This is a genomic window from Salinimicrobium oceani, from assembly GCF_012037645.1.
In genome coordinates, this window is sequence record NZ_JAAVJR010000002.1 from 346,029 (window position 1) to 461,371 (window position 115,343).

The 115,343-nt window shown below is 41.8% G+C and carries 111 protein-coding genes and 2 tRNA genes (1 of these 113 only partly in view); 51 read left to right on the forward strand and 62 right to left on the reverse strand.

Annotated elements, in window-relative coordinates:
- Nucleotides 1-41 precede the first annotated feature (41 nt).
- Nucleotides 42-1,016 (forward strand): polyprenyl synthetase family protein, encoded by a 975-nt coding sequence (locus tag HC175_RS05085; RefSeq protein WP_168137388.1) that lies wholly within the window; start codon nt 42-44, stop codon nt 1,014-1,016.
- Here HC175_RS05085 and HC175_RS05090 read toward each other — a convergent pair whose 3' ends face one another.
- Entirely contained in the window at nt 1,017-1,553 is a 537-nt protein-coding gene (locus HC175_RS05090; RefSeq protein WP_168137389.1) for an alpha-ketoglutarate decarboxylase, read from the reverse strand.
- A gap of 113 nt (nt 1,554-1,666) precedes the next feature.
- Between HC175_RS05090 and HC175_RS05095 the strand changes: the two genes are divergently transcribed.
- Together HC175_RS05095 and odhB are read left to right on the forward strand one after the other, a co-directional pair.
- Nucleotides 1,667-4,456, forward strand: coding sequence for a 2-oxoglutarate dehydrogenase E1 component (locus HC175_RS05095; protein WP_168137390.1), 2,790 nt, complete (start codon nt 1,667-1,669; stop codon nt 4,454-4,456).
- A 54-nt stretch (nt 4,457-4,510) separates the two neighbouring features.
- Nucleotides 4,511-5,779, forward strand: a complete 1,269-nt coding sequence (gene odhB / locus HC175_RS05100; RefSeq protein WP_168137391.1) for a 2-oxoglutarate dehydrogenase complex dihydrolipoyllysine-residue succinyltransferase — start codon at nt 4,511-4,513, stop codon at nt 5,777-5,779.
- A 253-nt stretch (nt 5,780-6,032) separates the two neighbouring features.
- Here odhB and HC175_RS05105 read toward each other — a convergent pair whose 3' ends face one another.
- Entirely contained in the window at nt 6,033-6,470 is a 438-nt protein-coding gene (locus HC175_RS05105) for a retropepsin-like aspartic protease (protein ID WP_168137392.1), read from the reverse strand.
- A 52-nt stretch (nt 6,471-6,522) separates the two neighbouring features.
- Here HC175_RS05105 and HC175_RS05110 point away from each other — a divergent pair, with 52 nt between their 5' ends.
- The 9 genes from HC175_RS05110 to HC175_RS05150 all read left to right on the forward strand — a co-directional run bounded on the left by HC175_RS05110 (nt 6,523) and on the right by HC175_RS05150 (nt 12,920).
- Entirely contained in the window at nt 6,523-7,290 is a 768-nt protein-coding gene (locus HC175_RS05110) for a TatD family hydrolase (protein WP_168137393.1), read from the forward strand.
- A gap of 52 nt (nt 7,291-7,342) precedes the next feature.
- The gene (locus HC175_RS05115; protein WP_168137394.1) at nt 7,343-8,485 is read left to right on the forward strand and encodes a 1-acyl-sn-glycerol-3-phosphate acyltransferase; all 1,143 of its coding nucleotides are present in this window, start codon (nt 7,343-7,345) and stop codon (nt 8,483-8,485) included.
- Nucleotides 8,469-9,497 (forward strand): asparaginase, encoded by a 1,029-nt coding sequence (locus HC175_RS05120; RefSeq protein WP_168137395.1) that lies wholly within the window; start codon nt 8,469-8,471, stop codon nt 9,495-9,497. Before HC175_RS05115 ends, HC175_RS05120 begins: the two co-directional genes overlap by 17 nt.
- A gap of 85 nt (nt 9,498-9,582) precedes the next feature.
- Nucleotides 9,583-9,670, forward strand: a tRNA-Ser gene (locus tag HC175_RS05125).
- Between the two features lie 66 nt (nt 9,671-9,736).
- Nucleotides 9,737-10,537, forward strand: coding sequence for a MotA/TolQ/ExbB proton channel family protein (locus tag HC175_RS05130; protein WP_168137396.1), 801 nt, complete (start codon nt 9,737-9,739; stop codon nt 10,535-10,537).
- Between the two features lie 18 nt (nt 10,538-10,555).
- Nucleotides 10,556-10,993: a hypothetical protein gene (locus HC175_RS05135; RefSeq protein WP_168137397.1), complete on the forward strand. Its 438-nt coding sequence runs from the start codon at nt 10,556-10,558 to the stop codon at nt 10,991-10,993.
- 7 nt (nt 10,994-11,000) lie between these two features.
- Nucleotides 11,001-11,609: an ExbD/TolR family protein gene (locus tag HC175_RS05140; protein ID WP_168137398.1), complete on the forward strand. Its 609-nt coding sequence runs from the start codon at nt 11,001-11,003 to the stop codon at nt 11,607-11,609.
- A gap of 21 nt (nt 11,610-11,630) precedes the next feature.
- Nucleotides 11,631-12,113, forward strand: a complete 483-nt coding sequence (locus HC175_RS05145; protein ID WP_168137399.1) for an ExbD/TolR family protein — start codon at nt 11,631-11,633, stop codon at nt 12,111-12,113.
- Nucleotides 12,114-12,254: 141 nt separating this feature from the next.
- Nucleotides 12,255-12,920, forward strand: a complete 666-nt coding sequence (locus HC175_RS05150; RefSeq protein ID WP_168137400.1) for a porin family protein — start codon at nt 12,255-12,257, stop codon at nt 12,918-12,920.
- Here the strand turns inward: HC175_RS05150 and HC175_RS05155 are convergent.
- The 6 genes from HC175_RS05155 to pyrH form a co-directional block, all read right to left on the reverse strand.
- A complete protein-coding gene (locus tag HC175_RS05155) occupies nt 12,915-13,520 on the reverse strand; it encodes a hypothetical protein (RefSeq protein ID WP_168137401.1) in 606 nt (201 codons plus the stop codon). The two genes, HC175_RS05150 and HC175_RS05155, sit on opposite strands and share 6 nt — an antisense overlap.
- A complete protein-coding gene (rpoN, locus tag HC175_RS05160; protein ID WP_168137402.1) occupies nt 13,520-14,980 on the reverse strand; it encodes an RNA polymerase factor sigma-54 in 1,461 nt (486 codons plus the stop codon). Before rpoN ends, HC175_RS05155 begins: the two co-directional genes overlap by 1 nt.
- Before the next feature lie 91 nt (nt 14,981-15,071).
- Nucleotides 15,072-16,514, reverse strand: a complete 1,443-nt coding sequence (gene asnS, locus HC175_RS05165) for an asparagine--tRNA ligase (protein ID WP_168137403.1) — start codon at nt 16,512-16,514, stop codon at nt 15,072-15,074.
- Nucleotides 16,515-16,604: 90 nt separating this feature from the next.
- Nucleotides 16,605-19,025 (reverse strand): efflux RND transporter permease subunit, encoded by a 2,421-nt coding sequence (locus tag HC175_RS05170; protein WP_168137404.1) that lies wholly within the window; start codon nt 19,023-19,025, stop codon nt 16,605-16,607.
- Nucleotides 19,026-19,144: 119 nt separating this feature from the next.
- Complete coding sequence (gene frr / locus HC175_RS05175; RefSeq protein WP_168137405.1) at nt 19,145-19,699, reverse strand: ribosome recycling factor; 555 nt, start codon at nt 19,697-19,699, stop codon at nt 19,145-19,147.
- Between the two features lie 31 nt (nt 19,700-19,730).
- Nucleotides 19,731-20,438, reverse strand: a complete 708-nt coding sequence (pyrH, locus tag HC175_RS05180; RefSeq protein ID WP_168137406.1) for a UMP kinase — start codon at nt 20,436-20,438, stop codon at nt 19,731-19,733.
- 255 nt (nt 20,439-20,693) lie between these two features.
- Here pyrH and HC175_RS05185 point away from each other — a divergent pair, with 255 nt between their 5' ends.
- Nucleotides 20,694-20,852, forward strand: a complete 159-nt coding sequence (locus tag HC175_RS05185; protein ID WP_168137407.1) for a hypothetical protein — start codon at nt 20,694-20,696, stop codon at nt 20,850-20,852.
- A gap of 305 nt (nt 20,853-21,157) precedes the next feature.
- Here HC175_RS05185 and tsf read toward each other — a convergent pair whose 3' ends face one another.
- The 7 genes from tsf to HC175_RS05220 form a co-directional block, all read right to left on the reverse strand.
- On the reverse strand, nt 21,158-21,982 hold the full coding sequence (tsf, locus tag HC175_RS05190) for a translation elongation factor Ts (protein WP_168137408.1): 825 nt from the start codon (nt 21,980-21,982) through the stop codon (nt 21,158-21,160).
- A 90-nt stretch (nt 21,983-22,072) separates the two neighbouring features.
- Nucleotides 22,073-22,969 (reverse strand): 30S ribosomal protein S2, encoded by an 897-nt coding sequence (gene rpsB, locus HC175_RS05195; RefSeq protein ID WP_168137409.1) that lies wholly within the window; start codon nt 22,967-22,969, stop codon nt 22,073-22,075.
- A gap of 183 nt (nt 22,970-23,152) precedes the next feature.
- Nucleotides 23,153-23,539 carry a 30S ribosomal protein S9 gene (gene rpsI, locus HC175_RS05200; RefSeq protein ID WP_168137410.1) on the reverse strand — a complete coding sequence of 129 codons (387 nt, stop codon included), beginning with the start codon at nt 23,537-23,539 and terminating at the stop codon, nt 23,153-23,155.
- Entirely contained in the window at nt 23,539-23,994 is a 456-nt protein-coding gene (rplM, locus tag HC175_RS05205) for a 50S ribosomal protein L13 (protein WP_168024532.1), read from the reverse strand. The genes rpsI and rplM overlap by 1 nt, the downstream gene beginning before the upstream one ends.
- 478 nt (nt 23,995-24,472) lie before the next feature.
- A complete protein-coding gene (gene polA, locus HC175_RS05210) occupies nt 24,473-27,298 on the reverse strand; it encodes a DNA polymerase I (protein ID WP_168137411.1) in 2,826 nt (941 codons plus the stop codon).
- 315 nt (nt 27,299-27,613) lie between these two features.
- Entirely contained in the window at nt 27,614-28,924 is a 1,311-nt protein-coding gene (locus HC175_RS05215; RefSeq protein ID WP_168137412.1) for a sugar MFS transporter, read from the reverse strand.
- A 2-nt stretch (nt 28,925-28,926) separates the two neighbouring features.
- Nucleotides 28,927-29,892, reverse strand: a complete 966-nt coding sequence (locus HC175_RS05220; RefSeq protein WP_168137413.1) for a glycosylasparaginase — start codon at nt 29,890-29,892, stop codon at nt 28,927-28,929.
- A 248-nt stretch (nt 29,893-30,140) separates the two neighbouring features.
- Between HC175_RS05220 and HC175_RS05225 the strand changes: the two genes are divergently transcribed.
- From HC175_RS05225 to HC175_RS05240, 4 genes are all read left to right on the forward strand, one after another.
- Entirely contained in the window at nt 30,141-31,361 is a 1,221-nt protein-coding gene (locus tag HC175_RS05225) for a metallophosphoesterase (RefSeq protein ID WP_168137414.1), read from the forward strand.
- A gap of 75 nt (nt 31,362-31,436) precedes the next feature.
- On the forward strand, nt 31,437-31,733 hold the full coding sequence (locus HC175_RS05230; RefSeq protein WP_168137415.1) for a thioredoxin family protein: 297 nt from the start codon (nt 31,437-31,439) through the stop codon (nt 31,731-31,733).
- A gap of 255 nt (nt 31,734-31,988) precedes the next feature.
- Nucleotides 31,989-33,044 carry a sensor histidine kinase gene (locus HC175_RS05235; RefSeq protein WP_168137416.1) on the forward strand — a complete coding sequence of 352 codons (1,056 nt, stop codon included), beginning with the start codon at nt 31,989-31,991 and terminating at the stop codon, nt 33,042-33,044.
- A 2-nt stretch (nt 33,045-33,046) separates the two neighbouring features.
- Nucleotides 33,047-33,775 carry a LytR/AlgR family response regulator transcription factor gene (locus HC175_RS05240; RefSeq protein WP_168137417.1) on the forward strand — a complete coding sequence of 243 codons (729 nt, stop codon included), beginning with the start codon at nt 33,047-33,049 and terminating at the stop codon, nt 33,773-33,775.
- A gap of 67 nt (nt 33,776-33,842) precedes the next feature.
- Here HC175_RS05240 and HC175_RS05245 read toward each other — a convergent pair whose 3' ends face one another.
- The 4 genes from HC175_RS05245 to HC175_RS05260 all read right to left on the reverse strand — a co-directional run bounded on the left by HC175_RS05245 (nt 33,843) and on the right by HC175_RS05260 (nt 39,977).
- Nucleotides 33,843-35,231 carry a vanadium-dependent haloperoxidase gene (locus tag HC175_RS05245; RefSeq protein ID WP_168137418.1) on the reverse strand — a complete coding sequence of 463 codons (1,389 nt, stop codon included), beginning with the start codon at nt 35,229-35,231 and terminating at the stop codon, nt 33,843-33,845.
- Nucleotides 35,232-35,432: 201 nt separating this feature from the next.
- A complete protein-coding gene (locus HC175_RS05250; RefSeq protein ID WP_168137419.1) occupies nt 35,433-35,960 on the reverse strand; it encodes a GNAT family N-acetyltransferase in 528 nt (175 codons plus the stop codon).
- A gap of 105 nt (nt 35,961-36,065) precedes the next feature.
- Nucleotides 36,066-36,704 (reverse strand): polysaccharide deacetylase family protein, encoded by a 639-nt coding sequence (locus HC175_RS05255; RefSeq protein WP_168137420.1) that lies wholly within the window; start codon nt 36,702-36,704, stop codon nt 36,066-36,068.
- 9 nt (nt 36,705-36,713) lie between these two features.
- Complete coding sequence (locus HC175_RS05260) at nt 36,714-39,977, reverse strand: glycosyltransferase family 117 protein (protein WP_168137421.1); 3,264 nt, start codon at nt 39,975-39,977, stop codon at nt 36,714-36,716.
- A gap of 254 nt (nt 39,978-40,231) precedes the next feature.
- On the opposite strand from HC175_RS05260, the gene HC175_RS05265 reads away from it, so the two are divergent.
- Nucleotides 40,232-40,304, forward strand: a tRNA-Gln gene (locus HC175_RS05265).
- A gap of 346 nt (nt 40,305-40,650) precedes the next feature.
- Here HC175_RS05265 and HC175_RS05270 read toward each other — a convergent pair.
- Nucleotides 40,651-40,995 carry a hypothetical protein gene (locus tag HC175_RS05270; protein WP_168137422.1) on the reverse strand — a complete coding sequence of 115 codons (345 nt, stop codon included), beginning with the start codon at nt 40,993-40,995 and terminating at the stop codon, nt 40,651-40,653.
- Nucleotides 40,996-41,260: 265 nt separating this feature from the next.
- Here HC175_RS05270 and HC175_RS05275 point away from each other — a divergent pair, with 265 nt between their 5' ends.
- The 4 genes from HC175_RS05275 to hemN all read left to right on the forward strand — a co-directional run bounded on the left by HC175_RS05275 (nt 41,261) and on the right by hemN (nt 46,281).
- Nucleotides 41,261-42,724, forward strand: a complete 1,464-nt coding sequence (locus HC175_RS05275; RefSeq protein ID WP_168137423.1) for a hypothetical protein — start codon at nt 41,261-41,263, stop codon at nt 42,722-42,724.
- A 59-nt stretch (nt 42,725-42,783) separates the two neighbouring features.
- Nucleotides 42,784-44,043 (forward strand): putative DNA modification/repair radical SAM protein, encoded by a 1,260-nt coding sequence (locus HC175_RS05280; protein ID WP_168137424.1) that lies wholly within the window; start codon nt 42,784-42,786, stop codon nt 44,041-44,043.
- Nucleotides 44,044-44,820, forward strand: a complete 777-nt coding sequence (locus tag HC175_RS05285; RefSeq protein WP_168137425.1) for a TIGR03915 family putative DNA repair protein — start codon at nt 44,044-44,046, stop codon at nt 44,818-44,820.
- 96 nt (nt 44,821-44,916) lie between these two features.
- The gene (hemN, locus tag HC175_RS05290) at nt 44,917-46,281 is read left to right on the forward strand and encodes an oxygen-independent coproporphyrinogen III oxidase (RefSeq protein ID WP_168137426.1); all 1,365 of its coding nucleotides are present in this window, start codon (nt 44,917-44,919) and stop codon (nt 46,279-46,281) included.
- Between the two features lie 106 nt (nt 46,282-46,387).
- On the opposite strand, the gene HC175_RS05295 is transcribed toward hemN, so the two are convergent.
- From HC175_RS05295 to ccoS, 16 genes are all read right to left on the reverse strand, one after another.
- The gene (locus HC175_RS05295; RefSeq protein ID WP_168137427.1) at nt 46,388-46,774 is read right to left on the reverse strand and encodes a group III truncated hemoglobin; all 387 of its coding nucleotides are present in this window, start codon (nt 46,772-46,774) and stop codon (nt 46,388-46,390) included.
- A gap of 11 nt (nt 46,775-46,785) precedes the next feature.
- The gene (locus HC175_RS05300) at nt 46,786-47,076 is read right to left on the reverse strand and encodes a hypothetical protein (protein WP_168137428.1); all 291 of its coding nucleotides are present in this window, start codon (nt 47,074-47,076) and stop codon (nt 46,786-46,788) included.
- A 120-nt stretch (nt 47,077-47,196) separates the two neighbouring features.
- Nucleotides 47,197-47,790: a Crp/Fnr family transcriptional regulator gene (locus HC175_RS05305; protein ID WP_168137429.1), complete on the reverse strand. Its 594-nt coding sequence runs from the start codon at nt 47,788-47,790 to the stop codon at nt 47,197-47,199.
- 3 nt (nt 47,791-47,793) lie between these two features.
- Entirely contained in the window at nt 47,794-48,093 is a 300-nt protein-coding gene (gene trxA, locus HC175_RS05310) for a thioredoxin (RefSeq protein ID WP_168137430.1), read from the reverse strand.
- Nucleotides 48,094-48,160: 67 nt separating this feature from the next.
- Nucleotides 48,161-49,435 carry an acetyl-CoA hydrolase/transferase family protein gene (locus HC175_RS05315; protein WP_168137431.1) on the reverse strand — a complete coding sequence of 425 codons (1,275 nt, stop codon included), beginning with the start codon at nt 49,433-49,435 and terminating at the stop codon, nt 48,161-48,163.
- Nucleotides 49,436-49,438: 3 nt separating this feature from the next.
- Nucleotides 49,439-50,011: a YceI family protein gene (locus HC175_RS05320; protein WP_168137432.1), complete on the reverse strand. Its 573-nt coding sequence runs from the start codon at nt 50,009-50,011 to the stop codon at nt 49,439-49,441.
- A gap of 80 nt (nt 50,012-50,091) precedes the next feature.
- Entirely contained in the window at nt 50,092-51,387 is a 1,296-nt protein-coding gene (locus tag HC175_RS05325) for a hypothetical protein (protein ID WP_168137433.1), read from the reverse strand.
- A 58-nt stretch (nt 51,388-51,445) separates the two neighbouring features.
- Nucleotides 51,446-52,036, reverse strand: a complete 591-nt coding sequence (locus tag HC175_RS05330; protein WP_168137434.1) for a YceI family protein — start codon at nt 52,034-52,036, stop codon at nt 51,446-51,448.
- Nucleotides 52,037-52,356: 320 nt separating this feature from the next.
- Entirely contained in the window at nt 52,357-53,058 is a 702-nt protein-coding gene (locus HC175_RS05335; protein ID WP_168137435.1) for a sulfite exporter TauE/SafE family protein, read from the reverse strand.
- Nucleotides 53,058-53,504 (reverse strand): FixH family protein, encoded by a 447-nt coding sequence (locus HC175_RS05340; protein WP_168137436.1) that lies wholly within the window; start codon nt 53,502-53,504, stop codon nt 53,058-53,060. Before HC175_RS05340 ends, HC175_RS05335 begins: the two co-directional genes overlap by 1 nt.
- A gap of 4 nt (nt 53,505-53,508) precedes the next feature.
- Nucleotides 53,509-53,805: a hypothetical protein gene (locus tag HC175_RS05345; RefSeq protein ID WP_168137437.1), complete on the reverse strand. Its 297-nt coding sequence runs from the start codon at nt 53,803-53,805 to the stop codon at nt 53,509-53,511.
- 12 nt (nt 53,806-53,817) lie between these two features.
- Nucleotides 53,818-55,236 carry a cytochrome c oxidase accessory protein CcoG gene (gene ccoG / locus HC175_RS05350; RefSeq protein ID WP_235942523.1) on the reverse strand — a complete coding sequence of 473 codons (1,419 nt, stop codon included), beginning with the start codon at nt 55,234-55,236 and terminating at the stop codon, nt 53,818-53,820.
- 24 nt (nt 55,237-55,260) lie between these two features.
- Nucleotides 55,261-56,136 carry a cbb3-type cytochrome c oxidase N-terminal domain-containing protein gene (locus HC175_RS05355; RefSeq protein ID WP_168137438.1) on the reverse strand — a complete coding sequence of 292 codons (876 nt, stop codon included), beginning with the start codon at nt 56,134-56,136 and terminating at the stop codon, nt 55,261-55,263.
- Nucleotides 56,133-56,318 carry a CcoQ/FixQ family Cbb3-type cytochrome c oxidase assembly chaperone gene (locus tag HC175_RS05360; RefSeq protein ID WP_168137439.1) on the reverse strand — a complete coding sequence of 62 codons (186 nt, stop codon included), beginning with the start codon at nt 56,316-56,318 and terminating at the stop codon, nt 56,133-56,135. The genes HC175_RS05355 and HC175_RS05360 overlap by 4 nt, the downstream gene beginning before the upstream one ends.
- 5 nt (nt 56,319-56,323) lie before the next feature.
- Nucleotides 56,324-58,513 carry a cytochrome-c oxidase, cbb3-type subunit I gene (ccoN, locus tag HC175_RS05365; RefSeq protein ID WP_168137440.1) on the reverse strand — a complete coding sequence of 730 codons (2,190 nt, stop codon included), beginning with the start codon at nt 58,511-58,513 and terminating at the stop codon, nt 56,324-56,326.
- A gap of 3 nt (nt 58,514-58,516) precedes the next feature.
- Nucleotides 58,517-58,705: a cbb3-type cytochrome oxidase assembly protein CcoS gene (gene ccoS, locus HC175_RS05370; protein ID WP_168137441.1), complete on the reverse strand. Its 189-nt coding sequence runs from the start codon at nt 58,703-58,705 to the stop codon at nt 58,517-58,519.
- A 178-nt stretch (nt 58,706-58,883) separates the two neighbouring features.
- Between ccoS and nirK the strand changes: the two genes are divergently transcribed.
- The 3 genes from nirK to HC175_RS05385 are packed head-to-tail and all read left to right on the forward strand — an operon-like array spanning nt 58,884 to nt 61,744.
- Nucleotides 58,884-60,335: a copper-containing nitrite reductase gene (gene nirK, locus HC175_RS05375; RefSeq protein WP_168137442.1), complete on the forward strand. Its 1,452-nt coding sequence runs from the start codon at nt 58,884-58,886 to the stop codon at nt 60,333-60,335.
- Between the two features lie 3 nt (nt 60,336-60,338).
- Nucleotides 60,339-61,118: a formylglycine-generating enzyme family protein gene (locus HC175_RS05380; RefSeq protein ID WP_235942524.1), complete on the forward strand. Its 780-nt coding sequence runs from the start codon at nt 60,339-60,341 to the stop codon at nt 61,116-61,118.
- 2 nt (nt 61,119-61,120) lie between these two features.
- Nucleotides 61,121-61,744, forward strand: a complete 624-nt coding sequence (locus tag HC175_RS05385) for an SCO family protein (RefSeq protein ID WP_168137443.1) — start codon at nt 61,121-61,123, stop codon at nt 61,742-61,744.
- A gap of 108 nt (nt 61,745-61,852) precedes the next feature.
- On the opposite strand, the gene HC175_RS05390 is transcribed toward HC175_RS05385, so the two are convergent.
- From HC175_RS05390 to HC175_RS05410, 5 genes are all read right to left on the reverse strand, one after another.
- Complete coding sequence (locus tag HC175_RS05390; protein ID WP_168137444.1) at nt 61,853-62,791, reverse strand: GNAT family N-acetyltransferase; 939 nt, start codon at nt 62,789-62,791, stop codon at nt 61,853-61,855.
- Between the two features lie 22 nt (nt 62,792-62,813).
- Nucleotides 62,814-63,335, reverse strand: a complete 522-nt coding sequence (locus tag HC175_RS05395) for a GNAT family N-acetyltransferase (protein WP_168137445.1) — start codon at nt 63,333-63,335, stop codon at nt 62,814-62,816.
- 349 nt (nt 63,336-63,684) lie between these two features.
- Entirely contained in the window at nt 63,685-66,054 is a 2,370-nt protein-coding gene (locus tag HC175_RS05400) for a heavy metal translocating P-type ATPase (protein ID WP_168137446.1), read from the reverse strand.
- Nucleotides 66,055-66,124: 70 nt separating this feature from the next.
- Nucleotides 66,125-67,027: a YihY/virulence factor BrkB family protein gene (locus HC175_RS05405; RefSeq protein ID WP_168137447.1), complete on the reverse strand. Its 903-nt coding sequence runs from the start codon at nt 67,025-67,027 to the stop codon at nt 66,125-66,127.
- Between the two features lie 83 nt (nt 67,028-67,110).
- Entirely contained in the window at nt 67,111-68,367 is a 1,257-nt protein-coding gene (locus HC175_RS05410) for a cation:proton antiporter (protein ID WP_168137448.1), read from the reverse strand.
- Between the two features lie 143 nt (nt 68,368-68,510).
- On the opposite strand from HC175_RS05410, the gene HC175_RS05415 reads away from it, so the two are divergent.
- Nucleotides 68,511-69,278, forward strand: a complete 768-nt coding sequence (locus tag HC175_RS05415; RefSeq protein ID WP_168137449.1) for an XRE family transcriptional regulator — start codon at nt 68,511-68,513, stop codon at nt 69,276-69,278.
- Between the two features lie 73 nt (nt 69,279-69,351).
- On the opposite strand, the gene HC175_RS05420 is transcribed toward HC175_RS05415, so the two are convergent.
- The 7 genes from HC175_RS05420 to HC175_RS05450 all read right to left on the reverse strand — a co-directional run bounded on the left by HC175_RS05420 (nt 69,352) and on the right by HC175_RS05450 (nt 73,833).
- On the reverse strand, nt 69,352-69,516 hold the full coding sequence (locus HC175_RS05420) for a hypothetical protein (RefSeq protein WP_168137450.1): 165 nt from the start codon (nt 69,514-69,516) through the stop codon (nt 69,352-69,354).
- 41 nt (nt 69,517-69,557) lie between these two features.
- A complete protein-coding gene (locus HC175_RS05425) occupies nt 69,558-69,728 on the reverse strand; it encodes a hypothetical protein (RefSeq protein WP_168137451.1) in 171 nt (56 codons plus the stop codon).
- A 112-nt stretch (nt 69,729-69,840) separates the two neighbouring features.
- Nucleotides 69,841-70,077 (reverse strand): hypothetical protein, encoded by a 237-nt coding sequence (locus HC175_RS05430; RefSeq protein ID WP_168137452.1) that lies wholly within the window; start codon nt 70,075-70,077, stop codon nt 69,841-69,843.
- A 198-nt stretch (nt 70,078-70,275) separates the two neighbouring features.
- On the reverse strand, nt 70,276-70,974 hold the full coding sequence (locus tag HC175_RS05435; protein ID WP_168137453.1) for an EF-hand domain-containing protein: 699 nt from the start codon (nt 70,972-70,974) through the stop codon (nt 70,276-70,278).
- A 34-nt stretch (nt 70,975-71,008) separates the two neighbouring features.
- The gene (locus tag HC175_RS05440) at nt 71,009-72,700 is read right to left on the reverse strand and encodes a hypothetical protein (RefSeq protein ID WP_168137454.1); all 1,692 of its coding nucleotides are present in this window, start codon (nt 72,698-72,700) and stop codon (nt 71,009-71,011) included.
- Nucleotides 72,701-72,835: 135 nt separating this feature from the next.
- Nucleotides 72,836-73,231 carry a response regulator gene (locus tag HC175_RS05445; RefSeq protein ID WP_168137455.1) on the reverse strand — a complete coding sequence of 132 codons (396 nt, stop codon included), beginning with the start codon at nt 73,229-73,231 and terminating at the stop codon, nt 72,836-72,838.
- A 98-nt stretch (nt 73,232-73,329) separates the two neighbouring features.
- The gene (locus HC175_RS05450) at nt 73,330-73,833 is read right to left on the reverse strand and encodes a DUF456 domain-containing protein (RefSeq protein ID WP_168137456.1); all 504 of its coding nucleotides are present in this window, start codon (nt 73,831-73,833) and stop codon (nt 73,330-73,332) included.
- Between the two features lie 106 nt (nt 73,834-73,939).
- On the opposite strand from HC175_RS05450, the gene HC175_RS05455 reads away from it, so the two are divergent.
- The 4 genes from HC175_RS05455 to HC175_RS05470 all read left to right on the forward strand — a co-directional run bounded on the left by HC175_RS05455 (nt 73,940) and on the right by HC175_RS05470 (nt 77,574).
- Nucleotides 73,940-74,302, forward strand: coding sequence for a BlaI/MecI/CopY family transcriptional regulator (locus tag HC175_RS05455; protein WP_168137457.1), 363 nt, complete (start codon nt 73,940-73,942; stop codon nt 74,300-74,302).
- A complete protein-coding gene (locus HC175_RS05460; protein ID WP_168137458.1) occupies nt 74,302-75,879 on the forward strand; it encodes a M56 family metallopeptidase in 1,578 nt (525 codons plus the stop codon). The genes HC175_RS05455 and HC175_RS05460 overlap by 1 nt, the downstream gene beginning before the upstream one ends.
- Entirely contained in the window at nt 75,872-77,032 is a 1,161-nt protein-coding gene (locus HC175_RS24690; protein ID WP_317172094.1) for a tetratricopeptide repeat protein, read from the forward strand. Before HC175_RS05460 ends, HC175_RS24690 begins: the two co-directional genes overlap by 8 nt.
- A gap of 62 nt (nt 77,033-77,094) precedes the next feature.
- Nucleotides 77,095-77,574, forward strand: coding sequence for a hypothetical protein (locus HC175_RS05470; RefSeq protein WP_168137459.1), 480 nt, complete (start codon nt 77,095-77,097; stop codon nt 77,572-77,574).
- A 211-nt stretch (nt 77,575-77,785) separates the two neighbouring features.
- Here HC175_RS05470 and HC175_RS05475 read toward each other — a convergent pair whose 3' ends face one another.
- Genes HC175_RS05475 through HC175_RS05485 form a run of 3 tightly spaced genes read right to left on the reverse strand, consistent with a single transcriptional unit; the run spans nt 77,786 to nt 80,802 of the window.
- Complete coding sequence (locus HC175_RS05475) at nt 77,786-78,658, reverse strand: hypothetical protein (protein WP_168137460.1); 873 nt, start codon at nt 78,656-78,658, stop codon at nt 77,786-77,788.
- A gap of 48 nt (nt 78,659-78,706) precedes the next feature.
- Nucleotides 78,707-79,840 (reverse strand): glycosyltransferase, encoded by a 1,134-nt coding sequence (locus tag HC175_RS05480; RefSeq protein ID WP_168137461.1) that lies wholly within the window; start codon nt 79,838-79,840, stop codon nt 78,707-78,709.
- Complete coding sequence (locus tag HC175_RS05485; protein ID WP_168137462.1) at nt 79,837-80,802, reverse strand: hypothetical protein; 966 nt, start codon at nt 80,800-80,802, stop codon at nt 79,837-79,839. Before HC175_RS05485 ends, HC175_RS05480 begins: the two co-directional genes overlap by 4 nt.
- Nucleotides 80,803-80,876: 74 nt before the next feature.
- Between HC175_RS05485 and ruvC the strand changes: the two genes are divergently transcribed.
- The gene (gene ruvC, locus HC175_RS05490) at nt 80,877-81,428 is read left to right on the forward strand and encodes a crossover junction endodeoxyribonuclease RuvC (protein WP_168137463.1); all 552 of its coding nucleotides are present in this window, start codon (nt 80,877-80,879) and stop codon (nt 81,426-81,428) included.
- A gap of 75 nt (nt 81,429-81,503) precedes the next feature.
- Nucleotides 81,504-82,631, forward strand: coding sequence for a radical SAM family heme chaperone HemW (gene hemW / locus HC175_RS05495; RefSeq protein WP_168137464.1), 1,128 nt, complete (start codon nt 81,504-81,506; stop codon nt 82,629-82,631).
- 54 nt (nt 82,632-82,685) lie between these two features.
- Here the strand turns inward: hemW and HC175_RS05500 are convergent, their stop codons facing one another.
- Nucleotides 82,686-82,997, reverse strand: coding sequence for a type II toxin-antitoxin system RelE/ParE family toxin (locus tag HC175_RS05500; RefSeq protein ID WP_168137465.1), 312 nt, complete (start codon nt 82,995-82,997; stop codon nt 82,686-82,688).
- A complete protein-coding gene (locus tag HC175_RS05505) occupies nt 82,985-83,200 on the reverse strand; it encodes a hypothetical protein (RefSeq protein ID WP_168137466.1) in 216 nt (71 codons plus the stop codon). The genes HC175_RS05500 and HC175_RS05505 overlap by 13 nt, the downstream gene beginning before the upstream one ends.
- Nucleotides 83,201-83,377: 177 nt before the next feature.
- On the opposite strand from HC175_RS05505, the gene HC175_RS05510 reads away from it, so the two are divergent.
- The 8 genes from HC175_RS05510 (at nt 83,378) to HC175_RS05545 (ending at nt 91,167) form a co-directional block, all read left to right on the forward strand.
- On the forward strand, nt 83,378-84,130 hold the full coding sequence (locus tag HC175_RS05510) for a cyclase family protein (RefSeq protein WP_168137467.1): 753 nt from the start codon (nt 83,378-83,380) through the stop codon (nt 84,128-84,130).
- A complete protein-coding gene (locus HC175_RS05515; RefSeq protein WP_168137468.1) occupies nt 84,127-84,507 on the forward strand; it encodes a DUF4260 domain-containing protein in 381 nt (126 codons plus the stop codon). Before HC175_RS05510 ends, HC175_RS05515 begins: the two co-directional genes overlap by 4 nt.
- 26 nt (nt 84,508-84,533) lie before the next feature.
- The gene (locus HC175_RS05520; RefSeq protein WP_168137469.1) at nt 84,534-84,896 is read left to right on the forward strand and encodes an MmcQ/YjbR family DNA-binding protein; all 363 of its coding nucleotides are present in this window, start codon (nt 84,534-84,536) and stop codon (nt 84,894-84,896) included.
- A 2-nt stretch (nt 84,897-84,898) separates the two neighbouring features.
- Nucleotides 84,899-86,671, forward strand: coding sequence for a MutS-related protein (locus HC175_RS05525; protein ID WP_168137470.1), 1,773 nt, complete (start codon nt 84,899-84,901; stop codon nt 86,669-86,671).
- 157 nt (nt 86,672-86,828) lie between these two features.
- Nucleotides 86,829-87,830 carry a metal-dependent hydrolase gene (locus HC175_RS05530; protein WP_168137471.1) on the forward strand — a complete coding sequence of 334 codons (1,002 nt, stop codon included), beginning with the start codon at nt 86,829-86,831 and terminating at the stop codon, nt 87,828-87,830.
- Nucleotides 87,831-87,888: 58 nt separating this feature from the next.
- The gene (locus HC175_RS05535) at nt 87,889-89,601 is read left to right on the forward strand and encodes a DUF885 domain-containing protein (protein WP_168137472.1); all 1,713 of its coding nucleotides are present in this window, start codon (nt 87,889-87,891) and stop codon (nt 89,599-89,601) included.
- Nucleotides 89,602-89,822: 221 nt separating this feature from the next.
- Nucleotides 89,823-90,377 (forward strand): REP-associated tyrosine transposase, encoded by a 555-nt coding sequence (locus HC175_RS05540; protein ID WP_168137473.1) that lies wholly within the window; start codon nt 89,823-89,825, stop codon nt 90,375-90,377.
- A gap of 214 nt (nt 90,378-90,591) precedes the next feature.
- Nucleotides 90,592-91,167, forward strand: a complete 576-nt coding sequence (locus tag HC175_RS05545) for a PhnA domain-containing protein (RefSeq protein WP_168137474.1) — start codon at nt 90,592-90,594, stop codon at nt 91,165-91,167.
- Between the two features lie 43 nt (nt 91,168-91,210).
- On the opposite strand, the gene HC175_RS05550 is transcribed toward HC175_RS05545, so the two are convergent.
- The 8 genes from HC175_RS05550 to HC175_RS05585 all read right to left on the reverse strand — a co-directional run bounded on the left by HC175_RS05550 (nt 91,211) and on the right by HC175_RS05585 (nt 98,353).
- Nucleotides 91,211-91,438: a hypothetical protein gene (locus HC175_RS05550; protein ID WP_168137475.1), complete on the reverse strand. Its 228-nt coding sequence runs from the start codon at nt 91,436-91,438 to the stop codon at nt 91,211-91,213.
- A gap of 46 nt (nt 91,439-91,484) precedes the next feature.
- On the reverse strand, nt 91,485-92,711 hold the full coding sequence (locus HC175_RS05555; protein WP_168137476.1) for a hypothetical protein: 1,227 nt from the start codon (nt 92,709-92,711) through the stop codon (nt 91,485-91,487).
- Nucleotides 92,712-92,821: 110 nt separating this feature from the next.
- Complete coding sequence (ric, locus tag HC175_RS05560; RefSeq protein WP_168137477.1) at nt 92,822-93,553, reverse strand: iron-sulfur cluster repair di-iron protein; 732 nt, start codon at nt 93,551-93,553, stop codon at nt 92,822-92,824.
- A 179-nt stretch (nt 93,554-93,732) separates the two neighbouring features.
- Nucleotides 93,733-94,545, reverse strand: coding sequence for a universal stress protein (locus HC175_RS05565; RefSeq protein WP_168137478.1), 813 nt, complete (start codon nt 94,543-94,545; stop codon nt 93,733-93,735).
- A gap of 96 nt (nt 94,546-94,641) precedes the next feature.
- Nucleotides 94,642-95,697, reverse strand: coding sequence for a response regulator (locus HC175_RS05570; RefSeq protein WP_168137479.1), 1,056 nt, complete (start codon nt 95,695-95,697; stop codon nt 94,642-94,644).
- Nucleotides 95,694-96,959 (reverse strand): PAS domain-containing sensor histidine kinase, encoded by a 1,266-nt coding sequence (locus HC175_RS05575; RefSeq protein WP_235942525.1) that lies wholly within the window; start codon nt 96,957-96,959, stop codon nt 95,694-95,696. The genes HC175_RS05570 and HC175_RS05575 overlap by 4 nt, the downstream gene beginning before the upstream one ends.
- A gap of 199 nt (nt 96,960-97,158) precedes the next feature.
- On the reverse strand, nt 97,159-97,371 hold the full coding sequence (locus tag HC175_RS05580; protein ID WP_168137480.1) for a hypothetical protein: 213 nt from the start codon (nt 97,369-97,371) through the stop codon (nt 97,159-97,161).
- Nucleotides 97,372-97,516: 145 nt separating this feature from the next.
- Nucleotides 97,517-98,353: a universal stress protein gene (locus HC175_RS05585; protein ID WP_168137481.1), complete on the reverse strand. Its 837-nt coding sequence runs from the start codon at nt 98,351-98,353 to the stop codon at nt 97,517-97,519.
- Between the two features lie 168 nt (nt 98,354-98,521).
- On the opposite strand from HC175_RS05585, the gene rimP reads away from it, so the two are divergent.
- The 3 genes from rimP to infB are packed head-to-tail and all read left to right on the forward strand — an operon-like array spanning nt 98,522 to nt 103,022.
- Nucleotides 98,522-98,986, forward strand: coding sequence for a ribosome assembly cofactor RimP (gene rimP / locus HC175_RS05590; protein ID WP_168137482.1), 465 nt, complete (start codon nt 98,522-98,524; stop codon nt 98,984-98,986).
- A 12-nt stretch (nt 98,987-98,998) separates the two neighbouring features.
- Nucleotides 98,999-100,243, forward strand: coding sequence for a transcription termination factor NusA (nusA, locus tag HC175_RS05595; RefSeq protein ID WP_168137483.1), 1,245 nt, complete (start codon nt 98,999-99,001; stop codon nt 100,241-100,243).
- A 31-nt stretch (nt 100,244-100,274) separates the two neighbouring features.
- Nucleotides 100,275-103,022 carry a translation initiation factor IF-2 gene (gene infB, locus HC175_RS05600; RefSeq protein WP_168137484.1) on the forward strand — a complete coding sequence of 916 codons (2,748 nt, stop codon included), beginning with the start codon at nt 100,275-100,277 and terminating at the stop codon, nt 103,020-103,022.
- A 68-nt stretch (nt 103,023-103,090) separates the two neighbouring features.
- Here infB and HC175_RS05605 read toward each other — a convergent pair whose 3' ends face one another.
- Nucleotides 103,091-103,477, reverse strand: a complete 387-nt coding sequence (locus HC175_RS05605) for an SPOR domain-containing protein (protein ID WP_168137485.1) — start codon at nt 103,475-103,477, stop codon at nt 103,091-103,093.
- A gap of 216 nt (nt 103,478-103,693) precedes the next feature.
- Between HC175_RS05605 and HC175_RS05610 the strand changes: the two genes are divergently transcribed.
- The 8 genes in view from HC175_RS05610 to HC175_RS05645 are tightly spaced (at most 33 nt apart) and all read left to right on the forward strand, a layout consistent with a single transcriptional unit that may run on beyond the window.
- On the forward strand, nt 103,694-105,073 hold the full coding sequence (locus HC175_RS05610) for a c-type cytochrome (protein WP_168137486.1): 1,380 nt from the start codon (nt 103,694-103,696) through the stop codon (nt 105,071-105,073).
- Nucleotides 105,074-105,099: 26 nt separating this feature from the next.
- Nucleotides 105,100-108,183 (forward strand): TAT-variant-translocated molybdopterin oxidoreductase, encoded by a 3,084-nt coding sequence (locus HC175_RS05615; protein WP_168137487.1) that lies wholly within the window; start codon nt 105,100-105,102, stop codon nt 108,181-108,183.
- 33 nt (nt 108,184-108,216) lie between these two features.
- Nucleotides 108,217-110,004 carry an NrfD/PsrC family molybdoenzyme membrane anchor subunit gene (gene nrfD, locus HC175_RS05620; protein ID WP_168137488.1) on the forward strand — a complete coding sequence of 596 codons (1,788 nt, stop codon included), beginning with the start codon at nt 108,217-108,219 and terminating at the stop codon, nt 110,002-110,004.
- A 2-nt stretch (nt 110,005-110,006) separates the two neighbouring features.
- Nucleotides 110,007-110,531, forward strand: coding sequence for a DUF3341 domain-containing protein (locus HC175_RS05625; RefSeq protein WP_168137489.1), 525 nt, complete (start codon nt 110,007-110,009; stop codon nt 110,529-110,531).
- A 12-nt stretch (nt 110,532-110,543) separates the two neighbouring features.
- Entirely contained in the window at nt 110,544-111,260 is a 717-nt protein-coding gene (locus tag HC175_RS05630; protein WP_168137490.1) for a c-type cytochrome, read from the forward strand.
- A gap of 26 nt (nt 111,261-111,286) precedes the next feature.
- Nucleotides 111,287-112,678, forward strand: a complete 1,392-nt coding sequence (locus tag HC175_RS05635; protein WP_168137491.1) for a quinol:cytochrome C oxidoreductase — start codon at nt 111,287-111,289, stop codon at nt 112,676-112,678.
- A gap of 24 nt (nt 112,679-112,702) precedes the next feature.
- A complete protein-coding gene (locus tag HC175_RS05640) occupies nt 112,703-113,806 on the forward strand; it encodes a cytochrome c oxidase subunit II (protein ID WP_168137492.1) in 1,104 nt (367 codons plus the stop codon).
- Nucleotides 113,807-113,827: 21 nt separating this feature from the next.
- A protein-coding gene (locus HC175_RS05645) for a cytochrome c oxidase subunit I (protein WP_168137493.1) crosses the window boundary here: on the forward strand, nt 113,828-115,343 show its 5' portion. 302 nt of this gene lie beyond the right edge of the window; only the first 1,516 of its 1,818 coding nucleotides appear in the window; its start codon is at nt 113,828-113,830; its stop codon lies off the right edge, out of view.

A 115,343-nucleotide genomic window follows, 5' to 3' on the forward strand; every position in this document is an offset into this window, starting at 1 on the left:
ATATTCTCTGTCTTTTGGTATTTTAGCGCAAAAATTTATTGATGCTTTCTACAGACCATTATCGTAAAGAATTTGAAAATTACCTGTCGCAAAAGATAGAGAGCAGGGAACCTGCCAATCTTTATGATCCTATGGTCTACATTCTTAGTCTGGGAGGTAAAAGAGTAAGGCCGGTACTGGTTTTAATGGCTTCAGAGATCTTTGGTACATCCTATAAAAAAGCTTTGGATGCAGCTTTGGCTATAGAGGTCTTCCACAACTTTTCCCTGGTACATGACGATATTATGGATGACGCCCCTTTGCGAAGAGGAATGCAGACGGTGCACGAGAAGTGGGATATCAATACTGGTATTCTCTCTGGTGACGCCATGTTGATCAAGGCATATCAGTTGTTTGAAAATTATGATGGGGAGACCTTCAGGAAGCTTGCTGCCCTCTTTTCAAAAACTGCGATTGAGGTGTGTGAAGGGCAGCAGTACGACATAGATTTTGAGATGAGAGAAAATGTGAGCATTCAGGAGTATCTCAAAATGATCGAATATAAAACTGCTGTGCTGGTGGGAGCATCTTTGAAAATGGGTGCTATCGTTGCAAATACTTCCGAAGAGAATTGTGACAGGATATATGAATTCGGCCGTCTGCTGGGAATAGCTTTTCAGCTTCAGGACGATTACCTCGATGCCTTTGGAGATCCAGATACTTTTGGCAAGCAGGTTGGAGGCGATATTATTGAAAATAAAAAGACTTTTCTTTACCTGACTTCTCTAAAAGAAGCGGCAGCCGGAGAAGCGATCCAACTGGAGCATTTATATTCTATCAATCCGCCAGATCCTTCGGCAAAAGTTGAGACCGTAAAAGGCCTTTTTGAGAGTAGTGGTGCGGCCAGTCTTACTCGGGTGGAAATAGAAAAATATACTAAGAAAGCTTTCCAGGTTCTGGAAGAACTTGAAGTAGATGATACCCGAAAAAAGTTGCTTTACACCTTCGGAAAAAACCTGATGAACAGGGAAGTATAATTAGAAAAACACACTTACGAAAGGCATCAGGGCATTAGAATAAATGCTTTTTTCATCGTCGTAAAGAATATCATATCTAACACCTACGGTGACGTGCCCAGTGGTATATCCAAGACCTAAGTAGAGGGCGGGATACCAATAAGTGTCATCCAGATTCTGGCCTTCAAGTTTAAAATCTCGGGAAACATACTGCTCCTCAAATTCCGCTGAAAGCTGTAGCGCCTGAAGCGGTCGAAAGAGTCCAAGTATACTGGCTCCCGTAGTAAATGCAGAATATCGGGACGTAGAGGTATAGGATGCCGCAACTCCAACCCCTGCTGAGGTATATCGATTAAAATCATAAATCGCTTTTGGAGCCAGAAAGGCGCTGAAATAGCCATTGCTGAAATTAGCTCCCAGACTACCGCCGTAACGAACATGTTCAAAAAATGCCTTTTTTGGGGCGGTATTTTCCTGGGCAACAAGGTGGTTTTGAGAGGAATAAAGTAAGATAAAAAAAAGTAAAAGCCCTTTATAATTACCAACCAAGTAGTTCATGACGTTAAATCTTTTAAAAGTATAAGGTAAATATATTAAATGCTCCTATGCTTCTTTTTTAAAAATTGTACTTTTGTATCGTTTTACAATTTAGAAACAGGTAGTTTCAACTTATGGATAAATTTTCATTTTTAAATGCCGCACATACAGCCTATTTCGCAGATCTTTATGACCAGTACCTGCAGTATCCCGATAGCGTAGAACCAAGCTGGAAAGCCTTTTTTCAGGGGTTTGATTTTGGGCTCGAAACATCAAACGGGCATGCAGTTGTTGAACACCCGGAAAGTGGAGAGCCTATAGAAATGTCAGATTCCGTTCTGAAGGAATTCAGAGTGGTCAAATTGATCGATGGCTATCGCACTCGCGGACATCTTTTTACAAGAACCAATCCGGTTAGAGAACGCAGAAAATACAGCCCGACTTTAGATATTCAGAATTTTGACCTGGCGGAAAGTGACCTGGAAACGGTTTTCAATGCAGGGGGAATTTTGGGTATAGGGCCTGCTACTTTAAGGCAGATCATAAAACATCTGGAAAAGGTATACTGCGATTCCATAGGGATTGAGTACATGTATATCAGAAAGCCAGAGCAGGTGAAATGGATTCAGGATAAACTGAATATCAATGAAAACCAGCCAGCTTTCTCTGCGGAAGAAAAGAAGCACATTCTTAAAAAATTAAATGAAGCCGTCTCCTTTGAGAATTTTCTGCATACTAAATATGTGGGACAAAAGAGATTCTCTCTGGAAGGGGGAGAAAGTCTTATTCCGGCGCTCGATGCTATAATCGAAAAAGCAGCCGATCTGGGAGTAAAGGATTTTGTAATGGGTATGGCTCACCGTGGGCGCCTTAGTACCCTTACCAATATTTTCGGAAAAAGTGCAAAGGATATTTTTACAGAATTTGACGGAAAGGATTATGAGCAGGATGTTTTTGACGGAGATGTAAAATATCACCTCGGCTGGACCTCCTGTCGGAAAACTGATAGCGGGAAGGAAATTAATATCAATATTGCGCCAAACCCATCACACCTTGAAACAGTAGGTGCAGTGGTGCAGGGGATCACGCGTGGAAAGCAGGATCGCCATTATAAGAGTACAGATGCTGTATTGCCTATCATAGTACATGGAGATGCAGCTATTGCAGGCCAGGGAATAGTATATGAGATAGTTCAAATGGCCCAACTGGAAGGTTACACCACCGGTGGAACCATTCATATTGTGGTAAATAACCAGGTAGGTTTTACAACCAATTATCTTGATGGCAGGTCTTCCACATATTGTACAGATGTTGCCAAGGTGACGCTTTCGCCGGTACTACATGTGAATGCCGATGATGCCGAAGCTGTAGTGCACGCTGTATTATTTGCATTGGACTGGAGGATGACCTTTGGCCGCGATGTATTTATTGACCTTCTTGGGTACCGTAAATATGGACACAACGAAGGGGATGAACCAAGGTTTACACAGCCTAAATTATATAAGGCGATAGCAAGTCATCAAAACCCGCGGGATATTTATGCCGAAAAGCTTAAATCTCAGGGCGTCATAGATGACCAGTATGTGCAGAAGCTGGAAGATGACTATAAAGCAAAGCTTGAAGAAAATCTTGAAGATTCTCGAAAAGAAGAGAAGACAAGAGTTACGCCATTCATGCAGGATGAATGGGAAGGTTTTGAGCATGTAGATGAAAATCGCATGATGGAAGATGTGGACACCTCAATTGATATTGAAGTATTAAACGAGGTAGCCGAAACAATTTCCCGTCTTCCTGAAGATAAAAAATTCCTTCGTAAGATCAAAAAACTGGTGGAATTACGCCACACCATGTACTTCGAAAACAACAGTCTTGACTGGAGTATGGCCGAATTACTTGCCTATGGTACTTTGATCAAGGAAGGATATTATATTAGAATGAGCGGCCAGGATGTTGAGCGGGGAACTTTTTCTCACCGGCATGCCGTTGTGAAAGTAGAAGACAGTGAGGAGGAGATCATCCTGCTCAACCAGATAAAGGGAGCCTCCTGTGATACAAAAGAAGGTTCTTCCTGTGATCTAAAGATCTATAATTCGCTGCTTTCGGAATATGGGGTTGTAGGATTTGATTATGGATATGCAATGGCAAGTCCTAATTGTCTTACGATATGGGAAGCTCAGTTTGGAGACTTCAGTAATGGAGCTCAGATCATGATTGACCAATATATTTCGGCAGCCGAAGACAAATGGAAACTTCAGAATGGACTTGTGATGTTTCTGCCCCACGGTTATGAGGGACAGGGAGCAGAGCACTCTTCAGGAAGAATGGAGCGATATCTGCAATTATGCGCCAAAGACAATATGTTTGTGGCCGATGTCACAACACCGGCAAACATGTTCCATCTGTTAAGAAGACAAATGAAGGTGAATTATAGAAAACCTTTAATTGTTTTCACTCCAAAAAGTCTGCTAAGGCATCCAAAAGTGATCTCTACTCGGGAAGAATTTGCTGAAGGAACTTTTAAGCCACTTATTGATGATGCTGCCGCAAATGCTGAAAAGGTAACCTCTCTCGTATTTTGTACAGGGAAATTCTACTACGATCTTTTAGAACGAAAAGAAGAATTAGGCCGGGAAGATGTGGCGCTGGTAAGAATAGAACAATTATTCCCGCTACCGGCTGACCAGATTGCAGAGACGATCAAGAAATACAGGAATGCAGAAGATGTAGTTTGGGCACAGGAAGAACCGCGCAACATGGGAGCATATAGTCATTTGTTACTACATTTGGAGGAGGCTAAGACCTTTAGAGTGTGTAGCAGAAAATTCTATGGCTCACCGGCTGCAGGTAGCTCTGTAAGATTCAAAAAACGCCATGAAAAGGTGATTGAATCTGTTTTTGATAAAAATGCTGAAGTAACTGTTTAAGGAATAAAAAATTCTGGCCAGAGGAAAGGCCGGATATAAATAAAAAAAGAAATCATGGCTTTAGAAATGAAAGTCCCCTCTCCGGGAGAATCGATCACCGAAGTAGAAATCGCTCAATGGCTGGTTTCTGACGGAGATTATGTAGAAAAAGATCAGGCAATTGCCGAAGTGGATAGTGACAAGGCTACCTTAGAGCTTCCGGCAGAAGCAAGCGGTATCATCACGCTCAAAGCTGAAGAAGGTGATGCTGTTGCTGTAGGGCAGGTAGTATGTTTGATCGATACAGATGCTCCAAAACCAGGAGGTGGTGCGAGTGATTCTAAGGAAGTAATCAAGGAAGAAAAAGAAGCGACCACTGCTAAGGAAGAAGAGTTGGAATCTTCAGAAAAGGATAACAAAAAAGCTGAGGCAAAAACAGAGGAACCTGCTCAAAAGCAGGAAACTTATGCAACGGGCACTCCTTCTCCGGCAGCTAAAAAGATCCTTGACGAAAAGGGTATGGACGCAAAATCTGTAAAAGGTACCGGCCGGGATGGAAGGATCACCAAAGAGGATGCGACCAATGCAAAACCTGCCATGGGTACTCCCGGACAGGGAAAAAGAGGAGAAGAGCGAAAGAAGATGTCAATGCTGCGTCGCAGGGTAGCCGAACGTCTTGTTGATGTGAAGAATGAAACGGCTATGCTCACTACTTTTAATGAAGTAGACATGTCGGCAATTTTTTCACTTCGTAAGCAATATAAAGATGAGTTTAAAGATAGGCATGGGGTGAGCCTTGGCTTTATGTCATTTTTTACACTAGCCGTAGTCAGGGCACTGGATCTGTATCCGGGAGTAAACTCGATGATCGACGGAGATTACCAGGTGAAATATGACTATAAAGATATTAGCATAGCAGTTTCAGGGCCAAAAGGTCTTATGGTGCCGGTCTTAAGGAACGTGGAGCATATGAGCTTTAGAGGTGTGGAAGCCGAAATCAAACGTTTAGCGATAAAAGTTCGCGATGGCCAGATTACGGTAGACGAAATGACGGGAGGAACATTTACCATTACAAACGGCGGAGTATTTGGTTCCATGCTTTCGACTCCTATTATCAATCCTCCTCAAAGTGGAATTCTGGGAATGCATAATATAGTGGAGAGACCTGTTGCAATAGATGGACACGTAGAGATACGACCTATTATGTATGTTGCATTGTCTTATGACCACAGGATCATTGATGGAAAAGAATCTGTAGGATTCCTCGTGGCCGTAAAAGAGGCTCTTGAGAATCCTGAAGAACTGCTTATGGACAATGACGTAAAAAGAGCATTGGAATTATAGGTGCCAAAAATGGCAAAAAAGAAAGGCAATGATTTCAGGATCATTGCCTTTCTTTTTTGGACAAAATCAAAAAGTGCTCACTAAGGTGTACACATTAAGAAATAGAACAAAAACAATAAATACTGCCAATAAAGCCGGAAGCACCGGCAGGTGTTTGTGGTTAAACTGGTTCATAGCGTAGATTTTTTGGTTACCCTGAAGGTCTGAAAACTATGAACAAAATAAAATGGGGAAATTCCCCCATTTTAGGAACCTACTTTAGATAAAGGCTCATGGATTTGTAATCGATAATCGCCTTTCCTTTCTTTAAAAGATCTGCGCCAATTATCCCCTGCACTTTTTCTGCCTTGTGTTTTACAAGAGCATCATTTACATGCCTTAGGTCAAACAATACAAGATCTACCTTCTTTTTCTTCCAGCCTTTGATCTCGATCACATTTTTTTGAGCGATCTGAGTGAGCATATTTGTAGCCCCAGCTCCAGCAGCTTTTACATCGCTGTCTTCGGCCAGGAGTTCGAAATGAGAAACCGCCTCCATGCCAACGCACGTGCTTGAAGCTCCTGTATCGAGAATGAAATTACCTTCTATTTTATTGATCTTCGCCTTTAGTTCGAGATGTTGGGTCGCAGTATATGTGAGGGGTATTTTTTTATAACCTTTTTCCTTCAGTAGCTTTTTCAGAGATGCCATTCTTTTCTTTTTTGACAAAGATAGGTGTATAAAATAAATTATTTTTGCGTTTATGATAATTACAGATACCCATACCCATCTATATAGCGAATCCTTCGAAGATGATCGAAATGAAATGATTCAAAGGGCTATTGATGCCAATGTTACCAGATTCTTTATTCCGGCGATAGACTCAGAATATATTGAGGCCATGTATGCGCTGGAAAGAGATTTTCCCGACCACATCTATCTTATGGCGGGCCTGCATCCCACTCATGTAAAAGAAAATTTTGAAGCTGAATTGGAAATAGTTGAGAAGCAGCTGGAGCAAAGAAAATTCTATGCCATAGGGGAAACCGGGGTAGATCTGTACTGGGATAAAAGTACTTTAGATATTCAGCAGGAAGCATTCAGACGGCAAATCAGATTGGCGAAGAAGTACAAGCTGCCCATAGTGATCCATTGCCGGGATGCTTTTGATGAAGTGTTTGAAGTTCTTGAAAGCGAGAAAGGAGAAGGTCTTTTTGGTATTTTCCACTGTTTTACCGGTTCCCTGGAACAGGCGCAAACAGCCCTTTCCTATAACATGAAGTTAGGAATTGGAGGAGTAGTGACCTTTAAAAACGGGAAAATTGACCAGTTTTTAGAGCAGATCCCTTTAAAGGAGATCGTACTGGAGACAGATGCTCCATATCTGGCCCCGGTGCCTTTCCGCGGAAAACGCAACGAAAGTTTTTATGTGGTGGAGGTGCTGAACAAAGTTGCTGAAATTTACAGATGTACGCCCGAAGAAATTGCAGAAGTAACCACAGAGAATTCCCGGCAGATTTTCGGAATATAACAGAAGGAAGTGCTTATTATTTTGTTTTTTTGCTAACTCTAATGAAAAAGTAGTGACAAATTACGATGATATTCGGTTTTATGAGGATGCAGAGGTGCAGAAGGCCCTTGAGGAATATGTAAAACATCCAATGATAAAAGGACTGCTGCAGTTCACCTTTCCGAATGTTGCTTTTGATAAGATCGAGGAGGAGGTTCTTTCCTGTACTTCAATCAGGGATTTCCAGACGAAGATCATTTACCATACAGTTCAGAAGGTATTAAGCAAAAGTTCTGAAGGGCTTACTTATTCAGGTTTTGACAGACTGAAGAAAGAAGAATCTTATCTCTACATTTCAAATCACAGGGATATTGTACTGGATACTTCGCTGCTCAATTGTGTGCTGTATGAAGCCGATCTTAAAATGACTGCTTCGGCCATTGGAGATAATCTTGTCAAAAAGCCTTTTTTACTTGCACTTTCTCGCCTTAACCGAAATTTTCTTGTAAAACGCGGACTGGGGCCAAGGGAAATGCTGAAAAGTTCCCAGAAGCTTTCTGAATATATAAAGAAGCTGCTTCTGGAAGAGAAACGTTCTGTATGGATGGCGCAGCGAGAAGGCCGAACAAAAGATGGAAATGATCATACACAGCAAGGGGTGCTCAAAATGCTGGCCATGGCCAAAGCAGATGATACTATTGCTGATTACTTCGGAAAACTAAAAATCGTACCTGTCGCGATCTCTTATGAATTTGATCCTACAGATGTGCTTAAGCTGCCCGAGATCCTTGCCAAAAGGATGGAGACTATCTACACAAAATCGGCCAATGAAGATTTTCGATCTATTTTAAAAGGAGCGTTGGGGAATAAAGGCAGGATCCATATTTCTGCCGGCGAGCCAATAAGCTTATTTGATCTTAAGGAGCTGGAGGCAAAATCGGGTTCTGTAAATGAACAGCTGCAGACCTTAACAGCGAGCATAGATCGGCGAATTCACAGGAATTACAAACTATGGCCGGCCAATTACATTGCTTTCGATCTTTTGAACAGCAGCAGCATGTTTCAGGAAAAATATACAGATAAACAAAAAAGACAGTTCGAAAGGAGGCTTACGCGCCGGGTTAACTTTAAGAACGCCCTTGAGGTGAACAGCTATCTTCTTATGTATGCCAATCCAGTGATAAATCAGAACAACCTGAATGAAGACCAGCGCTAACATTCTCTTGATCTATACCGGGGGAACCATTGGTATGGTAAAGGATTTTGAAACCGGTGCGCTTAAGGCTTTCAATTTTGACGAGTTGTTACAAAATATTCCGGAGCTAAAGCTGCTGGAGCATACTATTGACACCGTAAGTTTTGAGAGGCCTATAGATTCCTCTAATATGAAGCCGGCCTTCTGGCTGCAAATTGCTGAAATGATCGAGGAGAAATATGATCAATATGACGGCTTTGTTGTGCTTCATGGAAGTGATACTATGTCTTATAGTGCTGCTGCATTGAGCTTCCTCTTTGAAAATCTTTCCAAGCCTATCATCTTCACAGGATCACAATTACCAATTGGAGATCTGCGAACAGATGCAAAGGAGAATCTCATTACAAGTATTCAGATCGCGGGCTTGCAAAAGCACAATAAACCTGTAATCACGGAGGTGGGATTATATTTTGAATACAAATTATACAGAGGGAACAGGACGTCCAAGATCAATGCCGAGCATTTTCAGGCTTTTGCTTCCCCAAATTATCCGCCCCTGGTGAATTCGGGAGTACATCTTGCTGTAAATGATAATGCATTATGGAAGCCAAACAACCGGCGGCGCATGAAATTACACAAAGGTTTGAATGATGATATTGCATTGATCAAGATCTTTCCCGGCATCAACAGGAGTCTTCTGGAGCACATCATGTCAAAGGAAGGGCTTAAGGGAGTCATTTTAGAGACCTACGGAAGTGGGAACGCTCCAACAGAGGAGTGGTTTGTACATCTTTTAAAAGAAACGATCTCCAGGGGGGTGGTTATTGTTAATGTTACTCAGTGCATTGGCGGAAGTGTTTCAATGGGCCAGTATGAAACCAGTACACAGCTTAAGAAAATAGGTGTGGTTTCTGGTAAAGACATCACCACAGAGGCTGCAGTAGCTAAAATGATGTACCTGCTTGCGAAGGATCTTTCACCTAAAGTTTTCAAAACCATTTTCGAAACATCTCTACGCGGGGAAATGTCTTAAAAAATAAGGCAGTTACTTGACCGGCTTGTGTTTTTTTTCGTTATTTGGCAACTTATTTAAGAACAGGTTCTGTTTTTGATTTTTTAGAGAGGTGGCCGAGTGGTCGAAGGCGCACGCCTGGAAAGTGTGTATACCCCACAAGGGTATCGAGGGTTCGAATCCCTTCCTCTCTGCTAGTTTTATTTGAATAAATATTTATATCTTTAACCCGTTAACTAATTAAATTAAGACAAAAAGTAATGAAAAGATTATTTTCAATTTTGGTAATCGCAACAATTATGGTGTTCGGAGCCGTAGATGTTAATGCGACTAATAACGTGAATGCCCTGCCGGCTACGATGATGAACTTCGTGCAGGATGATGCTGAGGCTGTGGCCGATGAAGCAGAGGCTGAGAGCACAAGTTTTCACCAGGAGCTAAAAAGGAGATTTATTGAAGGTGGTCCCGGATTCATGGGGATCGTTTTACTTTGTTTGATCCTAGGTTTGGCGATTGCTATTGAAAGAATTATATACCTTAACATGGCTACGACTAACACCAAGAAGTTAGCTCAAGATGTTGAGGATGCATTGAATACAGGTGGTATCGAAGCTGCTAAGGATGTTTGTCGCAATACAAAAGGTCCTGTTGCTTCTATATATTACCAGGGACTTGACCGTGCTGACGAAGGAACTGAAGCTGCTGAAAAGGCTGTAGTTGCTTACGGAGGTGTACAAATGGGTCTTCTTGAGAAGAACGTATCATGGGTATCGCTTTTCATCGCTTTGGCTCCAATGCTTGGGTTCATGGGAACGGTAATTGGTATGATCGAAGCCTTCGATAGAATTGAGGCTGCTGGAGATATGCAACCTTCACTTGTTGCGGGAGGTATTAAGATCGCACTTCTTACAACCGTATTTGGTTTGATCGTGGCTATTATTCTTCAGATCTTCTACAACTATATCATTGCTAAGATCGACCGTATCGTTAATGACATGGAAGATGCTTCTATCACTTTGATTGATATCCTTGTAGACTACAAGAACAAAAGAAGAGTATAACATTACCAATAAATAATTATGACCTTACATAAAATCTTAAAATATCTTGCGCTCGTCATTGGAGTGATAGGCCTTATCCTTTGGGGAAGGGTTCTTCTGGCTGGTGATGATGCTATAGAAAGCTCGGCCGCTGTACAGGCAAGTGTGGTATCTCCATTCTTGTATGTGGCTTACCTGGTGTTCGCCATAATTGTACTTCTTGTGTTGTTCTTTGTCATCAAGGGACTTTTCTCAGGAAATATAAAGAGAACACTTATAGCTGTCGGTGCATTTATTCTTGTTGTCGCTTTGGCATATTTGTTGACTGATGGTACAGAGACACAGCTTAGCGACGGAACAATGCTATCAGCAAATGGACATCACTGGGTGGGAGCTGGTCTTGTGACCTTCTACATCCTTGCGACCATCGCCATTCTGCTCATGGTAGTTTCGGGAATAAGAAAACTTATAAAATAAAATTATTATGGCCAGACGATCCACACCTGAAGTTAATGCCGGTTCCTTGGCCGACATCGCCTTCCTGCTTTTGATCTTCTTCCTGGTGACCACAACTATCGAAACCGATAGCGGGATCAGCAGAAAGTTGCCACCAATGCAGGATGAAGAAGTGATTCCACCTGTTATTAAGGAAAAGAACATTTTCCAGGTAATCGTGAACAGAAATAACGATCTCCTTGTTGAAGATGAGCTTATGGAGTTGAAGGATCTTAGAGAAGCCGCTATTGCATTTCTTGACAATGGTGGTGGAGTAGGACCCGAAGCATGTAATTACTGTCAGGGAGCAAATGATCCTGCATCATCAGATAACCCTACAAAGGCAGTTATCATGTTGGTGAATGACCGCCAAACTGAATACGGTACTTACATTGCAGTTCAAAACGAACTCGTAGGTGCCTATAACGAATTGCGCGATCGTACAGCTCAAAGATTATACGGTAAGTCTTTTCAGAAAATGGAGGCTGACTTTAATGACGTGCGATATACAGGGGACAAGGATAAGCTAAAGGAACAAATCGAGGAAGTGAGAGATATGTGGCCTCAGAAGCTTTCTGAAGCCGATCCTAAAAACTAATCGCGAAAATTTCAAAAAATTATGGCAAAATTTAATAAGAAAAAGAGTAGTGAACTGCCCGCGATAAATACCTCGGCTTTGCCCGATATCGTGTTCATGCTCCTGTTCTTCTTCATGGTTGCTACTGTAATGCGTGAGAATACATTAAAGATTCAAAACGTGTTACCATATGCAGACCAGGTTGAAAAACTGGATAAAAAGGATCTTGTGATGTACATCTATGCCGGGAAGCCTAGTGAAAGATACCGTCAAAGTTTCGGGTCAGAAGCGCGTATTCAGCTAAATGATAATTTTGCTGAGGTTTCAGACATACAGCAGTTTATTTATTCTGAAAGGGAATCAAAAAGAGAGGAACTTGTTCCTTTCCTTACTACAGCCCTTAAAGTAGATCATGAAACCAATATGGGTCTTGTATCCGACATCAAGATGGAATTGAGAAAGGCTGAAGCGCTTAAGATCAATTACACCACCCGTACTGGTGAAGCTTCTCAGAATTTCGACTAGAACAAATTCATTACTTTGTAATCCCCTTTTGACAGAAGTTAAAAGGGGATTTTTTTTGATAAAAACTTCAGTTAACTTTATGTCCACTTAATAGTCTCTAGATATATGTTCCAAAAATGCCTTTTTTGGCTCCTTATTATTATGCCGTTCCTTTCTCCTGCGCAGGAGAACAACGCTATTCCCCATGTCGTCGATAGTTTATACAGGGAAGATCAGGTTTATATTGGCATTACGTACAACATTGTAACAGGACAGCCTACAGGCATCAAGAGCTCCCAGTTTTCCGGGGGGTTACATTTGGGAGTCATCAGGGATATTCCTTTTAATGAGCGGCGCAACCTGGCTCTGGGATTAGGCCTGGGATGGTCCATAGACACATACGGCCAGAACCTTTTTGTGGGACGGGGGCTGGAGGCTGAAGGCACCACTTTCCAGGTGCTGGACAGGAGCAGGATCGATTTCGATACCAACAGGTTTACAACCCAATCTATTGACATTCCTATTCAGTTCAGATGGCGGTCGTCTACGCCCGAGACCTATAAGTTCTGGAGGATCTATACGGGACTTAGGCCAGCCTATGTTTACTACTTTCAAACGAAGTTCGAACAAAATGGAAACATCTACCGGGAATCTGATATTCCTGAATTTGATCGTTTAAGGCTTGGTGCCACCTTTACATTCGGTTATAACACCTTCAACTTCAACTTTTACTATAGCCTGAATTCCTTTTTTAAGGATGCAGAGATCAATGGAGAGGCGGTAGAACTTCGAACTTTTCAGGTTGGACTAATGTTCTACCTGTTATAGCCAGAAGAAAGCAACGCCTACCTGGGGCAAAAGCCCTACGAGGAGGCCCAGCATAAGTTCCCATCCAGAATGTGCTTTGTAATAGAGCCTGGAAGATGCAGTGAGTCCTGTTATAGCTACAAGAAAGCTTATGGTATAGATGAGGTTTAAATTGAAGTGCAGGCTCAGGCTAATAATAAATACTATAAGCCCACCCAGTCCAGTCATGTGAAGACTTGCCTTTATGTTGGTGAATAACATCAGCAGGCCTATAAATGTTGATATCATGATCCCGAAAAAGAAGTAGTAGAGGGCGGGATAATCAAAAGTGTTCAGTACATATTTCAGGATGATAAAGTTGAGTCCTGCATAAAACAGTAACGGCCATTTTCTTTCCCTTACCTCCTTCATAAAATGATCCTGAACCTTTCCTAATGTCTTTAGCATAAAGAAATACACTATAGGAATGAAAATAGTCATGATGGCAATCGCGAGAAGCTTGGCCTGGATGATTTCCAAAGGGAAAAATCGAGGGGTAACAAAGAAATAGATCAAAGTGCCTGCAAATGGCATCCAGATAGGATGAAAGAGATAGGAGGCGCTCCTTAAAAGGATTTTCATTAAATTTCTTTTCGTAGCCTTGCCACCGGAATATCCAGTTGCTCTCTGTATTTAGCCACAGTCCGGCGTGCAATGGGATATCCTTTTTCCTTCAGCATCTTTGCCAGCTTTTCATCTGTCAATGGTTTCCGCTTATTTTCGTCTTCAATGGTCATCTCCAGGATCTTCTTGATCTCTTTTGTAGAAACATCTTCTCCCTGGTCGTTCTTCATGGATTCAGAAAAGAAATCTTTAATAAGTTTTGTGCCGTAAGGTGTATCTACATACTTACTGTTTGCTACTCGTGACACGGTTGAGACGTCCATATCTATCTCATCAGCAATATCCTTTAGGATCATCGGTTTGAGGTTGCGTTCATCTCCCGTGAGAAAAAATTCTTTCTGGTAATTCATGATCGCACTCATCGTGACAAAAAGGGTTGTTTGCCGTTGCTTTATCGCTTCAATGAACCACTTGGCTGCATCGAGCTTCTGCTTGATGAACATTACAGCATCTTTTTGTGCTTTCGATTTCTCGCGAGATTCCTTGTAACCTTTCAGCATCTCGCTGTAATCTTTAGAAACATGCATTTCGGGAGCATTACGGCCGTTCAGGCTTAGTTCCAGCTCCCCATCAACGATCTTAATAGTGAAATCGGGGATCACATGCTCTACAGCTCTCGTATTGCCTGCATAGGCACCTCCCGGTTTAGGATTAAGATGCTCTATTACGTCAATTGCATCCCTGAGTTCATCTTCTGAAATATCATGCTTTGAAAGAAGTTTCTGGTAGTGCTTTTTACTGAACTGGTCAAAAGAGCGTTCTATGATATCTTTTGCTAAGCTCACCTGCCTTGTCTGATCCTTTCTGTTTAGCTGAATGAGAAGGCATTCCTGAAGATTCCTTGCCCCAACTCCTGCAGGATCCAGTTCATGCACGTGCTTTAGAACTTTCTCGACAGTTGGCTCGTCTGTATACACGTTTTGGGTAAAGGCCAAATCATCAACAATATCCTGTATAGATCTTCTTATGTATCCGCTTTCATCAACACTGCCTACTAAAAATTCGGCGATCTCTTTTTCAGAATCATTGAGGCGCAGGGTACTAAGCTGGGTCTTTAAATACTGCGTAAATGAAGTGCCAGAGGCGTAAGGCACCTGCCTGTCCTCATCATCTGCACTGTAATTATTCGCCTGGAGACGATAGCTGGGAATCTCATCGTCGCTAAGATATTCATCAACATCAATATCTGCTTCAATAGATTCATTGCCGGGATCATCGTCCTGGTAATCATCTCCTTCATATTCATCTTCATAATCTTCTTTCTCTTCCTTTCCTCCCTCTAGCGCCGGATTTTCTTCCATCTCCTGTTTAAGCCGCTGCTCAAAAGCCTGAGTAGGCAGCTGAATAAGCTTCATCAACTGAATTTGCTGAGGGGAAAGCTTTTGAGATAGTTTTAAATTTAACTGCTGTTTTAGCATACAATCTGGGCTTTTTATAAAAATAAAAAAAACAATCTACAAACGTAAATGAACGCAGATTGTTTTATGACTACTTTAGGATGTGCTGCTTCTAGAACTCTGCATTTAGCGGAGTTCTGGGGAATGGGATAACGTCTCTAATATTACCCATTCCGGTCGCAAATTGCACCAGTCTTTCGAATCCGAGGCCAAAACCGCTGTGCACACAGCTTCCAAACCTGCGGGTATCCAGGTACCACCAAAGTTCGTTTTCATCGATTCCCAGGGCCTGCATCTTCTTCTGAAGAACTTCCAGGCGTTCTTCTCGTTGAGAACCTCCTACCATTTCCCCAATTCCTGGGAAAAGGATATCCATAGCGCGTACTGTCTTTCCGTCCTCATTCAAACGCATATAAAAGGCTTTTATGTTAGCCGGATAGTCAAATAAAATTACAGGACATTTAAAATGCTTCTCTACAAGATAGCGCTCATGCTCACTTTGAAGATCGGCTCCCCATTCTTCAATGATATAGTTGAACTTCTTTTTCTTGTTCGGTTTGGAGTTTTTCAGAATATCTATGGCCTCTGTATAGCTCACTCGTTTAAAGTTGTTCTCTATAACAAAACGCAATTTCTCTGTAAGAGCCATGGGGCTTCTTTCGGCTTCAGGCTTTACTTTATCTTCATTGGCAAGTCTTTCTTCCAGGAATGCCAAATCGTCCTTGCAGTGCTCCAGAATGTACTTTAAAACGTATTTTATAAAATCTTCAGCAATGTCCATATTTCCTGCGAGGTCACAGAAGGCCATTTCTGGTTCTACCATCCAGAATTCAGCAAGGTGCCGCGAAGTGTTTGAATTTTCTGCTCTAAACGTAGGGCCGAAAGTGTAGATCTGTCCGAGTCCCAGTGCATAAGTTTCTCCTTCCAGCTGTCCCGAAACAGTTAAATTCGTTTCTTTTCCGAAGAAATCCTCCTTGTAATTGATGCTTCCATCTTCATTGCGGGGCACATTATCAAGATCAAAAGAAGTCACTTTGAACATCTCTCCCGCACCTTCTGCATCACTACCGGTGATAATTGGGGTATTTACGTAATGGAAATTGTTCTGCTGAAAATAGCTGTGTACGGCAAAAGCAAGTTTTGATCTCAAGCGCATTACTGCACCAAAAGTATTGGTTCTCACCCGAAGATGAGCTTGCTCGCGAAGCTTTTCAAGAGAATGCCTTTTTGGGGAAAGGATAGTGAACTTCACTTCTTCAGGATCTGCGTCTCCAAGAATTTCAACGGAGGTCGCCTGTACTTCAACTTTTTGACCACTGCCCAGGCTCTCGGCCAAAGTTCCGGTAACTTTTATGGCTGCACCAACAGTAATACGTTTTAACAAGGCTTCGCTCATGTTCTCAAAGTCTACCACACATTGTAAATTGTTAATGGTAGAACCGTCATTTAAAGCGATAAAACGATTGCTTCGGAAGGACCGAACCCAGCCGTAAACCTGTACTTCCTGTAGATATTTTGTGCTTTCTAAAAGTTCTGAAACTTTTCCTGTGATCATCTTTGTTGATTTTGGAAAGCAAAGATAATTTTTCCCTACATGCCTTACAAGTAATTAGCGATCACTGCTGCTGAAATTACCTGCCAAAAATCACATTTTTGAAGCCTCTTCCTCTTCAGCTTCTCCATTCTCATCCTCACCCGGAATGATATTAATGGCCGGCTCCCTAAGTACATCCTTATTGGCGATCTCTTTTTGAAGGGAAAGCAACAAGGCCGGAAGTAAAAGCAGGTTAGACAACATTGCGAAAAGTAAGGTGGCAGAAACCAGTCCGCCCAGAGCAACCGTGCCTCCAAAACTGCTTATCATAAAAACCGAAAACCCAAAGAACAGTACAATCGAAGTATAGAACATACTCACTCCTGTCTCTCTTAGCGCAGCATAAACAGATCGTTTAACTTTCCAGCCACTTGCCTTTAATTCCTGCCGGTATTTTGCCAGGAAGTGAATAGTATCATCAACCGAGATCCCGAAAGCAATACTAAAAACAAGAATGGTCGACGGTTTTATAGGTACTCCAAGATATCCCATCATACCCGCTGTGACCAGCAGTGGAAGGAGGTTAGGGATCAGGGAGACCAGGATCATTTTTACAGATCGAAACATCCAGGCCATTAAAAGTGCAATCAGAAAAATTGCGAGGCTAAGGGAAATGATAAGGTTCTTTACGAGGTAGGTAGTTCCCTTCTGAAAAATGAGGGCTTTACCGGTCATTTCTATATTGAAGCGATCTTCTGGAAAGATCTCGTTGATCTTAGGCCACAGGTCTTCCTCAATTTCCTCCATTTCCTGGGTGCCAATATCTTTCATAAAAGTGGTCATTCGGGCATATTGCCCGGTGCTGTCCACAAAAGTGGTTAAGAGATTGTCACCACTGCTTTCAAGGCTTTGGGCATAAGGCAGAATAAACGTCTGCTCCTGGGAAGTTGGGAGCTGATAATAATCTGGGTTGCCGTTATAGTACGCCTGTTTGGCGTATTTCACAAGATTTACAATAGAAACCGGGGGAGAGAGCTGTTCTTCTTCTTCCAGAAGGCTTTGGAGTTCATCCATTCTCCTGAGCGTAGAGAGCTTCATCACACCTTTCTCTCGTTGGGTATCGATGAGGATCTCCAATGGCATTACCCCGTCAAATTCTTCCTCAAAAAATTCTATGTCCTTGAAAAACCCCGCATTTTGGGGCATGTCTTCTAAAAGGCTGCCCGAGATATTGATCTTGTAGATCCCAATGATACTGGCTACAAGCAGCACAATTGAAATGATAAAGATGCTAATGCGGTGATGTCTTACCATTCGTTCCATCCAGTCAACAAAACCATTGATCCACCTTTTATTCAGGTGCTTCAGGTGCTTGTCCCGGGGTACATTCATATAGCTGTATATGATGGGAATGATAAGCAGGCTCAGAATAAATATGGCCAGGATATTAATGGATGCCACAATACCAAATTCTTTTAACAAGGTGCTTTCGGTAAGAATAAAAGTTGCAAATCCCGAAGCTGTGGTAAGATTGGTAAGCAAGGTGGCGTTCCCCACCTTCGTGATTACACGCTGCAACGACTTCGCCTGATTCCCGTGTTTTTGGATCTCCTGCTGATATTTGTTGATGAGAAAAATACAGTTGGGAATTCCTATTACAATGATCAACGGCGGAATAATAGCAGTTAAAACCGTGATCTCATAGTGCAGGAGCCCAAGCACTCCAAATGCCCACATGACACCTACAATCACGGTGATCATGGAGATCACTGTCGCCCGAATGCTCCTGAAAAAAAAGAAAAAGATAAGGGAAGTAATGAGTAAAGCAGCCCCTATAAAGAGTCCTATTTCGTCGATGATATTTTGGGAGTTCAGGGTGCGTATGTATGGCATACCCGAGACATATACATTCAGCCCCCGGGCTTGTTCAAATTCTTCTATTGTTGGAATAAGCTCTTCTACAACAAATCTCTTGCGCTTCCCAGTATTGACAATTTCCTTATCAAGGTAAACTGCAGTTTGTACAGTATTGGAATGCCTGCTGTATACGAGACCTTCGTAAAATGGCAGTTTTTCAAATAATTCCTGCCTGTATGCCTCGACCTGCTGGAGAGTTGGTGTAGTATCCTGGAGGAAAGGTACCATTTCAAAGCGTCCGGGATCTTCGAATTTCTGAAGCTTCTGAAGGTTTCTAACTCCTACAGTGAATTCTACTTCTGGAAAATCATCTAATTTTTCAGCAAGCCGGTTCCAGGCGACGAAATTTTGTGGTGTAAATAAAGCAGAGTCCTGAACTGCGAGAACAATAAGGTTTCCTTCCTCCCCAAACTTGTCTAAAAATTCCTGGTATTGCAGGTTGATAGGGTCATCATCTGGCAAAAGGTTAGCCTCCGTATAGGAGAATTTCATGTTCTTCCATTGAAAGCCCAGGAAAATAGTGCAGGCGGTGATCAACAGCAGGATAAGGATCCTGTTGCGAAGGATGGTCCGCGCTACTGTATTCCAGAATTCAAAGCCGAGAAATTTAGACATGGAAGAAATTTGTGCAAAGGTAAGAAAGCATCTTTATTTTACGGAGCAGGGGCTCGTTGGAATATGGTCAAAAAAAATGCGACTACAAAGTCGCATTTTTGAAAGCTTTAGATTTGCTGTTATACTGTCATGATCTCTTTCTCCTTTACCGCAAGGATCTTGTCGATCTTTTCGATATAGGTATCGGTCAATTTCTGGATATCGGCTTCTCCAGATTTTTGAAGATCTTCAGAAATATCTAATTTTTTGATCTCCTGGTTGGCATTTTTCCGGTCGTTGCGTACCCCTATCTTTGCATCTTCAGCTTCAGCCTTGGCCTGTTTGGCCAGCTCACGGCGGCGTTCTTCAGTTAACGGAGGAACATTGATGATCACACTGTCGCCATTATTCATGGGATTGAAACCAAGATTAGCCTGCATTATTCCTTTTTCGATCGCGGTAATAAGATTCTTTTCAAAAGGCTGGATGGTAAGGGTGCGGGCATCGGGAGTATTGACGTTGGCCACCTGGTTAAGTGGAGTTTGACTTCCGTAGTAATCTACCCTTACGCTCCCTAACATGGCTGGGGTTGCCTTTCCTGCTCTAATATTCAACAGCTGTTTTTCAAGGTGAGCAATTGCGCTGTCCATTGCTTCTTTTGCGCTATCAATAATAAAATCTAACTCGTCGTCCATTTTTAAAGTGTTAGTTTCAATTTCTATATGATCAAAAATTAACTTTTGTGCCTATTTTTTCTCCCGTAACTACCTTTTCCAGGTTTCCAGGTTTGTTCATATCGAAGACGATAATTGGAAGTTTGTTTTCCTGGCTAAGGGTAAAGGCAGTGGTGTCCATTACCTTTAAACCTTTAGTAAGTACATCATCAAAGCTGATAAAATCAAACTTGGTCGCTTTTTTATCAATTTCAGGATCGGCAGTGTAAATTCCATCTACTCGCGTTCCTTTGAGGATCACATCGGCATGGATCTCTATTGCGCGTAGCACAGCAGCCGAATCTGTTGTAAAATATGGATTTCCGGTGCCGCCACCAAAGATAACAACCCTGCCTTTTTCCAGATGGCGTATGGCCTTGCGGCGTATAAAAGGTTCAGCTACTTCGTTGATCTTTATGGCTGTTTGCAGCCTGGTCTGAATGCCGGCATCTTCGAGGGCGCTTTGTAGTGCCAGCCCGTTAATAACAGTGGCTAACATCCCCATATGATCTCCTGTAACTCTGTCCATCCCACGGCTGGCTCCCGCTACTCCTCTAAAGATGTTGCCGCCGCCTATAACAATGGCAACTTCTACACCTCTGTCGATCACCGCTTTGATCTCTTTTGCATATTCGGCTAAACGTTCAGGATCAATGCCGTATTGACGTTTTCCCATAAGGGCTTCTCCTGAAAGTTTTAATAAAATTCTGTTGTAATGCATTGCTGTGGTTTGATGGGTTGTGCAAAACTAAGGAATTTATCCTATAGATGGATGGTGCTGAAAATCAAAATATCTGTAAAATCGGGTTAAAGAGGGCAAATAATAATTCCTTTGATTCGTTTCCAGAACGAATTTTACAAAAAGAAAAACAGTAATTAAAAATTTCATTTTTAATTAGGGAAGGATACTAATGCTTTTAATGATGACCATTTCCTGCAATACCGACAAGAGTGATGAGAGGTCTTTACTGTGGATATGGAAAATAAGACTCTTTACCTGAGCCTTGCTTCTGAATTCGAGGGTAGTTCTGAACTGTTTTTTGAACAGATCAACACGAACAAACTAAAAGTAGAAGATCTCTATGCCTCTATTCCCGAAGCCAATCTGGTTTTTATCATTTTTGAGAGGTATTGAAAGTGGATTAAGACTGCTGCGCTGCAAGAGCCAGGAATCAAGACTAAGTTTATATTTCAGCAAACAAAATTCTGATCATTTGGGCTAAAGCCCTTAGTATTTTCTTCTTATTTACCACCACCTGAAGGTGGTGGCAATTCATTATCACCTCTAAAATTGGATAAACTTTAGAGATAAATTGCCTCCGGCTTCAGCCGAATAACTTAACCCTTTCAGGGTTCAGAACCCTGAAAGGGTTGAATAGCATCTAATCAAAAAACCCGCTTCTGAAAAGAAGCGGGTTTTCTATATTGTTTCCGAAGAAATTATCCTAAAGCAACTCTTTCGAAAGCTACAACCTTAAGGTTAGCATCTTCAGACTTTACATATTCAGAAACAGACATTTTGCTGTCTTTGATATAATCCTGGTTCACTAGAGTGTTGTCCTTAAAGAAACGCTTGATCTTTCCTTTAGCGATGTTATCTAACATCTCTTCTGGCTTACCTTCCTGTCTCAACTGGTCTTTGGCGATCTCGATCTCTTTCTCGATCACAGACTGGTCAACACCTTCTTCATTAAGAGCTACAGGGTTCATAGCAGCAGCCTGCATAGAAACGTTCTTTGCAACTTCTTCAGCGTTATCAGTCTTTCCAGAAAGACCTGTAAGTACAGCGATCTTGTTACCAGCGTGGATATAAGATCCAACGAAAGGAGCCTCAAGAGTTCTGAAGTCACCTATCTCGATCTTTTCACCAATTACTCCGGTTTGCTCAGTTAGTTTATCCTGAACAGTGATGCCTTTGTAGTCTTTAGAAAGTAATTCTTCCTTCGAGCTTACATTCATTGCAAGTTCGGCGAAATCTTCAGCCAACTGGATGAAGGATTCGTTTTTAGCAACGAAATCGGTCTCACAGTTAAGAGAAATGATCACTCCTCTTGAGTTATCTGCGTTAACTTTAGCGATAGCAACCCCTTCAGATGACTCTCTGTCGGCACGGTTTGCTGCTACTTTTTGACCTTTTTTACGAAGAATTTCGATAGCCTTATCGTAATCTCCTTCAGCTTCAACTAGTGCCTTTTTACAATCCATCATACCGGCACCGGTAGCCTGTCTTAATTTATTTACTTCTGCGGCGGTTATATTAGCCATAGTTTTAAATGTATTATATTAAAAGAATAAGTCGTTCAGTTAAATTCAAATGAAAGCAACTAAACGACTCATAGATTAATTTATGAACTTCTATTCTTCCTCGTCGTTAGAGCTTGCATCGGCTAAAGTCTCTTTTTTAGACTTTAGTTTTACATCTTCCTGAGCTTCTTTCATATCTTTTTGATCCTGTGGATTTGAAGATACTGCCTCAGTTTCTAACTTTGGCTTTCTAGCTTTTGGAGCTCTTTTTGGCTTGTCTTCTGAAGCGTCTTCTTCTTTACCTTCTTTTCCGGAAGCTTTTCTTTCAGAAAGGCCCTCTACGATAGAGTCAGCAACATAAGAAACGACTTTACTAATTGATTTAGAAGCATCATCGTTTGCAGGGATCACATAATCCACATCTCTTGGATCTGAATTGGTGTCGACCATTGCAAAAATTGGAATGTTTAATTTTTGAGCTTCTTTAACCGCGATGTGTTCACGAGTGATGTCTACTACGAATAGGGCACCTGGAAGGCGGCTCATATCTGCAATAGAACCTAAGTTTTTATCCAACTTAGCTCTTAAACGATCTACTTGTAAGCGTTCTTTCTTAGAAAGAGTGTTGAAAGTACCGTCTTTCTTCATTCTATCGATAGAAGCCATTTTCTTAACAGCTTTACGAATAGTAACGAAGTTAGTCAACATACCACCAGGCCATCTTTCGGTGATGTAAGGCATGTTAGCTTTTTCGGCTTGTTCAGCAACGATTTCTTTAGCTTGTTTCTTGGTAGCTACGAAGAGTATTTTTCTACCGCTGGCTGCAATTTTGCTAAGAGCCTCACCGGCTTCCTGCATTTTAGCAGCACTTTTGTATAGGTTGATGATGTGAATCCCGTTGCGCTCCATGTATATGTAAGGCGCCATGTTTGGATTCCATCTTCTTGTGAGGTGACCAAAGTGTACACCTGCATCAAGTAATTCTTTTACTTCTACTTTGTTTGCCATTTTTGTAATAGTTTACGTTCTGTTGAGATAGCAACAATCAGGTGGCGATATGATATCAGGCCCTGACCGTTTAGATGCTAAACTAACCACCGGCACTTCGACTAGCTCAGTGTATATTCCGGAGTAACAACAAAAATCTTATGATTTAAATGAACTTTCTGGTGCATTACACACCAAACAATATTAACGTTTAGAGAACTGGAATTTCTTACGAGCTTTCTTCTGACCGAATTTCTTACGTTCAACCATTCTTGGGTCTCTTGTAAGTAGTCCTTCTGGCTTAAGAGTGCTTCTGTTCTCAGCATCCAACTCTACCATAGCTCTGGAAAGAGCAAGGCGAATAGCTTCTGCCTGTCCTGTAATACCACCCCCGTAAACGTTAACTTTGATGTCAAAGTTCTCATTGTTTCCGGTCATGTTAAGAGGCTGCCGTACTTTGTACTGAAGCGTGCTTGTAGAGAAGTAATCCTGAACGTCTTTTTTGTTTACCGTGATGTTTCCGCTTCCTGTAGAAACGTACACACGTGCAACTGCCGTTTTTCTACGGCCAATTTTGTGAATAACTTCCATTACTTAAGATCGTTTAAGTTAATAGTTTTTGGCTTTTGCGCCTGAACGTCATGCTCAGATCCTGCAAAAACTCTTAGGTTACGGAAAAGATCTGCTCCAAGCTTGTTCTTTGGTAACATTCCTTTTACTGCATTTTCCACAAGTCTCTCAGGACCTTTAGTGAATAATTCCGTTGCAGTTAAACTTCTTTGACCCCCAGGATAGCCGGTGTGGCGAATGTACTCTTTAGAGTCCCATTTCTTTCCTGTTAAGTTGATCTTTTCGGCATTGATAACAACTACGTTATCGCCACAATCAACGTGTGGGGTAAAATTAGCTTTGTACTTTCCTCTTAGTAGCTTTGCCACTATAGAAGAAAGGCGGCCAAGGGCCTGTCCTTCAGCATCTACAACAACCCACTCCTTATTCACAGTGGCTTTGTTGGCAGAAACCGTTTTGTAGCTTAATGTGTCCACACTAATTAAATTTACTTAATAATTAAACATTCCATTCCCTGCATAAAACAGGGGTGCAAATGTACAATTATAAATTTATAATTCAAATGCCGTATTTATTAATTTATTTTCCCTGAAGTTTCTGATTTTCAGGTGTCTTATAATTCCTTCTGAAAATGACATTTTTGACAACTCTATTTCTGAAATCTTCATTGCTGTTCCTGAGAAAATAAGGTCCGCAATTCTTTTCCTCTGAAATTTTCCATTACCTAGCTTAAGTACCTTCTGCTGCCAGAAATTCCTCGTCGCATTTCCTTTCTATGGAAAGTAAATGCTCTGTCGGAATGACATTGTTGAAAATCCGGTAAATATTTTATTGATGGCAATCTGGAGGCTAAATTTTTTCGGTGTATCAACCACATGTTATCAACTACAATTCCCCGGAATGAATTCCGGGGCTACGATCTTTCCAATCTCAAATCTCAAATCTCACATCTTCTTAGTGCGCCTCCAGCCAGTTTTCGCCCACCCCAAGATCTACTTCAAGAGGCACATCCATTTTAAAAGCATTCTCCATTTCGCTTTTTACAAGCTGCTGAATCTCCGGAAGTTCGGGCCTGTAAACATCAAATACCAATTCATCATGCACCTGGAGTAGCATTTTAGTTCGGTAATTTCCGGTTTCCAGCTTTTTGTGAATGTTGATCATTGCGAGTTTAATGATATCTGCGGCACTTCCCTGGATCGGGGCATTCACCGCATTCCTTTCGGCGGCGCCACGTACTATAGCATTCTGGGAGTTAATATCTCTAAGGTATCTCCTTCTTCCCAATACTGTTTGCACATACCCATGTTCCCGGGCAAAATCTACCTGTTTGCTGATGTAATCTCTCAGTTTTGGATAAGTTTTGTAATAAGTGTCAATAAGATCTTTTGCCTCACTACGGGAGAGTTCAGTCTGATTGCTCAATCCAAATGCCGAAACGCCATATACTATCCCAAAGTTCACGGTTTTTGCATTGCTACGCTGTTCGCGGGTCACTTGTTCGATAGGAATATTGAATACTTTTGCCGCAGTTGACGCGTGAATATCCTGCTTTTGCTGAAAAGCCGAGATCATGTTGTCTTCTTCACTCAGGGACGCAATGATTCTGAGTTCTATCTGGGAATAATCTGCCGCCAGTAAAATGTGGTCTGCATCTCTGGGCACAAAAGCCTTTCTCACCTGTCGGCCTCTCTCTGTTCTAATAGGGATATTCTGGAGGTTAGGATTATTGGAGCTCAATCTTCCTGTTGCTGCAATGGTCTGCACATAATCTGTATGAACTCTACCCGTATTTTCATCTACCTGCAGGGGCAATGCATCTATGTAAGTATTTTTCAGCTTTACAAGTCCGCGGTAATCCATTACCTGCCGCACAATTGTATGTTGTGGTGCAAGAGCAGAAAGGATTTCTTCTCCTGTTGAATACTGACCTGATTTTGTTTTTTTGGGTTTTTCAACAAGTTTGAGTTTCTCGAAAAGAATGATCCCAAGTTGTTTGGGAGAGCCGATATTGAACTCTTCTCCTGCGGTCTCAAAAATGTCCTTTTCGAGCCTGCTTATATCTGTTTCAAGAGCTTCAGATAAACTTGCCAGGAAGTCCTTATCCAGTTTGATGCCTTCCAGTTCCATATCTGCAAGCACCCGCACCAGAGGAATTTCGATCTCAAAAAATAATTTTTCTGTGCCAGCTTCCTTTAATTCGGGTGTGAAATGCTGTTTTAGCTGTAAGATCACATCGGCGTCCTCTACACTGAATTCCGTTTGCTTATCGAGAGGAATGTCTCGCATGGATCTCTGATTTTTGCCCTTACCAAGAAGCTCCTCCACAAAGACAGGGCTGTAGTTTAGATAGGTTTCTGAAAGCACATCCAGACTGTGACGCATGTCGGGATTGATAAGGTAATGTGCAATCATGGTGTCAAATAGCTCCCCTTTGAACCTGATATTATATTTGGCCAGCACCTTAATATCATGCTTCAGGTTTTGGCCCACCTTTTCGATGGCTTCAGATTCAAAAAAGGGACGCAGTTTTTCCATCACCTCCTGTGCTGCTGCACGCTCTTCGGGGATGGGCAGATAAAAACCTTTACCAGCCTCCCAGGAAAATGCCACGCCAATGATTTCGGCGGAAAGAGGATTGAGACCTGTAGTGGTAAACTCAAAGCACACACATTTCTGTTTCATCAAATTCTGAAGAAAGAGTTGCATGGCCATTCCTGAAGCGACACTTTGATAAACATGCGGCACTTCTTTTATGGTTTTTCTGCCAGAGAAGGATTCGAGATTTTCTGAAGCTTCAGCTCCAAAAAGGGAAAATTGACCGGCTCCTGCAGGCTGCGCCTGGGCACGAGCAGTACGGGAGTTGGTAACTTGTGTTGGCCTCGCAGTCTCCTCGCCAGAAAAAAGTTTCAGAAACTGATCTTTTAGACGCCTGAATTCCAGCTCCTCAAAAAGCTCCTGCACCTTCTCGGAATCGGGCATGGAAAGTTCATAATCCTCGGCATGGAACCGCACATCACAATCTGTAAGAATAGCTGCGAGTTTTTTGGAGATGCGGCCGAGCTCGGCATTTGCCTCCACTTTTTCACGCATTTTTCCCTTCAGCTTATCTGTGTTGGCCAAAAGATTCTCCATGCTGCCAAACTCCTTCAGGAATTTTTTCGCTGTCTTTTCACCCACTCCCGGTAATCCCGGAATGTTGTCTACCGCATCTCCCATCATTCCGAGGTAATCAATGACCTGTTCGGGCCGCTCAACAGCAAATTTCTTCTGCACTTCAGGTATTCCCCAAATTTCAATGCCATTGCCCATACGTGCCGGTCTGTACATGAAAATATTTTCAGAAACCAGCTGCGCAAAATCCTTATCTGGCGTCACCATGAACACCTTGTATCCTTCTTTTTCAGCTTGTTTCGCCAAAGTTCCTATAATGTCATCGGCCTCACAACCGGGCAGCACCACGCAGGGAATATGCATGGCTTTCAGGATATTCTGAATATATGGTATTGCCTGCAGAATTGGTTCGGGAGTAGCGTCGCGATGAGCTTTGTAAGCCTCAAACATCTCAGTTCGCACCGCACTTCCTTCCTTGTCAAAACATACAGCAAGATGATCTGGTCGTTCCCGTCTTATCACATCGAAAAGGGAGTTCATAAATCCCATGATCGCTGAAGTGTCCTGGCCTTTGGAATTCACGATCGGGTTGTTGATGAAGGCGTAATAACCTCTGAAGATTAGTGCATATGCGTCGAGAAGGAATAATCGTTTTTGATCGGCCATTGAAAAAATTTTTGGAGGCTAAAATTACGAAAACTTATGTTAGACGTGAGATATTAGATATGAGATATGAGAATGGATTGTAAGCTGAAATAAATTCCAGCACCAAAAAATTAAGCACCAAATAATCAAGCTCAAAATTCCAACTTCTTCAATTGATGTGATAATTTGTCAATTTGAAGATTTGAAGTCGATTTTTACTCTACATTCCGGCAACAGGGAATCGACCATACCTGCAACATGAAACCTGGAACAAAGTTCTCCCTCACAACTAAATTTGGAGTAGAAATTAAACCTTTATCCGTAGTCCTTATACCTTTACAAGGCTATTTCTGTTTTCTTGTGCTTAAATCCAAAGAACATGATATAACCATAACACAGCATCACCAGGATAAGGGCAAGATTGAAGCCAAAGGAATCTGTAAGAAATCCGAAGGCAGGAGGGATTACTGCACCACCCACGATCATGGTACACAGGATCCCGGAGCCCTGAGGTTTGTTATCACCTAATCCATCAAGCGCCAGACTAAATATAGTTGGGAACATGATAGAGTTGAATAAACCTACGGCAATGAGAGACCACATGGCTACAAGACCGGTAGAGGCATTGGAGATAAGAATAAGCCCTATTGCACAACCTGCAAAAACACTCAGTACAACGGCAGGATTCATGATCTTTGTAAGGTATGAACCTATGAAGCGGCCAATCATAGCGCCACTCCAGTAAAAAGTAACGAACACTCCCACAATGGCCATGTCTGTGGATGTAGTAACTCCGCTGGTAAGGATCCATTCTGCCAGCGTGCGCATAAATGGAGTTTCCCGAATAATATCGGGCAGGTTAAGGCTTAAAAAGTAATTCACCATATAAGACCCAATGGCAACCTCTGCACCTACATAAAAGAAAATTCCGAAGGCACCCATAATAAGATTCTTGTTTTTGAGTACCACGCTGTAATCGTTGGAAGCTTCGGTATCTGTTACCTTCGGAAGGTTTACAAACATAAAGACGAGAGCGATAACAATAATAAAGGCAGCAATTCCTAAAAATGGAGTTTGAACCGCTGCAGCTTCCGAAGCATAATATTTCACACGTTCTGGCTCGGTCATAAAAGCGATCTCATCTTTGGTCATCACTTTATCGCTCAAGATCAACAATGCGCCTAAAGCAGGAGCAATGGCAGTACCCAGGGAGTTGAAAGCCTGTGAAAGGTTGAGTCGGCTGGAGGCTGTTTTCTCCGGACCAAGAATAGTGACGTATGGATTGGCAGCCACCTGGAGAATAGTTATTCCCCCGGCCAGAATGAAGTATCCCAGCATGAAAACTCCGAAGACTCTGTAAGAGGCAGCTGGCCAAAAGAGAAGGCAGCCGGCAGCCATGGTAAATAATCCCAGCACGATCCCTTTCTTATAGCCAATCTTAGAGAGCAGCCATCCTGCGGGAATGGAGAGCAGAAAATAGGCGCCAAAAAAGGCAAATTGCACCATTCCTGCCTGGAAGTAAGACAGGGTAAATACCTCTCTCAGCCTGGGGATGAGTGAATCTACCAGTACCGTTATAAAGCCCCAAAGAAAGAAAAGGACGGTTAAGAAAATAAATGCTGTGCGATAGGATTTTTTTTGTTCCATAATTAAAAATAAAATTTTGAAGGGAAATTGTCATTTTTGCCACCCTTATATCTCATGTAGCTAAAACCTTTTTGTATACAATAGGAGCCCACTTCTCCTGCTTTGTTCATTGCTATAAAAGCTGCCTGAAATTCCTTGTAGTTTGGATGTTGTTTTATAATTCTCATTACAGCTTCTTTACAAGCCTGCTGGGGACTCTGGCCCTGGCGCATAAGTTCCACGATCAAGAAGGAACCGACGCTTTTAAGAATTGCTTCTCCCATTCCGGTAGCGACCGCGCCTCCCACTTCATTGTCGAGAAAAAGTCCAGATCCTATGATTGGAGAATCTCCCACCCGGCCGTTCATCTTGTATGACAAACCCGAACTTGTGCAGGCGCCTGCTATATCTCCGTTCTTATCGAGACACAGCATGCCAATAGTGTCATGGTTTTCAATATTGATAATGGGCTGGTATTTCTTTGTCTTCAGCCATTCCTTATAAGCCTTTTCTGAATCTTCTGTGAGCAATTCTTCTTTCTCAAAGCCCTGCTGCCGCGCAAACTGATCGGCACCTTCACCCGCAAGGATCACGTGCGGAGTTTCCTCCATCACCTTTCTGGCTACAGAGACTGCATGTGTATTGTTCTTTAAATAGACTACTGCTCCTGCATTTCCTGAAGGATCCATGATACAGGCATCCAGGGTTACATTCCCCTCTCTGTCTGGCGCTCCACCTCGTCCCACGGTAGTATTTCGTATATCGGCTTCTTCAACCATTACTCCCTGCTCTACAGCATCAAGGGCCGAGGCACCGGCATCGAGCATTTCGCCAGCTTTAAGGCTGGCATTGGGAAAATTCCAGGTTGCAATACAAAGAGGTTGAGAATTTGCCATTTTTGAGAGGTATAGGTGGTTCATAAAAGGAGAAACTGTGGCAACTCCAATTCCGCTTAGGGAAGTTTTTTTTATAAAATGTCGCCTTTTCAAGTATAGCTCAAATTGTAAAGAATCGGGTTGTAAATGTATAAAAACAGATTAAGAAAACTGTTTGCAAAGCAGAGACAATATCCCTTCTGCCTTTTTAAAGTTCTTCCTCTTAGCGGCGTGAAAAAATAAAGGAGGAGCGAGATCGGGGCTTTCTTATGGGGTTCAACTATTTAGGTATAGGCGAAAGCTTTTATAGGTTCTGAATTTGACGGGGCTTTAGTAGTATCTTTGCCGCTTAATTTTTTTTCATGCGCTGGATCATTTTAGTTATCATATACGTTGTTCTTGATATTTACGCCTTTCAGGCCTTCAAAACAGTTACCCGACATACCTGGATCTATTTTCTTTATCTCATTCTGTCACTGGCCGTGCTGGGCTATATGCTGTACCAATTCAATATCCCCGAAAAAGAAGGCCTCACCGGCCCTCGCAGCTACGCAATAGGATTCTTTTTGGCCTTTTTTGTACCCAAGCTGATTCTTTTTGTTCTGTTGTTTGGAGAAGACCTGGTGCGCCTGGTGGTTAGCGGTTTCCAAAAACTCATTCATACGAATGAGGCATATTCGCTGCCTTCACGGCGGAAGTTCGTGAGCCAGATTGCCCTGGGGATTGCGGCAATTCCTTTTGCTTCTCTTCTCTACGGAATGTATCAGGGCCGCTATAATTACAAGGTGCTGAAGTATGTGTTACATTTTGATGACCTGCCGGAAGCTTTTGATGGCTACAGAATTACCCAGATAAGTGATGTTCACTCCGGAAGTTTTGACAATCCTGTAAAGATCCAGTACGGGATTGACCTTATCAATGAACAACAGAGTGATGCTATCATGTTTACAGGTGATCTTGTGAATAATAAAGCATCAGAAATGGATCAATGGAAGACGAAATTCGCCAGCCTTTCTGCACCAGATGGGGTATACTCTGTCTTAGGGAACCACGATTACGGGGATTATGTGAACTGGGATTCTGCAGCCGCAAAAAAGGCAAATTTAGATGCTCTTAAGAATGTGCATCGGGAAATGGGATGGAACCTTTTGCTCGATGAAAACAAAATACTTAAGCGTGGTAAAGACTCTATTGCCATAGTGGGCGTGGAGAACTGGGGCGCTGGCTTTAAGCAGGTGGGGGATCTCGGCAGGGCTTCTGCAGGTCTTACAGAGAAGGAGTTCAAGATCCTGCTCTCGCATGATCCATCTCACTGGCAGGAGCGGGTTAAAGTGGATAACAAGAAGTTTCATCTCACCTTAAGTGGTCATACCCACGGAATGCAGTTTGGAATTGAAATTCCCGGCTGGTTCAAATGGAGCCCTGTTCAATACAGGTATGAGCATTGGGCAGGAATCTATGAGGAGGCAGGTCGGTTTCTGAATGTCAACCGCGGCTTCGGATTCTTAGCCTATCCGGGAAGAGTGGGAATATGGCCAGAAGTTTCGGTCATTGAGCTTCGCAAGGGCCCCAAACCGGTATAAATCAAACTTTTGATTATATTTGGTAAAAGCAGCAGGAGATGAGATCTTCGGCAGCTGTAAATTGATTTCAGATATATGTCAAAATTTGGGGAATTAATTGACTTACAGATTCCGGTACTGCTGGAATTCTACACAGACTGGAATGAAGCTTCCGAAGCTATGCATCCGGTTTTAAAAGATGTAGCTGCGGCCTTAGGCGATAGGGCAAAGATCATTAAAATTGACGTTGACAAGAACTCGGAGCTCGCCGAGGCACTGCGTGTAAAAGGCCTTCCTACTCTCATGATCTATAAGGAGGGAGAAATGAAATGGCGTCAAAGTGGAGAACAGGACGCAAATACCCTTATAGGCCTAATGCAGGAGTATATCTGAATTCTCACAATATTTTCTCAACACTTTATTCTGATATAACTTTCATAAGATTACATTGAACAAAATTTTTTGTTGCCTTTTCGCTTCGTAAGATCAGGATCTATTTAAAGATTTAGTGTAACGTTTTAATAATCAGTTATTTTTGTAAATTTCCATTGAGGACTGAACTAGGTGTTACCTCTTTTTTGTCACCTTCCCCCATCAAAACTTTACCCTCCCCCGCGATTTATTGAATAATTTTTAAATATTCTTTGGGTGGTTAACTGGATCAAAATAGTAGTATTGCACTTGCTCTTCTGGATACTGGTAGTACTTTATTTTGCCTGGGGATTTGGTCTCGATTCCAATCCAATGAAGTCTATTCTAAATGCGCTCTTTTTTTTACCTGGCCACTTAATCATGGTCTATAGTCTACTTTATTTCCTTGTTCCCAAATTCCTACTGCATCAAAAATATTGGCAGTTCTTTCTTGGTCTGGTATTTCTCATTGGAGTTTGCGGAATTTACACAATCATAGCACAACTATCCCTTTCTGGAGACCCACGTCTCCAGGGAGCAACTTTTACGGTTGGTAGAAACGTGCTCCCCTTTATTCACATAGCGGGTATTGCGGCATCAATTAAACTCTTGAAATACTGGTATCTGCAGAGAAAACGAACTCTTGAAGCCGAAGAACAAAGAGCGATTGCCGAGCTTAAATTGCTAAAGGCTCAACTTCACCCGCACTTCCTTTTTAATACGCTGAACAACCTTTATGCTCATACCCTGGAATTTTCTCCTAAATCACCCGAAATTGTCCTTCGGCTATCCGCTCTGCTAAGATTTATGATCTATGAGAGTAATACGCACAGAATCTCACTGGCGCAGGAAGTAGACCTTTTACAGAACTATATACTACTAGAGAAAATGAGGTATGGGGACAGGTTGGAACTTTCAATAAATATTACCGGAGGAATCGAACGATTTCAAATAGCTCCGCTATTACTGCTTCCGTTTCTTGAGAATGCTTTTAAGCATGGAACCAGCAGACAGATCGATCAATGTTGGATCAATCTTGATCTTACTTTGGATGATTCTCTCCTGAAATTTAAGCTTATTAATAGTATAGATCCAGGTCCAGTCCAAAAGGACTCTGCTTTGGAAGGAATAGGTCTTTCGAATGTTTCGAAGAGGCTGGAGATTCTTTATAAGGATAAATATAAGCTGCAGAGGCAAAAAATGGAGGAGGTATTTATCATTGACCTTGAACTCCAGCTTGAAATATTGGAAGAGCAATATGTCGACAAACTTCAGTTATCAAAAATTTCCTGACAATGGTTTATAAATGTATAATAGTAGACGATGAACCCCCTGCAGTCAAGGTGTTAAGTAATTTCATTAAACAGGTTCCGCAACTAGAACTTTCGGCAACTTGTAAAAATGCATTTGAAGTTTTAAATATATTACATGAGAAAAGGGTGGATCTCCTTTTTCTGGACATACATATGCCAAAGCTCTTTGGTACAGAATTGCTACGGTCTTTGATTCATCCTCCAAAAGTGATTTTTACAACTGCTCATAAAGAATATGCTCACGAAGCCTTTGAACTTGATGCTGTCGATTACCTTCTAAAACCCATATCCTTTGAAAGATTTTTAAAGGCAATCAATAAGATAATTACTGTCAATAATAGTCCTGGCTTTGAGGTTCCGGTTCCGGTTAGCTTTCTTTATTTCAGGGCTGAAAGAAAGATGATAAAGATCCTGCTTAAAGAAATACGATATATTGAGAGTTACAGGGATTATATTATTATTCATCTTAAAGAAAGCAGAGAGTTCAAAATCAAACTTCCACTCAATCACGTGGAAAAAATGTTACCTCCAAATCGGTTCTTACGAATTCACAGATCCTTTATTGTAGCAATTGACAAGATTACGGCATTTACAAAATCGGATGTGGAAATAGGAACAATTGAACTTCCTATTGGTAAGAGCTTTACTACTGCCTTCGGTAAACTTACTTCTAACACTACAGATTTCCCCGATGGAATTCCAGAAAGATAAATTTCTCCTCTAAAGGAAACAAGAAGGAGCCTAAAGCTTTTAAACCTTAGGCTCTTACTTTTAAACTCTAAAGAAGTTTCTTCAATTCCCTTAGGTTGTTGTTAAAAACGTACTCTCCGAGAGCGGTTCCCTGTCTTTTGCCCACTTCTACGGCTTGCCGAAAATGATAACCTATGTAAATTCTGGAGATCGCATTTTCGTACGCCAGTTGAGAAAAGCTGCTAAGATGTCTTTCGACGCCCGGCAGGTTATAGGGGCTCGTAACAAAAATATTAGTGTGATCGTTTTTAAAATATGATCTAAACACTGCAGCTGCTGCCGCCCCGTTATATGCGTGGGTGGAAGGGAATTCGGCGGTTGGTGCTGTAAAAGCGTTTGACATCCAGGTAGGGTCTCCAATGGTACCATCTACACCATCGAAATCTCCGGCTCGAATCGCAGTAATTGGTCTCCAAAAGTTAAAATAGGCTTTGCCTTCGAAAGATGCAATATATGCATCCATAACAGCCATTTCCACTAAAGCGACAAGCCTTGCAGCTTCCCAGCCGTCGAGCTTTTTCTCAGTAATTAATTGTCTAGCAAGTCTATTCATGGAGCTGGCATTACTTTCTATCCAGAAAAAACCAATTTCTGTTTGGTCCTCTGTCCGCAAGGGACACTCTACACAACCTAAGGACTTTACCTCGTTGTAATCTGCAAGATATTCGCCGGAATTTAAGGGGTGAGGAGCTTCATCTCTGAACTGATCTCCTGAAAGAATCCCAAATGGCATTAATTCTCCAAGATTCGGAGCAAACACTGCATTATCGGGAAAGATAGGTGGTCTCGCTACATTATAAGGTGGATAATTGGCTTGATATTCTCCAGGAGCACTACCTTCCAGGTAAGATACAAAGCGCAGCGGAAAATCACCTGCCCTCTTTTCTAATACTGCCGAGGCGGCAGATTTACCTATTTCAATACCTCGAATTTTGAAAACCGAATCTTCAATTTCTGAAAGTCGGGCATTTAGTAGCTCATCTGCGCCGGTTGTTACGAGTGGAAAGAGGTGTACTATCATATCTCTTGCAGCCTGTGCGACCGCAGCATCTGCGATAGAATGGATATTCTTTTTTGAAATGGAACTTGCGTCTACTTCTGAATTATCTAAGGCATAGGTTTCGAATTTTGGTACTACGTTGTTCAACGCGTCGTGCATGGCCAGAGTGACCATCGCATAAATTTTAGCCTCTGTGGGCTGTGGCATACTGGCATCAATCGATTTGCTAAGGAACTCATTCCATTCAAGTACAACAATATTGCTATAAGAATTAATCATCCCGTTGTTGAAATTCTTTACTGCTTTTATATCAGCCGTATTTGAAGGGACAAGTTCTAAGGATTCCATTTCATCCTTTTCGCAAGCTGCCAGACCCATTAAAATCAAAAGGCCGGCAAAAAGTTTTAGTGTTTTCATGATCTTATTTTTTATGATTACACTTAAAATTAAACTTAAAACCAAATCGAAAATTTTTCTATCGGCGGAGGCTACTTTATGGTAGACACATGTTAGTTCAAAGGCGATTAAACGATTGACAAATTTTTGTGTAGCTTCTGAAGTTTGCTTTAAGAAGATCGCAGCAATACTTAGTAAGGAAGCTAAAGAAATTGATTTTTTTCAAACTGAATGCGGATCTGTCTTAAATAAAAGCAAGTCCACGTCTTCACCGGGAAGCCTTGTAGTACCCACCAGCAGCAGACCAAGTTTTTCCAACAGTCTCTGGGAAGAGAGATTTTCTTTTGAAGTTATGCCATTAATGATTGTGATGCCAAACTCATTATGTGCTGCTGCCTTTAATTTTACCGCAGCTTCATAGGCATAACCATTTCCTTCGAACTGCGGTAAAAGCGCGTAACCAATATCCACCCCTTCCAAACCTTCCCGATCATATAAGCCGCAGGAACCCACCTTCTCTTGATCGTTCTTTCGAATTAGCGTGTAATTTGAAAAGCCCAGCCTCTCGAGCTGAGGATACATCTTATTCCTTATGTAGGCTGCGGCGTCCTCTTTTGTTCGTATGTTCCGGTCTCCAATGTTTTGCAGCCATTTTGGAGTATTAAGTAATTCAAAGATGAAGTCTGCATCTTCAATGGAAGTAGGCCTCAATATTAGCCTTTCAGTTTCAAAAGATCGCCAGGAGCTCATCGACTAAGAAAAGAGTGTTAAGAAATCATATAGGAAATAAAGGTAGAAAATAAAGTCTAAGCAGGTCTTTTATCTTGAAAATATACTTTTTTTGACCTGCAAGGTTCAAAGTGCCTTAAGTGCAAAATTCTGTTCTGCTAAAAACTCTAGAAGCTGAGGTAATGCCAACGTTAGATTTTTCCGGGCTTTGAGACTGTCATGGAAAACAATGATACTTCCTGGCTTTAGGTTTTTTGTCACAGTTTCATAACAGATCCTGGGAGAAATATCCTGGTCATAATCCCTGCTCAAGATGCTCCACATCACAACCCGGAAGCCTCTTTTCTGAAGTTCCTTTGCCTGTTTATTCTTTATTTTACCATAAGGGGGACGAAAAAGAGCATTTTTGACAGGTGATGATCCTGAAAGATTTTTTTCAATTGTCCGCTGGCATTTCAGACTGTTAAGAAGATACTCGGCTGTTGAATTTTTCCAGCCGTTAAGGTGGTTGTATGTGTGGTTGCCAATACTGTGACCTTCCTCCACGATGCTTCGGAAGATGGTTGGATGACGCTCAACATTTTCTCCAATGCAGAAAAAGGTCGCCTTCGCATTGTACTTTCGGAGCTGCTCCAGCACCCATGGCGTTACCTCAGGAATTGGCCCGTCGTCAAAAGTGAGATAAATACTCCTTTCTTCTGCAGCACCTTCCCAGATCCTTTTTGGATACATCCATGTTACGAACCTGGGAATGCGGAAGATCATCCGAATTATTTAAAGCGAATCTACCGTATCTCGCGGGAGCAGGTTGTCTCCAGAATCAGGAAGCTCTTCAATCGCTTCGGGCTCTCCATAGAAATGCCTGAACAGCATAAGATATTGATTGAACTTATCTGCTTCTTCTCTGGCTATTTCTTCAGAGTCATTCATGATCATCAAATCCACAAGACTTCTGTAGCGTTCAATATCTGTAACGATCTCGTTGCCCCTGGAATATTGTCTGTCAAGTTCCAGCGAACTGTAGTAGGTAAGGTTTTCCTGATACTTCCGGGCCACCTGTCTCCAAAGCTCTCTGGCTTTTTCTTTTTTACCCACTTCGTAATAGCCTTGTATAAATGGCTCTAACAAAGTATAATATTCGAAATGTTCAACAGGCATTTTTTCCATTCCCAGGTCCAGAATATCTTCGGCCTTTTGCAACTTGCCCTCATTGATGAGTGCTTCAACCAATCTCGCCAGGTTACTTCTGTATGTAATAGCATTTTTCCTGGTCTCGGTGTCGTAATAAATATCTGGATCCCCCGAGTTACCCCAGTACCAGTTGGTCACGATATCATACATCCTGTCTGAATCTATTCGACCCATGTCAAATGGATTCCGCGGATTTACTGGTGTTTCAATAGGAACCAGCTTATATGCAACTCCGTCAAGTTGTAAATAATCTTTCATCCACAGGTAATCATCATCTCCAAAGCTTCCGCCGGTGAAATAGATAGGACGCTCCCAGTTATTACCTGCAATAATATCAAGCATGAGGAGTCGGTTCTTATAGAGAATATCACCAGAGAGCTCAATGATGATCTCATCTACGATCTCATCTGAAAGCTGTGGTTTTACAATTCCATTTTCTATAACGTTTTTCTTATTGACAGGAATTCTAATGTGTTTGGTTGGGAAGGTACTCACAGTCTGACCACTCATTAACTCTGCCTTAGTTCTGGGATCATTGCTGCCAATCCAGCTTATCCAGGTATCAATGTTCATGGTGTCCTGAGTAATGGGTTGATACCACACCGCATCATTGGTCCCGTATCGATACTGTTCATGCTGAAGTTGTCCTGGAATAGGATCGCTTTCCCAGGCTTTGCGTTTCATTTGGTCAATATACCAGTCGGTGGCAAAAAGAGCGGTGTTGATCACCCTTACATCTGTTCTATAGCCTTCAATTTGTTGGGCATACCATAAAGCGAAGGTGTCATTGTCGCCAATGGTAAAAATGATCGCATTTTCGTCGAGACTGTCCAGATACATTTTGGCCATAGCCAGGGCAGTATATCGATTGGATCTATTGTGGTCATCCCAGTTTTCTGAAGCCAGGACCGTAGGAACAGCTAGTAAGGAAACGGCAATAGCAACAGGAGCAGCGACCTTCATCTTTAAATGGTCTTTGAGCATATCGAATAATGCATAAGCCCCGAATCCTATCCAGATCGCAAATACGTAAAATGATCCCACGAGTGCATAATCTCTTTCTCTGGGTTCAAAGGGACGTTCATTGAGGTAAACTTTAAGCGCTATTCCTGTAAATAAGAAAAAGACGAGAAGCACCCAGAAATTCTTTTTTTCTTTTGAAAAATGAAAGACCAGTCCTAATAAACCTAGCAGGAGCGGTAGAAAATAATAGGTATTTCGGGCTTTATTGTTTTTCACATCTGTAGGCAGCTGGTCCTGGTTCCCAAGTCTCGCTTCATCTATAAATTCGATTCCGCTTAACCAGTTTCCATTTTCATCGGTATATTTTCCCTGTACATCGTTTTGTCTGCCTACAAAATTCCACATAAAATAACGCCAGTACATGTAACCCATTTGATATTCAAAGAGATAATTGATATTTGAAGCAAAAGATGGTTTTTCAACATCAAGATATTCCCTGAACTGTCTTAAAAAGTTATCATACTGCTCATTGTCAATGCCGCCGCGGTTGTAATTGCTTTTAAATTCATTAACTGCAGAGATCAATTTCTCTTCTTGTTGATATTCTGGTTTGATGGTGAAATCCAGAGGTCCTGTAAAGTCCAGGTAATTGGCAGCATGTTCTGTGCTCCACATGCGCGGCAGGACCGCCTTATGATTATCATCTGTATTCTGCTTTGCATTTTCGTAATCATTTACGATCACATATTTACCAGCAGCCTCATCTTTCTCGTACTTAGGTTTGTCATCTATATAGGGATTTTCCTCGTCAAGTCCACTGTAGATCTCGGTGAATTGAGGTCCGTAAAAAAGATGAGTTTCGGGATATTGTTCCCTGTTGTAGTAAGCCAGGAGTTCCCGGGCGTTATTAGGATTGTTTTCATTAATAACGGTGTTTGCATTAGCACGAATAGGCAACATCATCCAGGAAGAAAATCCAATAAAGATGAAGAGAATGCATAAGAGTAATGTGTTAAGCTGAAAATATCTTTTTTGACGGGTATATTTTATTCCGAAGTAAAAAGCAGCGATGAGCACTATGCCCGTAAAAATGGTACCCGAATTAAAAGGTAAACCCAGGGTATTTACAAAGAATACTTCTGTGGCCGAAAACAACTCCAGTGAATAAGGAAGGAGAAACTTAAAAATGAACATAAGCACGGCTACTACGACTATGGTAGCGATAATGAAATTTTTGACCGTGATCTTTGAGAAGTTCTTGAAAAAGTAAAGGAAACCTATGGCAGGAATGGTAAGTAGGGCCATAAAGTGAACCCCAAAAGAAAGACCTACAATGAAGGAAATAAGGATTACCCAGCGATTTCCCCGGGGAGCGAACATGTCTCTTTCCCATAAAAGCCCCAGGTAGAACAGTATTGCCATTAGAAAAGTGGCCATGGCATAAACTTCAGCTTCCCCGGCATTGAACCAAAAACTATCAGTAAAAGTAAAGGCTAATGACCCAACCGCCGCACTTCCTAGTACTGCCACTTTCCTGGCGCCAGATATCTCTGACACAGGACCTGCAACCTTCAGCAATAGGAGAACAATAGACCAGAACATGAACAAAATGGTGAAAGCACTGGCAAAAACCGACATCAAATTTACCATATAGGCAACCTGTGAAGGTTCGCTTGCAAAGACAGAGAAGAATGCGCCCATCATTTGATACAGGGGTGCTCCCGGGGGATGTCCTACTTCAAGTTTTGAGGAAGTTGCAATATATTCGCCAGCATCCCAAAAGCTTACTGTGGGTTCGACGGTTATCCAGAATGTTGCAAGAGCTATTAGAAAAACTAACCAGCCTAGAATTTTGTTCCACCTGGTAAAGTTGAGATCTGTCATAGATGTGGTATTGAGAACTGTGGCGAATTTAAGAATAAATAGGAAATTTGTAGGGAGAACGCTTTTTAAAAGCTGTTATTTTAGGAAGTTGGCGACAATTTCGAAAATATCTGATTTTTCCATAAGACATAAATTCCTGTACTGCAGCAGTATTTTAGAGGTGTTCTGAAAAAAATTGACCGGTGAGAAAGAATTCGGAAAAAATATTTGTACAACAGAAAGTTTGTTTTAAATTTGCATCCGCATTACAGCAATGGCCTATGGTGTAACTGGCAACACGTCTGATTTTGGTTCAGAAGAGTCTAGGTTCGAGCCCTAGTAGGCCAACTAAGTGAAACCCATCGTAAGATGGGTTTTTTTATGTCTTTTAATTTGGGCAAGAAGTTTATCCCGAACGCAGGTGAGGGAAGCCCTAGTAGGATAACGAAGTGAAGCCCATCGTAAGATGGGTTTTTTATGTCTTTTAATTCGGGCGAGAAGTTTCTCCCGAATGCAGTTGAGGGAAGCTGTAGTAGGCCAACTAAGTGAAACTCATCGTGAGATGATTTTTTGTTGTTTCGCGACCGGGAGCATATTTTCCTGTCTTCACCAGGTGTGGGAGAGATGCCAAAAAAACAAAAGCTCCGGAATTTTCCGGAGCTTTTGTTTTTTTGAGCCTGTTGACATTTTGAATTTATGCAACCTGGGTCAAGGTGCCAGGATTGTGATTGTAATAATTTAAGGAGCTTTGATAAAATTGCAGACTCCTCTTGTCGGCTTTTATACAAGAAGAAAGAAATCTGTCCAGGTCCTGGCATTCAAAGTTCACTGTGGTGTATTCATGATCTGAAACAGGAATTTCTGCCTTTATTGAATGATTAGTGTAGTCGATTTCTACCCTTCTGGCTGCAAAATACATTTTCACAATTCCTTTGTGAAGTGAGCTATATGTGCTAATATCTGCTTCGCAATTCGCACAACTGCTATGAATGAAGTTTTTAAACTCTTCTATAATTTGAGAGGGTTGAAATGATGTCATAAGGGCTTATTTATTGTTGTTAATCCTATTTTTCTTACAGGCCTAAATTACACTATGAGCTGTTAAAAATGTTTTAACAAAATGTTGATTAGTAAAGAATTAACAGCGATAGGATTTCCTTGGGAAAAAATTAGGAAAAAGTTCACCCCAGGATCTTTCCGCAGAAATTTAATTTAACATTTTTAGATTCTGTCTCTGTCCTGGCAAGTCATCCAAACCATTATTTTAAGGGGAAAAGACTATCTTCAGAAAAAAACCACTGCTTTTGAAACGAAAACATTTACTCATTATCACCTTGACAATTCTTGGCCTTTTGCTCTTAGGCTTTTTACTTAACCTGTTTGTGAAGAATAGGATTGAAAGGCAATTGGATGAATTGGATTCGCAGATATCCTATGAAAATCTTGAGGTAAATATCTTTCTTAACAGGATTGAAATATCATCTGTAGAAGCAGAGAGACCAGCGTTATCAATAGGTGCGAAAAATGTCATTTTTAAAGGGATATCTTATCGGGAACTTATAACTTCAGGAGAAGTGGTTATCGATCATTTGCAGGTAGAGCAACCGCGAATTATTCAGTATGACAAAAGAAAGGAAGGTGATACCACGCAATCGAGAAGACAGATAAGAATAAAGGAGATCCAGCTCACAAATGGGATCTACAAGAAAATGCCAAATGACTCGGCTGCCACTGCATTTATCAGCTTTCCTGAGATCAGCTTAAGACCCAACAAGGGTGACTTCAGCAGCCTGGAAATGGAATCATATCATATGCGATTAGATTCCGTTTATTTCAAAATGAACGAGGAGCATTTTATTAGTTTAGGCGCTTCAGAAGTTAATAATGGGAAGATCGAGATGAAAGACTTCAGAATTGCTTCTTTTTATTCTAAAAACGAATTTGATCAGAACATTCCCTATGAAAAGGATAGAATAGAGCTGAAAGTGCCGGAAATCTCTCTTTCTGGATTTGACCTCCAAAACCATAATGACAGCATTTTTATAAGAGGCTCAAAAATGGTAATTTCTGAAGCTTTTCTTAAGATCTATCGCAACAAGCTTATTACCGACGATACCCGCAGAAAAGCTCTATACAACGAGTTACTGCGGAAGGCTCCCTTCAAGATAGATCTTGAAGAGATAAGGGTGGAGAAGAGCGAGATCATCTATGAAGAGCTGGCGCAACAAGGAAGGCCTGCAGCAGCTATACGCTTTGCAGGTGTTGAAGGCGACATAAAAAACCTTCACAACATAAAGAAACGGGATTCTCATCCCCGAATCACCGCCAGGGCAAATTTCATGCGAGGTACGATCGTGAGCCTGGACTGGACCTTTCCTGTATTTAGTGAGGCGAATCAATTCCATGTTTCCGGTCATTTTGGAAGGATTGAAGGAGAGGCTTTAGATCCTTTTCTTATTCCTGCCATGAATGTACAGGCTAGAGGAGAGATCAACGAGGTCAATTTCGATTTCTATGGTAATGAAGATATTCTAAGAGGCGATTTCTCCATGCAGTATGACAAACTGAGGGTGGAGCTGCTGAAGAAAGAGGGCTCAAAAAAGCGAAATTTCCTCAGTTCTCTTGCAAACCTTTTAGTAGATAATGACGGAGAAGCTGGGGCGCAAGAGTGGCAGGTGAAAGTTGAGCGCAATAAGCAGCGTTCTTTCTGGAATTTCCTGTGGATAGGTTTACGGCAAGGATTTACTCAAATTCTAAAGCAATTTTAACTTTTGGAAATAATCCATATTTAAGGAAATAATCCTATTTTTGCCTCAAAATGAGCTGAATGGATTATGAAAGGATCAAAGAGAAATTGACCATCCTTGCCGATGCTGCGAAATATGATGTTTCGTGTTCCTCTAGCGGCAGTAATCGGAAGAATAATAGTAAGGGTTTGGGAGATGCTTCTGGAATGGGAATATGTCATTCCTATACAGAAGATGGCCGCTGTGTTTCCCTTCTAAAAATTCTGCTAACAAATCATTGCATTTTTGATTGCGCTTATTGCGTGACCCGAAAGAACAATGATATCAAAAGAGCGGCATTTAAGGTGCAGGAGGTGGTAGACCTCACTATAAATTTCTACAGGCGCAACTATATTGAAGGCCTTTTTCTGAGTTCCGGAATTTTTAAGGACGCCGATTATACTATGGAACGCCTCATCCAGGTTGCAAAAAAACTGCGTCTCGAAGAAAATTTCAATGGGTACATACATCTCAAATCAATTCCCGGAGCCAGTGACGAACTCATGCGGGAAGCCGGATTGTACGCCGACAGGTTGAGCGTGAATATTGAGATTCCTACCAAAGCTGGTCTCAAATTACTTGCGCCAGATAAAAAACACGAAGATTTCATCAAGCCCATGGAGAAGGTGAAGAACGAGATCATCCAGTACAGGCAGGAGAGCAAATTGATACGCAGCACTCCAAAATATGCCCCGGCAGGCCAAAGTACACAAATGATCGTCGGAGCATCGGGTGAAAATGATCGTGAGATCATGTATTCTGCGAACTTTTTCTATAAGAAATATCATATGAAGCGGGTTTACTACTCAGGTTATGTACCTGTGGCGCAAGATCCAAGGCTTCCGGCTTTAGGAACGCAGGTGCCAATGTTGCGTGAAAACAGACTTTACCAAACAGATTGGCTGTTGCGATATTATGGTTTTGATGTGAGAGAACTGCTAAACGACGAGCATCCAAACCTGGATCTCGAGGTTGATCCTAAATTAAGCTGGGCCTTGAGAAACCGACATCTTTTTCCCTTAGATGTCAATAAGGTAGAAAAACAACTTCTTTTACGAGTTCCGGGAGTGGGATTGAAATCTGTACAAAAGATAATACAGGCGAGAAAATTCCGGAAATTGAACTGGGAACATCTAAGGAGAATTGGAATTGCGATGAATCGGGCAAAATTCTTTTTGACTTGTGATTCGAAGGATTTTGAAGTGAAAGAACCTTCAAGTGAATATCTTAAAAGTGTGATCCTGAAAACATCCTCCGGGAAATTCCGCAAGGAGATCGATACGCAATTGAGTCTTTTTTGAATGATACACGCAGTTTTAAAATATGATGGAAGTTTTGAGGGTTTTCTCTGCTGTGTGTTTGTCAGTTATCAGGAAAAACTAAAGGTGGTGGAAATTCACCCCCCCGGAAGGGAATTGCAGGTGATGTTTGCAGAAGTTCGGAAAGTCATCACAGAACCCCAGAAAGCGAAAAGGGTATGGACCAGCCTGAAACAAAAAGCGACTGTACCTGGTCTTCGCGATTTGAAATATGCTTTTTTAAGTGAGCTTGAAGGAATAGAATTAGAGCTGCTTTCCATGATACGCTATATTATTGCTGAAGCAATACCTGTGGATCGTGATTTTTCTCACCCGGCGGTTTTAAAAGTGGCGCAAACAGCAAAAAAGGTGGCCAGGGAGAAACATCGTATGGAAGCCTTTGTAAGGTTCAGGCTTACCCGAGATGAGATCTATTTTGCTGCAATTGAACCAGATTTTAACGTGATCCCACTTATTAAGGCGCATTTCAAAAACAGATATGCAGATCAGAAGTGGATCATCTATGACCTTAAAAGGAACTTCGGAATCGCTTATGATCTTCATGAAGTAGTATATATCACTTTGGATATTGATCCTGCAATAGGAATTTCAGGAGCGCCCGAAGCATATTTTCATACTTCAGAAGTTGCTTTTCAGCAGCTTTGGGCTCAGTATTTTACCAGTACCAACATTGTGAGCAGGGCCAACAAAAAACTGCATGTGCAACACCTTCCCCGGCGATACTGGAAATATCTTTCAGAAAAGAACCTTCAAAAATGACATTTTTGGAAGGTCTTGAAAATGGACCTTAATGACCTGATTAAGATCATATGTATCGCAACATAGAGCTGGTATTTTTGCAGTTAAAAAGGAGGTATGAGCACATCTTTGATTCAAAAGTACAACGTTCCAGGGCCCAGGTATACCAGCTATCCCACAGTGCCTTATTGGAATGAAGCCGATTTTTCGATCATAAAATATAAAGAGACGCTAAAAAGTTCATTTTTGGAGAGTAATAGCAGGGAGGGGATAAGCCTGTATCTGCACCTGCCTTTTTGTGAAAGCCTTTGTACATTTTGTGGCTGCAACAAAAGGATCACTAAGCGCCATGAAGTGGAATCTCCTTACATCGCTGCCCTCCTTGAGGAGTGGTCTCTTTACGTGGAACATTTGGGACAAAAGCCTTTTATACAGGAAATTCACCTGGGTGGAGGGACGCCAACTTTTTTCTCACCTGCCCATTTGAAGCTACTAATTGATGGGATATTTAAGTTGGCCGGTAAAACTGAGGAGAGAGACTTCAGTTTCGAGGGGCATCCTAATAACACCAAAAAAGAACATCTAAAGCTGCTCCATGAGCTGGGATTTACACGGGTAAGTTACGGGGTGCAGGATTACAATTTTGAGGTGCAGCGTGCTATACACAGGTTTCAGCCTTTTGTCAATGTAAAAAATGCAACCGAAGGGGCTCGGGAAATTGGTTACAGTTCTGTAGGCCATGACCTCATCTTCGGACTACCTTTTCAAACTGTTGATCATATTCGCGAGACCATCGAAAAAACGAAGATTTTAATGCCCGACAGGATCGCATTTTACAGTTATGCCCATGTCCCTTGGATCAAAGGCAATGGGCAACGCGGCTTTAACGAAGCAGATCTTCCTTCGGCTGCTGTGAAGCGAGAAATGTATGAAGTAGGGAAGCAAATGCTTGCAGAGGCAGGATATGTGGAGGTAGGGATGGATCACTTTGCTTTAAAGGCAGACAGCCTTTATACCTCAATGGCTCAAAACAGGTTGCACCGGAATTTTATGGGCTACACCTCCTCAAAGACAAGGGTAATGATAGGCCTCGGCGTATCGGCCATTAGTGACAGCTGGACTGGATTTGCGCAGAATGTAAAGACTATTGAAGAGTATTACGAGCTCCTCGAACAAGGAGCATTGCCACTATACCGCGGTCACCTTCTTACTGCGGAAGATGAAAAAATTCGGAAGCATATTCTCAACCTCATGTGTAAGCTTCGCACATCCTGGAAGGACGATCAAACGAAATTTCCAGAACTTCCGGAAGTCCTGATGAACCTGAAGGAGATGGAAGCCGACGGTTTGCTGGAGTTTGGAGATGATGAACTAATTGTAAACGAAAAGGGCAGGCCTTTTGTGAGGAATATTTGCATGGCTTTTGACCTGCTGTTGCAAAGGAGTAAACCCGAAACCAGGTTGTTCTCGATGACAGTTTAAGGACCTTTCTAAAAATGGGATATTTCGCAATCCGGTTATTACCTCACTCGCAACGGCGTAAGAACTAGATAAGTTGGAATGTGTATGAAAATCGGAGTTTCGGGAGCTAGCTTTTCCGACTCATATAAATATTCAGGAACAGGTTATGCGCCATATTCCTTGCGCGATTTCGGGCGATGTTTGCTCTTTCACCTTCAAAAAGTTCATCAAGGGTCTGGTTCCATAAATTCAGCCATTCCCCAAAATGCTTTTGTTCGATGCTACTATTAAATTCCCTGTCTACCTGTTGATGCGCCTTTACAGGATTCCCGCGGAATTTGCTCACCATAAAAAGGTTGGTTTCCCAAAAGTCTGTAAGCTTTTCCAAATGCGCCGGCCAATCCTCAATTGTTTGATCAAAGAAAAAGCCAATGCTCTCATTAGCTCTTACCTTTTTATAAAATGTGGAAACCAGGAGAAAGACATCCTCCCGGTTTTTTATATCTTCTTTCATTCAAACTTTAATTAGTAGCGCATTCCAATATTAATAACAAGAAGGAGAACACTTAGCAGGAGGCTCAAAATTAAAGAATTGAAAACAAATTTAGCTTTCATTTGTGAAAGTACCGAAACCAGGTAGGCCATCGCCCCAACCAGTACCAGGAACAGTTGCAGCATCTGGATAAGATCATGTCCATTCATCAGGATGACCATGACGGCAGCAGCACCAAGGCAGGTAGTCAAAATTATTGCTACTGCCGAATATCCTACAAACAGGTCCTCAAAATCTTTGTAAAGTGTGTTGTAAAGTCTCATACCTTAATTTTTTTATACAGGTAAAATTAGAAGTATGAGCTGCGAAGGAAAATGATCTCGATCATAAAAACGGATATTTCTATCCGTGATATGTTCCATTAAATAGTTGAAAAATAGATATTAACGATACACTTTTCTTTTTCTAATTTGAAGTTCTTCTTTCTTTTCCAAAGATTTGGTAGCCCTGATAACGGTTTCTACCCTTAGCCCTGTAAGATCTGCCAGCTGTTGCCGGGTAAGGTCCAGGCGGTATTGAAATCTCCCTTCAACCTTGTCCCGGGACTTAAGATAGTCGATGATCCTCAGGATACGATGTTCGGGCTCCTGACTGGATATTTCTGAAGCCATTATTGCTTTGTAATGCAGCCTTTTCGCCAAGGTTTCAGTGATCTTGAGATGCACTTTAGGATTGGAAGAAAGAAGTTCCAGAAATGGCATTTTTGGAAGCTGAAAAACCTGAGCATCTGAAATGGCTTCAGCATTTGCCGGGTATTTCACATTTGCCAGCAAGGGAGGTTCTCCAAAACTCTGGCCTATCGAAAAAATACCCTGAATGAACTCCTTGCCATCTTCATTATAGTTATTCATCTTTATTTCTCCCAGGGCGATCTGGTAAAAATTCAGTGCCGATTCTCCCTCGCGAAACAATTGATCTCCCTTAGAGTATTCTACTCTTTTGGCTCCATATTTTATGAGCAGATCTTCATCTATCATGAATTACTGATGGGAATTGATGAGTTGCACAAGTTGATCCTTAGGCACCACTCCAGATTGTCTCCATAACTGCCTGCCATCTTTGAACAGGATGAGGGTGGGCACCCCACGAACCTGATATTTTTCTGCCAAAGCCTGATTTTTGTCCACATCTATCTTGACTATTTTCACCTTATCCCCCAGGTCTGCCTTAGCATCTTCTAAAATGGGCGCCAAAGTCTTACATGGACCACACCAGTCTGCAAAGAAATCTACCAATACCGGTTTCTGCTCATTTATGATATCATTGAAGTTACTTTTCATAATTCTTCTTTTTTTTAGCCTTTTAAAGGTACTCAAAAATGGGAAATGAAAACTCCCTTTTTAGAACCTACCTGGAGTTATTCATTCGTGAAAATGCCTCTTCTTCCAGTTTTTCTCTATGATTGGGATGTGCGATCGAGATCAATGCTTTTGCTCTTTGCTTGAGATTTTTTCCATAAAGATTGACAACTCCATATTCTGTAGCAATAAAATGAACATGAGCTCGAGTAGTGGTGACGCCAGCGCCCTCCTTGAGGTAAGGGACGATCTTTGATGCGCCGTTCCCAGTTATGGAAGGCATTGCAAAAATTGCTTTTCCCCCTTCCGATAAAGAGGCACCCCTTATAAAATCCATTTGGCCACCAACTCCCGAGTATTGATATTTTCCAATGGTATCTGCACAAACCTGCCCTGTTAGATCAATTTCAATGGCGCTGTTAATGGCAGTGACTTTTGGGTTTTTCCGGATGATCGCTGTATCATTGGTATAAGCGGCTTCTTTAAAGTGAACCAAAGGATTGTCATCTATAAAATCATAGAGTTTGGGAGAACCCATGGCAAAACAGGTCACGATCTTTCCGGTTTTTACTTCTTTATCTTCTCCTGTAATAACTCCTTTTTCTATTAAGGGCAGTACTCCGTCAGAGAACATTTCCGTATGGATCCCAAGACGTTTATGACCCGTAAGGTTACTGAGCACTACATTCGGGATACCTCCAATTCCCATTTGAAGCGTCGCGCCATCCTCAACCAGGCCTGCAACATGATGGCCAATTTGCAGCTCAATTTGCGATGGCGGCGCCAGGTGATGTACATGGATTGGATGGTTGGTTTCAACTGCAGCTGTGATCCTGCTGGTGTGGATGACACCGTCGCCATGTGTTCTGGGTACCTGTGGGTTGATTTGAGCGATGACCTTTTTAGCCGTCTGTATGGCTGGCAGCGCAATATCTACAGATACACCTAAGGAGCAGAATCCATGTTTATCTGGTGGTGAAACCTGAATAAAGGCAACATCAAGTGGTAAGATATTTTTCCTGAACAGCAGATGAATCTCACTTAGAAATATTGGAATATAAGCTCCATTTCCCGAATTGATCGCTTCTCTCACATTTCCGGATACGAAGCAACTGTTGGTGTAAAAAGAGCTTCGGTAAGGCTCCTTTGTATATAGTGCTTCACCTTCAGTATGAATGTGAAAGATCTCCACATTTTTTAAGTTTGCATGATGCTCTACTAAGGCAGCTATTAGAGTTTCGGGGGTCATGGCAGCTCCCTGGAAAAAGACACGATCTCCCGATTTTACAAGTGAGACCGCCTCTGCGGCAGATACTATTTTCATGATTTATTTTTTTACGTGGAGATCGAACTCAATTTCAATCACATCCTTTACGACGATCATTCCAAAAAGCTTTTTGGGAGGTTCGAGATCATAGTCTTTGATATTCAGGCTTAGAATTCCCTGGAATTGGGCAATTGCTCCATTCTTAATGCTAACCGGAACCTGAAAATGTTTCTTCTTTCCGGCGATGCTAATATAGATAGTGGCTAATCCCTTATTATTTGAGGAGAGTGCAACTTCATTTAATTCCAGCACAATTTCAGGATGCTTTCTGGTTTGAAGTAAGTCGTGGAAATCGCTGTTAATACCTTTACTTCCGCAGTCAAAGCCGCGGTTGTTGAGGGTAAGCGAAGCTCCTTGAAATTTGATTTGATGCCCTGTCTGGGTGAAGCTAATTTGTTGTGTTCCCTCAAGATAGGAAGTGTCAAATTTACACTGGAACTTAGCGATATTTGAATCCCCGATAATCGTGAGGTTACTGGCAGGTAATATGGTGATCTGTTTCTTTTGGTAATCTTGCGCGTAAATTATTGAACCGCAGAAAAGTACCAGGGCAATAAACGCAATCTTTTTCATAGAATTAAATTTAGAAAAAAAAATGGGGGAATTTTGTAATTCCCCCATTCTTCGGGCTAGTTCAAACGAATCTTTTGTGCTTAGAAGCTAATTGCTGCTTCTAGGGTGATTCCATTGAAGTTTCCTTCGTGGAGGTTGCTGGTTGATGGGTAATCATTATAATCCTGGTTTACATACTCTAATTTGGCAAGTATGTTTTTGGTCATAAACCATCCAGCTCCAAGTTGTATTCTGTTCACAGAAATTTCATTTGTATTAGTAAGATCTCCGGTTACAGTACTGTAACGACCACCTAGGTAGAAATCTTCTTCTGCGCCAAATCTGTAAAGAAGCTCACCAGCAAGGTGGTTGTAAGTTCTTGTATCAGATTCGTTTTTGTCCTTACCTGTTGAAGTTTCAATGATTCCGAAGAACTCAAGTCCGCCATACTTCACAAATGGGTTGATCATGATTGAAGTCATCTCATTTTTAAAAGAAGGGCTGATGCGTCCCGCTCTAAAATCTCCACCTTCTTCTGTCATTACGTTGTAGTAACGAGTTCCTGCACGGTCACCTGTGTACAGGTAGTTACCTCTTCCATAGTTGTGTCCGCTGTAGAAAATAGATCCTGTCAATCTAAATCTGAAATCTTCAGAGAATTGGTTGTCATAACCAACTTTAGCAAGGAAAGAAGGATCGGTTTCTCCATCTCCAGAGGTAGACTGGTTCAATTTACCGTTTGTAAATCCTACCATTCCTAACCATGGGCCGTTGAACATATAAACTTCAGCACCAACTTCGGTAGTAAAGCTATCCATTAGGTAGTTTCCAACAAACGGGTTGTAAAGAGCCATTGCGTTATCTGTTCTTCTAAAGTGTGCATCACCATAGTTATTTTCCATGTGCCCAATGCGAATTCTCATGTGATCCATTAGGCCCTGAGCAAAACCTTCACTTATGAAATCCAGTTTATCGATTTGAATGTATCCACCTTTTACATATGCTTCGGTGTGGTGTTGAGAAGAAAGATAAGTTCTTAAGTGCATTCTCACCCCATCATAAAGCAGCACATCAAGATCCAGGTTTGCAGTTGCAAGGTTGAAGTTACCTTCCAGTTCTGGAAGAGTTACTCCACTGGACTCCTGGCTTAGAGACTGGAATTGAATGGTAGAAGCACCACCAACTCTCACCTGTACACCATCAAAATCGGTAATGGTATCTTTATTTGGTTCAAACTCGTTGATGCCACGTTGATCTGGAGCTCTGAAGTTAGGAATAGTTCTGTCCCAAAGAGTGTTACTATTCTCTTTTACGACTACATCTGCCTCTTGTGCCTGTGCTTGAAAGCCTAGTGCCATAAGTAGAGCAATACCTGAATATTTGATTAAATTTTTCATCTTGATAAATTAAAATGTTGATAGTTGAGTTTTAAAATTTTGTTTTTAGGTAATAGAATTATTTAGAAAATACAGTTTGAAATTTAATGGTGACGTCATCGCCGGTGGTAATAGTTCCAAACATTGCAGTTGGAGGATCCACCTTATAATCTGTCATTTTGATCTTTTTAGAACCACTTAGGGTGATCTTATCTCCTGCAACTTTAGCATCAAAAACCATTTCTACATTCTGTTTGGTTCCGGCGATAGTCAGTACTCCTGTTGTGCTGATCTTGCAGGAAGTTTTTGAGGTGCAATCCAGGTTATTTACCTTGGTCAACTGGTAGGTGATCCTTTTGTGATTTTCTGTTTTAAGTGCTTTATAAGTGTTTTTGTCCATTCCACCTTTTCCACTCTTGAGGCTTTCGGCAACAACAGCAAAATCAAGTTGATCCAGCTGCACTAATTGTCCGTCCTCTATTTTGACCTTGATCGCTCCCTGAAGTTCTTTGGCAGCAATTTCCCAGTCATGCACATTTGAAGTTCCTTCCACCTTGAGGTTCGAGGCTCCACTGTTCACATTATATGTTTGTGCTGTCATTGTGGTGGCTGAAAACACCATGACTAAAAAGCTTCCAAGTAATAACCTAAGGTTGTTTGTTGTTTTCATGATTTCTAATTTTAATTATGGTACAAAGATGGGGCAGAATTCAAGGGGAGAGTATGACGCGGGTCAGCTTTCGGTAAGATTCTTGTCAGCGCATAATAATTTCTCATTTTTATGAACTGAAGCTAAAAAGTTTAAATTGAGTGTTTTAACTTCAGGTTCCTGTTGTTTTCTCAGGAAGATGTGCTGATTTCATTGGAACTCCTTATGATGATCTTTGTTCCTGAAGTTCTCGATGGAGAAGGGCGATATTTAAATTCAGATCCTGAATGTAAATAATGTGGAAAAGCGAAGCTTAGAACCTGCAATTCTGAAGATCCCGGTTAGTGACAGGAGGCCGCAGCGGTGATCTCGGGTTGGAGTTCAACAGGGGAGAGGTAGGGAATTCCTAATCCAAGGCCACGAAGAATGAATAAAATACCTATGATGAAAATGAAACCTGGAATTAGCTTTTGAATTTTCTTTTTTGCAACACCTCCCAGGAACGTACCGAAATAAGCAGCGGTGGTCATTAAAGGAATGGTGCCAAGTCCAAATAGCAGCATATAAAGGCTGGACTCTATAATTCCTCCGGCTGCAATGGCTCCAAAAACCGCCATGTAGACCAATCCACAAGGTAAAAAGCCATTGAGGAAGCCAATAGTAAAGAATGTATCTGGAGTCTTTCTTTTTAATGCAGCTCCTAAGGAAGTTTTTATTCTGCCTATGAGCCGATACATGGGCTTTGAAAAATTGATCTTCTGGAACTTCTTTGTGGGGAATACAATTACCAGGATCATTAAAATTCCAATACCTACAGAGAGCTGTTGCTGTATACCAAACAAATAGAGGCTTTTGCCCACAATGCCAAATGAAATGCCAATTATGCTATAAGCCAGCAGACGGCCAACGTGGTAAAGGAAGATCTGTAGGAACTTCTTGATGGGGTTATTTCTTGAGACTGGCAACATGAACGCAATGGGTCCGCACATGCCAATGCAATGGAAACTTCCAAGAATTCCTAATATGAAAGCAGAATAAAGCACTAGTAATTGATATCCTCTCTAAAATAGTATTTTTCAGTCCCGTATTCCCAATCTATGATGATGTTCCACCGGCCGCCTAACAAGCTCTTATCAGGTACGAGCAATTGATTTGTGGATAATGAGAGAGGAATCTCAACATCCAATTGCTTGTTTGACGGCCTATAGAGGAACAAATTTCCTTTTATCATTGTATGATCAAAATCCTTAGGGAAAGTTATCACAAGTCCCTGCCGGGATCTGTGAACCTGGATATTCTCTGGAAGCTTTGTCGCATTTTGAGTCTTATCCAGTTGTTCCTGAAAGGAAAGTTCATTTTTATAATATTCTTCCACAACCAGGTCATGGCTGTAGGCTTCATCTGTGATCATAGTAACCACAAAAAACATGATAAAGCTTATAAAGCCAATAATGGTCAGTACCAGTGATGTGCCCCAGGATATTTTCATCAGCTTATTTTTTTATAACAAAAAAGATACTTGCCTCACGCGGTTCTATGGAATGATATTCTCCAATAGGAATCTCCAGCTCATCAAAGACATCAAGATGAATACTGTTATTTCCGGAGATATAAGTTATTGCACCCTTAATTACCACAATTCTTGCAGGAATATCACTTTTGTGTTCCTTTAAAATGACGTCATGATTAAGGCCAATAGCCAGTACATGTGAACCTTCTGCCTGTTCAAATCTCTTTACCAGAGGTTTGCTGGCACTCGATAATTCCCTGTTCAACTCCTTCAACAACATATCATTTCATTTTTACCTGAAGCTTCTTGGCCCCATGAAGTTAGTACTTGTGGTTTCTATCAATTTCTCACCACTATAAATTCCTATTTCGACATTATTTTTTTCACCTTTTAGCAAGGCTTTGGGAATTTCAATGAATAAGGTTCCCTCTGCAAGGCCTTTTTCAGGCACCAGGATATCTTCGTGCGTTACAGATTCAATGCTGCCGGCATGTGACAATAATTCAAAGTGCACCTTCTGAAAACTCGTGGTAGTTTTATTGATCAGCTTAAAAGTATAGACATTACTAATATGGTCATTTGCCTGCACCTCATATAATTGCCCCGGAAGGCGAAGTACTGTGGCTTCAATATCAGCTCGTATAAACAACATGCCCGAGAGAATTCCTACCAGAACTAATAGAATTGCAGCAAAACCCTTCATTCTGGAATTAAATCTGAATTGCTCCTGTTTTTCAATATGCTCTTCAGAATAAAAACCAATGAGTCCTTTTGGAAGATCTACCTGCTCCATCATAGCATCACAGGCATCTATACAGGCTGTACAGTTGATACATTCCAGCTGAGTGCCATTCCTTATATCGATCCCCGTGGGACAAACATTTACACATTGAGAACAGTCAATACAATCTCCTTTTCCAAGCTCCTGGCGATTTTCATTCTTTCTGAATTTCGATCGCCCTTTTTCTCTTTCTCCTCTATTGGAATTATAGGCTACCACCACAGATTTCTTATCCAAAAGCACGCTTTGTAACCTGCCGTAAGGACAAGCTATAGTGCACACTTGTTCCCTGAACCAGGAAAAGATGAAGTAAAACACGGCAGTAAAAATGAGCAGGGCAGTGAAGGTGCTGAGGTTTTCTAATGGACCTTCAGTGATGTACTGCAACAATCTTTTGCTTCCCACCAGGTATGCCAGGAAAACATTCGCAATTCCAAAAGAGATAAGGAAAAACAGGAACCATTTAAATCCCTTTTTTCGGATCTTATCAATATTCCACTCCTGTTTGTCAAGGCGCATTTGTGCTCCCCGGTCTCCCTCAATCCAATACTCGATCTTCCTGAAGACCATCTCCATAAAAATGGTCTGCGGGCATATCCAGCCGCAAAAGATCCTCCCAAAAGCTGAAGTGAATAAAGTGATGAACAAAACTCCAATGATCATCGCGGTGACTCCAATGTAAAAATCCTGGGGCCAGAATGGCTGACCAAAAATGTAGAATTCTCTTCCTAATACATTGAAGAGCATGAATTGATTTCCATCAATGTGAAGGAAAGGGGAGGCTATGAGAAAAACCAGGAGGAACCAGGTAAGCCCTGTACGATACCTGTAAAATTTCCCCTGGGGTTTTTTTGGATACACCCAGGCCCTCTTACCTTCGGCATTCATTGTGCCTATTCTGTCCCTGAAGTTGTTCTCTGTTGTATCCAAAGTCCTTAATTTTCCTGTAAAGCTCTATTCCTTGATCCAGAGTTCGCCTTCGGCCTCTTTTGGATTTGCCGGAGTACTTCCCTGAAGACTTAATATATAACTGGAAACCTGTTGGATCTCTGCAGGTTTTAATATGGATTTCCAGGCTACCATTCCCTTGCCCGCACGGCCACCTTCACTAATGGTGTGGAAAACTTCACTAATGCCTCCTCCAAGGATCCAATGTTCATCTGTAAGGTTAGGACCTATCCCTCCTCCACCGTCTGCAGCGTGACATGCCATGCAATTTGTAGTAAATATTGCCGCTCCTGCCTCGAGGTCTTTTGCTGCGGTCAAAGCCACTACGCTTTCGGCGTCGACCAGGTTAGGGGCATTTTTCTTGTATTCCTCAACCGCTAATTGCGCCGCCAGCATTTCCTGCTCAAACTCTGCCGCTTGATTTTCACCTCCAAACATGTGGTAATATGCCATATATCCAATGGCAAAAATTATGGAAGCGTAGAAGGAATACAGCCACCATGGCGGGAGCTTATTGTCCAGTTCTTTTATTCCGTCATAGTTATGATCCAGCTCCTGGTCTCTTTCTTCTGAAATGGGACGCGTTCCCATCAGCTTAATATAAATAGCCTTGAGATCATATTTCTTCATTCTTTCGGCATGAGCAGCCATATATCTCTCCTTTGCTTCAGTAGAAAGGGATTTGAACAATATGTTCTCCATTGCGCCAAGGATGATTTCCGCAGCGATCAAAAATAGAAGGATGACCACCAGGGCTCCAGCCACAACGGGATATTCTATAAAGGCAAAATTTTCGCCTGAATCAATAAAGTATTCAAGGGCTCCAGCAATGATCAAAAAGAAAGCTGAAATTCTTATCCAGGCTGGGATTGCATGTCTCATGAGTTCTGTTCGTTTTCTGTTTCTAATGGAATTTGTTCTACACTGTTGATGTAATCTTTTTTAGCGGTGAAGACCCACCAAAATAGAGCTACAAAAAAGAGGAAGAAAATAAGCAGGGAAATGATGGGGTAGATTTCTACTCCTGCAATCGTTTCCATGTGTCCTTTTATAAATTTTAGCATGACTTTTAATTTGAGGTTGTTGAATTCACCACTTTTATATCTGTGCCCAATCGCTGTATATATGCTATAAGAGCCACGATCTCCCGGTCCTTCATTTCTACGAAATCAAGTCCGTTTTCCTCAGCATGTTTTTTGTCGGCTTCATAGGTAGCTACAAAATCTGGATCACTGTACAGGTTTTGCTGAATCCTGGCTGCCTGCTCATCCATGAGCGCCTGCGCATTTGCGATCTCAGCTTCTGAATAAGGCACGCCTAATTTGACCATAGCCTTCATCTTAGCCTCAGTATTAGTTCTGTCATGTTTATCTGTGATGAGCCATTTGTATCCTGGCATAATGGAACCTGCCGAAGTACTTTGAGGGTCATACATATGATTGAAATGCCAGTTATCTGAATATTTTCCTCCTATTCTCATGAGATCTGGACCGGTACGTTTACTTCCCCACAAGAATGGATGGTCGTACACGTATTCGCCTGCTTTTGAGTATTCTCCATATCGCTCCACTTCACTTCGGAAGGGACGAATCATTTGCGAGTGACAGGAAACACAGCTTTCCCTTATATAAATATCTCTTCCCTCGAGTTCCAGCGGAGTATAAGGTTTTACGCTAGTTATGGTCGGAATGTTGGATTTCACCAGGATCGTGGGTACGATCTGAATGATCCCACCAATAAGAATAGCAATGGTAGCAAGAATAGTTAACTGCACGGGTCGGCGTTCAAGCCAGGTATGGAATCCTTCCCCAACCAGCCTGCGGTTACTAATTTTCTGAAGAGGGGCGGCTTCAGCAAGTTCGTCTGTGACTTCCCTTCCGCTTTTAATGGTCTTGTAAACGTTATAGAGCAGGATGAACATACCGCAGATATACATACTTCCTCCTATGGCTCTAAACCAGTACATAGGCATGATCTCGGTCACGGTCTCGAGGAAGTTTCCGTAAACCAGGGTGCCATCTGGGTTAAACTGCTTCCACATAGAGGCCTGGACAAATCCTGCAACATACATTGGAAGGGCGTAGATAATAATACCAATGGTACCTGTCCAGAAATGTGCATTTGCCAGCTTAATAGAAAATAACTTGGTTTTAAACATTCGGGGCACTAGCCAGTAAACCATTCCGAAGGTTAGGAAGCCATTCCATGCTAAGGCACCAACATGAACGTGAGCAATAACCCAGTCGCTAAAATGTGCAATCGCATTGACGTTTTTGAGAGATAACATAGGGCCTTCAAAAGTGGCCATTCCATAACCGGTTATGGCGACAACCATAAATTTAAGAACAGGATCGGCCTTTACTTTATCCCATGCTCCACGTAAGGTTAATAAGCCATTGATCATTCCCCCCCAGGAAGGCATAAGGAGCATTACTGAAAAAGCTACTCCCAGGTTCTGAGCCCAATCTGGCAGGGAGGAATACAACAGGTGATGCGGTCCTGCCCAGATGTATATGAAGATAAGCGACCAGAAGTGAATAATAGATAATTTATAGGAGTAGACCGGCCTGTTCGCAGCTTTAGGAACAAAGTAATACATAAGCCCCAGAAAGGGGGTAGTAAGGAAGAAAGCTACTGCGTTATGGCCATACCACCACTGCACCAGGGCATCCTGAACTCCGGCATAGACCGAATAACTTTTGAATAACCCAACTGGAATTGCGAGGCTATTGAAGATATGGAGTACGGCAACAGTAACGAAAGTTGCTATATAGAACCAGATGGCAACATATAAATGCCGCTGTCTCCTCTTAAAAATGGTTGCGATTAGATTCCATCCAAAAACTACCCAAACCACTGCTATTGCGATATCGAATGGCCACTCGAGCTCTGCATATTCTTTTGAACTGGTGAACCCCATGGGCAGCGTTATGGCTGCACCTATAATAATAGCCTGCCAGCCCCAAAAGTTGATGTTGCTTAAAATGTCGCTGTACATCCTTGCCTTAAGCAGCCGTTGGCTGGAATAGTAAACTCCTGCGAAGATCGCGTTACCAACAAAGGCAAAGATGACTGCATTGGTGTGGAGAGGGCGGAGGCGACCAAAGCTTAACCATGAAATTCCATCGGTAAGGTTTGGGAACAGGAATAAAAAGGCTAAAAGAAGCCCAACCGACATTCCAATTACCCCCCAAAAAAGGGTTGCATAAAGGAACTTTTTTACAATTTTGTTGTCGTAGTAGAACTGTTGCAATTCCATTTTTTAAGTGTCTTGATTAGTTTTTACTGGGGTTGTTGTTTTTTCCTTGACAAGCTCATCTTCAAATAGAATACGCACAGAAGGCGTATAGTCATCATCATACTGGCCGTTTCTCACAGCTATAATGAAGACCACAAAAAAGAGTACTGCTACAATAATGCTTATTGTAAGAAGTAAATAGATGACGCTCATACCTATTTATATAAAGGGCAAAACTAAAAGCAATGTTTCTTGAGAAATATGATCTCAATCAGGTTTTTGACAGAAAGCAATTCTCTAAAAAATTCAGGCATATATGATTACGCTCATATGTGAATGCAGGTCTAAATAGGACATTTGTATCTGAAATTATTATTAAACACTTCCTGTCATGAAAAAAAATAAAGATTCAAAGAAGAGACTTGTATACGTTTTCTTTCTTGCGGCGCTTATAGCCGGCGCCATTACCTCTTGTGAAAAAGCGGTGGCTGCAAAAGAAAATCCGGAATTAATGAAAGTGTATGGCGAAAGCGAGGCCGAAATGACCTCTCCGCCAATGGTGCCGCGCCCGGTGGGGAAAAGAGCAGCAACAAAGCTTATTGTCAACATGGAGGTCATCGAAAAGGAAATGGAAATGAGCGATGGGGTAACGTACGTTTACTGGACTTTTGACGGTACCGTACCCGGCAGCTTTATTAGGACAAGAGTAGGAGATGAGATCGAGTTCCACTTTAAAAATCATCCAGATTCCAAACTACCACACAATATTGACCTGCATGCCGTTACAGGACCAGGTGGAGGTGCCGAATCTTCTTTCGTCGCTCCTGGCCATGAATCGGTATTTACTTTTAAAACAATGAATCCGGGGCTATATGTCTATCACTGTGCTACAGCTCCTGTGGGAATGCACATAGCCAACGGAATGTACGGGTTGATCCTTGTGGAACCAGAAGGAGGTCTGCCACCTGTAGACAAGGAATACTACGTAATGCAGGGTGATTTTTATACTGAAGGTGAAAATGGAGAAAGAGGGCTACAAGCTTTTAGCATGGAAAAAGCAGTAGATGAAGATGCAGATTATGTGGTATTTAATGGAAAGGTGGGAGCTTTAACAGGAGATAAAGCCTTAACAGCTAATGTTGGAGAAACCGTCAGGTTATTTGTTGGCAATGGAGGTCCTAATCTGGTTTCTTCTTTTCACGTGATTGGAGAGATCTTTGACAAGGTTTATCTCGAAGGGGGAGCCATGATCAATGAAAATGTTCAAACTACGCTCATTCCGGCTGGAGGCGCTGCCATTGTGGAATTCAAAGTTGAGGTGCCAGGAAATCTTGTGCTGGTAGATCACTCTATTTTCAGAGCTTTTAATAAAGGAGCACTCGGAATTTTAAAGGTAGAAGGAGAAGAAAATAAGAAGGTGTACGGAGGTAAGATGGAAGAAAAGGTGTACAATCCTGGCACTGCAGTCACCACAACAGCCGTAGAAACTGATGCTCCTGCAATGGGATCTGAAATGTCTGTAGACGAGAAACTAGCGAGAGGAAAACAGGTCTATACGCAGAACTGTCTTGCCTGTCACCAGGCAACCGGGGCTGGTATTCCCAATGCTTTCCCACCCCTTGCAGGTTCAGATTATCTTAATGCCGATGTACACCGCGCTATAGAGGTGGTGAAATTCGGACTAAACGGAGAAATTAAGGTGAATGGCAACATCTACAACAGTGCCATGCCAAAGCAGAATATTTCAGATGAAGATGTAGCTGCAGTGCTCACCTATGTATATAACAACTGGGGCAACAACAAGACCGAGGTAACTCAGGAAATGGTCAAAAAAGCAAAATAAATCATGAAGAATTTGATCAGATTGGCGCTTTGCTTCGGAATTTTATTCCATGGCCAGACCTACAGTCAGTCTGGTTCAATGGCCAGGGTTCAGGGAGGGGAATTTATTCCCCTCTATGGAACCAGAACAGAAGTTCCTGTTGGCGACTTTCTAATGGATGTCTATCCTGTCACTAATGCCGAATTTCTTCAGTTTGTGAAAGAAAACGAGCGCTGGAGAAGATCTCAGGTGAAGAAGCTATTTGCCGATGAAAATTACCTGCGCCCCTGGAAAAATGATCTTAGTCTTGGCGAAGGCATGTTGCCCAACGCCCCGGCTACCAATATCTCCTGGTATGCCGCAAAGAATTACTGTGAATGCCAGGGCAAAAGATTGCCAACAATAGATGAGTGGGAATATGTGGCTATGGCTAATGAAAAACTGCCAGATGCACGAACCGAAGGTTCTTATAACCAATACATTCTTAGCTGGTACGAAACACCAAATACGTCGGGCAATCCTGTGGGCAGAACCTTTAAAAATTACTGGGGAATCTATGACCTGCATGGGTTGGTGTGGGAATGGACCCTTGACTTTAATTCTGTCATGATTGGAGGCGAATCCCGCAACGATAGTACCGGTGATAATAAGCTTTTTTGCGGAGCTGCTGCCGTAGGTGCGACAGATCTTATGAACTATGCGGCCTTTATGAGGTATGCCTTCCGCGGAAGTATAAAAGCTCAGTACGCCGTAAAGAACCTGGGATTTCGATGTGTTCAGGATATTGGAAACCAAAATTTATAACCATGAAAAAATCACTTTTGATCGTACTCTCCATGTTACTTTTTTCGGCGTGTAACAAGGCCGAAAAAAAGACAGCTCCAACAGAAGATCAAATCGCTGTTAACGGGAGTTCAAGCTTAGATTCACTATTACCGGAGCTCTCCATTTACAATTTACCATCTACCTGGACTACTCAGGATAACGAGCACATCCAGCTGGAAGAACTAAGAGGAAATGTGCTGGTTATGGTGATGATCTATACTTCGTGTAAAGCAGCCTGCCCTCGTTTAATTGCCGATATGCGGAATATTGAAAAGCAAATTCCTGCAACAGCCCTTGATAAAACAAAGTTTATTATGGTGAGCATAGATCCTGAAACAGATACACCACAACGACTTCAGGTTTTTTCTAAGGAGAACGAAATGGAAGACGAGCACTGGATGTTCCTACGCGGTACTCCCGAAGATACCCGTGAATTTGCTACAGTTCTTGCTGTAAGTTATAAGAAGATCTCTCCTCTTGATTTTTCACATTCCAATATCATAAGCGTCTTTAACGAGGACGGGGTATTGGTGCATCAACAGGAAGGTCTGGGCGTTGATAATTCTGAAACTGTTGCTGCAATAAAAACAGAGGTACAGAACTAAATTTTGATCCAGGAATATTTCCCGTAAGTGTATTAGGAAAAAAGTTTGTACTGATGTAGAATAAAGGCGTGAAAATGCCTTTTTTGAGAGGTATGCAAGAGCATCCTTTTATATACACATTTGCATGGTGCAAAGATCGAAGCCGGGAGCCCAGAAATCCTTTGCAAAAAACACCTTTTTGAAACCCATCTCGTGATAAAATTTTTCAGCCTGGGATGTGGTTCTCACCTCGATCTTCTTAATTTCGGGATTTTTCATGATCTCTTTTATCCTCATTGATGTGAGTTTTTTCCCTATTCCCAGGCCCTGGAATTCGGGATGTACCATGTCCCACGAGATCCTTGCAGCTGTACCACCTTCAAACCCATAATTAATACCGCCAGCACCGAGAATAGTACCCAAACCTTCGGCCACAAAATACTGCTGCACCTCATTTTCAAGATAGGAAAGCAGATCTTTTTCTTCGGAAGGATGAAAGAAATCTGGCGTATTTGATCGCAGTAAACTGAGTACCTTGTATTGATCTGAGCTCTTATAAGCCCTTATGGAATAAAGATCCTCTCGCAGCAGTTCAAAGGTTACGGCAGTATCCTCAACTTTGATCTGATCAAAAAACAGGCCTGTCATTAGTCCAACTGCGGCGAAGTTCGAGTTTGAGGTTTCTGCAAAAACTCTGGTCAGGCCCAATTTAAAACCAAAACCTGTAGCAAGGCGTAAAGCTGTGGTCATGTATCCTTTTCGCTGAAATTCTGAACGCATGATACAGCCTAATTCCCATGATGCATTTCTGAAACCTCTGTAGAATCCGCAGGTGCCTGTAAGTGCTCCCGACTTTCTCTCCTCAATTCCCCAGTGGATCGTTTCCCCTTTTTGATAATCCAGCTCAATTCGTTGCAGCATTTCCAAAGCCTCAGCTTCAGTTGTAGTTTTTTCCCCATCGTAATAGGAGATGCTAAGTAGTTCCCTCACCTCATCGTGGCGCAGCTGTCGGAGTATTACTTTTTCCGAAGTTAATTCTGGATATACGGGAAATGGAGGTTTGATCATAAAAAAATATCTGTCAAAAATGTCATTTTTGGAACCTCATTCTAAAGCCAAAGACCGGCAGTTGGCCCTGCATAAAATCAAGATCTTTGGAACGCGCAAAACCCATTCTCTCATACATGCCCCAGGCCGTTTGCATCGCTTTTGTGCTGTGAATGATCAATTGTTCCACATGGTCCTGCTGCGCTTTTTCTATACACTTCTGGGTGAGACGCTTGCCTATCTTATTTCCGCGGAAAGCTTTGTCTACAGCCAGCAGCCTGAATCCAGCCGAATTTAATTCGGCAGTTGCAGTACCACCAGACCCATAGTATTTCATATCGCTGAAGTAGACGACCCCTCCCAGCACCTGTTTCTGAGAATCTACAGCAACAATGATCTCGGTGTTAGGATTTTTGGTGAGGGTTCCAATATTTTCGAGCATCTGGTAATATGCAGGTTGCTCGTTCTGTCGCGGAAAGCCATCCAGAGAAGAATATACGTCGACCATGATCTGGCCCAGCCGCTTCCACTCTTCAGGGTCTGCGTTGCGAATTTCAATTTCCATCTTGTGTATTAAGAAATAAAGGTAGCGAGAATTGCCATTTTTGAAGCCCTGGTCCATTGAATTTTCTCATTACCCGCCCAAGCTGAAATATCGCAGATGTCTGGCACTTAAGAGTATTCTACAAGGTATCAAAAAAGCATTTTTTAAGGTAGGTCTTTGGAAGAAAAGGACAAGAAGCAAGTAGGGGATTGCTTGCTTGTTGGCTCCTCCTGCCAGGAGGCAGGAATAACAAATAATTTAATCACTCCTCTAAAATAGAAAATTTTGAGGCTTGGTTTCCTAAAATTGATAATTTTTTCAAAAAACCGGATTTTTCTTTTCCTGGAAGGGTGGTTTTATTACAACTTCACTAGATCCTTCTCCCAATGATATTGGTGCAAACAGTGGCAAAAAAGATAATACTAATAGAGCTTAAAGGCATAAGAACAGCAGCGATAATTGGAGATAACTGTCCTGTAACAGCAAAGTAGAGCCCAATGACATTATACAGGAAGGAAAGCAGCATACTAATTTTGATCACGGTCATTCCTTTTTTGGAGGCCCGAACAAATTGATACAGGCTGTGAAAAGCTCCCGCATCTAAAATGGCATCACAGGCGGGTGAAAATACATTGACATTTTCTGAAATCGCAATACCGACTTCACTTTTTGCGAGGGCACCTGCGTCATTCAAACCGTCGCCTACCATGATAATTTTTTTTCCCTTTTTTTGGAGTTCGGAAATAAAGTTCAGTTTGTCCTCTGGTTTTTGATTGAACTTCATTTTGGTGTTCTTAGGCAGCAATTCCTCCAGCCGAGTCTTTTCTCCTTCGTTGTCCCCAGAAAGAATGTAAAGATCAAACCCAGGTGCAAGCTCTCGAAATAAATTTTCAACGCCTTCCCTGTACTCATTATAAAAAATGAAGCGGCCCTTATATTGGTTTCCGGTACTAATATGAACAGAAGTATTTAGGCTTTGGACCGGAGAATTGTTCCCTACGAATTCTGCAGATCCCACGCGGATAGCTTTTTCTTTATGAACAGCTTCAATTCCCTTCCCAATGATCTCATTAAATTCATCGGGAGGCGCGATATCATATTCTGCCAGCATATCATAAAGCGTTCTGCTCAAAGGATGGTTTGAAGCGCGCAATGTATTTTTTAACTGGGATTCTTCTTCAGCAGAAAGCGGAATACCATCATAGCTGATTCTGCTTTTTTTATTGCTTGTAATGGTCCCGGTTTTATCAAATACAACTGCATCTGCCTTTGCGAGCTGTTCAATGACACCTGCGTTCTTAAGATAGAATTTTTTATTGCCAAAAATACGCAGCAGGTTACCAAGAGTAAAGGGCGTTGACATGGCCAGCGCACAAGGGCAGGCAATTATGAGAACAGCTGTAAAGACGTTGATCGCAAGCGCCAAATCATAGAACGCCCAGTAGGCACTAGCCGAAAAGGCGATAAGCAGCAGAACTATGGTGAAATACTGGCTGATCTTGTTAATGAGAGAGGTAACAGAATCTTCCTTTTTTACCTGAAAAACATCATTGCTCCACAGCCTGGTAAGGTAACTTTGGGATACAGATTTTAAAGCTTCCACCTCTATCATCCCCGAAATTTGCCTTCCTCCGGCATAAAGTTTTGCTCCTGTTTCCTTAATTACCGCCTGCGATTCTCCAGTCACAAAGCTGTAATCGATCCTCGCATTTCCTTTCATAAGAATACTGTCCACAGGAATGAGTTCTTCATTGCGGATAAGGATTCTGTCTCCCTGCTCAATATCATGAACATGTATGCTTTCTTCCTTATTTTCAGAAGAAATTCGCGTCACTCCAATTGGAAAATAGGATTTATAATCCCTCTCAAAAGAGAGAAAATTATAGGTCTTTTGCTGAAAGAATTTTCCGAGGGTAAGAAAGAAAACGAGTCCGGTAAGGCTGTCAAAAAATCCTGTTCCCCAGTCAAAAATGATCTCCAGGCTGCTCCTTGTAAACAGGACCAGCACCCCAAGAGCTAGGGGCACATCTATATTTAGTATGCCGGCGCGCAGTCCCTTGTAGGCAGAGATAAAATAATCTTGCGCCACGTAAAATACGACGGGCAAAGAAAAGCTGAACATAAGCCATCTAAAAAGCCCTTTATACTGCTCCAGCCAAAATTCGTTTACTTCAAAGTATTCGGGAAAAGAAAGAAACATAACATTTCCAAAGGCAAAACCCGCAACTCCAAGTTTATAAATAATGGTCCTGTCAATTTTTTTCCTGGCGCCCTCGGTATCTTCAAGGCTTATGTAGGGTTCGTATCCAATACTGCTCAAAAACAGCACGAGGTCCTTAAGGCTAATCTTTTGAGAATTATAGGTAACGCGGATGCTCTTCTTCGGAAAATCAACCTGGGAGGAGGTAATTTCGGGTTTGATCTTATTTAGGTTTTCAAGGATCCAGATGCAGGAGCTGCAGTGAATATGTGGAATATAAAGAGTAACTATCTGAAGATATTCATCACTGAAATCCAGTAGCTTTCCGACGATTTTATCGTTGTTGAGAAAGTCGTATTTGCCTTCAAATTTAGAAGGTGCGGCCCCGGGAGCTGCTTCCAGAGAATAATATGAACTAAGACCATTTTCTGAAAAGATCTCATAAACTGTCTTGCAGCCAACACAACAGAAGGATTTTTCATCAAATTCGACGCATGACTTAATGGTATCACCGCAGTGATAACAAGAGTGGATCTTCATAAAATTGCTCGTTTCGTACCAGGCACAAAGGTTGGAAATGAGCTATTTGTAAAATATGATGTTCGTCAGATTATCTTTTATTTCTGTATGTGGAAGGGTTTCGGGCGTATTTTTCTGTTTCAGAATTAAGTTCGGCTCCAATAAGAATGATAAAACTGGTGAGAAAGAGCCAAAGAAGCAAGACCACAACTGCTGAAATGGAGCCGTAAACTTCACCATAATTTCCGAAGTTCTTGACATAAAATGAGAAGCCCCAGGAGGCGATCAACCACAGTACCGTTGCGAGCAGTGCTCCTGGCATCACCCACCTGAATTTCGGACTTTTCTTAGCTGGGGCATAACGATAAACGGCACCCAGGAAAAATACAACGATCGCTGCAAGAACCAGCCATCTTGTCCAGCGAATAATACCTTCCAGGTAAGCCGGAAGTCCTAATTGATCGACAAAGGCAGGAAAGGCCACAATGACCAGCATGCTTAAAATAACCATTACAATGGCACCCAGCGTAAAAAGAAGTGTGAGAGCATTTTGCCTGAAGAAACCCCGGTCATTGTCTGTACCGTACGCAATATCAATTCCCGTAAACAAAGACTTTGTTCCTTTGTTTGCACTCCAGGTACTAAAGAGTATACTCAAAGCCATACTCCAGCCTAGGGTAGAACCAGATGTACTAACTAACTCCTCAAGCTGCGCCTGGACAATTTCAAATGCCTGTTGAGGCATAACGGTAGAGAGATTAGCCAATTGCTGCTGGATGCTTTGAGGGTTCATGGCGAGACCATAAATTGAAACTAATGCTGCAATGGCTGGAAAAACAGCGAGAAAACCATAAAACGCGACTCCGGCCGAAATGATGGAAACATTGTTATCTCCAATTTCATCCTTTACCTTCAGGAAGATCGCTTTCCATCCAGACGAATCGATTTTTGAAGGTTTTTTTAATTGTATTGATCTTGTATAAATTGTCTCCATATTAAGCTGTTCTACAGGGTTTACAGATCAATAAAATAATAAATAACTATGCGAGGCGGGGAACTTCGAGCTATAAACAATTGTTAATTCTCAGAACTTTCAGATTTGGTTTTTTGATTTCGAAAATGTCCAATGACCGAAGGGGCCGTGAAACCATGAATAACAATGGATATTAAAATGATATAGGCTGTAATGGCGTAAAGTTCATTCTTGTAATCAAAATAGTCATAGGTAACAAAGGCCCAGGAGAGATAGAAGATCGATCCTATTCCTCTTATTCCGAAGAAGCTTACTGCCAGTTTACTTTTAAAACTCTCCTTAAAACCTGCCAGGGCAATGAGTCCTGCTATTGGCCGAATAACGAGAACAAAAACAAAAGCAAAGGCAATGCCCTTCCAATCGGTAAGATTAAGCATGCCGTTCATGATGGAACCTCCAAAAAGTAAAATGTAGATGACCATAAAAAGGTGTTCCATTTCCGTAATAAAATCGTGAAGCTTCTTTTTATAATTTCGGTCCACCTTTTCGTAATATCTAAGACTAAAGCCGGCGAAGAAAACTGCTAGAAATCCATAACCGTGAATGAGTTCTGTAAACCCGTAGGTCATAAAGGTGAGGGAAAGTGCAAGAAAACCTACAAAGGTCTTTACTCCTGCATATTTATAGAGCCTGTCCATCAACATACCAATGATCCAGCCAATAAAAAGACCAGCCAGTACCCCTATCACAACCTTTAAGATTAATTTATCCCACAGCCAGTCTGTAAAACTAAAGGCAGCCCAACTTCCAGCCTGGGCGACAAGTACAGCGAGGTAGGAAAAAGGAAAAGCGACCCCGTCGTTCAAACCGGCTTCTGCAGTGAGGGTGAACCTTACGTCATCTTCATCATTCTCATTCTCTTCTGAAGGATCATCCAGTTGCACTTCGGCTGCCAGAACTGGATCTGTAGGGGCAAGTACAGCGGCCAGCAAGAGGCTCGATGGAACACTTAGGAGCAGGAAATACTGGCCCAGAAGGTATGCAGAAAGCATACAAATAGGCATGGTCACAAAAACGAGGAGAAGCGGTTTTCTCCAGGCCTTCAGCGTATTCTCCCCCATTTTTAAACCCGCACCCATCAGGGAAATGATCACAAGCGCTTCTGAAAAATACATTAGATCAAGATCATTCCATAAAGGATCTGGCCAACCAAGAGGCAAACCAACCATGAAAAGACCAAAGCCTATGAGTAAAAGAAGGATTGGAGAACTGACTCTTATTTTTTCAGAAAAAGCAGGAAGCCAGGCCATAATGATCGTGGCAAAACCCAGGCCGGCCAAAATTAGATAATGTTGCTGCATAAGATCTAAAAATAGTACTTAATCGCTGCTGCAATTCATAAAGCTTTGTTAGTTCTAAAGAAAAAACGAAAAGAAATTTTTGGATTTGGATTTTTTCCTATATAAACTTAGGAGATATTCCGAAAAAATGTAAATTTGTGTTTATGGGAACAGATATCACACCAGAGATCAGGCGATTTAAAGAGGTACGGGATGAAAATAATTTCACCCAGGCAGATTTTGCCCAGGTTCTGGGTATTAAGAATTCCACCGCCGATATTGAAAGAGGGCGTACAAAACTTTCGGGTAAGGTAGTTGCAGAGTTGCTGCGCCAGTTTGGGATCAACCCTTTATGGCTGTTTGGGGAAAGCAATCAAAAGTACCTCCAGGTGAGTAAAGGAGATGTTAGTCCTAAGGTGGTGAGTTTGAATAGTGCCGGTGAGGAGAATATTGCCCTTGTAAATGTAAAGGCAGCAGCAGGATATCCTCATAATGTTCAGGATATAGATTGGTATCAGCAATTACCTGCCTTTGATATTCCTCTTCCTGAGTATCGAAATGCAAGTCACAGAGGCTTTCAGGTTGAAGGGGACAGCATGTTGCCAAATTTCAGACCTGGGGAATGGGTATTGGGAAAAGCAGTGCCTACCATTGAAGAGGCAAGCAACAACAGAGTTTATGTGGTGGTATTATATGATTCGGTGCTTGTGAAAAAGATCCAGAAGTTACCAGATCCCTCGAGGCTACTTCTTATCTCCTTTAATGAAGAATACCTGCCCATTGAGATCAGAGTTAATGACATTCAGGAACTGTGGCAGGTGAATAGTAAGCTCACTTTTAATTTGGACGCTCCTTCAGAAAGCAGTCTTTTAAAGCAGCTTCAGCAATCCATGAATGAGTTGAAAAGTGAATTTAAATCCATACGTCAATAAAAAACGGCCTGTCGTATAACAGGCCGTTCTTCAGGTTTTTCTAACCTGTGGTTAAAGTTGGTTAGTTGATCTATTAAAGATCATCATCTCCTCCAAGACCAGTGTTCTCTCTGGTCTCATTTACTCCTTCTTCTACAGCTTCTCCAGTAGCCTCTGCTGCATCCTTTGTCTCACGACAGGAAATAAGCGAGGTTGAAAGGCTAAGAGCAAAGAGCATAAACATCATATACCTTTTCATATTGCTTTTTTTTATGTTAGTAATTGGATAATAACTGAAGACTAGTCAATTTCATCTTCAATTTCTTCACCTGCATCTTCAATGTCATCACCTACTTCCTCCATGTCATCACTTACCTCGACATCATCGGCTTCACGTTCTGTATCACGACAGGATACGAAGCCTGAACTGAAGGTGAAAAGCAAGGCGAATAATAAAGCTAAACGTTTCATATAATTGTTTTTAGTGGGTTAGTATCAACAAATTTTCAATTAAAATTCCTTTTAATTACACATGAAGTGCTAAAGTTTTCAAAAGAAAAACATAAATCTTATTGAGAATAAGCTAGTTATCATCGCCTATTTCCTGTATTTCCTCATCGATCTCTTCATTTACTTCCTTATCGATCTCTTTTCCCGTACGTTCTATTATCCCTTCTTTATCTTCTTCTACTTCTACCTCTTCTCTCTCGACCTCAACATCTCTTTCCCGTACTACTTCTCTCTCTGTGACTGTTTCACGACAGGAGGTAAAAAAGATACTTCCCAGAGCCAGCATTACAAATAAACTTTTGGTTTTCATAAGTTAGAATTTATGGTTTGAAAGGACCAAAGTATAAAACTCTTGTTCAGAGTAGTTTGAAATTGGCAGTAATTTAATAGGCTTTCCAAAGAATAAATTAAAGAAAATGGAGTATTCTCCTACATTTTAGATTTCTTTAGGTAAAAAAAATCCGGACCTGGTAAGGACCGGATTACTTTTCAGATCTTGTATTTGCCTTTAATTTCTTTGGCCGTCATTATTTAAGTTGTTGGTCGTATTGCTGCTTTGGGAGTTGGAACTATTCATGTTAGAAGAGTTCTGCATTCCCTGCACGTTGTTGCCGCTCATTCGTGCCTGATTGTAGGCCTGAAATTCCTGCCGATTCAAAAACCCGTCACCGTTTCTGTCCCACCTTGAAAAATTTGCCTTGTTCCACTCCTCACTGGAAACAGTTTTATTTTGGTCGGCATCAAGTTTAGTGAACCAGGTTGTCTTGGTAAATGCCACATTCCACTCTTCATTCGATAGATCGCCACTTTTATCTGTATCAAATTTGGAATAGTCTTCCTCACTTACAAAAGATCCATAGTTGTTCCTAAAACCAGCATCCCATTCTTCGCGGGTGATGCTGCTGTCGCGGTTTCTGTCAGTAGTTATAAAGGTTGCAGCCACAAACTCTTCATTATTTAGATCTCCAGAAGTATCGGCATCATATCCCGAAAATTCTCCCTGGTAGGATTCGGTGAATTCATTTTCATCCCACTGGCTGTCACTGTTAGCATCGTATTCCGCAAATCCGTCATTTGTCATAGTCTCGGTCTCTGTCATTGTAGGATTGATCTCTTCGTCTACAGTTGTTTCTCGCTCTTCATTTTTACAAGACACCAGGCTCATTCCCATCAGGAACAATGCGCTTAAGAAAATTGACTTTTTCATATTTTTAGTTTTAGTTGAATTTGTTTGATTGATCTTAAAAGATGACGCTTTCCAGCGCTAACATTCCACCAACAGCCGATGCCGCGGCAGATACCACCCCGGTAGCAACTAACCACCAGGCAGCTGTTGCAGCTGCTTTCCTGGATTCTTCAGCGGCTATAAGAGCTTTCTCCTTCGCCTCGGCCATTTTCTCGTTAACCTTGAGCTGCACTTCATATGCTTTTTCAAGAACTGCATCTCTTGCGCTTACTATCTTATCTGCAATGGGCTCTGCCTCTTCACGACTTAAGGAAGTTCGGGTGGTGATCATTGTGATCATTTCCTCTTTATTATAGTGTTCCAGTTTATATTTTAGGTCTGGTCCAGCGCCTGAATCCTGAAAGATCGCGGTAAAATCGGAATAAACAGTATTGAGATCTGCCTTTCCACTTGCAAATAATCGCTTTACCTTAGCTTCAAGATCTCCTTTTTTCTGATGAAATTCAGCTTTTTTCGATTCGGCTTTCTGCTGGCCGTTACTAAAATAGGTGCTCACTTTATTGAGGATCTTCTCTACCTCAGCTATTTTTTTATCAGCTTCTCTTTCATCCATATCTTGTGAAGCGAGAAGTTGTACTAAGGTTCTTCTATCGAGTGCGCTTGCTTTGGCCTTGGCAATACTGCTGGCCTGTTTTGGTTCATTCAGAATCCTTTTGAGATCCTGTTCCAGTTTTTCTGGCTGCAACTCCTCATTGTCCGTATTTTTCAGCGCTTTCTTGATCTCTTCTTGATATTTATCAATTTGTTGTCGATCTGCAGGCGTAAGGTCTTCGATCCCTGCTTTGGCTTTCTCTTCGGCTGGGGCATCACTTCTAGCAATATCCTGTAAACTATTTACATGATCCTTCACTGCCTGTTTATCTTCTTTGGAAAGATTTCTCTTATCGGCCTCTTCAAGAATTAGTTTTTTGACCGAATTAGGGTAATCAAAATCTGCTTTTTCAGTCACCTGAAGATCGGTGAGCAGGTCCTTGATTTCTTTTTTGATAGTGTTGACATCTATTTTTTGAGGCTGCAGTTGTCGAACGTAATCTTCCACTTTCTTATCGACATCGTGGGTTGTAAACAATTTTTCGAATTGCCTGCGCATTTCCTTAGCTTCGGTTTTTGCCCGGGTTTTGGCTGCATCCTTGGCCACGCTTGCTTCAGACTTTGAAAAAACTGAAGATGCTGAAGATAGACTGTGTTTAACTGTAGAAGCAAGACCTCCAACCAGGGAAGTAACCATGTTGACTTCAAGATAGGTGACTACCATAAAGAAGGCGGCCCAGATGACCAATCCCAGGGTAGCGCCTATAAAATTCGCTCCAATTAATCCCAGCTTTACAGCCAGCATACTTGCAAAAAAGAGAGCAATGGAAGTGGTAATGAGCGTCCAGGCTCCCAGGCCGGTCGAAACTTTCTGGCCTATATTCAAGCTATCGTCATCATCTTCATCATGATGAACTTTTTGGCGATCTTGATTAGAATTTTTATGAGCTTTTTCTCGCACATTTCCTACAGCAGTAATACCACCTGCTACTGAAAGCGCAGTGAGCAGAAGCTGAAATCCCAGAGCTAGTAGAACTCCGGCAACAACCGCAATAAAAAAGTTAGTATCCTCAAATAGGACGGCTGCGGTTGATCTATCCTGCGCAAAAATATGAGTTGGAAATAGAATTGATAAGATTAAGAAATACCTTTTCATATCTGATTTTTAATTGGTTATACCTCAATTTAAAGATATTTTCGGCCAGATGTTTTTAAAGGATTCATAAAAGCATCACTCTTTAAGGATACCTTATAAGTTATTCAGATTTTCGTTAAAGGTTTATGGTGAAATTTAAGAATTCAGCCTGTTAAGGAGCTTGATGTAAACTTCTTCGCAAGCTTGTTTGGATAAAGGTTTTTCCCTGTAATCTATTACCAGCGAGTATTTACCGGCGCGATTGCGGTCGCTCCAGTTGATAGAGGAGGTAACCATTACGACAAAGATCTTTTTAGAAGCAACCCTTTGCTCTAGCTGCTCCAAAAAGTCCCAGCCATTGATCTCGGGCATATTGATGTCAAGAAAAATCAAAAGCTTTTGTGTCTTACTGCGTTCAACTACAAAAGGCAACGCCTCTTTAGCACTGCGGAAATCATGAATTGCAGAAGGGAGAGGACTTTTTTTGATCAACACCTTATGCAGGAACAGAACTACTGCATCATCATCTACAATAACAACATCTAAATTCATATAAGCGGGTGCAGCAATAAAAGGCAGGGGGAAGCCGGGATTGCGATTAACAAAATCGTTTTTTAGTTGGCCAAAGGTAATGAATTATAAACATGACATTAAAGAGCAAATAATGCCGCTTTATACTGCCAAACTTTGTAGAGAAACAAGAAAAAGAAAATGGCAGTCACTACAAATTCCATAAAAGTAGAAGCCAGGAGACCAATAAAAGACCCTGAAGCAGCCCTAATTGCTGTTCGGGAATCAGCCTTATTTATAACCTCTCCTATGCAAGCTCCCACAAAAGGTGCGATAAGAATGGCAAAAGGGATAGGTATAAAGATCCCGGCAAACAAGCCTATTGTCGCTCCAAACATTCCAAGTTTGCTGCCACCTAAGTACTTTGTGCCCAGTGCAGGGATGGCATATTGCAGGGCAAAGATTATGATTGTAATGAGCAGCGTTACCCCGAGATAAGTATAGTTCATGGGAACGGCAGCAGTTAGGTGAAGCAGCAGGAGCCCTGCCCAGCTAATGGGAATTCCGGGAAGCATTGGGAGAAAACTGCCCAAGATTCCTACCAGCATCAAAATGCCTGCAAGTACTATGATTACAATGTCCATGTATAACTTTTCAGCTAAGATACAGAATGGAAGGAAACAAAAAATAACTAAATAATTAGTTATAACTAATAAATTAGTTTATATTAGCACAAACGAATCGTACTTCATGAAACAATTGACCAAAGCCGAAGAAGAGATCATGCAGATCCTCTGGACTAAAAAAGAAGCAAATGTGGCAGCTATCATTGAGGAAATGCCCGAACCTAAACCGGCATACAATACCGTGTCAACTATTGTGCGTATTCTCGAAAGCAAAGCCTTTGTAGATCACAAAAAGGCTGGAAAGGGCTATATCTATTTCCCCGTTGTTGAAAAAGAGACCTACACGAATCAAAGTATGAACAAGTTGATCGATGGATATTTCAACGGTTCATTCAAAAGTATGGTGTCCTTTTTTATGAAGAAGAATAAAATGGATAGTGCCGACCTGGAGGCTATCCTAAAGGAGATCAACAAAAAAGAAGACTAATGCTACAGTACATTTTACAAACCATAGCTTTTCAGCTCCTCTTCCTATTGGTATATGAGCTGTTCCTGAAAAAAGAAACTTTTTTCACCTATAACCGCGCATACCTGTTACTTACCCCGATCCTTGCTTTGCTGCTTCCTTTGCTGAAGATCCCGGCACTCCAGGCTGCTATTCCTGCGGAAACTCTTGTAATGCTGCCCGAAGTGATCATAGGAGGTAATTCTTCTGAAACTGTCTCGCAAAATCTTGCTGCAACAACTTCTGAAGTGACACCGGCAATTAACTGGTGGCTGCTGGTCTATGCGGGTGGGCTCCTCTTTAGCCTGGGATTCTTTTTTAATAAGTTCAGAATTCTTAGGCAGCTATTTGCACATAAACCCGTTGTGAAGACAGCCGAAATGAAGATCGTCGAAGTGCCCGATTCAAGGATCGCCTGTACTTTTTATAATACCATTTTTTTGGGAGCTCAACTTTCAGAAAAGGAAAAAGAGCAGATACTTTCTCATGAACTTGTGCATTTAAAACAGAAACATACGCTGGACCTGTTGTTCTTTGAGGTACTAAGAATAATATTTTGGTTCAATCCACTTATTTATATCTACCAGTCCAGGATCTCTGCTTTGCACGAATATCTTGCCGATGCAGGGGTAGTCAAAAATGTCAAAAAACAGGAGTATTTCCAGCAGCTATTAAATTCAGCATTTAATACTGAAGACATTTCATTTATCAATCAATTTTTTAATCATTCAATCATCAAAAAACGAATAGTTATGTTGCAAAAAAACAAATCAAAATCGACCTCAAAATTCAAATTTCTGATCATTCTGCCACTCATGCTGGCGATGCTCACGTATGTTTCATGTTCAAATGAAGGTAATCACATGGATGAAGCCTCGGGTGAGCTGGAGCAGTATAGTTACACGCTGGCAAAATCTGGAGAAATGGATGCTAAAACTGAGAAACAACATGAGGAATATGAAAAATTTCTATTTGAAAACCAGGATTATGTAGGCTGGGGGATCATTGATTTTGAGAATGAAAAAGTGAATTATTCGGTTCATTCAAAAGACGAACCGGTTCCCGATGGATCGGTTGAAATGAAAGTCCAGAAAGATCAAGGAGAATATATTTTTTACATGAATCTGCCGGGAAAAGGAAAATCCTCCCAGACTAATTCAGGAACAGTAGAAATTCAAACTTCCTCTGGTGGTACGGGAGATATTCCCTTTGCTGTAATTGATGAGGTTCCTGTCTTCCCCGGTTGCGAAGCATTAGAATCAAATGATGCAAGAAAAGAGTGCATGTCTCAGAATATCAATGAATTTGTTAATCAAAATTTCAATACATCTCTAGGACAAGAATTAAATCTCACAGGGATTAACAGAGTTTACGTGCAATTCAAAGTTTCAAAAGAAGGTGTCGTTGAGATCATGGGTGTACGTGCTAAACATCCTAAGTTGGAAGAAGAAGCCCGGCGGGTGATAAACATGATTCCTGCCATGATTCCTGGTAAACAGCAGGGAAAGGAGGTTGGAGTACTTTATTCTTTACCCATAATATTTAACGCAGGTGAATAAGTTTCTCTTTATTTTATTATTATTTGCAGCCACAAAAGCCGAAGCCCAAACTTCGGCTTTAGCCATTGCCGACAGTCTTTATGCAGTGGGAAATTATTCTGGAGCGATCAATGAGCTGGAAAATTCAGAGATAAGATCTGAAGCCGTGTTGCTCAAGCTGGCCCAGGCACAAAAAGCGAATGGGAACATCCTCGCTGCACTTGAGAATTATGAGGCAGTCATGAAATCAAGCCCCGAAAGGATCTTGACTGCGGTGGAATATGCAAAATTGCTTTCCTCTACCGGAAACCTTCAGGAGGCAGATAGCATTTTCACAAGTCTTACGAAAAGACATCCCATGAATGCAGGTTTTCATTATCAGCTGGGCTTGATCCGTGAAAAGCGAAAAGATTCCACTGCAATGAGCCATTACAACATAACCGTTCTGTTGCAAAAAACTCATCAGGAAGCGCTGATAAAGGTAGCAACAAGAGCCCTTACCGATGGGGAACTATTACGCGGTGAGCGGTTGAGCAAACAGGGGCTTGAAACAAATCCAAATGGAATTGCGCTCCTTTCTATCCTGGCGCAGTCTTACTACTATCAAAAGGAATTTAAACAGGCGGTTGAGCGGTTTGAGAAATTAGTGGAGCTTGGTGCGGGCAGTGAATTTGTGCATAGTAAACTTGGTACGGCATATTTTCATCTGGAAGACTATGACAAAGCCATTGCTCATTTCAATTTGGCCCTCGATTATGAAGATGAGAATCACGCTACGCATTACAGCCTCGGAAAATTGTATGCTTTAGTAGGAGACTACAAAAATTCTGAAGGGCATCTGCTTCAGGCGATCCTGCTGAAGGATGTGATCCTGGACGAAGAATTTACGAGCCTGGGACTCACCTATAAACTTCAGGAGAAGCCGAAAGACGCCCTAAAATATTTTAATTTGGCTATTGAAGAAGATCCATATAATGAACGGGCAATGTATGAACGTGCCATTGCTGCCGACTCTTACTTTAAGGATCTGGAAAGCCGAAAGAAATATTACGAAGAATATCTCGAGAGGTTTCAGGAAAATGGCGGTAAAAACCTCGTGCTCCTGGCGCAGAGGCGTATTAAAGACCTAAAGGAAGAGATCCATATGCAGGCTGCAGCTTTAGAGAAGAAATAGATGATACTTTCTTTATAAACTCCTTTATTTCTACTATTTTTGAAGCAGGTTCACATTTTTGGATGAAGAAATCTCTATTCTTAATGCTCTTTCCGCTAGTATTTGCGTCATGTGAAGAATTTCAGACACGAAAAATTTCTTCCGAAGAGATCCTTATTGAAGAAACCCGCGACTTTAACTGGCATGAAGTGGACAACTATCCTGCTTTTGCCGAATGCCGGAATATCACCGAAGTCGAAGCTGCCAAAGCCTGTTTTGGGAACAAAGTCTCACAATACTTTTATTCCCGGCTCGAAGCCAAACAACCTGTGGTAACCGAGGCTTTAGACGATACGCTTTATCTCTACCTTAAGATTTCTGAAAAGGGGACTCCTGCGATAGATTCCATGGAAATTGATTCCCTGGTGTTGAACCAGCTGCCCGAAATTCGCTCCTGGCTTTCTCAAAGCGTAGATTCCCTCCCTAAGATCTATCCTGCGACAAAACGAGGAATTCCGGTGAAAACTACCTTCAGGATGCCGGTGGTGATCAAGGCTGAATAATTCAGAAGAAATAAGAGCCAGGAGGCAGGAGCCCAGACTTGAAGTACAATTTCCTAATGCTCTTCTTTTATCTTACCTGCTTTGTGTGAAATTTTCTAATTGAATTTAAGGCTCACAATCATCTGCGAAAATTTGAGGAATCAGCGGGAAACCTCAGAGAACTAAGGGTGAAAACCTCGGTAACTCCTAACTACAGTCTAAAGTCCACCGTCTAAAGACTATACTTATATCCAACCGTAAAGTCAAGCGGGAATTTACCATTAGTTTCCCACACAATAGCCACAATATCATTATACCCAAAGCTGATAAAACTGTTTGGCGTGACCTGAATATCGGTTCCTATTCCGAAGCTAAAAGGTGCTGCAAAGGTGAATCCGCTCTCATCTTTCACAGCAATGACCTCCCCCGAATCGTTTGTTATGGGAAAAGTGTCTTCAGAATAATATAAAGTTGCTACTCGTGCGTTGACGTGGATATCAAAATGATCAAAGTAAAACGCCTTGAACCTGTAGTTTATCGATAATTGTGTAGAACTATACCTGTAATCATCCTGTTTGAAGGACTGGCGCAGCTGTAAAAAAGCGGAATGCCTTGGCGCAAGATTGGGATCATAAAACTCATATTCCAAACCCACAATCGGAGCCAGAACATTGTCGGGATTTTCGGTGTAAATATTATTCGATAAACCTGTGAAAAGCGCTATTTTCTGCTGAATATTATCGGTAGCTTCATTGTAAACGTATTCTTGATCTACAAGTGCATTGTAGGTGTTGGTGAAGTGCCTTAGGCTGTATAGTAGAAACTGCACATCTCGGGTACTCACTTTCGCATCTTGTGTGAATTCAGCTAGTTGCTCTTTATACTCCTCATTGCCGTCAAGATTTCGCAATTCCACCAGGCGATCAGCTTTTTGGATAAAATAACGATATTCATGTCCTTCTTCCGCCCAAAGCAGGCTCAGCGTGCCCTTTACTTCCCTTTGGAGTTGTAAGGTGTCTTTGTTGATGATAAAAGTCTCCTGGGCCGCCAGTGGAAGCGCCATGAACAGGAATAAGCCAGCTAAGATGATCTTTATTTTCTGCATTTTTGGGACTCAAGAGAATTAAAGATAAGAAAAATTTCCAGCGGCAACCTATTTTTTAAAAGCTCTGCCCTTCCATCTGAAGCCTGAAAAAACAGAATTAATTACAACCCAGCTGCTGAAAAAAGGATAAACTATACTGCTGAAAAAGTAGCTTTTCACAGCATGTTCGCGGTCAAAGAATTTGGCGCTGTTGTATATGAGTATAAAATCAATATTGAATTTTATGATAAACATAAATGACAGGAGCCAAACCGGAAGTGCTGCTGCCATAGTACGAATCATCACCATCACCAGCAAAAAATTCATCAGGAAGACCAGAAGCCCCATGCCTCTGGAAAAATCCGACTTATATGCAGCTGCTTTTGCTGCCCATCTTACCCGCTGTGAAAATAATGCAGCCCAACTCCCGGTTGCCGAAGTCTGTACAATAGCTTCCGGAGATTTAAGAAAAACTGATCTTAATCCTTTCTGCCTGAATTTCTCCAATAAAAAGATGTCATCACCTCCTGCAAATTCCTGGTTTCCTTCAAAACCATTGACCTCCAAAAACGCCTTTTTTGAGTAGCAAAAATTAGCGCCGTTACACATAAAAGGCAGGTCAACACCAAAGCCGCCGATAGTTGCAGCCTGCAGACTCAAAACATCCATCTCCTGAAAACCTCTCAAAAATGTCATTTTTGCCACCTCTGTTTTTAGCGCAACCGGGGCGGCAATAGCTTTTGCACCTGTCTCCTCAAGGATCGAGTTGAATTTTTCCAGCCACGCCTGCGGCACCAAACAATCGGCATCTGTGGTTAAAATGTAATCATATTCTGAAGCTGAAATCGCTAAGGCCAGTGCGTCCTTCTTCGGACTTCCAGTTTTACGGATGTTATGAAGTAGCCTAATGTTGAGCTGAGGATGCTCCTTCCGGAAACCTTCCCATAATGCAGCCGAATTATCTTCGGAAGCATCATCGACAGCCAGGATCTCGAACATTTCAGCGGGATATTTCAGCTTCAGGAGAGACTCATATAGCGCCTGAAGATTTTCAGCTTCATTGCGGTAGGGAATGACTATCGAAAAATGTGTTTTTGGAGCTGAATTTTTTCCGGAGAATTGAGGCACCTGGAAAAATCCGTAGAGCAGGAAGAGCATGGCCAGTGCGTAAAGTAGCGTAATAATTACTGCGGCCGCGATCATGCTATGGCGTGCTTGGCCTTTTTATACCTAAGGACGTAGTAACTTCCGGCAAGACCGGGCAGTCCGAAATTGAGGATCCAGACCGTGAGCACAATGGTAAGTACAATAATTTGGGGAACTTGTAAAAGTCCGAAGATCCATACTGCAAATCCGCCTTTAATGAAAGCGTCAAAAATGATCATGGTGGGGATAATGGAAGCCAGAATATAGGTGCTGAACACTGCCGCAATAAGCAGCGGATAGGACACATCTACCTGGAACTGCAGCAGTAGAAAGTAGAACTGATGGGTAAAAATGATGAACCTGATACTGGCAAAAATGAGGGTTTTCCACCTTATCTCTTCAGAAACCTTATGAAATGATTCCTCCAGCCTCTGGATCGAATATCCTTTAAGCCTGATCTTGAACTTTTTCATTACAAAATAGGCCATGAAAGGCACAAAAAGAAGTCCGGAAACCAGGATGATATTGAAAACGGGTAATGCAAGATCAACAGAAGTAATTATAAAGAGCAGCCCTGCTATTCCAAAGAAATAAGTAGCGAAAAGCTGGGCAGTATTTCCAAGAAAATTCAAAAAAATGATCTTTCTCCATTCTGCCCGAACATAATAGAGGCATTTCGCTCCATATTCTCCAATCCGGCTAGGCGTGAAGATCGCCGCGGTAAAGGACGCCAGGCTTTCTCTCATGGAACGCATAAAAGAATTATCTCTTACGTGGCTGCTAAGCGTTTGCCATTTTAAGATCTCAAAGTACCAGTTTGCTATTGAAAAAAGCACCAGAATTAAAATATTGGTATAGGAAAAGATCCTGTAACGATCAAGGATATCTACAAAACGGTCGAAGTCCATGCTCTCATCCCTGGTGACCCTGTACCAAATAAATGATACTGCGGCCAATACCACCAGGATCTTGAGAACTAGTGAGAAGAATTGATTAGCTTTGTGCGAGGTTATTCGCATGAATTTATTTAAGAACCCGATAACTGCCGGGCTTTTATTACCGGCACGATTGAACCTGCAATATTACGAAGCTTTTGACTACCGAAAAAATCATTTTAGGCATTGACCCCGGAACCACGATCATGGGATTCGGTCTCATCAAGGTGGTGAATAAAAAAATGTCCTTCCTGCAACTCAATGAACTGCACCTTCAAAAATATGACGATCCTTACGTTAAGCTGAAACTGATCTTTGAGCGTACCGTAGAGCTTATCGACACCTGGCATCCCGATGAGATCGCGATTGAAGCGCCTTTCTTCGGAAAAAATGTGCAATCCATGCTGAAGCTGGGGCGGGCGCAGGGAGTGGCGATGGCGGCAGGTTTAAGCAGGGAAGTTCCGGTAACCGAATACTCTCCAAAAAAGATAAAAATGGCGATCACCGGAAACGGAAATGCCAGCAAGGAACAAGTCGCCGGAATGTTACAAAGCCTTCTTTCTTTAAAATCTCTCCCCAAGAACTTAGACGCCACCGACGGACTCGCAGCGGCTGTTTGTCACTTCTATAATTCCGGTAAAGTGGAAATTGGCAAGAGCTACTCGGGTTGGGCAGCTTTTGTAAAGCAAAATCCGGGGAAAATAAAATAATTTGAAGATGTGGGGATTTGAAGATTTGAAAATGATCATCAAATTCTCCAATTTCTAAATATTCAGATTGAATCAATGTCAGGTATCTATATTCACATCCCGTTTTGCAAACAAGCCTGTCACTACTGTGACTTTCATTTCTCGACTTCGGTAAAGAAGAAGCCGGAGATGGTGGAAGCAATTTGCAAAGAATTGAAGCTGCGGAAGGATGAAATAAAGGATGAGGTGGAGACCATTTATTTTGGAGGGGGAACGCCATCGCTGCTTTCTGCAGAAGAGCTGGCGCAGATCTTCGCAGTGATTCACGAAATTTATGAGGTTACTGCTGATGCCGAGATCACTCTCGAAGCCAACCCCGATGATCTTACTGAAGAAAAGATCAAGATGCTTGCAGCTTCTCCTGTGAATCGGCTGAGTATAGGAGTACAGTCATTTTTTGAAGCAGATCTTAAGTTGATGAATCGGGCGCACAATTCCGAAGAGGCTTTGGAGTCTATAAAACTGGCGAAACAGTATTTTGAGAATATATCCATTGACTTGATTTACGGCATTCCCGGCATGAGCAATGAGCGCTGGAAAGAAAATCTCCAGATCGTCTTGGATCTCGGCGTAGCGCATATTTCAAGCTATGCATTGACGGTAGAACCAAAAACAGCTTTGAAAAGCATGATCGAGAAAGGCAAAGTAGCTCCGGTAGAGGAGGAGCTGGCAAAGGAGCAGTATGAGATCATGATTGAAACTTTACTGGCTGCGGGCTTTGACAACTACGAATTCTCCAACTTCGGTAAACCCGGATTTTTCTCCCGGAATAACACCGCCTACTGGTTCGGGAAATCTTACTTGGGAATAGGGCCTTCTGCACATTCTTTCGATGGCTTCAACCGCAAGTGGAATATTAATAACAATACGCTCTACATCAAGGCCCTTCAAAAAGGGGAAATTCCGGCAGAGGTCGAGCAGCTTTCATTTTCAGATCGCTATAACGAACTGGTCATGACCCGCCTGCGCACCAAATGGGGAATTGCCGTAGATGAGGTTGAAAGGAGCTTTGGAAGAAAATTTAAGGATTACCTGCTCAGAGAGGCTACAAAGTTGATCCAATCGGGAATGCTGGAATGGAACGACAACCGACTCCAGGTTTCCAGAAAAGGTAAATTTTTAAGTGACGGCATTGCTGCAGACTTATTTTGGGTGGAGGAGTAGCGTGAGACAAAACCCTTTCAGGGTTTCAAACCCTGAAAGGGTTGAAAAGTGTAGTTAATTATCCCTTAGAAATTTAATTAAATCTTTTGGATCTTTTCTATTATCCCAAAAACCAATAATAAAGATTTTAGGCAAATCACTTTTGTAGATGATACTATAATGCCTCAGAACGAAAATGCGGGAATCAAGAAAATTTGTAGCCTTGCCTATCTCCGGATTGGTTCTAAGAATTTCGAGCCTTTCCCTGATTGCGTTGTTTAATTTTCGTGAATAGTTTGTATTTCCATTTCGCTCGTTCCAGTACCGAAAGACTTGATCTCTCTGTGCTTTAGCCGTAAAAGTCCAAAGAATTTCTATTTCATCCATTCCTCGTCCTGTCTCATCAGATCTTTTTCAGAAATAAGCCTATTCTCCTTGATATCCACTTCACTCATTTGAAGCATCTCAATTTGTTCAGAAGTTAAGCTTATCTCTTCCTTCTCCTGAGTAGCTCTCAAGAGACCTTCAATGGCATTTAAAAGCTGTTCATTTTCGCTTACCATAATTCGATCGATCAGTCTACTTTTCAATTTTTGTATTGTTTTCATTGCCTTTGCTATTAAGTCCCGTCTAGTAAAGATAATAATTATTAGAGGTATAGATTTTAAATACCATTGATTAAACCTGGAAAGATTGTTCTTTGGGTAGTGAATATTAATAGTCAGAAAAACATTCTATTTTTACAACATCCCAAAGAAACATCCTCAATGCAGGCGAGCATTCAATATAATAGTCAAACTTACACCATCGACTTCTCCAAACCCCTGGATATTTCCCTCAGTCTGAGAGGAGATGACAAGAATCCGGTGGCATGGTATTTAAAGGCGCCAAAAATAGAGCCAGTGAAGGAAGGTAACTGGGTGGGCAAAGTGAGCAAAGGTGCGTCTGTAAATTTCAATAATATCTATTTCAATCCGCATGGGCATACTACTCACACCGAATGTGTGGGGCATATAACCTCGGAATACCATGGCATCAATGACAGTCTAAAAACCTTCTTCTTTGCTGCTAAACTGATCTCTGTTGAGCCGGAAAAATCTGGTGGAGATGAGGTGATCACAAAGGAGCAGTTAAAATCCCTTTTTAGAGAGGGAGAGGCGCAGGCTGTGATCATTCGCACATTACCAAACAGCATCGCCAAGCGCAGCAAACACTACTCTCACACCAATTGGCCGTACTTACAGGAGGAAGCTGCAGTTTACCTGCGGGAATGTGGGGTAGAACATTTGCTCATCGACCTACCTTCTGTAGACCGCGAAGAGGACGGGGGGAAGTTACTGGCCCATAAAGCTTTCTGGAACTATCCAAAAAACACCCGCCTGCAGGCTACGATAACCGAACTGGTTTATGTGCCTTCGCGAATCGAAGACGGCTTCTATTTTTTAAATCTGCAGCCGGCCTCTTTTGAAAACGACGCCGCACCGTCAAAGCCGGTGCTCTACAAACCTCAGAAATTATGAAAACAACTTTAAAACTGGAGGAGCTGGCTATGCTACTACTCGGAATCTACGTCTTTGGCTTTTTGTATTACGAATGGTGGTGGTTTCTCGTTCTCTTCCTCGCGCCCGATCTCGGAATGGTAGGCTACGCTTTTGGAAACAGAGCCGGTGCTTTTCTATATAACTTTTTTCACCACAAGGGAGTGGCGATCATGATCTATCTGCTAGGTTTCTTTTTCCTTATTCCCGTATTGCAGCTCATTGGCGTGATTATGTTCTCTCATGCTGCTTTTGACCGACTTCTGGGCTACGGACTGAAGTTTGAAGAAGGCTTTAAATTCACTCATTTAGGCACCCTGGGAACTTCCGAAGGGAAAACAACTAAAGAAAGTTCTTAGCTCTCTTGATTTCTTATCTTTGAGCTATGGATGTTGAAGGCTTCAGGAATTATTGCCTTGCAAAAAAAGCTGTGACCGAGGAGCTGCCTTTTGGTCCCGACGTACTTGTGTTCAAGGTCATGGGCAAAATGTTTGCACTTGGAGCTTTGGAAAGCCTTCCCTTCAGGGTGAGCCTTAAGTGTGATCCCGAGAGAGCTATTGCTTTAAGGGATGAACATCCCGACCATATTGAAGGCGCTTATCATATGAACAAGAAGCACTGGAACAGCCTTGAGATTGAAATGCTTCCGCCGCAACTGGTGCTTGATTTGATCGAGCATTCTTATGATCTGGTGGTACAAAGCCTTCCGAAGAAACTTCAGCAGGAATTAGATAATCTACAGAGTTAAAAATGCAGGATCCCACAACTTTTTATAATTCACAAATTGAGAAATACCGTTCCCATCTGCAAGCGGCATCACGCAAATTGGGCCTCTCGAGCCTTTTGAGACTACTCGTATTTTTGGCGATGGCTTATGCCGTTTATGCTTTTTGGGGAGATTTAACAGCTGTTGTAGCGTCTCTTCTTGTGGGGATCGGGATTTTCATTTTTCTGGTTTCCCGGCACACCGATCTGCGGTACGAGCGGGACAAATTTCAGGAGTTGATCAATATCAATGAAACCGAACTTGAAGTTTTAAAGCGGAATTTCCAAACCCTGCCAACAGGAGACGAATTCGCCGATCCCCTGCACCCTTACAGTCAGGATATCGATCTCTTCGGAAGAGGTTCCTTTTTTCAGTATCTCAATCGTTCAGCTCTGGTAGAAGGTAAAGAAAAGCTTGCGCAGCTTCTGCTTTCCAATGATATTGATGATATTCACCTGAAGCAGGAGGCCATTAAGGAACTTGCTGAAAAAGCCGATTGGCGGCAAAATTTCTCTGCCATTGCGACCCTGGTCAAAACCGAGACACGTACCCTTACGATCATAGAATGGCTGGACCAATATAAAAATTTTGTCCCCCGAGTAATGAAGTGGTTACCGGTGTTATTTTCAATACTCTCTGCTATTATAATCACGGGTTTCATTCTGGATTATATCAGCGGGGTATCCTTGGGGATCTGGTTTTTTACGGGACTGCTCATCACTGGGTTTTTTATGAAACGTATCAATCTGCTTTCTGACAGGGTGAGCAAAGTGCAGGATACTTTTCACCAGTACTATCAGCTTTTGGCGATAATCGAAAATACTTCGTTTACTTCAGAATTGTTAAGGAAGAATAAAGAGCTTATAGTTTCTGAAGAACAAAAAGCCTCAGTAATCCTGAAAAAATTTTCCAGAGCTATCGACTCCCTGGAACAGGGCAATAATATGATCTTCGGAATTATAGGAAAGGGTTTTATGCTTTGGGACCTGCGATATTCCTGGAAGCTGGAGCAGTGGATAGGTGAACACGGGCAGGAGGTTCAAAAATGGTTTCGCGCTATAGAATATTTTGATGCCTATAATTCCTTCGGAAACTTCGCTTTTAATCACCCATCATATGTGTTTCCCGAACTGCATCACGATTCTCATATTTCTGAAGCTACTCAGCTTGCGCACCCTCTCTTAGATCCTGAAAAGCGTGTTGCGAACGACTTTTCCATTGAAAAGGAACAATTCTTCATCATTACGGGTGCAAATATGGCCGGAAAAAGCACATTTTTGAGAACTGTAAGTTTGCAGATCTTAATGGGAAATGTCGGTCTGCCGGTTTGCGCTACCTTTTGTCATTACACCCCAATCAAGCTCATCACCAGCATGCGCACAACAGATTCGCTTACAGATGATGAATCCTATTTCTTTTCTGAATTAAAGCGGCTGAAGTTCGTTGTGGATGAGATCAAAACCGATCAGTATTTTATTATTCTTGATGAGATTCTGAAAGGCACCAACAGCACAGACAAGGCCATTGGCTCCCGCAAGTTCATAGAAAAACTGATCGGTTCCAATTCCACCGGAATCATCGCCACCCACGATCTAAGCCTGTGTGAAGTAGCTGAAGAACTGCCACAGGTTAAGAATTACTATTTCGATGCCGAGATCATCAACGACGAGCTCAATTTTGACTACCAATTCAAAAAAGGAATTTGCCAGAACATGAATGCCTCTTTCCTGCTGAAGAAAATGGAAATTGTAGACTGAAGGTAGATTTATGAAGTGCGAAGTTAGAATTAGACCTCACAGGTTTTCAAAACCTGTGAGGTCTGCCTTAAAAAAACCACAAGAGATGGCGCGGATTTGCAATCCGTGCCGAGAACCAATAATCTTGAATCCCAAATTTTAAACCTTGAATAATTAAATGGATTCACTTACTCAAATAGTACTCGGTGCCGCGGTAGGCGAAGCTGTACTCGGCAGGAAAGTCGGGAACAAGGCAATGCTGTATGGTGCTATTGCAGGTACCATTCCCGATCTTGATGCTCTTGCAAGCAACTTTACCGATACCATTACCGCAACAGAGATCCACCGCGGAGTTTCTCATTCCATAGTCTTTGCAGTTTTAGCGGCTCCCGTTTTTGGCTGGCTCATTTCAAAGATTGAGAGGAAGAGTGGGGTTGGCTGGAAAGATTGGTCCTGGCTCATGTTCTGGGGTTTATTTACACATCCTATTCTCGACTCTTTTACCACCTGGGGTACGCAATTATTTTGGCCACTGGAAACGGAATTGGCTTTCAAGAGTATTTTCGTGATCGATCCCCTGTACACTTTGCCTTTCATCATCTTTCTCCTCCTCGCTATGCGGCGGAAAAAAGAGGATCCAAAAAGGGCAAAATTCAACCGTCTTGGATTGATCGTTAGCACCACCTATTTACTGCTGACGGTGGTTCTCAAATTGGTAGCTCACCACCAATTTGTGGAAGACCTGGAGCGGCAGGGGATTTTCTATTCCCGTCTTGACACCCGGCCCACGCCATTGAACACTATTTTATGGGCTGCAAACGCCGAAGCCGAGAATGATTTCCTTATTGGTTATTACTCCTTTTTTGATGTGGAAATGGTCAGGTTTGAGGCGGTTCCAAAAAACCATCATTACCTGGGAAGTCTCAAAAATGACAAAAACGTGCAGCGTTTAATAGACATCTCTAAAGGCTGGTACACTATTTCTGAAAAGGACGGTTTCTTATATTTCAATGACCTTCGCTTCGGAAAGTTGAATCCCTCAGATTCCGAATCCAGTTTTGCATTTAGCTATAAGTTAATTCCGGTGGATGAAACTATCAGAGCTGAAGAAGAGCCCAAGCGACCTGAAGATGCTCAACAGATCCTCAAAGATCTTTGGGAGCGTATCAAAGGCAATTAGCTTCAGAAGTTATTTTTAAGGGAAATTCTATATTTACCATTCAACAAAAAATCTGATCATGAAATACCCTTTTTGGAGCCTCATATTCTCTCTACTTTTAAATTTTCAGGCACAGAGTCAAAATCCTTCCGAAGCTCTTAAGCAGGTGATCGAGAAGGTGGATGAGCACAAAGGTTATGACCGAAAAGAATTTCCGCTAGGGCTTTACACCGAAGAATATTATAAAAAGCAGGCCGAATTTGCACGTGAGAGGCTAAAGGAACTGGAAAGGATCAACAAAAATGAGCTTTCTGAAACTGCAAAGATCTCTGCCGAGCTGTTGAGGTATGACCTGCAGGAAACGGTGGATTTCTATGGATATGAGGCTTATTTGAATCCGTTGCTCTCAGATGCCGGCTTTCATGTGAGCCTGCCTTACCACGTGAGGGATTTTAGTAATTATAAGCAGGTGAAAGACTACCTGAACAAGCTAAATGCGATTCCCGCCTATGTAGATCAACACCTGATTTTACTGCGGAAGGGGATCAAAAAAGGCATTTTACAGCCTGCTGTTATTTTTAAGGGATATGAGGCTACCTACGATGACCAGATCGTAGAAGATCCAAAAGAAAGTTATTATTTTTCGCCATTTTTGAAGCTTCCGGCCGTATTGAGTCAGCAGCAGAAAGATTCGGTATTAATTGCAGCTGAAAAAGCAGTTGCTACGAAGGTGATCCCACAATTCAGCCGTGTAAAGACCTTTTTTGAGACCGAATATCTTCCGGCAGCGCGAGAGTCTATAGGAGTTTCAGAAATACCGGGCGGCAGGGAATATTACCAGAACCGCCTGAATTATTATACTACGCTGGATCTTTCCGCAGAAGAGATCCACCAAAAAGGCCTTGAAGAAGTGGCGCGGATCAATTCCGAAATGAAAAAGATCATTGCAGAAGCCGGTTTTGAAGGCAGTTTTGAAGATTTCATTCATTTTTTAAGGACCGATGAGCAGTTTTATGCCGAGACCGGAGAAGAGCTTCTAAAGGAGGCGAGGGATATCTCTAAGCGCATCGACGCCCAGCTTCCGAAATATTTCAAGACGCTCCCAAGGAAACCTTACGGAGTTGCGCCGGTGCCCGATGCTATAGCACCAAAGTACACCACCGGGAGATACGTTGGAGCTAATGATGATACGCAGCCCGGCTACTATTGGGTAAACACCTATAACCTTTCGAACCGGCCTTTGTATGTGCTTCCGGCACTTACTGCTCATGAAGCAGTTCCCGGACACCACCTTCAGATCTCTTTGAATGGGGAGTTGGGAGATAGTATCCCGAAATTCAGAAGGAACTTCTATCTATCGGCTTTTGGAGAGGGATGGGGGCTGTATTCCGAAACTTTAGCAGAGGAAATGGGGATCTACCGCACTCCGTACGAACGCTTCGGAAAACTGACCTATGAGCAATGGCGTGCCGGCCGACTGGTAGTTGATACTGGTATTCATGCACTCGGCTGGACCCGGGAACAGGCGGTGGAGTTCCTTCGTTCCAACACCGCCCTTTCTCTGCATAATATCAACACTGAAGTAGACCGATACATCTCCTGGCCGGGGCAGGCAGTTTCCTATAAAATTGGCGAGATGAAGATAAGGGAGCTCCGCAAAAAAGCAGAAGAGGCTTTGGGCCCATATTTTGACATCCGGAAGTTCCATGAGGTGATCCTGGAGCAGGGAACTGTGACGCTGCCAATTCTTGAGGAGCGGGTGGAGGCGTATATAGAGAGGAGTTTGAAATAGTTTTATTTAGTACTCAGCACGGATTGCAAATCCGCGCTATCGAAACGCAGTACAAAAGGTAGCGCCGATCTTTGATCCGTGACGACTCCAGTCGAAATTTATTTGCAAAGAATTAATTTTTTAAAAGCTCAGCTCGGATTTTAAATCCGCCCTTTTGTAATTTGAAAATAAGTTGGCGCGGATTTCTGATCCGTGCCGTGATTAAACATAATTTTTCTTATATGTCTACCAAATACAAAGCAGCACAACCTAATGAAGGTTATTTTGTAACATTGACTACTGTAGGTTGGGTGGATGTATTTACACGTCCGCAACAGAAGGATGTGCTAATTTCAAGTCTCCAATTCTGTCAAAAAGAAAAAGATCTCGAGATTTATGCTTATTGCATAATGACTAATCATCTGCATATGCTGTGTAAAGCAAGAGGTGAAATTTCTCTTCCTGAAATCATGCGTGACTTCAAAAAATTTACTTCCAAAGAAGTTATAAAAAACATAGAAGCAGAACCCGAAAGTCGTCGTGATTGGATGCTGACCTACTTTGAAGATGCCTGTTACCGTCTCAAGAGAAATCAGAAATACAAAGTGTGGCAGGATGGATATCATGCTGAACATCTGTTTTCCGAAAAGTTTGTTTCTCAAAAATTAAGATATACTCACAATAATCCAGTGAAGGAGAGAATTGTTTTTCGACCTGAAGATTACGTTTATAGTTCTGCAAGAAATTATGCCGGCCTGGAAGGAGAGTTGGAGGTGGTGATTTTGGACTTAGCTTGATTCTTACCTTGCACGGATTACAAATCCGCGCTATCGAAATTTGGAAACAGAGTTGGCGCGGATCTACGATCCGTGACGAGTTCTTATTCTTATGTACTTAGCACAGATTAGAAATCCGCGCTATCGAAAATTCGAAAGTATAGTTGGCGCGGATCTGCGATCCGTGCCGTGAAACCATTTTAAAGTTTACTTTTGTGCCAAAGCATTACTCTCCATGAGCCTCGAACAAGACTTATTCCAAAGAAGCGGATCTCAGTGTGAACTTTGTAGTTCCAAAGAAGATTTGCAAGTATATATGATACCCGATTCTCCTGCAGATGTGGAAAATCACGTTCTCATTTGTGGAACCTGTAAGGAACAGATCGAAGATCCCGAAAAAATAGAGCCAAATCACTGGCGATGTCTCAATGATAGTATGTGGAGTCCAGTTCCTGCAGTTCAGGTAATGGCCTGGAGAATGCTCAACAGGTTAAAAACAGAAGGCTGGCCCCAGGACCTGCTGGACATGATGTACATGGAGGAGGATCAACTGGCTTGGGCTAAAGCAGGTCAGGCTACAGGAGAAAGTGCTGGAGGAATGGTTCACAAAGACAGCAACGGTGTAACAATAGAATCGGGGGATACGGTGGTGCTTATTAAAGATCTTCCGGTTCGCGGCTCCAGCATGGTGGCCAAAAGAGGAACTGCCGTGAGAAGAGTTTCCCTGGTTCATGACAATCCTGAGCATATAGAAGGGAAAGTGGATGGACAGCAGATTGTGATCATTACTAAATTCGTAAAAAAGGTCTAAACGTAATGCCCGGGATCACTATTAGGGTCATCAAATTTCAAATTCACTTTTCACGATTATCAATAGGATGATCTTCGTACCAATCCTCAAAGGTCTTTTCAGTGCTGTAGTCGTCCTTTAGAACTTTATACACTGTTAGTAACCACCATGCCTGTCCTAGAATGACAGTAATTAAAATAAGGGGAAAAGAAAAATTATAAAAAACAAGTACAGCTACCAGGGCTAGTATGACGGTAGTTATAAGAACAAAGAAATGCGCTGAGATTTTCATGCTCTTAATTTACTTACAGCCTAAGAAACAGCGAGTTAAGATTTTGCTAAACCTCTGTTCCTTTGGGAGAAGTTTTAGGATTCTTCAGGAAATTGTTAAAGAATAGGATCCCGACCGTCAAGGGTAGCAGTAAGCTGCTGTAGGCAAGAACCTTAAAATAAGTTGGAAACAAAGGCAGCTCTAGATAAGAAACAATTCCCTTATAGAAAATTAGAACTTCAGTCATGATAAATGCTCCAAAATAGATCCAGAAGATCCCTTTAGGGAATTGAAGCAAATTAAAACGAGAAAGGAAAATAAAGAGCGGGATGCTCACTACTCCCAGGAAAACCCAGTGCAAATAACCAATAACCAGGTCAGGGAAATTGAATACCAGATCTGCAAAGAAAGGAACGGCAGAGAGGGCCTGGAGAAGGATCTTTACTATTAACAACAGTCCGCATAATTTGAGGAGCAGCTTGAAAAAAGGCTTCAGAGGAAAGCTTTTCCATAGTGGAGACAGGATGTGGTAGAGTTTTAAAAAGGAGCTGACTTGTAATACTGCCCCCATAGCACCAAGCAGATAAAAGCTCCAGTGAGGTGCTGTCCACAATACAGAAAGAAAAAAACTAAGAATAACTGCAGCGTTGATCTGCCAGAAGAAGCTCCAAAATTGCCTTTTTTGAGGGACTAGATTTACTTCTTCCAGAATGAAAAATAGTATTCCGCAAAGGGCAAGGATAAACCAAGCGTTATATTGAAAGTGGAGGTAAAAATATATCGCCAGCTTATACCAGATACTGGCACTTCCTGAAGTCACCACTATGGGACCTAAAACCCAGGGTCCTATGCTTGAAAGGACCATAAAGAAAAGTGAAGCCCTGATGAGTTGAAAGGAATTTTTCTTTCGATGTGCAGCAGGGATCTTCTTTAAAAAGAACCAGGTAAGAGAGTAGGAGGCAATGAGAAATAGTGTCGAAAATGTAATGGAAAGAAAAGCATATCCTGTAAAAGGAAAAGTCAGCAACATTCCGATAAGGCAAACCTGGGTAAACCAGAAAATACGCTGATAGACTTTTTCTACAGCAGCCTTAGAGAAATACATGCAATATATAAGGGTGGACAATCCAATATAGACCCAGCCTAAAAGAGCAATGTGAGAATGAGCATGAACCAGGTGACGAAAATTAGCAGGAATTGGAACAACAAAGAAAAATCTCAAAAGCGCTCCCAGGAGTCCGACAAGAAAAAAATATCCAAGGGCGACGTTGGTATGATTTTTTAACTGAATCATCTTCTGTAAGATAGAAATAAAGAGGAGGCAAAAGTAAGGTTTCTGGAGTTGATTTTGTTTTCAGACCTTAAATGCTTTGCCGCCTCTTGTTTTCTGTTATGCTTATTTTTCTATTTACTATTGAGACGAAGTTTCTTTTCAAGGGCGAGAGATTTGGGGAACAGGATGTTGTTCTCTAAATGCACATGCTGATGCAGGTCCTGCTCAAACTCCTCTAGTTTCGCATAAAAAGCTCTGTACGTATTACAGGCTCCCGAAGGTGGATTATAATTGTTGCTCAAAATCGCAATTCTGCGAAGAGCTTCCCCGGCATCTTCGTGTTCCGTTTCCATCATTTTAATAGGATTATCTACCGAACCGAAAGGTGCCTTTGGTAGCTCTCCTCCTTCCGCCTTTGCTTTTGTCATTTGCTTAATGAATGGAAAGAGGATAAGTTCTTCTTTTTTCATATGTGCACTTAGTTCGCCTGCCACTTGTTTTACCAGTTGCTCTATTTCCAGAAGCTCAGAATAATGATGTCCATGCACCTCTGCAACTCTTGCAGCGTATTGCAGCAGTAAGGGAATATTTTCCTCAACATAGGCATGATGTATGTTTATGATATGGTCTGTGAGAAAATCCAGTTCCCAGTTATTATAGTTGGAAGCGTGGGAGGAAGGTCGATCTACGTTGATGAGTTCTTCTGAAAGCAACGTGTAATCTGCACCATATTTTTCACAAGCTTTTTCAAGAGATATGCCTCCACCACAACAAAAATCGATGCCGTACTTTTTGAAGATGTGGGCGGTTTTAATGTTTTCGGTGACCATTTCTGCAACCGTTTTAGCCTTTAGATTTTCCATAATTCTATTTTTAAAATTTACTGTAGTTATTTACAGAAACAAAGGTGCAGGTTATCACCTGTATGGTTTATGAGTGCAGTCATAAAGGACTAAATTGTCCAAATTATTTAAAAAAGAACACCCTCCTGGGAGGGCGTTCTTCTAAAAAACAAACTAATAATACTAACCTAAAACAATTATCAACCATGTAAAACCAGTAATGGCAGCTGGTTTATAAAGGGGATATTTTCATCTTCCTCATTCCGTAGAAATTTTTGACACAAATTGAGATTTTTGGCAGCCAACACTATCATATCCACATCTCTATTGGTCACCAGAATTTTCTTTGGATTCTGCTCTCTTGAGGTGTAGTATGTTTGTAAGACAGGGATACGTGGGGAAAAGGAATCCTGTAAGAACTCCCTGTTCTCCATTTGCTCTAAGGAAGGTTCTGTCTCGCTGTTGAAGATCTCAAGGATCTTTACATTGGCTTTGGACAAGGATGCCAGGTTGAGTAAGGTTCTAAGCACCTTACTACCATAATGGATCTTATAATCTGTGGGAAAAAGGATCTTTTTATGTTCCTTAAAAGTGGCATGTTCAGAAATTGCAAGTACTGGACACTTCACCTTCATCATTACGTCTGATGTATGTTTGCCAATAACTACTCCTTCGTTATTTGTCTTTCCTTTGGTGCCCATAAGGATCAGGTCGATCTGTTTTTCCTGAACCTGGGCTCTTACTGCATTTATGAGATAATCTGCTTTGAAATAGATATGAAATTTATGATCTGGATTGGTGCGGATAGTTTCCAGCCAGGAAAGAAGATCATTAAAATTCTCCTTTACTGTAGGAGACATGGACATATATCCTGTAGTGAGTTTATCTACTGGTACCGAAATCACATGCAACAGATGAAAATGGCAGGGAGTATCCTTGAAGAATTGCAAGGCATAAGCCGCAGCATTCCTGCTATTTTCAGAAAAATCTGTGGGCAATAAGATATTCATCATCAGTCACATCTATTTTACCCAGCAAAAATATGCAGGATGTATAGCGGAAAAAATGATGAAAATCAGTTATTGAAACGATTCTAAATTAGAAAGGGATCAACTAATCCTCTTTAAAGCTTCCACATCTAAAAGCTTAATGTTTCGGCCTTCAATTTCAAGTAATCCTTCCTTCTTGAAATCAGATAAGGTTCTTATAAGGGTTTCTGACGCCATCCCGGCAACACTTGCAAGATCACTTCGCGAGATCCTGATGCTTTTGGTAGGATGTCTCCTTATTTTCTGGGAGAATAAAAGAATTGTTTTTGCTGCTTTTTTTCTGACAGAACCATATGCCATTTCCAGCAATTGCTCCTTAATACCGGTAATATTGTCGCCCATCACATCAATAAGTTCCAGGGTGATATTGCTGTTGTTCATAAGGATGTTCCTGAATTCCTCCTTTGACACCACAAACAACCGTGTCTCTTCCATCGCTGTAGCATATTCGGTATATGCATTGGACTTATTGAAGGAGGTGTTCCCAAAGAAGTCTCCTTCTTTATAGATAGAGGTAATGAGCTCTTTTCCGTATTCATCCATGCGGTGGCTTTTTACTACGCCTTTATCTACAAAGAAAAAATGATTGCTCTGCTTGCCCTCTTCATAAATAGTTTCTCCCGCTTTAAAAGACTGCTCCTCATATTTTTTCACCTCTTCTCTTAGATCCTGAAGAGAGTTTATTTTATGCTTAGAACTTTCAGCTGCAGCAGGCGCTTTTCCTTTTTCCTGCAATTTTTTAAGGATCGCCATTTTTGCCAGTCGGCTTTCAATTGCGCTTATTAGCTCTTCTTCCTCAAAAGGTTTTGTAAGGTAATCATCTGCTCCCAGATCCATACCTCTTCTAATGTCCTTGTGTTCTGTTTTTGCTGAAAGAAATATAAAAGGAATGTGCTGGGTCTCGGGATTACTGGCTAAATTCTCAAGCACTCCATATCCATCCATTTCGGGCATCATGATATCGCAAATAATAATATCTGGCATCTCCTCTCGTGCAATGGCCAGGCCAGATTTCCCGTTGGCGGCTGTGATCACCTCATAATCTGCCAACTCCAGGAGCTCGGCAGTATTTTCTCTTACCACGGTGTCGTCTTCAATAAATAGTACTTTCTTCATTCTTTGATAATAGGTAATTCTACAATAAACTGAGTTCCCGAATTCTCTTTGCTGTTAAAGCTTATGGTACCCCCCAAATTTTCCAGGTGGACCTTAGCGATATTCAACCCTATGCCAGTTCCCTGATTGAGGAGTGCATTTTCTGCACGAAAATATCTTTCAAAAATGTGTTTTTGATCTTTCTCTGGTATTCCCATTCCCTGGTCTGTCACTTTAAATCTGACCTTTTGCCCTCCTACCTCAATTTCAAATTTGATCAAAGTATTTTCGGGGGAGTATTTGATGGCATTGCTCAACAGATTTGACAACACAAGTTCCAGGATCTTTTCATCCTGGTGGAGTATTACGCCATCTAGGTTCTGAGTATATTCAATATTTTGTCCGCTTTTGAGCGTAACATTGGCATTATAGACCACCTCATTGATAAGCTTACTAAGGCTGAAGCTTGAGAACTTGTAATTAACTTTTCCGCTTTCCAATCTCTCTATAGATAGGAAATCATTCAGAATATTATCGAGATAATGGACCTTACTTTTAATCGTGTTGAGGTGCTTCTCCCTTTTGTCCTGTTGGTCTTCCAGTTTATACTTACCTGCCAGGACAACAGAGGTCAAAATGCCACTAAGCGGGGTCTTGAATTCGTGGGAAACAAGAGAAAGAAATTTTGTCTTTAATTCACTTAGTTCTTTCTCTTTTTGGAGTGCATTCTTTATTCGGTTTTCCGCCTCCTTTCGTCGTTTTACCTCCAGTTCGAGGCTGCGGTTTACATTCTGAAGTTTCTGAATACTTTCTTCCAGCTCCTGGGTGCGAATCTTGATCTTACCTTCAAGTTCATTGTTGAGTTTAGTAATTTCTTCCTGGGCTTCCTTTCTAACCGAGATGTCAATGATGAGTGACATCACGTAACTTTCACCTCCAATTTTGAAAGGGTTGAGTCCTGCTTCTACAGGGAATTCATCACCGTTTTTTTTAACACCATAGAGATCTCGTCCATGGCCCATTTGCCTTTTTTCACTATCGTGTAAAAATCCTTCGAAATGCAAATGATGGGTGGGGCGATATTTCTTCGGAATTAGTATGTTGAGAGACTTTCCCTTAAGCTCGCCTTTTTCATATCCAAACATCACTTCGGCGGCCACATTGCTGCTGACTATGGTTTGAGATTTATTTACGACGATTATACCCTCTGAAGCTGCTTCAAACAGTACATTAAATACATGCTCATCTTTTTCAAACATAGGCAGTTCTTGATCAATGCTCATTTTATCCTCTTTGCGATAAAAGCCAAATTTACATAATTTCGATTAACTGAAGCTGAAAGAAAAGAGGTGTCAAAAATGCCATTTTAGAAGGGGATAAAATTGAAAGGATCCGGAGATATTGTTCTCCGGATCCTTTTAGCTGCATACCTGCAGTTCCTATCCTTCATGTATTTCACTCATTGCGGCTGCAGGGGTGCAACTACACGTTATCTTCATCTTCAGTCGAAACAAAATCTTTATCGACCGGCAGGAGATTGTTTGCAAGTTTCGTAACGCCCATGGCAATTAGGACAGCGGTAATGACAAAAAGCAGGAATTTAACCATAAGGCTATCCTCCAAAACATTGCTGTAGAAAGTGAGGATGATCTCTATTGCGAGAAATGCCATTTGAAAACTTGCCTTTAATACCATAGAATAATAATATGGTGTAAAGATACACGTGTGGCAAATTTATTTTGAGGCAATTTGGAAGTTTGACTCAAATTTAACTCGTGGTTTTCAAAAGGTTAATTTCTTTAGGTTAAGAAATCCTAAAGATGATCCATTTCGAAAAATGCTATTTTTCGAGCCTGAAGGTGATCACGGGGCTTTTTGCGTGATTCACAAGGTCTTCACTAAGGCTGCCGTTAAAGAAATGTGATAGACCTTTTCTTCCATGTGTAGCAACTCCCACAAGATCTGCGTCAATTTTCTGAGCAAAGTTGAGGATCCCCTGTTCCACAGAATCATCGTTGTATACATGAAATTCGTAATCGGAAAAATTAAGTCCTTCCAGGCATTTCTTGAGCTTCTTATCTGTTTCTATGGAAGTGAAGAACTCGTTTGCGGTGTTGATGTAAACCAGATGAAGTTTTGCTCCGGTGAGTTTAGAGAACTCCACAACTTTTCTTAAGGCTGCGGTGCCGTTCTCTTCGAGATTTGTTGCAAAAGCAAATTTTTCTAACCTGAATTCCTGGTGCTCATTTTTAATTACGAGAACAGGTATATCTGAAGTTCTTACTACCTTTTCTGTATTAGATCCTATAAACATTTCTTTCAACCCGGTAGCTCCTTGTGAGCCCATGACTATGAAGTCACAGTTGTACTTTTTACTGGTGTCCATAATACCATCAAAAGCCTTATTGATCTCAACGGTGTCATAGATCTTCAGGTCCTTTAGATACGGGCGGGAGAGCAGGTCGTCAAACTTCTTTTTTGCCATTTTCATAAAGAACAGGGCTTCGGGCAAATCATTAGAACGTGTGTCTCCCACAGGGTTCACCATATCTGCCGGCAATTCAATAAGGTGCAGGAGGTAAATTTCTCCTCCATATTTTTTTGCCAGTTGTGCTGCTACTTTTAGGGCTCTTTCTGCCTGTTCCGAAAAATCGATGGGGACCAGGATTCTTTTCATAAGGATGGGTAAATAGGTAAGGTTGATTTAGTTATAAACTTACGAATATTTTTTCAATCAAAATCTTGTTTTCGTTCTACGAAAATATTACTATATTTGCACCGTTGAAGCGAAAAAAAGAACAACGAGGGGACAGAAAGTCCCCTCTTTTTATAGCCGGACCCGGGTATGTTAAGAGAGAAAGTAGAAAATTTACTGCAGGAAGCTTTCGAAGAAAATAATTCATTATTTTTAATTGAGCTGAATGTCACCGAGGCTAACCACATCTCTGTGGTTATTGATGGAGACAATGGAGTGTCTGTAAATGACTGTATTGCGGTAAGTCGCAAGATTGAACACAACCTGGATCGCGAAGAGGAAGATTTTTCTTTGGATGTAGCTTCGGTAGGAGTTTCTGCTCCCCTTGAGATGCCCAGACAATTTTCTAAAAATATCGGAAGGACTCTTGCAGTAACGACGGTAGAGGGAGAGAAATTTGAGGGCACGTTGATCAGCTTTGAGGATGACAAGATCACCTTGAACTGGAAAGCCAGGGAACCTAAGCCTGTAGGCAAAGGAAAAATTACTGTAAATAAAGAAGCTGTCTTGCCTCTAGAGGATGTAAAAGAGGCAAAAGTGATTATAACATTTTAACAGACATAAGATATGGAAAATATCGCGTTGATAGAATCGTTTTCAGAATTCAAGGATGATAAGTCTATAGATAAGCCAACTTTAATGGCGATCCTGGAGGAAGTCCTGAGAAGTGCACTGAAAAAGAAGTATGGGGAAGATGACAATTTTGATATCATTGTAAACCCAGATAAAGGAGATCTTGAGATTTGGAGAAATCGTGTTGTAGTGGCCGATGGGGAAGTAGAGGATCCAAACCAGGAAATTTCTCTAACCGAAGCGCGTAAGATCGAACCCGATTTTGAAGTAGGAGAAGATGTTTCAGAAGAAGTGAAGTTGATCGATCTTGGGCGACGTTCTATTCTATCCCTGCGCCAAAACCTTATTTCTAAGGTGCATGAGCATGACAACACTAATATTTATAAGCATTTCAAAGAACTTGAAGGAGAAATTTATACTGCCGAGGTGCATCATATTCGTCACCGCGCAATAATTCTACTTGATGATGAAGGGAATGAAATCATCCTTCCAAAGGACCGGCAGATTCCTTCAGATTTTTTCCGAAAAGGAGAGAACGTAAGAGGAGTGATCGAAAGTGTGGAATTAAAGGGGAATAAACCCGCAATTATAATGTCAAGGACTTCTCCTTTGTTTCTGGAGAAACTTTTTGAACAGGAAATTCCCGAAGTATTTGATGGCCTGATTAATGTAAAGAAGGTGGTTAGAATTCCTGGCGAAAAGGCCAAAGTTGCCGTAGATTCCTATGATGATCGAATTGATCCTGTAGGAGCTTGTGTTGGGATGAAAGGTTCCAGAATTCACAGTATTGTGAGAGAACTGGGGAATGAGAACATTGATGTGATCAATTATACCACTAATAATCAATTGTTGATCACCCGCGCATTGAGCCCGGCTAAGATCACTTCCCTAAAGATCGATGAAGAAAATAAACGTGCTGAGGTAATGCTGAAGCCCGAAGAGGTTTCAAAAGCAATTGGACGTGGAGGTCATAATATTAGACTGGCAGGACAATTGACAGGTTATGAAATTGACGTGTTTAGAGAAGGAGTTGAGGAAGATGTTGAGTTGAGAGAATTTGCCGATGAAATTGAAGACTGGGTGATTGCAGAGTTTGCAAAAATTGGTCTTGACACGGCAAAAAGTATATTAGAGCAGGATGTTGATGATCTTGTGAAGAGAACCGATCTAGAAGAGGAAACTGTTCGCGATGTTATGAGGGTTCTAAGAGAAGAATTTGAAGAAGAGAATAATAGTTAAGAATAAAAGAGGATAATTTAGAGGGCAATTTATGGCTGAAGCAAAAACAATGCGATTAAATAAGGTACTACGCGAATTCAATATTTCGTTGGATCGTGCTGTGGAATTTCTCAATTCCCAGGGCCACGAGATCGAGGCGCGTCCTACCACAAAAATTTCGGGGGAGATCTATCAGGTGCTTTCTGATGAATTTCAAACCGATAAAAGCAAGAAAGTTGAGGCGAAGGAAGTAGGCGAAGAGAAGCGCAAAGAGAAGGAGAGCTTACGTCTTGAACGTGAAAAAGAGCAGGAAGAAAAGCGAAAGCACGAGGAAAAGCAGGAGGTGATAAGAGCCAAGACCAGTCTTGAAGGCCCTAAGCAAGTCGGCAAGATAGATCTTGACAAACCTAAAGCTGCTGCTCCGGTTGAAAAGACTGAAACTCCTGCAGAAGAGCCCAAATCACCTGAACAGCCACAGGCAGAAGCTCTGAAGCAAGAGGAAAAGAAAGCAGAAGCTCCTAAGCCAGAACCTGCCCAGCCTGAAACTCCAAAAGCACCGGAAGCTCCTAAAGCACAGGAAGAAAAACCGGCAGCCGAGAAGCCTAAAGAAGAAGCTGCGCCCGAAGCTTCTAAGGAAGAGGAATCTTCTACGGTTACAACAAAATATCAGAAACTTAGTGGTCCTAATTTTACAGGAGAGAAGATCGATCTTTCTCAATTCAAAAAGCCTGTAAAAAAGAAAGACGAAAAGGATAAAAAGGCGGAAGAAGAAAAAGACAAGCGTAAAAAGCGTCGCCGCCGTATTAGCAAAGATGTTAAAGGTTCCCCAGGTCAAACTGGTGGTGCTGGAGCAAAAGGAAATAAAGGCAAACGTACCCGTCCTGTTACCAAAGAGGAGCCGAGTGAAGAGGAAGTACAGAAGCAGGTGCGGGAAACTCTTGAGAAATTACAGGGGAAATCCAGCAAAGGCCGTGGTGCAAAGTATCGTAAGAACAAGAGAGATACTCACCGTCAAAGAACTGAGGATGCTCAGCTTGAAGAAGAGAACAAGGTACTTAAGGTTACGGAATTTGTAACGGTAAGTGAAGTTGCTACCATGATGGATGTACCGGTAACGCAGATCATTTCTGCTTGTATGTCTCTTGGCATGATGGTGACCATGAACCAGCGTCTGGATGCGGAAACCTTATCTATCGTTGCCGAAGAATTCGACTATGAAGTAGAATTTGTTACGGCCGATCTTGATGAGCCAAAAGCCGTGGAGCCAGAGAATCCTGAAGATCTTAAAGATCGCGCGCCAATCGTAACTGTGATGGGACACGTAGATCACGGTAAAACTTCGCTTCTTGATTATATTAGAAAAGAAAATGTAATTGCAGGAGAGAGTGGTGGTATTACCCAGCACATTGGTGCCTACGGAGTAAAACTAGATAATGGTCAAAAAATAACATTTTTGGATACCCCGGGTCACGAAGCCTTTACGGCGATGCGTGCGAGAGGGGCCCAGGTGACCGACCTTGCAATTATTGTAATTGCAGCAGATGATGATGTGATGCCACAAACAAAAGAGGCGATCTCTCACGCACAGGCGGCGGGAGTGCCTATTGTCTTTGCAATCAATAAATCTGATCTGCCTACTGCAAATCCCGAGAAGATCAAGGAAAGACTTGCAGGTATGAACCTGCTTGTTGAAGACTGGGGTGGTAAGATTCAGTCTCACGACATCTCTGCCAAAACCGGTTTGGGCGTAAAGGAACTTTTAGAAAAAGTAATTCTGGAGGCCGAGATCCTAGAATTGAAAGCAAACCCAGATAAACAAGCGACCGGAACTGTAGTGGAAGCCTATCTTGATAAAGGTAGAGGTTACGTGTCTACGATCCTTGTACAATCTGGTACCCTAAAAATTGGGGACTATGTATTAGCAGGACGTCATAGCGGAAAAGTAAAGGCCATGCAGGATGAGCGTGGAAAGGATGTAAAAGAGGCAGGACCTTCAACTCCGGTTTCTATTCTTGGGCTTGATGGTGCACCTCAGGCAGGTGATAAATTCAAGGTGATGACAGATGAGCGTGAAGCGAGGGATATTGCTGCTAAGCGTACACAGCTTCAAAGGGAACAGTCTGTAAGAACCCAGCGTCACATTACACTTGATGAGATTGGACGTCGAATTGCACTTGGTGACTTTAAAGAACTTAATATTATTCTTAAAGGTGATGTTGATGGTTCTGTAGAAGCCTTGACCGATTCCTTCCAGAAGCTTTCGACCGAAGAGATTCAGGTAAACATCATTCATAAAGGTGTTGGGGCAATCACAGAAAGTGATGTGCTCTTAGCCTCGGCATCCGATGCGATTATCATTGGATTTAATGTAAGACCTGCTGGAAATGCGAGAACAGTAGCCGAGAAGGAAGAGATCGATATCCGAACTTATTCTATTATTTACGATGCCATTAATGACCTTAAAGATGCTATGGAGGGAATGCTTTCTCCTGTAATGAAAGAGGAAATTACCGGTAATGCAGAAATAAGAGAGATCTTCAAGGTTTCAAAGATTGGAAGTATTGCAGGGTGTATGGTAACGGATGGTAAGATCTACAGAAATGCTCAGATAAGGCTTATTCGTGACGGTGTGGTAGTGTATACAGGAGAACTTGCGTCTCTAAAACGCTTCAAGGATGATGTCAAGGAAGTTTCAAAAGGATACGACTGTGGATTACAGATCAAAAATTACAACGACATTAAAGAAGGCGATGTAGTTGAATCATTCCAGGAAGTAGCTGTTAAGAAGAAGTTGAAATAATATTCGATATTATAAATTAAAAAGGGACGCCATTGGCGTCCCTTTTTTTATTTTCTTTTTTTAAGATCCTATCTCTTTTCAGGTTTGAAACGAAATGCAGCAGGGAATGATTTTTTAATTTCAAGTAATGCTCTGTCGGCTTCGAGGCTATTCCGGAAATTACCAACCCACACTTTGTAATTTGGAGTTTCAAAAACGATGGTAGATGGCCATCCGGGATAGAGGGTTCTATATTCCTTAATGACCTTGCTCGCCTCGTTGTTATCTCCTGAAAATAACTGGATTCGATATCGGTCGCCTATAACGCCGTCTTTTACCATTTCCGTTTTTCGCTCCAGGAGTACAGGGATGGCTTCATCCTGAGTGATATTTACCTGGCCTTGCTGAGCAGAAACAGCCATAGTAGTTCCTACTGTGAATATAGCGGCAAGAAGTAAATTGTTTTTTCTCAACATTTTTCTTTAATTTTCTGAATTACAAAAGTATAACTTTATTGGCATTTAGGGCCATTGGAGGTTATTTAGAACAGTTATAAATTAATTGCCTGCCCTCTTAAATCGAACTTAAGTATTACTTTTGTCGGTAAATTTTTAGAGGCTAATTAATGACAATTATCACCTTTTAGATCCTCTAAAAATCGTACCAAAAAAGACGTTAATTCAACTTAAAATATGAAAAAGGTGAAATACCGCCATTCAGCCACGCGAATAGTTTTTTTAAGTGTATCCCTGTTTTTTTCCTTTAATGCACTTTTACTGGCGCAAGATGCGCCGCAAGAATCAGAACTCTCAGGAGAGCAGCCCGATGTTCAGGAAACTGTTCAGGGGCCCGAGGAATCAAATGTGGAAGCTGCCGCATCTAGTGGAGATGCTGCTGCAGGTAAGGAGCTCTTCAATACTTTGTGTGCTGCCTGCCATAAGCTTGATGGGAATTCAATTGGCCCGGCCCTTAGAGGCGTGGGAGAACGAAGAGAAACAGACTGGTTGCACAGCTGGATCAAGAACTCTCAGGCACTTATTGCTGCAGGTGATGCACAGGCAGTCGAGCTATTCAATGAGTATAATAATGTTGCTATGCCTCCTTTTCCTCAGCTGAGTGATGGGGACATAGATAATATCCTGGCTTATGTGAATGCGCCTAAGGCGGTGCCGAAAGAGCAGCAAGCTGGTAGCGAAGCTGGCGCAGGTTCCGGAAGTTCAGGAGGTGGTGTTTCTACAGATATCCTTCTTGGAATTCTTGCTTTTGTGCTTCTCATGTTGCTTGTTATCCTGTACCTGGTTAATAAGACCCTTAGAAGATTTGCTGTTGCAAGTGGGGTTGAACTTCCAGTAAAGCAAAAAAGATCGACGCCTATTTGGAGATCTTTTGTGGAGAATCAATTCCTGGTAATTGTATCTGCAGTTCTTCTTATGCTTGTTGGGTCTTACTTTGCTTACGGTTACCTAATGCAGGTGGGTGTCGACCAGGGGTATCAGCCAATTCAGCCAATACACTTTTCTCATAGAATTCACGCTGGAGAAAACCAGATTGAATGCAAATTCTGTCATAGTTCTGCGAGAGTTTCCAAAACTTCAGGAATTCCTTCATTAAATGTTTGTATGAATTGCCATAAATCCATTAGTGAAGTGGCAGAAGGTACGGCTACAGAGGAATACTCCAAAGAGTTCTACGATGGAGAAATTGCAAAGCTTTACGATGCTGTAGGATGGGATGTGAGCAGCCAGCAGTATACAGGAGAAACAGAACCTGTGAAATGGATAAGAATTCACAACCTGCCAGATTTCGCATATTTTAACCATTCCCAGCACGTTGAAGTAGGAGGAATTGCCTGTCAAACCTGTCATGGCCCGGTTGAAGAAATGGAGATCATGTATCAAAATGCGCCTCTTACTATGGGCTGGTGTATAAACTGTCACCGTGAAACCAATGTTCGTACCGCTGGTAATGAATATTATGAAAAGGTGCACGAGGAGCTTAGCAAAAAATATGGAGTTGAGGAATTAACAGTTGCTCAAATGGGTGGGATTGAATGTGCAAAATGCCACTATTAATTAATTAAAGAAGTAATATTATATATATGTCATCAAACAAGAAATACTGGAAAAGTGTTGAAGAGCTGAAAGAATCCAGCTCTATTGTTGAGACGCACGCCGCCAAAGAATTTGTCGAGGAGATTCCCACAGATGAGTTTTTAGGCGATAAGGAAACTCTCGAAGGTTCAACTACTTCCAGAAGGGACTTTTTAAAGTATGTCGGGTTTAGTACTGCAGCTGCTTCTTTGGCGGCTTGTGAAGGTCCGGTGATGAAATCTATCCCCTATGTAGTGCAGCCAGAAAGGATAGTTCCTGGGGTAGCTAATTACTACGCCACAACAATGGCCGATGGTTTTGATTTTGCGGGAGTTCTAGTTAAGACTCGCGAAGGTCGCCCTATTAAGATCGAACACAATACCATGACAAATACAGGGGCCAATGCACGTGTGCATGCATCTGTTCTGTCGCTTTATGATAATAAAAGACTTCAACGCCCTCTTGCTAATAACGAGGTGGTATCGTGGGAGCAACTTGACCGTGAGGTTACAGAGAAACTTAATAATGTTTCTGGGCAGATCGTTCTGTTGACACAAACCTTTGCCAGTCCTTCTACCACTAAGATCATTAATGAATTTTCCCAGAAATACGGGAATGTACGACATGTGATCTATGATACGGTTTCTGAAGATGCTGCGCTGGATGCATTCCAGGCAAGGTTCGGAAGAAGGGCACTCCCAAACTATGATTTTTCTAAAGCTGAAGTGATCGTTTCTATTGGTGCCGATTTCCTTGGAGATTGGGCTGGAGGCGGATACGATGCTGCTTATGCAAAAGGGCGTATTCCGCAGGAAGGAAAGATGTCTCGTCATATCCAGTTCGAATCTAACTTTTCACTTTCTGGAGCTAATGCAGATAAGAGAGTGCCTGTAACTCTTTCTCAGCAAAAAGCAGCGCTGGCCGCACTTTACGGCTATGTGTCTGGTAGTTCTTCTACCAGTGAGCTGCCAAATCACATTGACGAAGCGCTTGTAAAAGCAGCGCGACAATTGCGTAAGGCTGGTAGTGGTGCTGTGGTGATCACAGGAATTCCCGATGTTGACGCACAGGCTCTGGTTTTATCTATAAATGAAGCTCTTGGAAGTGCTGTAATGGACACTGCTAATCCAAGAATGATGAGGCAGGGTAACGCTGCAGAGGTAAAGCAATTGGTTGCCGATATGAAAGCAGGTCATGTAGGTGCTCTTATCACTGCCGGAGTTAATCCTGCATATAGTCTTCCTTTCGCAGATGAATTTGTTGAAGGGCTTCAAAAAGTTGATCTTAAGGTAGCTTTCTCCATGAAGAAGGATGAAACCGCTATGTTGAGTGATTATGTTGCTGCAACTCCACATTACCTCGAAAGCTGGGGAGATGTACAGTTTACGGCAAATACATTTGGCCTAATGCAGCCAACTATAAGACCACTTTTTGACACAAGCCAGTTTCAGGATACCCTCTTAAGATGGTCAGATAATAATACTTCTTATTCAGATTACCTCAAACAGACCTGGGATGGGGCAATGGGTTCCACTTCATGGACAGATGCTTTGCATGACGGTCTTTTTCAGGCGACAGCGCCTGCAGGGACTACCTCTGCTCCAGGAGCTTTAGATGCTGCACAACCTGGTACAGTTGATAATGCTTCGGCAGCAAGGAATCTTTCTTCGGTAAAAGGAGATGGTCTTGAGCTGGAATTATATACTTCTGTTGCCATGGGAAGTGGAAACCAGGCAAATAACCCCTGGTTACAGGAGATGCCAGATCCCATTACAAGAGCTTCCTGGGACAATTACCTGAAGATCTCTAGGGTTGATGCAGATGCACTTGGTCTTGAGAATGAACATGTTTCAAACGGAGCCCTGAACGGTAGTTATGTCAACCTGAAAGTAGGAGATACGGTTCTTGAGAAGGTTCCTGTATTTATACAACCAGGTCAGGCCAAAGGAGTGGTTTCTCTTGCTCTTGGATATGGAAAGAAGGAAGGGATTCAGCGCGAAATGCAGGTAGGTGTTAATGCTTACCCATTGTATAAAGATTTTAATGCTCATCAACAGGTAACAATAGAAAAGGCAGGAGGAATGCACGAATTTGCATGTCTTCAGCTGCATACCACCTTGATGGGTAGAAATGATATCGTAAAGGAAACAACCCTTGAGATTTTCAATACGAAAGATGTTCATGAATGGAATGAGATGCCCGAGGTATCTTTGAACCACGTTGAAACGCCGGTTACGTCACCAGATGTTGATCTTTGGGATGGTTTTGACCGCTCTGTAGGGCATCACTTTAAGATGTCTATAGATCTTAACGCCTGTACGGGATGTGGAGCCTGTGTGATAGCTTGTCATGCAGAGAACAACGTTCCGGTGGTGGGAAAAGAAGAAGTGCGTAAATATCGTGATATGCACTGGTTGCGTATTGACCGTTACTACTCTTCAGAAGACACCTTTGAACAGGATGTTGAGAAAAAGGATAATATGAGTGGTCTTGGAGATGCCCTTTCTCAATTCGGAGAACTGGAAATGGCATCAGATAATCCTCAGGTTGTTTTCCAGCCTATGCTTTGTCAGCACTGTAATCATGCACCTTGCGAAACTGTATGTCCTGTTGCTGCAACCATGCACGGGCGCCAGGGTCAAAACCAAATGATCTATAACAGATGTGTAGGTACGAGATACTGTGCTAATAACTGTCCTTACAAAGTGAGAAGGTTCAACTGGTTCCTGTATAATAAGAATGATGAATTCGATTATCACATGAACAGTGACCTTGGGCGAATGGTTCTTAACCCAGATGTTACAGTACGTTCCCGAGGGGTAATGGAGAAATGTTCTTTCTGTATTCAGAGAACACAAAAGACCATACTTGATGCCAAAAGAGAGGGAAGAGCCATTGCAGATGGTGAATTCCAGACGGCATGTTCTGCTGCCTGTGACAAGGGAGCGATTATTTTCGGAGACGTAAATGACGAAACCAGCCAAATAGCTGCTTTAAGTGAAGATGACAGAATGTATCATGCTCTGGAATACATTGGGACCAAGCCTAACGTGATGTACCAGACGAAAGTCCGAAATACATCTGAAGCATAAATAAAAAATTAAAGAATCAATTATAAAAAGCATATGTCTCATTACGAAGCACCCATTCGAAAGCCTCTAGTACTTGGCGATAAGACCTATCATGATGTCACGAGAGATGTTGCTGCCCCTGTTGAAGGGCGGGCAAATAAATCATGGTGGATAGTTTTTTCTATTGCACTTGTCGCTTTCCTTTGGGGATTAGGATGTATTATCTATACCGTTTCTACGGGTATTGGTACCTGGGGATTGAACCGAACAGTAGGTTGGGCCTGGGATATTACCAACTTTGTTTGGTGGGTAGGGATTGGACACGCAGGAACCCTCATTTCTGCTGTACTTCTACTTTTCCGTCAAAAATGGAGAATGGCGATTAACAGGTCGGCAGAAGCAATGACCATCTTTTCGGTTGTGCAGGCAGGTTTGTTCCCAATCATCCACATGGGTCGCCCATGGTTAGCATATTGGGTACTTCCAATTCCCAACCAGTTTGGCTCTCTGTGGGTAAACTTTAACTCTCCGCTGCTTTGGGACGTGTTCGCAATTTCAACTTATTTATCTGTATCCCTTGTTTTCTGGTGGACAGGACTGCTTCCCGATTTTGCTATGATTCGGGATCGTGCGATCAAACCCTTCCAAAAACATATTTATGGAATCCTCAGTTTTGGATGGAGCGGTCGTGCAAAAGACTGGCAGAGATTTGAAGAAGTATCTTTGGTTTTAGCGGGTTTAGCAACTCCTCTGGTACTTTCTGTTCACACCATTGTATCCTTTGACTTTGCTACCTCTGTAATTCCGGGATGGCACACCACGATCTTCCCTCCATATTTCGTTGCGGGAGCGATCTTCTCTGGATTTGCTATGGTAAACACGCTCCTCATCATTATGAGAAAAGTATCTCATCTTGAAGATTATATTACTATCCAGCACATCGAATTGATGAACATCGTAATTATGATTACGGGATCTATTGTTGGTGTGGCTTATATCACAGAATTATTTATGGCCTGGTATTCGGGGGTGGAATATGAGCAGTATGCTTTCCTTAACAGAGCGACGGGACCTTACGCATGGGCTTACTGGGCAATGATGACCTGTAACGTTTTCTCTCCACAGTTCATGTGGTTCAAGAAACTGCGTACAAGTATCATGTTCTCCTTCTTTATTTCTATTGTTGTGAACATCGGGATGTGGTTTGAGCGCTTTGTAATCATTGTTACTTCGTTGCACCGGGATTACCTTCCGTCTTCCTGGACCATGTTCTCACCAACTTTTGTAGACATAGGAATCTTTATTGGAACAATAGGATTCTTCTTTGTATTGTTCCTGCTATATGCACGTACTTTCCCTGTAATTGCACAGGCAGAGGTTAAGACTATTTTAAAAGCTTCTGGAGACAGATATAAAAAGCTGCGTGAAGAGCATGGGGATCACGCAGATCATACCAATACTATTGTTAGAGAACCGGTTTCTAATGTTGAAGGTGGATGGATAAAACGTGATGAGTTCGAGCAGGAGAAAGAGCATGAACCAACTACCCATACAGAAGGCCTTACAGATTCTGAAGTAGATAAGGACAAGATTGATGAAATGTTGCACAGAATAGGGGTTTTTGACCCTGCAACTCAGTCTGCCGATGAGCTTCAAAAGCTGAATGGAGTAGGACCTGTGATGGAACAAAAGCTGCACCAGGTTGGGATCTACACGTTCTCACAAGTGAGTAAGCTTAGCCTTGACGACTATAAATTGCTTGCAAGGGTAATAGATAATTTCCCAACTCCCGAAAACAGGGGTGACTGGAATGAGCAGGCGAACCAACTTAAAAATAAATAATAATGGCATCTAAAGTTATACACGCTCTTTATACAGATGATGACTTGCTGTTACAGGCAGTTAGACAGGTAAGGGAGGCCCGGTACCGCATTGGTGAGATCTATACTCCTTTTCCCGTGCATGGCCTTGATAAAGCGATGGGGCTTGCTCCAACCAGGTTGGCAATTACCTCTTTTCTTTATGGAATTGTTGGTTTAGCAGTAGCAATTTCCATGATGAACTTCATCATGATCGAAGACTGGCCCATGGATATTGGAGGTAAGCCTAGTTTTAGCTTCCTGCAGAACATGCCTGCCTTCGTTCCAATCATGTTTGAATTAACAGTATTCTTTGCTGCCCACCTTATGGTATTTACGTTCTTTATGAGAAGTAAATTATGGCCTTTTAAGAAAGCTGAAAATCCTGATGTTAGAACTACAGATGACCATTTTCTAATGGAAGTGGAGCTGGGAAATCACGATGCCAATGAGCTGACTCGTTTCCTTTTTGACACAGGAGCATCTGAAATTAAAATATTTAATAGATAACAAATAAACCAAATGAAAAGTTTATTTAGAACTTCCATATTCTTCATTTTGGCATTGAGCTTTGTATCCTGTGTGGATAATTCAAAGCCAAATTACCAGTACATGCCAAACATGTATGAGACGGTAAGCTATGAGCCATATGGAGCATATGACGTATTTGTAGATGAGCAGGAAGCGAAACTGCCGGTTGAAGGAACAGTTTCCAGAGGCTGGAGACCTTATGAATATGAAAATAGTCCCGAAGGTTTTGCAGCTGCAAAAGCAGAGAACACTAATCCACTTCCATACACCGAAAGTAACTTAGCTAAGGGAAAAGCCCTTTATACAATTTACTGTGCCGTTTGTCATGGTGATAAGGGAGATGGGAAAGGTATTCTTGTGCAGCGAGAAAAGATCCTTGGTATTCCGAGTTATGATGATGCAGGAAGGGCCATCACAGAAGGTGGTGTTTACCATGTTCAGTATTACGGTTTAAATGCAATGGGCTCTTATGCCTCTCAAACCACAATTGAAGAGCGTTGGTTGATTACCCATTATGTAATGAGTCTCAAAAATGAGCTTTTAGGTAGTCCTTCCCGTGAATTTACGGAAGAAAATACGGGAGCCGAAGGCCAGCATGTTGATGGGGAGAATTTGATTCCCGCTGTAAATGCCGAAAGTGAGATCGATGAAGGAGAAGCTACTACTGGTGAAGGTAATTCAAACAATCAACAGGAAAATCAAAACTAAGAATAACAGCATTAGATATATTCAATATGTACACGCTATCCAGTAAATTAAAATTATTTTCTATCATTCTAATGATAGTAGGTCTCTTGGGCATGATCTACGGATTTTTTGCCGTGCCGGCTACTATCGATGAAGTAAGGGAAATGATTGCTCATGATGATCACGGAGAAGTTGTTGAAATGCCTCTTACAGGTCAAACTGAAGATGAAATAGAAGATGATGCTCACGGATTTGATTTTGTGCCTTCTGAACATGAAGTGGAAACTGAGCGTACAGATGAGGAGGTACATTCAATGGCTGAAGATGATGAATTAGTACACCTTGAGCATGTTTTACATCAATTACAGAACAAACCATGGGCTGCTCTTTATGTAGCTGCATTCTTTTTCTTCATGATAGCCCTTGGGGTGCTTGCTTTCTACGCAGTGCAGTTTGCAGCGCAGGCAGGCTGGTCTCCGGTGTTGTTTAGAGTTATGGAAGCTATTACAGCCTATCTTCTTCCAGGAAGTATAATTGTATTCATCATTCTATTGCTCTCTGGATTCCACCTAAATCACCTTTTCGTGTGGATGGATCCTGAAGTAGTGGCCGATGATGAGATCATCCAGAACAAAAGCGGATATCTCAACGTGCCTTTCTTCCTAATTCGTGCTGCTTTGTATATCGCTGGATGGAACCTTTTCAGATATTTTCTTAGAAAGAATTCCCTTAGGCAAGATGAGGCAACAGATAACAGGTGGTATAAAAAGAACTTTAAACTTTCGGCTGGGTTTCTTGTATTCTTTATTGTAACAGAGTCCATGATGTCATGGGACTGGATCATGAGTCTTGATCCACACTGGTTCAGTACGCTCTTTGGATGGTATGTGTTCTCCAGTATGTTTGTTTCAGGAATTACGGTTATTGCCCTGGTGACAATTTATCTGAAGTCCAGGAATTATCTGCCGTTAGTAAATGACAGCCACATTCATGACCTTGCAAAGTTCATGTTCGGGATCAGTATTTTCTGGACCTACCTGTGGTTTTCTCAGTTTATGCTTATCTGGTATTCCAATATTCCTGAAGAAGTAACTTATTTCGTGGCGAGGATAGAAGATTACGGACTTGTTTTCTTCGGAATGGTTGCCCTTAACTTTATCTTCCCGCTATTGCTTTTGATGAACAGCGACTTTAAACGGGTGAACTGGTTTGTAGTAATGACCGGAATAATCATCCTATTAGGTCACTATCTAGATATTTATGTGATGGTAATGCCTGCAACAGTTGGTGAATCCTGGTTTATTGGTATTCCGGAACTTAGTGCCCTGGCATTCTTTGGTGGATTGTTTATTTTCGTAGTATTCAACTCCCTTACCAAAGTTCCGCTATTAGCTAAGCGTAATCCATTCATGAAGGAAAGCGAGCATTATCACTATTAAAAGATTGTATAAAGAAATTAAGAAATGACAGTATTTTTGATCATAATAGTAGTAGCATTATTTGCGATAACGGTCTGGCAGCTTAGTAGAATCTTCCAGCTGTCAAGAAATACCGATACACTTGAATCTTCGCAGGTCGCAAGTGATAAAGACAATAGAACTCAGGGGAATCTTATGCTCGCCTTTGGTATCGCATTTTATATTTTCATGCTTTACAATTTCTGGGTTTTTGGAGACAGGGCTCTACCTGCTGCCTCGTCAGAACACGGAGTAGAATATGATAACCTGCTGTTGATCACTATGGCAGTAATTATGTTTGTACAGGTGATCACCCAGGGTTTACTTCATTATTTCGCTTTTAGATATAAAGGAAAAAAGGGCGCAAAGGCTTTATTTTTCGCAGATAATGATAAACTGGAATTTGTGTGGACCATTATTCCTGTGATCGTGCTTGCTGGTTTGATCATCTATGGCTTGTTCACCTGGAGTGATATCATGGATATCAACGAAGAAGACGACCCTATCGTTATTGAGCTTTACGCCAAGCAGTTCAGCTGGCATGCCCGTTATGCAGGTAATGATAATGTTCTTGGAAAGGCCAATGTGAGATTTATCGATGGGCCAAATATTATGGGAGTAGATGAAAGCGATCCTTATGCTATGGATGATGTGGTGACCGCCGAGATCCACCTTCCGGTTAACAGGCCGGTCTTATTCAAGATGAGATCTCAGGATGTGCTTCACTCTGCCTATTTCCCGCATTTTAGAGCGCAAATGAACGTTGTGCCGGGAATGATCACTCAGTTCGCATTTACGCCTACCGTAACTACAGATGAGATCAATGAGACCGAATACATGAGAGATAAGGTGGCAAGGATCAATGATATTCGTAAAGAGAACAATCAGGCTTTGCTTGCCGCGGGAGAAGAGCCATTGTCAGAATATGAACAATTTGAATATTACCTGTTGTGTAACAAGATTTGTGGTGTTGCCCATTACAACATGCAAATGAAAGTTGTTGTGGAAACTGAAGCAGAATTCAATGAGTGGATGGCTACCCAAAAGGAGTATAGCGAAACTATGGAAGCTGCAGCCACTGGAACAGAAGTAGTACAGGTAGAAAATTAATAAAGTTAAGAATAAAGAAATATGTCAGCAGTAGGACACGTACCGGTTAATGAACACGCTCATGATGATCACCACCATGAGGGTAATTTCTTTACGAAATATATTTTCAGCATGGACCATAAGGTTATTGCAAAGCAATACCTTTTCACTGCCCTTTTCATGGGGATCATCGGGATTGGAATGTCTGTTCTTTTCCGAATGCAGTTAGCATGGCCGGCAGAATCATTTAAGATTTTTGAGATCTTCCTTGGAAAATGGGCTCCGGGTGGAGTAATGAGTCAGGAAGTTTACCTTGCTCTTGTTACTATTCACGGTACCATCATGGTATTCTTTGTACTTACTCAGGGCTTGAGTGGTACTTTTAGTAACCTGCTTATTCCCCTTCAAATTGGTGCCCGAGATATGGCATCAGGATTTATGAATATGCTGTCTTACTGGTTGTTCTTTATTTCCTGTGTGATCATGCTTGGATCTCTTTTCGTGGAATCTGGACCAGCTTCTGCAGGTTGGACGATCTATCCTCCCTTAAGCGCATTACCACAAGCTATTGGTGGTTCTGGACTGGGTATGACCTTATGGCTGGTTTCTATGGCCATCTTTATTGCCTCTTCTCTGTTAGGTTCGCTTAATTATATTGTAACGGTGATCAACCTTAGGACTAAGGGAATGTCGATGACCCGTCTACCTTTGACCATATGGGCCCTTTTTGTAACAGCAATTATCGGGGTTGTGTCCTTCCCTGTACTTCTGTCTGCTGCATTAATGCTTATCATGGATAGAAGCTTTGGGACGTCATTCTTCCTTAGTGACATTTTCATTGGTGGAGAAGTATTACATTATCAGGGAGGTTCTCCTGTACTTTTTGAACACCTGTTCTGGTTCCTTGGTCACCCTGAAGTTTATATCGTAATTCTTCCAGCCATGGGTATCGCTTCAGAGATCCTGGCAACAAACGCCAGAAAACCCATTTTTGGATACCGTGCAATGATCGCATCGATCCTTGGGATCGCTTTCCTTTCGACGATCGTTTGGGGTCACCACATGTTCGTATCTGGAATGAATCCTTTCCTTGGTTCTGTGTTTACATTTACAACACTTTTGATCGCAATACCTTCCGCAGTAAAAGCCTTTAACTGGATCACCACGATCTGGAAAGGAAATCTGCAGTTAAACCCATCAATGTTGTTCTCAATTGGTTTTGTTTCCACCTTTATTACGGGAGGATTAACCGGGATCATCCTTGGAGACAGTACGCTTGACATCAACGTGCACGATACATACTTCGTGGTAGCGCACTTCCACCTTGTAATGGGTATTTCTGCCCTCTACGGAATGTTTGCGGGGATCTATCACTGGTTCCCAAAAATGTTTGGACGCATGATGAACAAGAACCTTGGTTACATCCATTTCTGGATCACTATCATTGGTGCTTATGGAGTTTTCTTCCCTATGCACTTTGTAGGAATGGCCGGGCTTCCAAGAAGATATTATGATAATACGTATTTCCCATACTTCGATGACCTCCTGGAGATCAACG

Bases quoted from the DNA above. Each gene is read 5' to 3' on its own strand.
- HC175_RS05085 (WP_168137388.1), top strand. From the start codon at position 42: ATGCTTTCTACAGACCATTATCGTAAAGAATTTGAAAATTACCTGTCG.
- HC175_RS05090 (WP_168137389.1), bottom strand. From the start codon at position 1,553: ATGAACTACTTGGTTGGTAATTATAAAGGGCTTTTACTTTTTTTTATC.
- HC175_RS05095 (WP_168137390.1), top strand. From the start codon at position 1,667: ATGGATAAATTTTCATTTTTAAATGCCGCACATACAGCCTATTTCGCA.
- odhB (WP_168137391.1), top strand. From the start codon at position 4,511: ATGGCTTTAGAAATGAAAGTCCCCTCTCCGGGAGAATCGATCACCGAA.
- HC175_RS05105 (WP_168137392.1), bottom strand. From the start codon at position 6,470: ATGGCATCTCTGAAAAAGCTACTGAAGGAAAAAGGTTATAAAAAAATA.
- HC175_RS05110 (WP_168137393.1), top strand. From the start codon at position 6,523: ATGATAATTACAGATACCCATACCCATCTATATAGCGAATCCTTCGAA.
- HC175_RS05120 (WP_168137395.1), top strand. From the start codon at position 8,469: ATGAAGACCAGCGCTAACATTCTCTTGATCTATACCGGGGGAACCATT.
- HC175_RS05130 (WP_168137396.1), top strand. From the start codon at position 9,737: ATGAAAAGATTATTTTCAATTTTGGTAATCGCAACAATTATGGTGTTC.
- HC175_RS05135 (WP_168137397.1), top strand. From the start codon at position 10,556: ATGACCTTACATAAAATCTTAAAATATCTTGCGCTCGTCATTGGAGTG.
- HC175_RS05140 (WP_168137398.1), top strand. From the start codon at position 11,001: ATGGCCAGACGATCCACACCTGAAGTTAATGCCGGTTCCTTGGCCGAC.
- HC175_RS05145 (WP_168137399.1), top strand. From the start codon at position 11,631: ATGGCAAAATTTAATAAGAAAAAGAGTAGTGAACTGCCCGCGATAAAT.
- HC175_RS05150 (WP_168137400.1), top strand. From the start codon at position 12,255: ATGCCGTTCCTTTCTCCTGCGCAGGAGAACAACGCTATTCCCCATGTC.
- HC175_RS05155 (WP_168137401.1), bottom strand. From the start codon at position 13,520: ATGAAAATCCTTTTAAGGAGCGCCTCCTATCTCTTTCATCCTATCTGG.
- rpoN (WP_168137402.1), bottom strand. From the start codon at position 14,980: ATGCTAAAACAGCAGTTAAATTTAAAACTATCTCAAAAGCTTTCCCCT.
- asnS (WP_168137403.1), bottom strand. From the start codon at position 16,514: ATGATCACAGGAAAAGTTTCAGAACTTTTAGAAAGCACAAAATATCTA.
- HC175_RS05170 (WP_168137404.1), bottom strand. From the start codon at position 19,025: ATGTCTAAATTTCTCGGCTTTGAATTCTGGAATACAGTAGCGCGGACC.
- frr (WP_168137405.1), bottom strand. From the start codon at position 19,699: ATGGACGACGAGTTAGATTTTATTATTGATAGCGCAAAAGAAGCAATG.
- pyrH (WP_168137406.1), bottom strand. From the start codon at position 20,438: ATGCATTACAACAGAATTTTATTAAAACTTTCAGGAGAAGCCCTTATG.
- HC175_RS05185 (WP_168137407.1), top strand. From the start codon at position 20,694: ATGGAAAATAAGACTCTTTACCTGAGCCTTGCTTCTGAATTCGAGGGT.
- tsf (WP_168137408.1), bottom strand. From the start codon at position 21,982: ATGGCTAATATAACCGCCGCAGAAGTAAATAAATTAAGACAGGCTACC.
- rpsB (WP_168137409.1), bottom strand. From the start codon at position 22,969: ATGGCAAACAAAGTAGAAGTAAAAGAATTACTTGATGCAGGTGTACAC.
- rpsI (WP_168137410.1), bottom strand. From the start codon at position 23,539: ATGGAAGTTATTCACAAAATTGGCCGTAGAAAAACGGCAGTTGCACGT.
- polA (WP_168137411.1), bottom strand. From the start codon at position 27,298: ATGGCCGATCAAAAACGATTATTCCTTCTCGACGCATATGCACTAATC.
- HC175_RS05215 (WP_168137412.1), bottom strand. From the start codon at position 28,924: ATGGAACAAAAAAAATCCTATCGCACAGCATTTATTTTCTTAACCGTC.
- HC175_RS05225 (WP_168137414.1), top strand. From the start codon at position 30,141: ATGCGCTGGATCATTTTAGTTATCATATACGTTGTTCTTGATATTTAC.
- HC175_RS05230 (WP_168137415.1), top strand. From the start codon at position 31,437: ATGTCAAAATTTGGGGAATTAATTGACTTACAGATTCCGGTACTGCTG.
- HC175_RS05240 (WP_168137417.1), top strand. From the start codon at position 33,047: ATGGTTTATAAATGTATAATAGTAGACGATGAACCCCCTGCAGTCAAG.
- HC175_RS05245 (WP_168137418.1), bottom strand. From the start codon at position 35,231: ATGAAAACACTAAAACTTTTTGCCGGCCTTTTGATTTTAATGGGTCTG.
- HC175_RS05250 (WP_168137419.1), bottom strand. From the start codon at position 35,960: ATGAGCTCCTGGCGATCTTTTGAAACTGAAAGGCTAATATTGAGGCCT.
- HC175_RS05255 (WP_168137420.1), bottom strand. From the start codon at position 36,704: ATGATCTTCCGCATTCCCAGGTTCGTAACATGGATGTATCCAAAAAGG.
- HC175_RS05260 (WP_168137421.1), bottom strand. From the start codon at position 39,977: ATGACAGATCTCAACTTTACCAGGTGGAACAAAATTCTAGGCTGGTTA.
- HC175_RS05270 (WP_168137422.1), bottom strand. From the start codon at position 40,995: ATGACATCATTTCAACCCTCTCAAATTATAGAAGAGTTTAAAAACTTC.
- HC175_RS05280 (WP_168137424.1), top strand. From the start codon at position 42,784: ATGGATTATGAAAGGATCAAAGAGAAATTGACCATCCTTGCCGATGCT.
- HC175_RS05285 (WP_168137425.1), top strand. From the start codon at position 44,044: ATGATACACGCAGTTTTAAAATATGATGGAAGTTTTGAGGGTTTTCTC.
- hemN (WP_168137426.1), top strand. From the start codon at position 44,917: ATGAGCACATCTTTGATTCAAAAGTACAACGTTCCAGGGCCCAGGTAT.
- HC175_RS05295 (WP_168137427.1), bottom strand. From the start codon at position 46,774: ATGAAAGAAGATATAAAAAACCGGGAGGATGTCTTTCTCCTGGTTTCC.
- HC175_RS05300 (WP_168137428.1), bottom strand. From the start codon at position 47,076: ATGAGACTTTACAACACACTTTACAAAGATTTTGAGGACCTGTTTGTA.
- HC175_RS05305 (WP_168137429.1), bottom strand. From the start codon at position 47,790: ATGATAGATGAAGATCTGCTCATAAAATATGGAGCCAAAAGAGTAGAA.
- trxA (WP_168137430.1), bottom strand. From the start codon at position 48,093: ATGAAAAGTAACTTCAATGATATCATAAATGAGCAGAAACCGGTATTG.
- HC175_RS05315 (WP_168137431.1), bottom strand. From the start codon at position 49,435: ATGAAAATAGTATCTGCCGCAGAGGCGGTCTCACTTGTAAAATCGGGA.
- HC175_RS05320 (WP_168137432.1), bottom strand. From the start codon at position 50,011: ATGAAAAAGATTGCGTTTATTGCCCTGGTACTTTTCTGCGGTTCAATA.
- HC175_RS05325 (WP_168137433.1), bottom strand. From the start codon at position 51,387: ATGAAAAATTTAATCAAATATTCAGGTATTGCTCTACTTATGGCACTA.
- HC175_RS05330 (WP_168137434.1), bottom strand. From the start codon at position 52,036: ATGAAAACAACAAACAACCTTAGGTTATTACTTGGAAGCTTTTTAGTC.
- HC175_RS05340 (WP_168137436.1), bottom strand. From the start codon at position 53,504: ATGAAAATATCCTGGGGCACATCACTGGTACTGACCATTATTGGCTTT.
- HC175_RS05345 (WP_168137437.1), bottom strand. From the start codon at position 53,805: ATGTTGTTGAAGGAGTTGAACAGGGAATTATCGAGTGCCAGCAAACCT.
- HC175_RS05355 (WP_168137438.1), bottom strand. From the start codon at position 56,136: ATGAGACATGCAATCCCAGCCTGGATAAGAATTTCAGCTTTCTTTTTG.
- HC175_RS05360 (WP_168137439.1), bottom strand. From the start codon at position 56,318: ATGCTAAAATTTATAAAAGGACACATGGAAACGATTGCAGGAGTAGAA.
- ccoN (WP_168137440.1), bottom strand. From the start codon at position 58,513: ATGGAATTGCAACAGTTCTACTACGACAACAAAATTGTAAAAAAGTTC.
- ccoS (WP_168137441.1), bottom strand. From the start codon at position 58,705: ATGAGCGTCATCTATTTACTTCTTACAATAAGCATTATTGTAGCAGTA.
- nirK (WP_168137442.1), top strand. From the start codon at position 58,884: ATGAAAAAAAATAAAGATTCAAAGAAGAGACTTGTATACGTTTTCTTT.
- HC175_RS05380 (WP_235942524.1), top strand. From the start codon at position 60,339: ATGAAGAATTTGATCAGATTGGCGCTTTGCTTCGGAATTTTATTCCAT.
- HC175_RS05385 (WP_168137443.1), top strand. From the start codon at position 61,121: ATGAAAAAATCACTTTTGATCGTACTCTCCATGTTACTTTTTTCGGCG.
- HC175_RS05390 (WP_168137444.1), bottom strand. From the start codon at position 62,791: ATGATCAAACCTCCATTTCCCGTATATCCAGAATTAACTTCGGAAAAA.
- HC175_RS05395 (WP_168137445.1), bottom strand. From the start codon at position 63,335: ATGGAAATTGAAATTCGCAACGCAGACCCTGAAGAGTGGAAGCGGCTG.
- HC175_RS05400 (WP_168137446.1), bottom strand. From the start codon at position 66,054: ATGAAGATCCACTCTTGTTATCACTGCGGTGATACCATTAAGTCATGC.
- HC175_RS05405 (WP_168137447.1), bottom strand. From the start codon at position 67,027: ATGGAGACAATTTATACAAGATCAATACAATTAAAAAAACCTTCAAAA.
- HC175_RS05410 (WP_168137448.1), bottom strand. From the start codon at position 68,367: ATGCAGCAACATTATCTAATTTTGGCCGGCCTGGGTTTTGCCACGATC.
- HC175_RS05415 (WP_168137449.1), top strand. From the start codon at position 68,511: ATGGGAACAGATATCACACCAGAGATCAGGCGATTTAAAGAGGTACGG.
- HC175_RS05420 (WP_168137450.1), bottom strand. From the start codon at position 69,516: ATGAAAAGGTATATGATGTTTATGCTCTTTGCTCTTAGCCTTTCAACC.
- HC175_RS05425 (WP_168137451.1), bottom strand. From the start codon at position 69,728: ATGAAACGTTTAGCTTTATTATTCGCCTTGCTTTTCACCTTCAGTTCA.
- HC175_RS05430 (WP_168137452.1), bottom strand. From the start codon at position 70,077: ATGAAAACCAAAAGTTTATTTGTAATGCTGGCTCTGGGAAGTATCTTT.
- HC175_RS05435 (WP_168137453.1), bottom strand. From the start codon at position 70,974: ATGAAAAAGTCAATTTTCTTAAGCGCATTGTTCCTGATGGGAATGAGC.
- HC175_RS05440 (WP_168137454.1), bottom strand. From the start codon at position 72,700: ATGAAAAGGTATTTCTTAATCTTATCAATTCTATTTCCAACTCATATT.
- HC175_RS05445 (WP_168137455.1), bottom strand. From the start codon at position 73,231: ATGAATTTAGATGTTGTTATTGTAGATGATGATGCAGTAGTTCTGTTC.
- HC175_RS05450 (WP_168137456.1), bottom strand. From the start codon at position 73,833: ATGGACATTGTAATCATAGTACTTGCAGGCATTTTGATGCTGGTAGGA.
- HC175_RS05455 (WP_168137457.1), top strand. From the start codon at position 73,940: ATGAAACAATTGACCAAAGCCGAAGAAGAGATCATGCAGATCCTCTGG.
- HC175_RS05460 (WP_168137458.1), top strand. From the start codon at position 74,302: ATGCTACAGTACATTTTACAAACCATAGCTTTTCAGCTCCTCTTCCTA.
- HC175_RS05470 (WP_168137459.1), top strand. From the start codon at position 77,095: ATGAAGAAATCTCTATTCTTAATGCTCTTTCCGCTAGTATTTGCGTCA.
- HC175_RS05475 (WP_168137460.1), bottom strand. From the start codon at position 78,658: ATGCAGAAAATAAAGATCATCTTAGCTGGCTTATTCCTGTTCATGGCG.
- HC175_RS05480 (WP_168137461.1), bottom strand. From the start codon at position 79,840: ATGATCGCGGCCGCAGTAATTATTACGCTACTTTACGCACTGGCCATG.
- HC175_RS05485 (WP_168137462.1), bottom strand. From the start codon at position 80,802: ATGCGAATAACCTCGCACAAAGCTAATCAATTCTTCTCACTAGTTCTC.
- hemW (WP_168137464.1), top strand. From the start codon at position 81,504: ATGTCAGGTATCTATATTCACATCCCGTTTTGCAAACAAGCCTGTCAC.
- HC175_RS05500 (WP_168137465.1), bottom strand. From the start codon at position 82,997: ATGGATGAAATAGAAATTCTTTGGACTTTTACGGCTAAAGCACAGAGA.
- HC175_RS05510 (WP_168137467.1), top strand. From the start codon at position 83,378: ATGCAGGCGAGCATTCAATATAATAGTCAAACTTACACCATCGACTTC.
- HC175_RS05515 (WP_168137468.1), top strand. From the start codon at position 84,127: ATGAAAACAACTTTAAAACTGGAGGAGCTGGCTATGCTACTACTCGGA.
- HC175_RS05520 (WP_168137469.1), top strand. From the start codon at position 84,534: ATGGATGTTGAAGGCTTCAGGAATTATTGCCTTGCAAAAAAAGCTGTG.
- HC175_RS05525 (WP_168137470.1), top strand. From the start codon at position 84,899: ATGCAGGATCCCACAACTTTTTATAATTCACAAATTGAGAAATACCGT.
- HC175_RS05530 (WP_168137471.1), top strand. From the start codon at position 86,829: ATGGATTCACTTACTCAAATAGTACTCGGTGCCGCGGTAGGCGAAGCT.
- HC175_RS05535 (WP_168137472.1), top strand. From the start codon at position 87,889: ATGAAATACCCTTTTTGGAGCCTCATATTCTCTCTACTTTTAAATTTT.
- HC175_RS05540 (WP_168137473.1), top strand. From the start codon at position 89,823: ATGTCTACCAAATACAAAGCAGCACAACCTAATGAAGGTTATTTTGTA.
- HC175_RS05545 (WP_168137474.1), top strand. From the start codon at position 90,592: ATGAGCCTCGAACAAGACTTATTCCAAAGAAGCGGATCTCAGTGTGAA.
- HC175_RS05550 (WP_168137475.1), bottom strand. From the start codon at position 91,438: ATGAAAATCTCAGCGCATTTCTTTGTTCTTATAACTACCGTCATACTA.
- HC175_RS05555 (WP_168137476.1), bottom strand. From the start codon at position 92,711: ATGATTCAGTTAAAAAATCATACCAACGTCGCCCTTGGATATTTTTTT.
- ric (WP_168137477.1), bottom strand. From the start codon at position 93,553: ATGGAAAATCTAAAGGCTAAAACGGTTGCAGAAATGGTCACCGAAAAC.
- HC175_RS05565 (WP_168137478.1), bottom strand. From the start codon at position 94,545: ATGATGAATATCTTATTGCCCACAGATTTTTCTGAAAATAGCAGGAAT.
- HC175_RS05570 (WP_168137479.1), bottom strand. From the start codon at position 95,697: ATGAAGAAAGTACTATTTATTGAAGACGACACCGTGGTAAGAGAAAAT.
- HC175_RS05575 (WP_235942525.1), bottom strand. From the start codon at position 96,959: ATGAGCATTGATCAAGAACTGCCTATGTTTGAAAAAGATGAGCATGTA.
- HC175_RS05580 (WP_168137480.1), bottom strand. From the start codon at position 97,371: ATGGTATTAAAGGCAAGTTTTCAAATGGCATTTCTCGCAATAGAGATC.
- HC175_RS05585 (WP_168137481.1), bottom strand. From the start codon at position 98,353: ATGAAAAGAATCCTGGTCCCCATCGATTTTTCGGAACAGGCAGAAAGA.
- rimP (WP_168137482.1), top strand. From the start codon at position 98,522: ATGTTAAGAGAGAAAGTAGAAAATTTACTGCAGGAAGCTTTCGAAGAA.
- nusA (WP_168137483.1), top strand. From the start codon at position 98,999: ATGGAAAATATCGCGTTGATAGAATCGTTTTCAGAATTCAAGGATGAT.
- infB (WP_168137484.1), top strand. From the start codon at position 100,275: ATGGCTGAAGCAAAAACAATGCGATTAAATAAGGTACTACGCGAATTC.
- HC175_RS05605 (WP_168137485.1), bottom strand. From the start codon at position 103,477: ATGTTGAGAAAAAACAATTTACTTCTTGCCGCTATATTCACAGTAGGA.
- HC175_RS05610 (WP_168137486.1), top strand. From the start codon at position 103,694: ATGAAAAAGGTGAAATACCGCCATTCAGCCACGCGAATAGTTTTTTTA.
- HC175_RS05615 (WP_168137487.1), top strand. From the start codon at position 105,100: ATGTCATCAAACAAGAAATACTGGAAAAGTGTTGAAGAGCTGAAAGAA.
- nrfD (WP_168137488.1), top strand. From the start codon at position 108,217: ATGTCTCATTACGAAGCACCCATTCGAAAGCCTCTAGTACTTGGCGAT.
- HC175_RS05625 (WP_168137489.1), top strand. From the start codon at position 110,007: ATGGCATCTAAAGTTATACACGCTCTTTATACAGATGATGACTTGCTG.
- HC175_RS05630 (WP_168137490.1), top strand. From the start codon at position 110,544: ATGAAAAGTTTATTTAGAACTTCCATATTCTTCATTTTGGCATTGAGC.
- HC175_RS05635 (WP_168137491.1), top strand. From the start codon at position 111,287: ATGTACACGCTATCCAGTAAATTAAAATTATTTTCTATCATTCTAATG.
- HC175_RS05640 (WP_168137492.1), top strand. From the start codon at position 112,703: ATGACAGTATTTTTGATCATAATAGTAGTAGCATTATTTGCGATAACG.